This is a genomic window from Yinghuangia soli (assembly GCF_021502675.1).
Classification (GTDB): Bacteria; Actinomycetota; Actinomycetes; order Streptomycetales; family Streptomycetaceae; genus Yinghuangia; species Yinghuangia soli.
Genome location: NZ_JAKFHA010000035.1, coordinates 1 through 85,095, shown reverse-complemented (window position 1 = coordinate 85,095; position 85,095 = coordinate 1). Strand labels below are relative to the sequence as shown.

At 72.4% G+C, this 85,095-nt stretch carries 76 protein-coding genes and 3 tRNA genes; 25 read left to right on the top strand and 54 right to left on the bottom strand.

Annotated elements, in window-relative coordinates; all coding sequences use genetic code 11:
- Window positions 1–49: 49 nt before the first annotated feature.
- The 11 genes from LZ495_RS35950 to LZ495_RS35900 form a co-directional block, all read right to left on the bottom strand.
- Window positions 50–1,105: a UDP-N-acetylmuramate dehydrogenase gene (locus LZ495_RS35950; RefSeq protein ID WP_235057350.1), complete on the bottom strand. Its 1,056-nt coding sequence runs from the start codon at window positions 1,103–1,105 to the stop codon at window positions 50–52.
- 174 nt (window positions 1,106–1,279) lie between these two features.
- Window positions 1,280–1,705: a MaoC family dehydratase gene (locus tag LZ495_RS35945; RefSeq protein WP_235057349.1), complete on the bottom strand. Its 426-nt coding sequence runs from the start codon at window positions 1,703–1,705 to the stop codon at window positions 1,280–1,282.
- A 1-nt stretch (window position 1,706) separates the two neighbouring features.
- The gene (locus tag LZ495_RS35940) at window positions 1,707–2,171 is read right to left on the bottom strand and encodes a MaoC family dehydratase N-terminal domain-containing protein (RefSeq protein ID WP_235057348.1); all 465 of its coding nucleotides are present in this window, start codon (window positions 2,169–2,171) and stop codon (window positions 1,707–1,709) included.
- Between the two features lie 197 nt (window positions 2,172–2,368).
- Complete coding sequence (gene rpmG, locus LZ495_RS35935; protein WP_006604855.1) at window positions 2,369–2,533, bottom strand: 50S ribosomal protein L33; 165 nt, start codon at window positions 2,531–2,533, stop codon at window positions 2,369–2,371.
- An 81-nt stretch (window positions 2,534–2,614) separates the two neighbouring features.
- Window positions 2,615–2,688, bottom strand: a tRNA-Met gene (locus LZ495_RS35930).
- Between the two features lie 47 nt (window positions 2,689–2,735).
- Window positions 2,736–2,808, bottom strand: a tRNA-Thr gene (locus LZ495_RS35925).
- Window positions 2,809–2,891: 83 nt separating this feature from the next.
- Complete coding sequence (locus LZ495_RS35920; RefSeq protein WP_235057347.1) at window positions 2,892–5,309, bottom strand: hypothetical protein; 2,418 nt, start codon at window positions 5,307–5,309, stop codon at window positions 2,892–2,894.
- Window positions 5,306–9,499 (bottom strand): DUF5682 family protein, encoded by a 4,194-nt coding sequence (locus LZ495_RS35915; protein ID WP_235057346.1) that lies wholly within the window; start codon window positions 9,497–9,499, stop codon window positions 5,306–5,308. The genes LZ495_RS35920 and LZ495_RS35915 overlap by 4 nt, the downstream gene beginning before the upstream one ends.
- A 159-nt stretch (window positions 9,500–9,658) precedes the next feature.
- Window positions 9,659–10,834, bottom strand: a complete 1,176-nt coding sequence (locus LZ495_RS35910) for an ATP-binding protein (RefSeq protein ID WP_235057345.1) — start codon at window positions 10,832–10,834, stop codon at window positions 9,659–9,661.
- Complete coding sequence (locus LZ495_RS35905) at window positions 10,831–15,891, bottom strand: hypothetical protein (protein WP_235057344.1); 5,061 nt, start codon at window positions 15,889–15,891, stop codon at window positions 10,831–10,833. Before LZ495_RS35905 ends, LZ495_RS35910 begins: the two co-directional genes overlap by 4 nt.
- Window positions 15,888–16,739, bottom strand: coding sequence for a DUF4132 domain-containing protein (locus LZ495_RS35900; RefSeq protein ID WP_235057343.1), 852 nt, complete (start codon window positions 16,737–16,739; stop codon window positions 15,888–15,890). Before LZ495_RS35900 ends, LZ495_RS35905 begins: the two co-directional genes overlap by 4 nt.
- A gap of 332 nt (window positions 16,740–17,071) precedes the next feature.
- Between LZ495_RS35900 and LZ495_RS35895 the strand changes: the two genes are divergently transcribed.
- Together LZ495_RS35895 and LZ495_RS35890 are read left to right on the top strand one after the other, a co-directional pair.
- Window positions 17,072–17,326, top strand: a complete 255-nt coding sequence (locus tag LZ495_RS35895) for a hypothetical protein (RefSeq protein ID WP_235057342.1) — start codon at window positions 17,072–17,074, stop codon at window positions 17,324–17,326.
- A gap of 229 nt (window positions 17,327–17,555) precedes the next feature.
- Window positions 17,556–18,521 carry a hypothetical protein gene (locus LZ495_RS35890; protein WP_235057341.1) on the top strand — a complete coding sequence of 322 codons (966 nt, stop codon included), beginning with the start codon at window positions 17,556–17,558 and terminating at the stop codon, window positions 18,519–18,521.
- A gap of 219 nt (window positions 18,522–18,740) precedes the next feature.
- On the opposite strand, the gene LZ495_RS35885 is transcribed toward LZ495_RS35890, so the two are convergent.
- The 5 genes from LZ495_RS35885 to LZ495_RS35865 form a co-directional block, all read right to left on the bottom strand.
- A complete protein-coding gene (locus LZ495_RS35885) occupies window positions 18,741–19,097 on the bottom strand; it encodes a S26 family signal peptidase (protein ID WP_235057340.1) in 357 nt (118 codons plus the stop codon).
- Between the two features lie 103 nt (window positions 19,098–19,200).
- Window positions 19,201–20,313 (bottom strand): winged helix DNA-binding domain-containing protein, encoded by a 1,113-nt coding sequence (locus tag LZ495_RS35880; protein WP_235057339.1) that lies wholly within the window; start codon window positions 20,311–20,313, stop codon window positions 19,201–19,203.
- A gap of 4 nt (window positions 20,314–20,317) precedes the next feature.
- Window positions 20,318–21,277 (bottom strand): prolyl aminopeptidase, encoded by a 960-nt coding sequence (gene pip, locus LZ495_RS35875; RefSeq protein WP_235057338.1) that lies wholly within the window; start codon window positions 21,275–21,277, stop codon window positions 20,318–20,320.
- Between the two features lie 118 nt (window positions 21,278–21,395).
- On the bottom strand, window positions 21,396–22,250 hold the full coding sequence (locus LZ495_RS35870; RefSeq protein ID WP_235057337.1) for an arylamine N-acetyltransferase family protein: 855 nt from the start codon (window positions 22,248–22,250) through the stop codon (window positions 21,396–21,398).
- Between the two features lie 181 nt (window positions 22,251–22,431).
- Window positions 22,432–23,373, bottom strand: a complete 942-nt coding sequence (locus tag LZ495_RS35865; protein WP_235057336.1) for an AraC family transcriptional regulator — start codon at window positions 23,371–23,373, stop codon at window positions 22,432–22,434.
- Between the two features lie 170 nt (window positions 23,374–23,543).
- Here LZ495_RS35865 and LZ495_RS35860 point away from each other — a divergent pair, with 170 nt between their 5' ends.
- On the top strand, window positions 23,544–24,155 hold the full coding sequence (locus tag LZ495_RS35860) for an anthrone oxygenase family protein (protein ID WP_235057335.1): 612 nt from the start codon (window positions 23,544–23,546) through the stop codon (window positions 24,153–24,155).
- On the opposite strand, the gene LZ495_RS35855 is transcribed toward LZ495_RS35860, so the two are convergent.
- From LZ495_RS35855 to LZ495_RS35845, 3 genes are all read right to left on the bottom strand, one after another.
- Window positions 24,152–24,343 (bottom strand): hypothetical protein, encoded by a 192-nt coding sequence (locus LZ495_RS35855; protein WP_235057334.1) that lies wholly within the window; start codon window positions 24,341–24,343, stop codon window positions 24,152–24,154. The two genes, LZ495_RS35860 and LZ495_RS35855, sit on opposite strands and share 4 nt — an antisense overlap.
- A 131-nt stretch (window positions 24,344–24,474) precedes the next feature.
- Window positions 24,475–25,827 carry an ABC transporter permease gene (locus tag LZ495_RS35850; RefSeq protein WP_235057333.1) on the bottom strand — a complete coding sequence of 451 codons (1,353 nt, stop codon included), beginning with the start codon at window positions 25,825–25,827 and terminating at the stop codon, window positions 24,475–24,477.
- Window positions 25,828–25,912: 85 nt separating this feature from the next.
- Window positions 25,913–26,710: an ABC transporter ATP-binding protein gene (locus LZ495_RS35845; RefSeq protein WP_235057332.1), complete on the bottom strand. Its 798-nt coding sequence runs from the start codon at window positions 26,708–26,710 to the stop codon at window positions 25,913–25,915.
- Between the two features lie 283 nt (window positions 26,711–26,993).
- On the opposite strand from LZ495_RS35845, the gene LZ495_RS35840 reads away from it, so the two are divergent.
- Together LZ495_RS35840 and LZ495_RS35835 are read left to right on the top strand one after the other, a co-directional pair.
- Window positions 26,994–27,446, top strand: coding sequence for a MarR family transcriptional regulator (locus LZ495_RS35840; RefSeq protein WP_235057331.1), 453 nt, complete (start codon window positions 26,994–26,996; stop codon window positions 27,444–27,446).
- An 83-nt stretch (window positions 27,447–27,529) separates the two neighbouring features.
- Window positions 27,530–28,618, top strand: coding sequence for an epoxide hydrolase family protein (locus LZ495_RS35835; protein WP_235057330.1), 1,089 nt, complete (start codon window positions 27,530–27,532; stop codon window positions 28,616–28,618).
- Between the two features lie 95 nt (window positions 28,619–28,713).
- Here LZ495_RS35835 and LZ495_RS35830 read toward each other — a convergent pair whose 3' ends face one another.
- On the bottom strand, window positions 28,714–29,187 hold the full coding sequence (locus LZ495_RS35830) for a VOC family protein (RefSeq protein WP_235057329.1): 474 nt from the start codon (window positions 29,185–29,187) through the stop codon (window positions 28,714–28,716).
- A 144-nt stretch (window positions 29,188–29,331) separates the two neighbouring features.
- Between LZ495_RS35830 and LZ495_RS35825 the strand changes: the two genes are divergently transcribed.
- Window positions 29,332–30,087 carry a hypothetical protein gene (locus LZ495_RS35825; RefSeq protein ID WP_235057328.1) on the top strand — a complete coding sequence of 252 codons (756 nt, stop codon included), beginning with the start codon at window positions 29,332–29,334 and terminating at the stop codon, window positions 30,085–30,087.
- A 105-nt stretch (window positions 30,088–30,192) separates the two neighbouring features.
- On the opposite strand, the gene LZ495_RS35820 is transcribed toward LZ495_RS35825, so the two are convergent.
- The 3 genes from LZ495_RS35820 to LZ495_RS35810 all read right to left on the bottom strand — a co-directional run bounded on the left by LZ495_RS35820 (window position 30,193) and on the right by LZ495_RS35810 (window position 32,884).
- Window positions 30,193–30,696: a GtrA domain-containing protein gene (locus tag LZ495_RS35820; protein ID WP_235057327.1), complete on the bottom strand. Its 504-nt coding sequence runs from the start codon at window positions 30,694–30,696 to the stop codon at window positions 30,193–30,195.
- 264 nt (window positions 30,697–30,960) lie between these two features.
- Window positions 30,961–31,548: a redoxin domain-containing protein gene (locus tag LZ495_RS35815; protein WP_235057326.1), complete on the bottom strand. Its 588-nt coding sequence runs from the start codon at window positions 31,546–31,548 to the stop codon at window positions 30,961–30,963.
- A 46-nt stretch (window positions 31,549–31,594) separates the two neighbouring features.
- Window positions 31,595–32,884, bottom strand: a complete 1,290-nt coding sequence (locus tag LZ495_RS35810; RefSeq protein ID WP_235057325.1) for an MFS transporter — start codon at window positions 32,882–32,884, stop codon at window positions 31,595–31,597.
- Between the two features lie 139 nt (window positions 32,885–33,023).
- Here LZ495_RS35810 and LZ495_RS35805 point away from each other — a divergent pair, with 139 nt between their 5' ends.
- Entirely contained in the window at window positions 33,024–33,383 is a 360-nt protein-coding gene (locus LZ495_RS35805; RefSeq protein WP_235057324.1) for an ArsR/SmtB family transcription factor, read from the top strand.
- Window positions 33,384–33,506: 123 nt separating this feature from the next.
- Here the strand turns inward: LZ495_RS35805 and LZ495_RS35800 are convergent, their stop codons facing one another.
- A complete protein-coding gene (locus LZ495_RS35800; RefSeq protein WP_235057323.1) occupies window positions 33,507–34,256 on the bottom strand; it encodes a hypothetical protein in 750 nt (249 codons plus the stop codon).
- A 384-nt stretch (window positions 34,257–34,640) separates the two neighbouring features.
- On the opposite strand from LZ495_RS35800, the gene LZ495_RS35795 reads away from it, so the two are divergent.
- From LZ495_RS35795 to LZ495_RS35780, 4 genes are all read left to right on the top strand, one after another.
- Window positions 34,641–35,279 (top strand): pyridoxamine 5'-phosphate oxidase family protein, encoded by a 639-nt coding sequence (locus LZ495_RS35795; protein ID WP_235057322.1) that lies wholly within the window; start codon window positions 34,641–34,643, stop codon window positions 35,277–35,279.
- Window positions 35,280–35,417: 138 nt separating this feature from the next.
- Window positions 35,418–36,800: a hypothetical protein gene (locus tag LZ495_RS35790; protein ID WP_235057321.1), complete on the top strand. Its 1,383-nt coding sequence runs from the start codon at window positions 35,418–35,420 to the stop codon at window positions 36,798–36,800.
- 168 nt (window positions 36,801–36,968) lie between these two features.
- Complete coding sequence (locus LZ495_RS35785; protein ID WP_235057320.1) at window positions 36,969–38,249, top strand: AAA family ATPase; 1,281 nt, start codon at window positions 36,969–36,971, stop codon at window positions 38,247–38,249.
- Window positions 38,246–39,556 carry a vWA domain-containing protein gene (locus tag LZ495_RS35780; protein ID WP_235057319.1) on the top strand — a complete coding sequence of 437 codons (1,311 nt, stop codon included), beginning with the start codon at window positions 38,246–38,248 and terminating at the stop codon, window positions 39,554–39,556. The genes LZ495_RS35785 and LZ495_RS35780 overlap by 4 nt, the downstream gene beginning before the upstream one ends.
- Window positions 39,557–39,721: 165 nt before the next feature.
- On the opposite strand, the gene LZ495_RS35775 is transcribed toward LZ495_RS35780, so the two are convergent.
- From LZ495_RS35775 to LZ495_RS35765, 3 genes are all read right to left on the bottom strand, one after another.
- Window positions 39,722–41,359, bottom strand: a complete 1,638-nt coding sequence (locus LZ495_RS35775; RefSeq protein WP_372498698.1) for an ABC transporter substrate-binding protein — start codon at window positions 41,357–41,359, stop codon at window positions 39,722–39,724.
- Between the two features lie 252 nt (window positions 41,360–41,611).
- Window positions 41,612–42,502 carry a hypothetical protein gene (locus LZ495_RS35770; RefSeq protein WP_235057317.1) on the bottom strand — a complete coding sequence of 297 codons (891 nt, stop codon included), beginning with the start codon at window positions 42,500–42,502 and terminating at the stop codon, window positions 41,612–41,614.
- On the bottom strand, window positions 42,499–43,509 hold the full coding sequence (locus LZ495_RS35765; protein ID WP_235057316.1) for a quinone oxidoreductase family protein: 1,011 nt from the start codon (window positions 43,507–43,509) through the stop codon (window positions 42,499–42,501). The genes LZ495_RS35770 and LZ495_RS35765 overlap by 4 nt, the downstream gene beginning before the upstream one ends.
- Window positions 43,510–43,727: 218 nt before the next feature.
- On the opposite strand from LZ495_RS35765, the gene LZ495_RS35760 reads away from it, so the two are divergent.
- The 3 genes from LZ495_RS35760 to LZ495_RS35750 all read left to right on the top strand — a co-directional run bounded on the left by LZ495_RS35760 (window position 43,728) and on the right by LZ495_RS35750 (window position 49,467).
- A complete protein-coding gene (locus LZ495_RS35760; RefSeq protein ID WP_235057315.1) occupies window positions 43,728–44,354 on the top strand; it encodes a TetR/AcrR family transcriptional regulator in 627 nt (208 codons plus the stop codon).
- Between the two features lie 130 nt (window positions 44,355–44,484).
- Entirely contained in the window at window positions 44,485–46,209 is a 1,725-nt protein-coding gene (locus tag LZ495_RS35755) for a hypothetical protein (RefSeq protein ID WP_235057314.1), read from the top strand.
- Window positions 46,210–46,344: 135 nt separating this feature from the next.
- Window positions 46,345–49,467, top strand: coding sequence for a PQQ-dependent sugar dehydrogenase (locus LZ495_RS35750; RefSeq protein WP_235057313.1), 3,123 nt, complete (start codon window positions 46,345–46,347; stop codon window positions 49,465–49,467).
- 81 nt (window positions 49,468–49,548) lie between these two features.
- On the opposite strand, the gene LZ495_RS35745 is transcribed toward LZ495_RS35750, so the two are convergent.
- Window positions 49,549–49,631: transfer RNA gene (locus tag LZ495_RS35745), tRNA-Tyr, on the bottom strand.
- A gap of 211 nt (window positions 49,632–49,842) precedes the next feature.
- On the opposite strand from LZ495_RS35745, the gene LZ495_RS35740 reads away from it, so the two are divergent.
- On the top strand, window positions 49,843–50,331 hold the full coding sequence (locus tag LZ495_RS35740; RefSeq protein WP_235057312.1) for a YajQ family cyclic di-GMP-binding protein: 489 nt from the start codon (window positions 49,843–49,845) through the stop codon (window positions 50,329–50,331).
- A gap of 150 nt (window positions 50,332–50,481) precedes the next feature.
- Here LZ495_RS35740 and LZ495_RS35735 read toward each other — a convergent pair whose 3' ends face one another.
- From LZ495_RS35735 to LZ495_RS35675, 13 genes are all read right to left on the bottom strand, one after another.
- Window positions 50,482–51,444, bottom strand: a complete 963-nt coding sequence (locus LZ495_RS35735; protein ID WP_308268691.1) for a glycosyltransferase family 2 protein — start codon at window positions 51,442–51,444, stop codon at window positions 50,482–50,484.
- Window positions 51,445–51,647: 203 nt separating this feature from the next.
- Entirely contained in the window at window positions 51,648–52,052 is a 405-nt protein-coding gene (locus tag LZ495_RS35730) for a YccF domain-containing protein (RefSeq protein WP_235057311.1), read from the bottom strand.
- A 93-nt stretch (window positions 52,053–52,145) separates the two neighbouring features.
- Window positions 52,146–53,003, bottom strand: a complete 858-nt coding sequence (htpX, locus tag LZ495_RS35725; protein ID WP_235057310.1) for a zinc metalloprotease HtpX — start codon at window positions 53,001–53,003, stop codon at window positions 52,146–52,148.
- A 224-nt stretch (window positions 53,004–53,227) separates the two neighbouring features.
- The gene (locus tag LZ495_RS35720; RefSeq protein WP_235057309.1) at window positions 53,228–54,868 is read right to left on the bottom strand and encodes an NADH-quinone oxidoreductase subunit N; all 1,641 of its coding nucleotides are present in this window, start codon (window positions 54,866–54,868) and stop codon (window positions 53,228–53,230) included.
- Window positions 54,865–56,439, bottom strand: coding sequence for a complex I subunit 4 family protein (locus tag LZ495_RS35715; RefSeq protein WP_235057308.1), 1,575 nt, complete (start codon window positions 56,437–56,439; stop codon window positions 54,865–54,867). Before LZ495_RS35715 ends, LZ495_RS35720 begins: the two co-directional genes overlap by 4 nt.
- The gene (locus LZ495_RS35710; RefSeq protein WP_235057307.1) at window positions 56,436–58,400 is read right to left on the bottom strand and encodes an NADH-quinone oxidoreductase subunit 5 family protein; all 1,965 of its coding nucleotides are present in this window, start codon (window positions 58,398–58,400) and stop codon (window positions 56,436–56,438) included. Before LZ495_RS35710 ends, LZ495_RS35715 begins: the two co-directional genes overlap by 4 nt.
- Window positions 58,397–58,765, bottom strand: coding sequence for an NADH-quinone oxidoreductase subunit NuoK (gene nuoK / locus LZ495_RS35705; RefSeq protein WP_235057306.1), 369 nt, complete (start codon window positions 58,763–58,765; stop codon window positions 58,397–58,399). Before nuoK ends, LZ495_RS35710 begins: the two co-directional genes overlap by 4 nt.
- A gap of 4 nt (window positions 58,766–58,769) precedes the next feature.
- Window positions 58,770–59,351 carry an NADH-quinone oxidoreductase subunit J family protein gene (locus tag LZ495_RS35700; protein WP_235057305.1) on the bottom strand — a complete coding sequence of 194 codons (582 nt, stop codon included), beginning with the start codon at window positions 59,349–59,351 and terminating at the stop codon, window positions 58,770–58,772.
- Window positions 59,348–59,947 carry a NuoI/complex I 23 kDa subunit family protein gene (locus tag LZ495_RS35695; RefSeq protein WP_235057353.1) on the bottom strand — a complete coding sequence of 200 codons (600 nt, stop codon included), beginning with the start codon at window positions 59,945–59,947 and terminating at the stop codon, window positions 59,348–59,350. The genes LZ495_RS35700 and LZ495_RS35695 overlap by 4 nt, the downstream gene beginning before the upstream one ends.
- A 5-nt stretch (window positions 59,948–59,952) precedes the next feature.
- The gene (locus LZ495_RS35690; RefSeq protein ID WP_235057304.1) at window positions 59,953–60,912 is read right to left on the bottom strand and encodes a complex I subunit 1/NuoH family protein; all 960 of its coding nucleotides are present in this window, start codon (window positions 60,910–60,912) and stop codon (window positions 59,953–59,955) included.
- Window positions 60,909–61,709 carry an NADH-quinone oxidoreductase subunit C gene (locus tag LZ495_RS35685; protein WP_235057303.1) on the bottom strand — a complete coding sequence of 267 codons (801 nt, stop codon included), beginning with the start codon at window positions 61,707–61,709 and terminating at the stop codon, window positions 60,909–60,911. The genes LZ495_RS35690 and LZ495_RS35685 overlap by 4 nt, the downstream gene beginning before the upstream one ends.
- Window positions 61,706–62,464, bottom strand: a complete 759-nt coding sequence (locus LZ495_RS35680; protein ID WP_372498697.1) for an NADH-quinone oxidoreductase subunit B — start codon at window positions 62,462–62,464, stop codon at window positions 61,706–61,708. Before LZ495_RS35680 ends, LZ495_RS35685 begins: the two co-directional genes overlap by 4 nt.
- Window positions 62,455–62,832: an NADH-quinone oxidoreductase subunit A gene (locus tag LZ495_RS35675; RefSeq protein WP_235057301.1), complete on the bottom strand. Its 378-nt coding sequence runs from the start codon at window positions 62,830–62,832 to the stop codon at window positions 62,455–62,457. The genes LZ495_RS35680 and LZ495_RS35675 overlap by 10 nt, the downstream gene beginning before the upstream one ends.
- Window positions 62,833–63,133: 301 nt before the next feature.
- On the opposite strand from LZ495_RS35675, the gene LZ495_RS35670 reads away from it, so the two are divergent.
- The 5 genes from LZ495_RS35670 to LZ495_RS35650 all read left to right on the top strand — a co-directional run bounded on the left by LZ495_RS35670 (window position 63,134) and on the right by LZ495_RS35650 (window position 69,415).
- Window positions 63,134–64,462: a sensor histidine kinase gene (locus tag LZ495_RS35670; RefSeq protein ID WP_235057300.1), complete on the top strand. Its 1,329-nt coding sequence runs from the start codon at window positions 63,134–63,136 to the stop codon at window positions 64,460–64,462.
- Between the two features lie 130 nt (window positions 64,463–64,592).
- Window positions 64,593–65,237 carry a response regulator transcription factor gene (locus tag LZ495_RS35665; protein ID WP_308268692.1) on the top strand — a complete coding sequence of 215 codons (645 nt, stop codon included), beginning with the start codon at window positions 64,593–64,595 and terminating at the stop codon, window positions 65,235–65,237.
- Between the two features lie 246 nt (window positions 65,238–65,483).
- The gene (locus tag LZ495_RS35660) at window positions 65,484–67,346 is read left to right on the top strand and encodes a 2-oxoacid:acceptor oxidoreductase subunit alpha (RefSeq protein WP_235057298.1); all 1,863 of its coding nucleotides are present in this window, start codon (window positions 65,484–65,486) and stop codon (window positions 67,344–67,346) included.
- An 88-nt stretch (window positions 67,347–67,434) separates the two neighbouring features.
- Complete coding sequence (locus LZ495_RS35655; protein ID WP_235057352.1) at window positions 67,435–68,430, top strand: 2-oxoacid:ferredoxin oxidoreductase subunit beta; 996 nt, start codon at window positions 67,435–67,437, stop codon at window positions 68,428–68,430.
- 196 nt (window positions 68,431–68,626) lie between these two features.
- Window positions 68,627–69,415 carry a GAF and ANTAR domain-containing protein gene (locus tag LZ495_RS35650; protein ID WP_235057297.1) on the top strand — a complete coding sequence of 263 codons (789 nt, stop codon included), beginning with the start codon at window positions 68,627–68,629 and terminating at the stop codon, window positions 69,413–69,415.
- A 215-nt stretch (window positions 69,416–69,630) separates the two neighbouring features.
- On the opposite strand, the gene LZ495_RS35645 is transcribed toward LZ495_RS35650, so the two are convergent.
- The 6 genes from LZ495_RS35645 to LZ495_RS35620 form a co-directional block, all read right to left on the bottom strand.
- Window positions 69,631–70,149 (bottom strand): hypothetical protein, encoded by a 519-nt coding sequence (locus tag LZ495_RS35645; RefSeq protein WP_235057296.1) that lies wholly within the window; start codon window positions 70,147–70,149, stop codon window positions 69,631–69,633.
- 331 nt (window positions 70,150–70,480) lie between these two features.
- Window positions 70,481–71,539 (bottom strand): ABC transporter permease, encoded by a 1,059-nt coding sequence (locus LZ495_RS35640; RefSeq protein WP_372498696.1) that lies wholly within the window; start codon window positions 71,537–71,539, stop codon window positions 70,481–70,483.
- Complete coding sequence (locus LZ495_RS35635; protein ID WP_235057295.1) at window positions 71,526–72,518, bottom strand: ABC transporter ATP-binding protein; 993 nt, start codon at window positions 72,516–72,518, stop codon at window positions 71,526–71,528. The genes LZ495_RS35640 and LZ495_RS35635 overlap by 14 nt, the downstream gene beginning before the upstream one ends.
- Window positions 72,515–73,732 (bottom strand): LolA family protein, encoded by a 1,218-nt coding sequence (locus tag LZ495_RS35630; protein WP_235057294.1) that lies wholly within the window; start codon window positions 73,730–73,732, stop codon window positions 72,515–72,517. The genes LZ495_RS35635 and LZ495_RS35630 overlap by 4 nt, the downstream gene beginning before the upstream one ends.
- Before the next feature lie 203 nt (window positions 73,733–73,935).
- Window positions 73,936–74,835: an MBL fold metallo-hydrolase gene (locus LZ495_RS35625; protein ID WP_235057293.1), complete on the bottom strand. Its 900-nt coding sequence runs from the start codon at window positions 74,833–74,835 to the stop codon at window positions 73,936–73,938.
- 139 nt (window positions 74,836–74,974) lie between these two features.
- Complete coding sequence (locus LZ495_RS35620; protein WP_235057292.1) at window positions 74,975–75,394, bottom strand: winged helix-turn-helix transcriptional regulator; 420 nt, start codon at window positions 75,392–75,394, stop codon at window positions 74,975–74,977.
- A gap of 153 nt (window positions 75,395–75,547) precedes the next feature.
- Between LZ495_RS35620 and LZ495_RS35615 the strand changes: the two genes are divergently transcribed.
- From LZ495_RS35615 to LZ495_RS35605, 3 genes are all read left to right on the top strand, one after another.
- Complete coding sequence (locus LZ495_RS35615) at window positions 75,548–77,047, top strand: MFS transporter (protein WP_235057291.1); 1,500 nt, start codon at window positions 75,548–75,550, stop codon at window positions 77,045–77,047.
- 185 nt (window positions 77,048–77,232) lie between these two features.
- Complete coding sequence (locus LZ495_RS35610) at window positions 77,233–77,562, top strand: hypothetical protein (protein WP_235057290.1); 330 nt, start codon at window positions 77,233–77,235, stop codon at window positions 77,560–77,562.
- Window positions 77,563–77,626: 64 nt separating this feature from the next.
- On the top strand, window positions 77,627–78,139 hold the full coding sequence (locus LZ495_RS35605) for a GNAT family N-acetyltransferase (RefSeq protein ID WP_235057289.1): 513 nt from the start codon (window positions 77,627–77,629) through the stop codon (window positions 78,137–78,139).
- Window positions 78,140–78,202: 63 nt separating this feature from the next.
- Here LZ495_RS35605 and LZ495_RS35600 read toward each other — a convergent pair whose 3' ends face one another.
- The 3 genes from LZ495_RS35600 to LZ495_RS35590 form a co-directional block, all read right to left on the bottom strand.
- Window positions 78,203–78,793 (bottom strand): hypothetical protein, encoded by a 591-nt coding sequence (locus LZ495_RS35600; RefSeq protein ID WP_235057288.1) that lies wholly within the window; start codon window positions 78,791–78,793, stop codon window positions 78,203–78,205.
- An 87-nt stretch (window positions 78,794–78,880) separates the two neighbouring features.
- The gene (locus tag LZ495_RS35595; protein WP_235057287.1) at window positions 78,881–79,414 is read right to left on the bottom strand and encodes a DinB family protein; all 534 of its coding nucleotides are present in this window, start codon (window positions 79,412–79,414) and stop codon (window positions 78,881–78,883) included.
- Window positions 79,415–79,529: 115 nt separating this feature from the next.
- Window positions 79,530–80,177, bottom strand: coding sequence for an HAD family hydrolase (locus LZ495_RS35590; RefSeq protein ID WP_235057286.1), 648 nt, complete (start codon window positions 80,175–80,177; stop codon window positions 79,530–79,532).
- A gap of 217 nt (window positions 80,178–80,394) precedes the next feature.
- Here LZ495_RS35590 and LZ495_RS35585 point away from each other — a divergent pair, with 217 nt between their 5' ends.
- The gene (locus tag LZ495_RS35585; RefSeq protein ID WP_235057285.1) at window positions 80,395–81,054 is read left to right on the top strand and encodes a pentapeptide repeat-containing protein; all 660 of its coding nucleotides are present in this window, start codon (window positions 80,395–80,397) and stop codon (window positions 81,052–81,054) included.
- Between the two features lie 22 nt (window positions 81,055–81,076).
- On the opposite strand, the gene amcA is transcribed toward LZ495_RS35585, so the two are convergent.
- From amcA to LZ495_RS35565, 4 genes are read right to left on the bottom strand one after another with little or no spacing between them, the layout of a single operon-like run.
- Window positions 81,077–81,244: a multiple cyclophane-containing RiPP AmcA gene (gene amcA / locus LZ495_RS35580; protein WP_235057284.1), complete on the bottom strand. Its 168-nt coding sequence runs from the start codon at window positions 81,242–81,244 to the stop codon at window positions 81,077–81,079.
- Entirely contained in the window at window positions 81,228–82,409 is a 1,182-nt protein-coding gene (gene amcB / locus LZ495_RS35575) for a cyclophane-forming radical SAM peptide maturase AmcB (RefSeq protein WP_235057283.1), read from the bottom strand. The genes amcA and amcB overlap by 17 nt, the downstream gene beginning before the upstream one ends.
- The gene (locus LZ495_RS35570) at window positions 82,406–82,783 is read right to left on the bottom strand and encodes a hypothetical protein (RefSeq protein WP_235057282.1); all 378 of its coding nucleotides are present in this window, start codon (window positions 82,781–82,783) and stop codon (window positions 82,406–82,408) included. Before LZ495_RS35570 ends, amcB begins: the two co-directional genes overlap by 4 nt.
- Window positions 82,784–82,821: 38 nt before the next feature.
- On the bottom strand, window positions 82,822–84,075 hold the full coding sequence (locus tag LZ495_RS35565) for a helix-turn-helix domain-containing protein (protein ID WP_235057281.1): 1,254 nt from the start codon (window positions 84,073–84,075) through the stop codon (window positions 82,822–82,824).
- A 239-nt stretch (window positions 84,076–84,314) separates the two neighbouring features.
- Between LZ495_RS35565 and LZ495_RS35560 the strand changes: the two genes are divergently transcribed.
- On the top strand, window positions 84,315–84,674 hold the full coding sequence (locus LZ495_RS35560; RefSeq protein WP_235057280.1) for a peptidoglycan-binding domain-containing protein: 360 nt from the start codon (window positions 84,315–84,317) through the stop codon (window positions 84,672–84,674).
- The last annotated feature ends 421 nt before the right edge of the window (window positions 84,675–85,095 follow it).

The following is an 85,095-nucleotide window of genomic DNA, read 5'->3' as shown; positions in this document are numbered from 1 at the left end:
GGGTGGTGCCGGGCAACCGGGGTGGCTCGGGGCCAGGGTGGTGCGGAGGTCAGAGTTCGGCGCCGATGAAGACCGGTTCGTTGACCAGTTCGACGCCGAAGGCCTCGCGTACCCCGTCGCGGACCTCGCGGGCCAGAGCAAGGAGGTCCTCGCTCTTGGCGCTGCCGCGGTTGGTCAGGGCAAGGGTGTGCTTGGTCGAGATGCGGGCCGGGCCGGTGCCGTAGCCCTTGGTGAAACCGGCGCGCTCGATCAGCCAGGCGGCCGACGTCTTGGCCAGCCCCTCCCCCGCGGCGTAGCGCGGCGGCTCGGCGCCCGCGCCCAGGCGTTCGGCGGCGCGGCGTTCGAGGTCCGCGAACGCGGCTTCGGTCAGGATCGGGTTGGTGAAGAACGACCCGGCGCTCCACGTGTCGTGGTCCGCCTCGTCGAGCACCATGCCCTTGCCGCGGCGCAGCCCCAGCACGGTGTCGCGCGCGGTGGCGAGCGGCACCCGCTCCCCCGGCTCGATGCCGAGCGTGCGGGCCACCTCGGCGTACTTGACCGGCGCGGACTGACCGTCCGCGGCGTGCAGTTGGAAGTGCACGCGCAGCACCACGTAGCGGGTGTCGCCCTTGAAGATGCTGGTGCGGTACGCGAACCCGCATTCGGACGGGTCGAGCATGTCCATGCGGCCGGTCTGCCGGTCGTAGACCTCGACCAGGGCGATGGTCTCGCTGACCTCCTGACCGTACGCCCCGACGTTCTGGATCGGGGTGGCGCCGGCGCTGCCGGGGATGCCGGACAGGAATTCGATGCCGGCCAGGCCCGCGTCGACCGCGGTCTCGACCAGGTGGTCCCAGCGCACTCCGGCGTCCGAGCTGAGCAGCCCGGCCGCGCTGAGGGAGTGGCCCTTGGTGGCGATGCGCACGACGGTGCCGTCGAAGCCCTCGTCGCCGATCAGCAGATTGCTGCCGCCGCCGACGAGGAGGAGCGGGGTGCCGTGGTCGTCGGCGTCGCGGACCACGGCCACCAGTTCGGCGGTGGTGGTCGCCTCGTACAGGCGCCGGGCCGGTCCGCCGAGGCGGAGGGTGGTCAGCGGGGCGAGGGGGGAATCGGCGAGATGCTGCACCCGGACAGGTTACGGGGCCGGGCATGCGGAACGCCCGGTGGCCGCGGATCGGGCGGGCGCCGGGCGTTCCTGGTGATGCGGGTTCTGCGGATGCTGCGGGGTGGTGCCGAGGGGTGCCGCGGGTGGTGCTGAGGGGTGCGGTGATGGGTGCCTAGGTGCCGCGGGTGCTGCGGGTCAGGCGAGTTGGACGACCGCGCGCGGGACGCCGAGGACCTTGCCGGCGTCGCTGGTCACGGTGAGGTCGACGCGGACCCGCCGGTCGTCCAGCTTCTGCGCGACCTTGGCGGTCACCTCGACCACCGCGCCCTCCGGGTCCGGAACGACCACCGGGCGGGTGAACTTCACGCTGTACTCGACCACCGCGGCAGGGTCGCGGACCCAGTCGGTGACCACGCGGACCGCCTCGGCCATGGTGAACATGCCGTGCGCGATGACGTTCGGCAGGCCGACCTCGACCGCGAATCGCTCGTTCCAGTGAATCGGGTTGAAGTCGCCCGAGGCCCCCGCGTACCGGACCAGGTTCTCCCGAAGGACCGGGAAGGTCTGCGCGGGCAGTTCGGTGCCGACCTCGACGTCGTCGTAGTTGATGACCGCGGCCATGTCAGCTCTCCCCCGCCTCGTCGCCGGTCCCGCGCGCGGCGAGCGTGGAACGCGCGGTCACCACGTGCTCGCCGTCGACCGTGGCGATGTCGGCGCGCGTGGTGATGATGTCGTTGCCCGCCATGGTCTTGATGTTCTCGACCGTGACGACCGCCACCAGGCGGTCCCCGGCCCGCACCGGGCGCGTGTAGGTGAAGCGCTGGTCGGCGTGCACCACGCGGGAGTAGTCGAGCCCCAGTTCGGGGTCGAAGACGACCTGCTCGGCGGCGCCCAGCGAGATCACGATGGGGAACGTGACCGGCGCCACGACGTCCGGGTGGCCGAGTTCGCGGGCCGCCTCCGGATCGCGGTACACGGGGTTCGCATCGCCGATCGCGTCCGCGAACTCGCGGATCTTCTCGCGGCCTACCTCGTACGGGGCCGTGGGCGGGTACGTCCGCCCGATGAACTTGGGATCCAGCGCCATCCGCGCGTCGCCTCCAGCAGGACTCGTGCAACAACAGCTGACTACTTGCAACAACAGCTGACTACTTGCGACAACAGGTGATTACTCGCGACCACCGGCAACTTGCCCGCGACTGCTCATGCCACCTGCATACAACGACGACGAGGCCACCCCTGCAGCAGGGGTGGCCTCGTCGGAAGCTGAGTGCGGACTCGCGGTCAGCGGGTCTCGCGGTGCGCCGTGTGCGAGTTGCAACGCGGGCAGTGCTTCTTCATCTCGAGACGGTCCGGGTCGTTACGCCGGTTCTTCTTCGTGATGTAGTTCCGCTCCTTGCACTCCACACAGGCAAGCGTGATCTTCGGGCGGACATCTGTGGCAGCCACGGGAGCGCCTTCCTGACAGTCGTGGTAGTGATTTCAGCAAAAGCAGCCGACCTGGGGTTCCCCCCACATCGGCTCCTCGGGTAGCGGCGACCGGACTTGAACCGGTGACACAGCGATTATGAGCCGCTTGCTCTACCAAGCTGAGCTACGCCGCCTCGACGAAGGCCCCCGCCCGTGAACCGGGCGGGGTCTTCCTCGTCAGAGCCCCAATACGGAATCGAACCGTAGACCTTCTCCTTACCATGGAGACGCTCTGCCGACTGAGCTATTGGGGCGAGCAGGTGAAACCATACACGGCTTCGGGCCTGCATCGGAAATCGGTTAGCCGGGTGTCTGCGCGGAGGGGTTCCGGCCCAGGTCACGAGCCCCCTGGCGGACCCCAGGCGCGGGCGGTCAGCGCGGCGTCCACGGCCCGCACATAGGAGGCGGCGGCCAGCCAGCAGCGCGCCAATCGCCCGGTGTCGGCGGGGCGGAGGCGGCCGAAGACATCGCGCTCGCGGTCCGCTGCCGCGGCGGCCAGGAGTTCCACCAGGTCCGCGCCTGTGACCAGGCCGTCTGCGCGCAGCCGTGCCGCGTCCCGGGCGAGGGTGCCGGTGGCGGCGAGGGCCGGGCGGCCGCCGGCGACTGCGCGTTCCACTTGGCGGCCCAGGAGATAGACGGGGGATTCGTCGGCGGCGGGCGGGGCCGGGACGGTGTGCGGCGCGGGGGGTGGCGGGGGTGGCGTGGAGGGGCGTACGCCGGAGTGATCTGCGGGGGCGGCGTGCTGCGGGCGGGTTCCGAGGTCGGCTTGCTGGAGGCGGTCCAGGCCGAGGTTGACGCGGCCTTGGAAGGCGGGGGCGAGGGTGAGGTCGGGGGTGGGGGGTGGGGTGTCTTCTGCGGCTGGGGTGGGGGCGGGAGTGGGGATGGCGGTGGGGATGGCGGTGGGAGTGGGAGTGGGAGTGGGGATGGGGATGGCGGTGGGAGTGGGAGTGGGGGCTGCGGCCAGGAGGCGGATGGCGGGGTCGGCGCCGGCTTCCAGGCGGCCGATGACGCGCAGTCTGAGGCCGGGGCGGGAGGCCAGGAGCCGCAGGTTGTCCCGATAGGGCAAGGCGGGGTGGTCGTCGGCGACGAGCAGCTGGACGCGGTGGACGGACGGGCCGTCGGCGGGGTGGGCGTACGGGCCGTGGCTGGGGTCGGCGTACGGGCCGTCGCCGGGGCGGGCGGCCTGGGCGGTGGCAGCCGTGGTGGCAGGACTCAGGCAGCGGGCGGCGAGTCGGTCGCCGCCCGGCGTACCTGCGGACGCGGCGACCAGGCCGAGGATCTCGATGTCGAGGAAGACCAGGTCGGCGCCTACCCGCCTTGATTCCAGGGGGAGTTCGCGCGACCGGAGGATGCGTGCGACCTGCGCGGGCAGGGGTTGCGCCCACAGGTCGGCGAGCGGTTCGGCGTCCCAGGCCGCACCGGAGGCGCTGACCGCGCGTACGGAGGATCCCGCGCCGAGGCGTCCGGTCGGGGACTCGGTGGCGCCGGAGACGAGCAGGCCGGCCCGGGAGAGCGCGTTGTGGTCGAGCGCGGTGTCGCCCATGCGGACGGCCTTGGCGGCGGCCCCGGCGATGCGGTTGGCGCTGCCCGGCATGACGTCCGAGACGGTGCGCAGGGCCCGGTCGGGGCCGACGACGTAGGTGACCACGCCGGCGTGCCCGGAGGCGGTGTGCAGGGGTTCGCTGAACAGGCCGTGGAGGCGCAGGGCGCCGGCGTGCGCGTACGGCTGCCGGGCGGTGCCGAGGAGGTCGGCGAGGGGGGTCGGTGGGTCGGTGTGGGTTTCGGCCGGGGTTGCGGCCGGGGTTGCGGCCAACGCGTGGGCGGTGTCGAGGAGTTCGCGCAGTGCTTCGGTCAGGTCGCCGAGGCGGTGGGCGGGGTCGGCGGCCCGGGCGGCGCGCAGTCCAGTGGTGACGGAGACGGCTGCACTCGCGCCGCGGTGGAGGCCGGCCAGGCGGGCGGCGTGCGCGGCCCGGAGGAGTTCGGCCTGGAGCACGGCTCCTGCGCCGGGGATGCCGGCGTCCAGGACGGCGGCGGCGGCGGTCCAGAGGGTGCGGGCGGCGGCTTGTTGGGCGGGGGTGGGGGTGGGGTGGTTTTGGGAAGTGGAAGTTGGGGTCTGGTGGGGGTAAAGCGGGTGGGCCCCCTGATTCCTCAACGGATCGGTGGGGTGGGTGAGTTCCGGGGTGGGGCCGGTATTTGGGGTGGGGCCGCCGTTTGGGGTGGAGCCGGTCTTCGGGGCGGAACCAGTGCCCGAGGGGGACTGGGCGTCAGGGCCGGACCCGTCGGCACCTGTGATGGGCTCGCCGTCCGCGGTGGACTTGGCATCCGGGGTGGAACCAGGGTCCAGGGTGGAACCGGCGTACAGGGTGGACTCGGCGTCCGGGGTGAACTCGGCGGCGTCCAGTTCGGCTGGGTCGGCGAGCGGGAGGGTCGAGGCGGCGGCGGCGCGGTGGACGCAGCTGGGGGCCAAAAGGCAGGCGCAGACGATGTCTTCGGCTGTTCGGACGATGCCGCCCGGGGCCGTGATGGTCAGGTCCGCGTCGTCGTCGACGGCAATGCGCACGGCGTCGCCGTCGCGGGTGACCGGGCGGGCGCGCAGTTTGTCGATCGCGCCGTCGAGACGCTTGCGGAGCCGGGGCGAGAGGGCTTCGACGATGTCGGCGACCACGCCGGGGAGCACAGCGATGCCGTCCAGCGGAGCAGCGTCCGCCGGGGTGGCGTCCGCCGAGTCGGCAGTGTTGGAGGCTTGGTGGTTCAACGGACCTTCTCCCCTACCCAGCGGGCCAGTTCGGTCGGGCTGAGGGCCGCGACGGGCATGCCGGCGGCGACGAGTTGAGTGGCGACCGCGGTCGAGTAGCGCGGCTTGCCGCGATCGTCGAGGCTCGCGCAGCCGAGGACGTGGACGCCCGCGTTGACGAGTCCACGTACCTCGCCGAGCAGCCCGGACAGCGGCCAGCCTTCTTCGAAGTCGCTGACCACGGCGACCAGGGTGCGGGACGGCACGGTGACGAGTTCGCGGGCGTAGCGCAGACCCGCGGCGATGTGCGTACCGCCGCCGATGCGGACGTCGAGCAGCAAGCCGAGCGGGTCGTGGACCTGGTCGGTGAAGTCGACGACCTCGGTGGAGAACGCCACGAAGTGCGTGGTGAGCGCCGGGACTCCGGCCAGGATCGAGGCGGTCAGCGCGGACCAGATGGTCGACGCCTCCATCGAGCCGGAGACGTCCACGACGAGGATCAGGCGCCAGTCGGCGGAGCGGCGGGCCTTGGTGCGGAAGACGGGCTTCTCGGGGACCACGGTGACGCCGCCGCCGGGGTTCGGGCGGGCGGTGGCGAGGTTGGCGCGGAGGGTGCGGGCGAGGTCGAGGCCGCCGCCGGGGCGGCGGCTGGGGCGCGGGATGGTCAGGCCGGAGAGCGCGGGGCGCATGCGGGTGCTGAGTTCGCGCGTCAGTTCGGCGACCATGCGTTCGACCAGCGGCCGGAGCGCGGCGACGCGGGACTCCGGGAGCCCGCCCGCGTGTTCGAGGACGGCGCGGAGCAGGTCCACGGAGGGGCGTACGGCGTCGGGGTCCAGCGCGGTCAGCGCATCGCGGCGCCCGGCGGCGACGGCGGCGCCGAGGACTTCCTCGCGTACGGCGGGGCCGAAGAGCGCGGCGAGGTCCTCGGCCCAGTCGCGGACGGACGGGTAGGAGGCCTCGCGGCCGGCGCCGGTGGCACCGCCCAGGTCGCCGCGCGAGCCTTCGCCGCGGCCGGCGCCGTACAGCTCGTCGAGGGCAGCGCCGAGGCGGGCGGCACGGGAGTCGCGGGGGTCGGCGCGGCGGCCGAGGACGAGGCGCCAGCGGGCTTGGGGGGTGAGGGTGGGAGCGCCGGAGGGTTCGGGGGCTTCGGGTGCTTCGGGTGCGTTGTCGACGGGCGACGGCGCGGGGGTGGCGGTCGCGGTGAGGGTGGCGCCGGGGCCGGTGGCGGCGCTCGCCGCAGGTTTGAGGGGTGGGGCGGAGGCCGCGGCGGGGTGGTTTTGGGAAGTGGAAGTTGGGGTCTGGTGGGGGTAAAGCGGGTGGGCCCCCTGAGTCCTCAACGAACCGGTGGGGTGGGTGAGTTCCGGGGTGGAGCCGATGGGGGTCTGGGTGGACTGGCTGCCGTCCGGGGTGGACTCAGTGGAGGCCAGAGCGGACTCGGTGCTGTCCGGGGTGGACCCGGTATTCGGGGTGAGTGCCGAGCTGGGGGTGGTGTCCGGGGCGGACTCGGCGTTCGCGTTGGAGGCCGATTTCGGGGTGGTGGGGGTGGTGTCCGGGGCGGACTCGGCGGTCGCGTTGGACGTGGACTCGGTGCTGTCCGGGGTGGACTCGGTATTCGGCGTGAGTGCCGAGCTGGAGGTGGATTTCGGGGCGGACTCGGCGGTCGCGTTGGACGTGGACTCGGTGCTGTCCGGGGTGGACCCGGTATTCGGGGTGTGTGCCGAGCTGGGGCTGGTGTCCGGGGCCGACTCGGCGGTCGCGTTGGAGGCCGTTCTCGGGGTGGTGGGGGTGGTGTCCGCGGTGGGGAGCAGGGGCCAGAGGCCTCGGGTCTTCAGCGCCGCGCGGGCGTGCAGGTCGGCGGCGGCCCACGCAGCCAGGGACTCGGGGGCTACCGCCGTACTCGTGTCGATCCGGTCGTCCAGGCGTTCCTCGATCACCGCGAGCAGGCGTTCGCGGGCTGCCGGGGACAGCGTGTCGAAGCCGCCGCGCAGCGCCGGCAGCCGCACCAGGAAGTCCTCGTCAGGGAGTTCGACTACTCGGGACAGCAGCGGATCCAGCGCCTCACCGCCCGCCGACAGCAGCGGCCCGGCCGCGGTGAGCACGCCGGTCAGCCTGCGCACCAGGTCGGCGCGGCGGTCGGTGGTGGTCGCCTCGTCCAGCCACGAGGCGACCCGGACACCGAAGCGCCCCGCTTCTTCCTGGCCGAGCAGCACCCGCACCGACCCGGCCGCGGCAGCCATCATCGGGCTCCCGTCGGCCGCCAGCGCGGCCAACGCGTGCGGCAGCCGCGTACCGCCGAACGCGTCAGCCCTGCGCGCGAGTTCGACCAGCGCGCGGGCGTCCGCCGGCTCTTCCGAACCGGCCAGGCCGTCGAGCTGCCGGACCGCGGCCGCGGTCAGCTCCGCGGCCACCTCGTCGGTCTCGTCCGGCACGCCGTCGAGCCCGGGAATGTGCCCGGCCGCCAGGCGCTCCATTAGCGCCAGCCCGCTCAGGAGTTCGGGCAGCGACGCGGACGACGGCAGGATGGCGTCCACTTCGCGCATGCGTTCGGTGGCCAGGTCGGCCAAGCCGCATTCGGCGGCCTGTTCGAGCCCGGCGAGCACCTGCGCCGCGGTCGGGCCGCCCTCCTCGTGCTCGCGGCGGCGGCGTTCCCGCAGGACGCCCTCGGCGGCCTGCGCGGCCGTCACACCGCGGACGCCCGCGATGTCCAGCATGGCCGCCGCGGACGGTGTCCAGCGGACCCGCCAGCGCGTGGTCAGCGCGTCTGCGCCGCCGGTACCGACGACGTCGACGGCCTCGGCGTACGGGACGCGGCACACGTTCAAGCGCTTGAGCAGCAGTTCGCGGCGCCGGTCGAGCGGCGTGCGCATCGGGTCGAGCCGCAGGTCGCGCTCCTCGCCGGCCTGCTTGCCGGTCACGTGCGGGCCGGGCAGGCCGAGTTCGGCGAGTTCCGCCTCGACGGCCGGGCCCAGTCCGCTGCGCGGCGTGCCGGGTGCGCGGCGGCCCGCGCGGGTGCCGACGAGCACGCGTTCGAGCGCCACCGCGACGGCCCGCCCCCGGCCGAGCGCCTCGCCATGCGCAAGCGTGGTCTGCACGGCCTCGATCAGTTCGCCGCGCCCCGCCGCGGGCAGGCCGCGGAGCCGGGCCAGGTCGCCCGCCATCCGCACGACCTCGCGGGCGTCCGCAGGCCCCGAAGGATGGCCTTGTACACGCAGCTCGGCGCTGATCCGGGTCGCGGTCCGCACGAGGAGCTCGTGCAGGGCGGCGGGGTCTCCGGCCGCGGCGTACACCTCGTGCTGCCACTCGGGGTCGCGGATGCCGGCCGGGTAGCCGGAGCGTTCGTCGAGCAGGGCGTACGTGTAGGGCACGAGCGAGGTGACGACCGGCTCGTACGCGGACGGCTCGGGGAAGACGAAACGAGCCGAGTCGTCGGCGTACGCCGGGTCGTCGGCGAGCAGTCCGGGTGTGTGGAACGCGCCGACCACCGCGGCGGCCCGTGCCCCGCCGGCGGTGGCCGCGCGCAGCGCCTGCCGCATCCAGGCCTCGCGCAGCAGGTCGAAGCGGTCGACGCCGCCGCTGTGTTCGGCATCGCGGCGCATCGCCCAGCCGACCATGAGCGCGGCACGGCGGACCGCCTCCGGCGGGCAGCCGGCCGCGGCGGCCTCGACGAGGCGGTCCCACAGGTCCTCGCCGGGACGGCCGGAGAGGTTGCGGCCCAGGAGGTGGTGGAGCGTGGGGGCCGACGCGTCGTGCGGGGCGGCGGCAGCGGCGGCAGCGGGGCCGTCGTCCAGCTGGTCGCCGGATTCACGACCGGCCGCCCAGCTGCGGAGGCCGAGCGGCAAGTCGCACGCGATGACCGGGACTTGGTGCCGTGCCGCCCAGCGGACCGCAGCCAGTTCCGGGGAGAACTCGGCGAAGGGGTAGAACCCGAGCCCGGTGGGTCCGGACCCGGCCAGGGCGACCGGCGCCTTGGTGTCCTCGTGGGCCAGCCAGCCGATCCAGTCCTGCAGGTCGGCGGGGAGCTCGACGAGCAGGACCTCGGGACGCGCGGCATCGAGGAGCGCGGGCATCGCCGCCGCGAGGGAGGGCGCGTGGTGGCGTACGCCGATGAGGACCGGCTGCTCGGACGCCGCGAGCCGCTCCGCGGCTTCGCCGGGCTCGGTCTCCGCGGCCGGACCGGTGGGTCCGGTGGCTGTGCTTGGCTGCGCTGTCATCTGTGTGCCCTCCCTGACGGCTGCTGCCGCCACTCCCCCACCGTCGTCTTCGCCCACCGCCCGCCGCGCGGCGCCAGGACCGGGCACGGGTCGGCCAGGGGCTGCGGCGGTGAAGTGCCGTCGCAGCCCCTGGGGCCCTCCCGTCTCCGGCCCGCGCGGTCAGTGCTCCAGCACGTGCCGCAGATCCCACAGGGTCCGCCACGTCGCGGAGCCCTGCTCCGCCCTGCGGCGGACCGCGGCGTCCCAGTAGCCGAGCAGGCGGGCCGCGTCCGTCGGGTCGTCCTTGCGGACGACGCCCAGCAAGTGGCCCGGGAGCAGGGCCAGGACGTCGCGGTCGCCCGGGAAGTAGGCCGAGGCGAGGCCCAGTGCGGAGGCCACCGAGACGGCTTCGGCGGTGCTCATCACCGTCGAGGGGCGCTCCACTTCCCAGCCTTCCGCGCTGCGTCCGGTACGCAGGTCGCGGAAGGCGGTGACCAGGGCTTCGAGGACCGCGTCGTCGACCGCGAAAGCGGCGCCGGCGCGTTCCACCGAGCCGCGGGCCTGGCTGCGGACCAGCGCGGTCTCCGCGTCGAGGTCGGCGATGGGGCCGATGGTCTCGAAGTTGAAGCGGCGCTTGAGGGCTGCCGACATCTCGGAGACGCCGCGGTCGCGCAGGTTCGCCGTGGCGATCAGGGTGAAGCCGGGGGCGGCATGCACCTGGCCGTCCGGGCCGCCGGCGAGTTCGGGCACCGCGATGCGGCGCTCGGACAGCAGCGAGACGAGGGCGTCCTGCACCTCGGGGAGGCAGCGGGTGACCTCCTCGACCCGGGCGACCGCACCGCGGGACATCGCGGTGAGCACCGGGGACGGGACGAGCGCGTCGCGGCTGGGCCCCTGGGCGAGCAGGAGCGCGTAGTTCCAGCCGTACTTGAGCTGGTCCTCGGTGGTGCCCGCGGTGCCCTGGACGGTCAGGCCGCTGGTGCCGCACACCGCGGCGGCCAGGAGCTCGGACAGCATGGACTTCGCGGTGCCGGGTTCGCCGACGAGCAGGAGTCCGCGTTCGCCGGCCAGGGTGACCACGCAGCGTTCGACGAGGGAGCGTTCCCCGACGAACTTCTGACTGATGGTCAGCGAGGCGGATCCGTCCGGGAGTTTGAGGGCTTCGCCGTTGCTGCCCATGACGAAGGTGACGACCGCGCGGGGCGTCAGGTGCCATGCGGGCGGGCGGGGCCCGGTGTCGTACGCGGCGAGGAACTCCAGTTCGGCCGCGTACGCGTCCTCCGGCGGCTGGACCTGCCGGGCGGCCGGCGCGGCCTGGACCGCGTCGGTCGCGGGGGTGGTGGTGTCGGTGGTCATCGGCGGCGGCCCCTCCGGGTCGTACGGGTCTCGAGCTGCTCGAATCCGGGCGCGTCGCCCTCCTGCACACGCTGCCACGCGGAGCGGAAGAGGTCGGTGACGGGCCGGTCCGGGATGAGCCGGTAGTGGTCGGCGACCGGGTAGAGGCCGTCCTTCCAGGTCTCCAGCGGCAGTGCGGTCTTGAACTCGTGCCAGCCGCCGGGCAGGAACAGCGAGCGTCCGGCGCGGGCGCGCTTGGCGGTGACGACCAGGTCGCCGGCCCCGAGTTCGGCGCGGGCCGCCTTGAGCCGGGCGGGCTTCCAGCCGGTCCAGCGGGCCTGGTTGCGGTCGGTCGGGTCGGGCAGCGCGAGGAGCTGCAGGTAGAGGGCGGCCGCGTCGGCGCCGATCTCGTGCACCTTGGCGACCTCGGCGACCAGGTCGGGAACCGACCAGGACGGGTCCTGGGCCCATCCGAGCGGCCCGTCCGCGCCGGCGTCCAGGAGCCGGTCCAGGGAGTCGCCGAGGACGGTCCGGACGCCTTCCAGGGCGTCCGCGCGGGACCCGGACAGGGCGGCGAGGAGCTGCAGGTCGGGGTCGTCCGGGCCGGTCAGCGCGGCGGGCCGCAGCCACACGCGCTCGATCTCGCCGTACCAGGGGGTCAGGACCATCGCCTCCCGGATGCGGAGCATGCCGTCCGCGTCCGCGCCGCCCGTCTCCGCCAGGCCCTCGGACTCGCGCAGGGCCTTCGAGACGTAGGTGCCGCGGTCGGTCCAGGTCAGGTTGCAGTCGAGCAGCAGGCCCGGGTCGGCGAGGCGGGTGCGCATCGCCGCGACGGCCCGCGGCAGGCTTGCGCGGAGCGGGTGCCCGTACGGCAGCCGGTACGCCAGCCAGCGCAGGATCGCGGCGCAGTTGGCGATCAGCTGGCCGGCCGGCACCGCCGCCGGGTCGTCCGCGGTCAGCGTGCCGTCCTTGTCGAGGCGCTGCACGGTGGTGCGGGTGAAGCAGGCGAACGTGCCCGGGTTGAGGACGGGTTCGAGCTGGCTGTCGCCGATCCTGGCCGCGGTGGCCTCGGTGGCGAGGTCCTCGGGCAGGCGGACGACGTCGCCGAAGTGCCGGTTCCACACCGCGGCCGCGGCCGCGACGTCGTGGCCCTCGGTCCACCAGGAGTCGGCGTCGGCGGGGACCAGGGCCGCGAGGAGTTCGCGCAGCGGCCCGCCGAGCGCGCGCATCCGGTCGCGGGCGACGTCGAGCTCGGCGGCCTTGAGGCCGAGGAGTTCGCGCTGCTCCGTGGCCAGCCGCTCGGTCAGGCCGGGCAGCCCCGCGCACAGGAAGAGGGCCTCCGCGGACCGCGCGGTGGTCGCCTCGGCGAACGCGGCGGCGGCCTCCGGGCGCCAGGCGACCGGCCCGGAGGCGCGGATCGCCGCGACGAGCCGGAGGATGTGCTCCCGGTCCTCGGTGTACTCCACGAGGTGCGCGTCGTGCGTGGCGAAGTGCGCGACCGCGGCGAACTGCCCGGACGGGTCGTGGTCCAGGGCCAGCCAGTGCTGCTTGCGGTCCTCGCCCCAGCCCGCACCCGAGACGATCACCACGGTGCGGTCGCCGCGCCGGTGGACTTCGCCGACCCGGGTGCCCTCGCGGTTCGCCGCGCACAGGATCACGCGGCGCAGCGTGCCGGGGCGGTGGAACGCCTCGGCGGCGAGCTCCTCCACGAGCAGGAGCAGCGCCTCGCGCTGCTCTGGTGCGGTGAACGGCGACGCGGCGCGCACCAGGTACGGGGCGCTGCGGCCGATCCCGCCGGTCCAGTCGAACGAGCCGACGGCAGTGTCGACCCGGGTGCAGGTCCACGCCTGACCGGCGGACCCCGCTGCCAGGTCCTCGATCGCCGCAGCCTCGGTCGCCGCAGCCTCGGTCGCCGCAGCCTCGGTCGCCGCAGCCTCGGTCGCCGGCGCCTCGGTCGCCGCCGGGCCGTCGGCCGCGTCGGCTTCCGGGGCCAGCAGGGCCGCGGTGGCGCGGATCTGGTTGAGGGTGCCCCAGCCCTGGGAGTTCGCCCGGTACTGCCAGGCGAGGCGCTCGGCGAACCCTTCGGTGCAGGTGACCAGGACACCGTCGGTGCCGTGTTCGGGGCGGTACGGCTCGTTGCCCGCCGAAGCGGTCTTCGGCGGGGTGCCGAACGACGCGAGGCGGCGCGTGAGGCGCGCCGCGGTGCGGGCGAAGCCCGCGGCACCCGCGACCAGGCCCGGGTGGGCGAGGCCGGGCAGGACGGCGCGCACCGAGTCCATCGGGACCGGTTCGATCAGGGTCTTCTCGTTCTCGACCGCCTCGACCTGCGCGGCCTTGTACTCGGCCTCGGCGCCCGCGATCAGCGCGGTGGCGTCGGCGTCGGTGATGCCGCGCAGGACCGCAGAGGACGCCTCGTCGCGCGGCCGCATCGCATGCCAGAACGACAGGCCGGGCAGGAGCCGGGTGCCGGCCGCCTGGTCGCCGCCGCTCCGCTCGACCGGGAAGTCGAACAGCCGGATGCCGCCGTCGTACCAGTCCAGCGAGTTCGAGCCGGAGACGATGGCCGGACGGGCGCCGCCGGGCAGCTTCAGCACGCCCATCGGGTACGTGCGCGGGCGGCCGTCCCACTGCCGGTCGCCGATCGGCATGGTCACCGGCTCGCCGCCGAAGTACGAGGCGGTGACGGTGTCCTGCGCGATCCGCACCCAGCGGCCGAGCACGTTGCCGTCGGTGCCCAGCGGGGTGTCCTCCAGGCCCGGCTGCATGGGCAGCAGCTGGCATTCACCCGGCATCAGGGAGCCGGCCGAGGGGTCCTCGACGACCGCGGCGAACGGGCCGGGCAGCGAGGCGCGCCCCTGGGTCCCGGTGGCCGGATCGTACTCGACCCATGCGCTCAGGCTGAGATTCCAGTCGTACACCCAGTGGCTGCGGCCGTCGGTCATGACCGGGCGGCGCACGGCCACTTCGGTGTCGCCCGCGTGCATGGTGCGGGCGCCGGTGACGCGGCCGCCGTCGGGGTGCGGGTAGGAGATGCTGCCCTGGTCGCCGCCCCACCGGCCCGGCACACCGGCACCGGACGGCTCGAAGATCTCGGCGGGCCGCGAACTCCAGTACGCCCTGGAGTCGTTGTCCGTCCACCACATGACCAGCAGGTCGCCGTCGATGTAGCGGAACCGCGGCTTGCGGTAGCGGTCGAGCTTGTCGGGGATGCGGAGCTCGTGGTCGAGGAGCACGGCTTGCGGGCCGACCACGACGACGCGGCTGCCCGTGGACACGATCAGCGCGGGCCAGGCCTCGGAGACCTCGAGGTCGGGGCCGCCCGGCGCCAGGCCGGGGGCCGCCTCGGCCGGATCGAAGCCGAGTGCGGCGAGCCCGTCCTCCAGGGCGGGCCAGGCGAGTTCGTCCGGGATGCCGGCGCGCAGCGTGCGGGCCAGGATCGGCGCCGCGTCCACGGCCCGCACCCGGGCGACCGCGCCGGGGTGCACGTCGGCGGCGACCGTGCGGAACGGGTCCAGGACGGACAGCACTTCCTGGGCGCCGGGCAGGCCGGCCTGGGTCTCCAGTTCGGCGACCCGGTCCTCCAGCCAGCTGTGCATCGCGGCCTTCAGCACCGGCTGCGCGGCCGCGGCCGCGACATGGCGGCCGTTGCTCTCCGCGCCGAGGCGGCCGATCGAGCGCTTCAGAACCGGCCCGTACACCTCCGCCGCGCCGAGCGCGGCCAGGTCGCGGCGGCCCGGCGCGGTGTCCTCGAACCACGAGCCGAAGTCCAGCGACGCGTCCGGCTTCGGGGCCGTGACCTGGACGCCGTGCGCCAGGCACACGTCCAGCAGGTCCGGGTCCGCCTCGCCGCGCCAGTTGCCGGAAGCCAGGTCGACGGATACGCCGTCCGCGATCAGGGCCGGGGCCATGCGCTCGGCCAGCGCGACCGTCGCCGCATCGCGCGGGCGGCTGCGCCAGCCGCGCCGGATGTGCCTCGCCCAGCGGCTGAGCCACGCCGCGGCCTTGCCGGACTCCAGCGCGCCCGGCGTGGTCAGGAGGGAGTCCGCGCCGGTGGCGGCCAGCAGGCCTATCCAGTAGGCGTCGACGTCGGCGGGCTCGCCGGAGCCGGGCGTCGGGAAGATCTCCAGCAGCCGCGACCGGACCTCGGGACGCTCCGCGGCAAGCACGGCAAGGGACTTCGCGAACGCCTTCCAGAACGACAGCGGGGCGCGCTCGATCGCCGGACCGGGCAGCAGGTCGACCAGCAGCGCGCGTTCCTCGGCACCCTGGGCGTCCGCACCGCCGCCGACCGCCCTGATCATCGCGCGGCAGTCCTCGGCGAGGCCGGCGTACGGCGGCATGCCCGCGGCGCAGCGCTCCACGCACAGCTGCCGGAACTGCTGCCAGGCGGCCGGCGGGTCGAGGCGGCGGGACAGGTCCTTGGCGTACTCCTTGAGGGCCTTGGCGGTCAGCGCGCCGGCGAACGCGAACTCCAGGAAAACCGCACGCAGCCGGGCCTCTTCGATGCGCAGGTTGTGCACCCGCTCGGCCTCGCGGGCCTTGCCGAAGAACGTCGCCGCGTAAGTGGTGTTCTCGTGGCCGAGGAAGATGCGCGCGGCCTGCTCGTAGAAGGTCGGCAGGAAGTGCGGCACGGCGCGGCCGAGTTTGGTGCCGAGCGCGTCGAAGCCCTCCTTGGCGCTGCCGGGCTTGCTGCGGGCCTGCCGGTCCAGGCGCTCGATGTCGCGGACCAGGGCGAGGGCGTGGTGGCCGTTCGCGGGGTCGTTGACCAGGGCCCAGGCCGGGAAGCCGAGCGTCTCGCGGCGGACCTGGCCGACCTCGGCGGGCTCGGCGCCGCGGACCAGGCCCAGGAAGTCGAGGGCGAGGTCCTCGGCATCGCCGAGCGTGGCCGGGACGAGGCGCACGATGGCCCGGTCGTCGAGGCCGGGGTGCGTGTAGGTGCGCGCGGTGAGGGTGTCGACGTCGTCGCCCTGCGCGCTGCCGGGCAGCAGGACCGCGCCGGCATCCAGAAGGACCGCGGCCTCCGCCGGGTCCAGCGCAGTGCGAGGGGTGGTGCCGGGGGTGGTGGGCTCGGCGGTCACGCGGCCTCCTCCTGCTTCTCGGTCGAGCGGCCGGCGTACAGCGCGGCGGCCATGCGCATGCCTTCGGACCAGGCCACCGGGCCCACTTCGGACAGTTTGAGGGTGCTGCCGTGCTGGTCGGTCCAGCTGAGGCTGCCGGTCTCGGTGCTCTCGTACGGGTCGAAGTCGCCCAGCCAGACGCGGGCTTCGAGCACCCGGGTGCCTTCCAGGACCGGGCAGACGGCCTGCCCGCCGCGGACCTGGTAGCCGAGCGAGGTGGTGCGCCCGTACAGGAACCGCAGCTGGTCGAAGCGGCCGCCCGCGTAGTCGTCCACGGCGACCCGGTCCTCGGGCAGGCCGGCCGGCTTGTGCCACACCTCGCGGTACAGCTGGCCGATGCTCTGCTCGACACCCAGCTCGACGGCGAACTCGCGCAGGTCGTCCAGGTCCTCCAGGAGCACCGGATGCGGGAAGCGGACCTCCCGGGCGGCCATCCGCACCGTGTCGCCGTCCAGGTCGACGAGGCCGATGCCGCGCTCGGGGTCGGCATCGCGCAGGAACCCGGTGGCGCCGGTGTCGGTCACCACGACCAGGTCGCGCAGCACCGCGCGCCACGCCGGGTCGGGCCAGGTGCGGGCCACCACCGCGGCCGGGACGGCGAGCGAGCGCACCATCCACCGCTCCACGTCGGCCAGGCACTCGCGTTCGTGCCGTTCCAGCCATTCGACCAGTTGCCGGAGTCCGACCACGGCCGGCTCTTCGGCGATCTTCGACGGCACCGACTTGAGCCGCCGGCCCGCCGCGTTCCGGCACACCACCGTGCCGTCCTCCAAGGCGACCTCGTAGTCGCCGGCCTGCACCCACCCCATGAAGAAACCCTCCCGCCGCGCCGGTCCGGACCCCGGACGGCGTTCCGCGTGGTGTACGAGATGTTCGTGGTCCTGACCGCGGCCGCACGCGGCGGGGGCCGCCGGGGCAAGTGGATGGTGGCACCGAAGCGGCGCCGGCCGCAGTCAGGATGGCCGGAACGTTAGCGCCATCGGCCGACAACGTTCGGCGAACCCCCGGCGAACGCGCCGCGTCCGGAAGGGCAGGGCGTAGACGCGGCTCGCCGGGCCGCGCCACGCTTGGGGAGCGGCACCGGTGCGCAGCGGGTGCCGCCCGAGACTCTTCGGGGGTTGGGGGATACACGATGCGGATCATGGGCGGGTTGATCGCCGCGGCGATCGTGGTGGGCTTCCTGGTCCTCGCGGCCGGCCGCTTACGCAGCAAATGGCGGAAGGACGAGGACCTGTTCGACGGTTCACCGCGCGTGGTGGTGCCCGATCAGGGCGGCACGGTGCGGGTGGACATGCTGGTCCGGCTGGCCAACAGCAAGGGCTACACGCTGGCCGCGAAACAGCCGATCGACGAACCTCCCGGGACCGAGCTGGTGTTCGTCCTGGACGAGGGCTGAGCGAAGGGCTGCACCGAGACTGCTCGAAGACTGCTCGAAGGCTGCACGAAGGCCGGACGAAGACGGCTCGAAAAGCGGGTGGGCCGGCCGCGGGCGGCGGCATGCTCCGCCGTGCCTCGTTCGGCGTAGGGAACAACCCGTTTGCCTCATTAATCAGACAAAAAATTGCGCGCACTGCTTCGCCGGGTGACCTTTTCATCACGTTTGTTCGGTCCGATGGAGGAAATCCGTGCGTAGCAAGAAGCTTGTGGCGACCCTGGCCGGAACCGCTGTGCTGGGCGTCACCAGCCTGGGCGGCGTAGCGGCGGCGCAGGCGGCCGCAGCCGCCGACCCCGCTCCCGGGGCATTCCGTCAGACCGCGACCGCAGGAACCGGGAAGGCACCCGCGGCACCCGCCGCCGCGGACCCGCAGAAGAGACAGGACACCCAGGAAAAGGCGATGGCCGAGCTGCGGCGGCTCGCCAAGGACGGCGTGCCGGGCGCCTCGCCGGCCCTGGACGCGCAGATGGACAAGGTGGTGGCGGCCGCCGAGCGCGCGCTGGCCGCGGCCCGCGCCCAGCAGGCCAAGATCCACGCGGTGACCGCGAAGCCGTCGTCCCCGCAGTCGTCGCTCGCCCAGTCGTACGCGCAGTCCTACGCCCAGGCGTACGGCGGCAGCTGGCTTTTCGGGGTCAAGCCGCCCACCAAGCCGGTCACCGGCAACGCCGCCAAGCCGGGCGGCCCGAAGGCCCCGAACCCCAAGGTCGATCTCCCGCCGCTGCCCGACCTGGGCATCACCGCGCTGCTCGATGCCGTCAAGAGCCTCGACCTCGGCAAGGTGCTGGCCGCGCTCACCGACGTACTGGGCAAGGTCGTCTCCGCACTGACCGGCGTGCTGTCCGGGGTGACCGGGTCGCTCGGCTCGTCGACCCAGGCGACGAAGCCGAACCTCCCGTCGCTGCCTGCCCTGCCGAACATCCCGGGCCTGCCGCCGATGCCGCCCATGCCGGCCCTCCCGAACATTCCGGGCCTCCCCCCGATGCCCGAACTCCCGCCGATGCCCGAGTTCCCCGCGATGCCGGACCTGCCCGGCATGCCGGAGATCCCGCCCATGCCGCCGATGCCGGAGCTGCCCGGCATGCCCGGCAAGCCGGCCGCCCCGGAGCCCGCGCCGGACGCCAAGGCCGGCGCCAAGGCCAAGACCCAGGCGCAGTAAGGCCGCCGACCGCCGCCGGGCCCTGAGTGCGCACCCGGGCCCGGCGGCGGTCGCTTCGCGGACAGGCGGCGGACGAGGTCGACGCCGGGTCGCCCGGACGGGTCGCCCGGGACGCGCTCGGCGGATCTTCCGCTCGGGTCGTGCGGCCGCCGCGGATCATGCGCACGGCAGTCAGCTCGCCCGGGAGCGCTGCCCGGTGGCCGACCCGGCAGGCCGCGGTCAGACCGCGAAGCTGCCGCGGATCTTGCCTCGGGCGGTCGGGCGCTCCTTGCCGTCGACCGCGACGCAGATGCCGTAGACGCGGGTCGCGGCGGTCCAGCCGTTGGCCCGGCCGCGGTTGTTGCTGATCTGCACCCGGCCGCGTGTGCGGTCGAGCGCCGAGACCAGATGCAGGTAGGTGGTGCCCGCGACGCGGGCGAGCACGATGTCGCCGATCTCCAGCTTCTCGGGGTCCACGGGTGCGACCGAGACAAGTTGGCGGCTGCGTACGAGCGGGGCCATCGAGGTGCCGCTCGGGCGGAACTCGACAGTGGCTCCACCCGCGACGCGCGTGGCCATGGAATCCAGCAAGCCCATGCTCCGCAGACTGCCGCATGGAATTCCCCGCCCGCCACCGGTTTTTCGGGGCGGCCGGGGATTACCGGGGGCGTCCGGAAGTCCGGCGGGAGGCGTGCGGCGGCTACTCCGGCGTGCCGATGCGCACGTCGTGCGCCTCCGCGTCCGCAGCGGCGAAGCCGAGCAGCGCCTCGCCCTCCGCGGCCATGTCGGCCCGCTGCGCGGCGGTCGGCGGGACGAACGGGTCGATGCGCAGTACCGCGGTGCCCTTCTCCCGGGCGATCTTCCACACGCCCTGGAAGAACCCGTCGACGAGCACCGTGCCGGCCGCGCCGCCGTACCCGGGCGGCAGCGGGACCGCCCGCCGCCCGACGATGACGCGGGACCGGTCGGCATGTGAGAGCAGCAGGTTGTCGTACTCGGGCAGGAACCGGACCGGTGCCGGGGTCTCCGGGTCGGGCCGCGGCGCATCCGGCAGGTCGAACAGCTCCTCGCCGGCCGGGCCGCGGAAGACCGCAAGGCCGGGCCGCAGCCGGTCGAACACCTCGCGCAGCCGGGTCAGCCCCGACCAGCTCTGCGCGTCCTTGACGGTGGCCGGCCCGAACGCGCCGAGGAACCGCAGGACCAGGTCGTCCAGGGTCGCCGCGGCGTCGAGCGGCCGGTCCAGCCAGGTCTCCAGCGGGCTCAGCACGACCGGGCCCACGTCGTCCCACAGGCCGCGCGGCGGAAGTTGCACGCAGCCGACCAGGTACATCCCGGCGGCCGACAGCGCGTCCGGGTCGGTGCCCGGCCAGCGCTCCGCGAGGTGCGCGCCGAGCTCCTTGCGGCTGTTCGGTGCGGCCGCCAGGAACTTCCGGGACAGCGCCGCGGCCTCGGCGAGGTCGACCTCGGTGAGCGCCTTGGCGAACGAGGAACTGCCGAACCGCCGGTCCAGCGTGGCCCGGAGCAGCGCCATCATGCCGAGCGCGTCGTCCGCGGTGACCAGGTGCACGGTGCCGCGCATCAGCACGACCCGGACCACCTGCCGCTCGGTGAGCAGCCCGGCCAGCTCCTCGGGCCGGAACCCGGCCAGCCGCGACCACAGCGCGACGTAGGCGGCACGCGGGGCCTGGGCCTGCATGCCGGCCAGGTGCCGCACGGTGCCCGCCGCGGTGCCGGGCACGCGGCCGAGCAGCAGCTGCCGCTCGAGGGTCGCCCGGTTCAGGGCGCGGACGTCGAGGAGCGCGGTGGAGGTCACCGCGTCATCCTGCCGCGAAACGGTCCGTGGCGGTGATGAGGGCGTCCAGGATGCCGGGCTCGTCGTACGCGTGGCCGGCGTCGTCGATCATCACGAACTCCGCCTCAGGCCAGGCCCGGTGCAGGTCCCACGCGGTGCGCGCCGGAGTGCAGGTGTCGTAGCGGCCCTGCACGATGACGCCCGGGATGCCGCTCAGCTTGCCCGCATCGGCGATCAGGCGGCCCTCGGCCATGAAGCCGTGGTTGACGAAGTAGTGGTTCTCGATGCGGGCGAACGCCAGGGCGTACTCGCGCTGCGCGTGGACCGCGACGACGTCCGGCCGCGGGCGCAGCGAGATCGTCGAGCCCTCCCACACACTCCATGCCACCGCGGCCTCGGCCCGGACCTCGGGGTCGTCGTGGTTCAGGCGGCGGTGGTACGCGGACATCAGGTCGCCGCGCTCGGCCTCGGGGATCGGCGCGAGGTACGTCTCCCACACGTCGGGGAACAGCTGCGAGGCGCCTTCCTGGTAGAACCAGTGCAGTTCGCTCGCGCGCAGCGTGAAGATGCCGCGCACGACCAGTTCGCTGACGCGCTCCGGGTGGGTCTCGGCGTACGCGAGCGCGAGGGTGCTGCCCCAGGAGCCGCCGAAGACCATCCACTTGTCGGTGCCGGTCATCTCGCGCAGCCGCTCGATGTCGTCGACGAGGTGCCAGGTGGTGTTGGCGGCCAAGTCGACGTCCTGGCCGCTGACGTGCGGAGTGCTGCGGCCGCAGCCGCGCTGGTCGAACAGCAGCACGCGGTACTTCGCCGGGTCGAACAGCCGCCGGTGGTTGGCGCTGCAGCCGCCGCCCGGGCCGCCGTGCAGGAACACCGCGGGCTTGCCGGCCGGGTTGCCGACCAGCTCCCAGTAGATCTGCTGGCCGTCGCCCACGTCGAGCATGCCCTGGTCGTAGGGTTCGATCTCGGGATAGAACGTCCGCACCGCGCAGCCTCCAGGACCGTGTCCGACAAACCACCACGACCCTACCCAGGACGCCGCGGGCGGCGGCGCAGGCAGGGCAGGCGGCGCGGAGGGACCGTGCGGGCGGGCGGCGGGGCCGCTACCGCCGGGTCGTGCGGGAGGCCTGCCACTGCTGGTGGTCGGCGTGGACCTTCTGCCAGAGCCGGTGCCGGGCGTCGGCGGGGACGCCGGACAGGTCGAGGCCGAAGACGTCGGCGATGGCGCCGTACCAGTCGGCTTCGGTGGTGAGGTGGGTCGCGGTCTCGCCGGAGGCGTCGATGCGCTTGAGCACGCAGCCGGTGAGGTTGTCGGTGCCCTTGGCGTCCCGGCGCAGCACCGCGCAGGTGCGCACGAACGCCGACTCGGGCGAGGTGGACAGCCATTCGTGCTTCTCGGCGAACGAGTCCAGTCCGGCCGCCTCGCGCGCGAAGTCCATGCGCGGGAAGGCGCCGCGCATGTCGTGGGTGAAGCGCCAGCCGCCGGGGACGACGTCGGAGGCGGCGAGGGCGTACGAGAACGGGCCCTGGTCGTAGACCCCGGCGCGCAGCGGGAGCGGCTCGTAGAAGCCGTCGCCGAGGCCGACGTCGACCAGCCAGTCGCGGTTCTCGCAGCGCACGGTGAGGGCCATGTGGTTGCCCAGGACGCCGGGCGGGTCCTCGAACCGGGGCTGCACACCGGCCTGGTGCCGGGTGACCGTGTAGCCGAGGTGTTCGAGCAGCGCGGCGAGCGCGCCGTTGAGGTGGTAGCAGTAGCCGCCGCGGCCGGCCGCTATGCGGGCCACCGAGTCGGCCGGGTCGATGCCGGCGGACTCGCCGAGTTGGGCGTGCAGGCCCTCGTACGAGATCCGCTCGACATGGGCGCGGTGCAGCGTGAACAGCAGCTCGGTCGTGGGCGGCCCGGATATGTCGTCCAGGCCGAGCCGGTGGAGGTAGCCGCGCGCGTCGATCGTCCTCATGATCCGGACTTTATGCGAAGCCGCCGACGGGGGCGGTGGATTTCGGCACCCGTCCGGCGGCCGGTCGCCGGGGCGTCGCCCGGCCTTCACCCGGGCCGTACGGGTCCGGCGCGCCGGGCGTGTCCGCTGCTCCCGCCCGGGTCGGGCCCGGTCAGGCCCGGTCTGGCGCGGTCGGGCGCGGTCAGGGCCGGCCCAGCGCGGCGCGGAACTCCTTGGGGCTGACGCCGCGCACCCGCTTGAACGCGGTGCTGAGCGCGAAGGGGCTGCCGTAGCCGACCTGTTGCGCCACCGAGCCGACCGTGGCCTCGGGCTCGCGCAGCAGGTCGGCGGCGAGGGCGAGGCGCCAGCTGGTCAGGTAGGTCATGGGCGGTTCGCCCAGCAGCTCGGCGAACCGGCGGGCCAGCGCGGCCCGCGAGACGCCGACCGCACTGGCGAGGTTGGCGACCGTCCACTGGTGGGCGGGGTTGTTGTGCAGCATGCGCAGCGCGCGGCCGACGACCGGGTCGCTATTGGCCTTGTACCAGGCCGGTGCGGCGGCCTCGGGGCGCGCGAACCAGGCCCGCAGGACCGCGATGAGGAGAAGGTCGAGGAGCCGGTCCAGGACCGCCTCCTGGCCGGGCTCGTCCTTGACGATCTCGTCGGCGAGCAGCGGGATGATCGGGCAGTTCCACTCGTCGGCGCGCACCACGAGCAGCGTCGGCAGTGCGCCGAGGAGCCGCTGGCTGATCTCGCCTTCGAGGTTGTAGGTGCCGGTGAGCAGGATGGTCTCGCCGTCCGGGGAGTTGCCGAACGACCGCACGCCCAGCGACATCATCTCGGCGACGTCGACGCCGTCCGGGGTCGTGCAGCGCTGGCCGGGGTGGATGACGATCTGCGGTGCGGTGGCCGGGTCGTCGGCCACCAGGTACGGGTCGGGCCCGCGCGCGATGGCGACGTCGCCCGGCGCCAGGCGCAGCGGTTCGCCGCGGTCCGGGACGACCCACGCGCTGCCCCGGACCATGGACATCAAGGTCAGCGGGGCTTCGTCCTGGATGCGCATGGCCCACGGCGGGTCGAGCAGCGAGCGCAGCAGGAACGCGCCCTGGGCGCGCGGACCGTCGAGGAGTCCCGCGAGTGCATCCATACGCAGAAGCGTAGAGGAAGCCGCAGCGGAAACGTAGACGAACGAACATGTATCTGCGCTTCTGAACCATGGGAAGTCTCACCGTGCGGGGCTTGACTAGGTGGCGGAAGCAGGACCGCACACCACCGCAGGACGCCGCCCCCGCCGACCCCGCTCCCCCAGGAGACCCGATGAACCCCCAGGACCAGCCCCGCACCCCGTACGTGCCGCAGCCCGCGGCGGCCGGCCGCACGCGCGGCGGCGTGGACGCCGTGCTGATTGCGGCCACGGTCGCGATGGGCCTGATCGCCGGCGTCTACTACGCGTTCGCCTGCGCGATCATGCCCGCGCTGAGCGGGGCCGACGACCGCACGTTCATCGACGTCCTGCAGCGGGTCAACGTGAAGATCGAGAACCCGGTGTTCTTCGCGAGCTTCTTCGGGGCGTTCGTGCTGACCGCGGTCGCCGCGGTGCAGCAGCGCCGCCGGGGCGGCGGGGTGCTGCTGCGCTGGATCGTCGCGGCACTGGTGCTCTACAGCATCGGCGCGCTCACCACGATGGGCTTCAACATCCCGCTCAACAACGAGCTGCGGGACGCCGGCGACCCGCAGAAGATCGCCGATCCGGCCGCGGTCCGCGAGGACTTCGAGAACGTGTGGATCGCCTGGAACATCGTGCGCACGCTGGTCTCCACCGCGGCTATCGCCTGCCTGGGCTACGCGCTGCTGCTGCGCGGGCGCGCGACCCGGGCGGCCGACCCGGCGCGGGCGGCCGACGCGGCGCGGGCGGCCGACGCGGCCTAGTCGATCGGGACGGCCTCGCCGGCGTCCTCGGGCACCGCCACGGTGATGCTGCGCCAGCCGTAGTCCGGGTTCTCGGTGTTGCGCACCAGGTCCCCCGCCGCGACGAGCACCTCCATCGCGCGCAGGCGCGTGACGATGTGGGCCATCGCGGTGGCCGGGCCGACCAGGTCGACGTCGATGTGCTGCATGCCGCCTCCAACGAGCCGGTACGGACAACGCAACGGTTTGCGGCCCGAACATCCGAGCACCCCCACCCGGTTCGTCCAGGTGGGGGTGCTCGGATGTTCGGGTGTTCGGGCTGTCCTTCAGGCGGCTGCGGTCAGGCGACCGCGGCGACCGCCGGGGTGCGCATCGTGCGGCGGGCCGCGGCGTACCCGGTGGCGACGGTCAGCAGCGCGGCGACCGCGACGATGGCGAGGTAGATGCCGGCCCCCGCCTCGGGCAGGAACGAGCCGGTGCGGGCGTAGCTGTACGGCAGGACGGTGAACAGCGCGGCGAATGTGCCGCACAGGACGCCGATCACGGTGAGGACCGCGCCCTCGAGCAGCACGACGTCCAGGACCTGCCGGGGCGTGGCGCCGGCCAGCCGGGTCTGCGCGAACTCGCGGCGCCGGTCGGCGGTGGCCGCGACCAGGGTGTTCACCAGCATGATCGCGGCGAAGGCGACGATCATGCCGATCACCACGAAGTTGAGCGTCTCGATGTTCTTCTGCTCGTTGGTCTTGGCGAGTCCCGCGGCGGACATGGCGTCGTTCTCGACGGCCTGCATCACCAGCGTGCCGGTGCCGATCGCGGTGAACAGCACCACGGGCATGACCACCGCGGCCAGGCGGCCGGTGTGCCGGCGCAGGTTCTGCGCGGTCAGGTAGCCGGCCAGGCCGCGCCGCTCCAGCGGCCCGGCGACCAAGGCGGCGGCCTTGCGGACCAGCGCGGGGGCGAGGACGGCGAGGCCGATCGCGGCCCAGATCGAGGTCTGGCCGGCGGTCTGCATGGCGTCGGAGCCCTTGCCCTTCATGACCGTTGCGGTCACCACGGCCAGGTTGAGGGCGAGCAGCAGGAAGGCGACACCGGCCGCGATGCGCTTCTTGGTGAGCCTGCGGTCGTCGACGGCCGCGGCGCCCAGGGCTGCGGCGGCGTTCATCCGCACCGCGCGGCGGGCGGTGATCAGCGCGGCCAGGGTGGCCGCGACGAAGGTGACCGAGATGCCCATGGCGAGCGCGATCGGGCCGAAGGCGTAGCCGACGCTCTCGTCCACCTGGCCGGTGGAGGCGAGGAGTTCGAGCAGCATGCGGCCGCCCAGCATGCCGGGCGCGATCGCCAGCGCGGCGGCCGCGGCGGCGAGCACCGCGGTCTCCCCCGCGATCAGTCCGGTGACCTGGCCGGGCGTCGCCCCGACGGAGCGCAGCAGGGCCATCTCGGCGGAGCGCCGGCGGACCGACAGGGTCAGCGTCGAGGTGACCGCGAACATCACCAGCAGCAGGCCCCATCCGCCGACCACGGCACCCATGGTGGTCAGTGTCTCCCGGCTCGTCGCGTCCACGCCGGAGCCGCCCGCGGTGTCGAGCATGGCGGCGAAGGACATGAGGATCGCCGCACCGAGGAACATCGCCAGGAAGCTCGCCGCGAACCCGCCGATCCGGTGCCGGAGGGAGCTGAGGGCCAGCGTGAACATGATCGGACTCCTTCGAGGTGCATGCGGGGGTGCGTGCGGGGGGTGCGTACAGGGGTGCGTGCGCGGGGTTCGGGGCGGCGGGGCGTCAGGACGCGGCGGCGGTGAACGCGGGGTGCTCGGCGTCGTCGTCGCCGAGGTGGGTCATGCGCTCCGCGACCGCTTCCGCGGTGGGGGCGGCGATCCGGTCCACGATGCGGCCGTCGGCGAGGAAGAGGACCGCGTCGGCGTAGGACGCGGCGACCGGGTCGTGGGTGACCACCACGACCGTCTGGCCGTCCCGGCGCACCGCTTCGGCCAGCAGGCCGAGGACTTCGCGGGCGCTGCGGCTGTCCAGCGCACCGGTGGGCTCGTCGGCGAACAGCACCGCGGGCTCGGCGACCAGCGCCCGGGCGATGGCCACGCGCTGCTGCTGGCCGCCGGACAGTTCCGACGGCAGGCGGCCGAGCCGGTCGCCGAGGCCCAGGCGGGCGAGGACCGCGGCGGCCTTGCCCTCGTCGGGCTTCTGGCCCGCCAGCCGCAGCGGCAGCGTGGTGTTCTGCAGCACGGTCAGCATCGGCAGCAGGTTGAACTGCTGGAAGATGAAGCCGACGCGCTCGCGGCGGAACTTGGTCAGCGCGGTCTCGCTGCCGCCGGCCAGCGGCGCGCCGGCCACGAAGACCCGCCCGTCGGTGGGCTGATCGAGACCCGCCGCGCACTGCAGCAGGGTGCTCTTGCCGGAGCCGGACGGGCCCATCACCGCGGTGAAGCTGCCGGCCCGCAGGGCGAGCGAGACCCCGTCCAGCGCCACCACGCGGCTGCCGTCGGCGCCGTGCACCTTGCGTACGTTTTCAAGTCGCAGTGCTTCCGCGGAATCGTTCGCGAATCGGCTGTGGTTGTCGATCATCGCTGTCTCCTCTGCGTCCTTCGGACTCTTCGGGGCGGCTTGCCCTGGCTCCGCCAATGTCGCCGGACGCGCTGACCGGCAGCGCACCATCGGCTGACCGGTCCGGAGGAGAGCGGTCAGCGTCCGGTCAGGCCGTGCACTCAAGGTGGCGGCCGGCCGCGCGACGGGCCCTCCGGGGGCGGCGCCGGTCCGCGGCAGATCACCGCAAGAAATTAGTAGCCATGTACTTAATAGCTATGTATATTATCTCTCGTAGCCACCGACCCGCACCGAGGAGTCCACGATGACCAGCACCCCCGCCACCGCCGCGATCACGCTCAACCCGCAGGTCCTCGGCCAGGCCGAGAACGCGCACCGCGCGCTGCTCGACAAGATCCTGCGCAGCCACCCGGGCATGGCCTACCAGCAGTGGGTCGGCCTGGCGCTCGCCGCCGCGGCCGGCGGCGAACTCCCCGCCGAACAGCTGCTGGCCCGCCTCCGCGGCGCACTCAAGACCGACGCGGAGACCGGGCGTGCGGTGCTCGCCGACCTGGCCGCCGCGGGCGCGCTGCACCTGTCGGGCTCCGACGCCTGGGTCACCGAGGCCGGGCAGGAGGTCTTCCTCGCGGTCCGCGGCGAGGTCGAGACCGCGATGCAGCGGGCGTACGCCGGCATCCCGGCCGCCGACCTCGCCACCGCGGGCCGGGTGCTCGCCCAGGTCACCGCGCAGCTGGACGCGGTGCTCGCGGAGGCCTGACCCGCGACCGCACGCACCCGACCCGCCGCCACCTGAATCCATCCGAAGCAACCCGAAGCCACCCGAGCAGACTGGAGCCGATCATGATCGAGCCGTTCCGCATCGAGATCCCGCAGGCCGACCTCGACTACCTGCACGCACGCCTGGACAACGCCCGGTGGCCCGACGAACTACCCGACGCCGACTGGGACTACGGGATCCCCGTGGCGCGCGTCCGGGAGCTGGCCGACTACTGGCGGCACGGCTACGACTGGCGCAAGCAGGAGGCCGAGCTCAACAGCCACCCGCAGTTCGTCACCGAGATCGACGGGCAGCGCATCCACTTCCTGCATGTGCGCTCCGCGAAGCCGGACGCGTTCCCGCTGATCCTCACGCACGGCTGGCCCGGCTCGATCGTGGAGTTCCTGGACGTGATCGGCCCGCTGTCGGCGGACTTCCACCTGGTGATCCCGTCCATACCGGGCTGGGGATTCTCCGGTCCCACCAAGGACCGCGGCTGGGACGTCACGCGCGTCGCGCTCGCCTTCGCCGAACTCATGCGGCGGCTGGGCTACGAGCGGTACGGCGCGCAGGGCGGCGACTGGGGCTCCGGCGTCGCCCGGGCGCTGGGCCACCACGATGCCGAGCACGTCGCCGCGGTGCACGTGAACTACCTGCCCACCCCGCCCCCGCCGGGCAGCGAGGCGATCGAGCTGTCCGCGTCCGACCAGGCCCGGCTGGCCAAGCTCAAGAACTACATGGCGAACCAGCCCGGTGCGCGGGTGCTCAACTCGACCCGGCCGCAGACCCTCGCGTACGCCCTCACCGACTCGCCGATCGGGCAACTCGCCTGGCTGCTGGACACCATGACCGAATGGGCCGGGCCCGACTTCGCCATCGGCGACGACCGGGTGCTGACGAACGTGATGCTGTACTGGCTGACCGGGACCGCCGGATCCGCCGCCCGGCTGCACCGGGAGAGCGGCAAGCCCGCCAAGGTGGTCAGCAAGCAGCCGCTGGGCGTGGCGGTGCTGCCGCACGACATCACGCAGTCCATCCGGCCGTACGCGGAGGCGGCGGTGGACAACATCGTGCACTGGTCGGAGTTCGAGGACGGCGGGCACTTCCCCGGCCTGGAGGTCCCCGAGCTGCTGGCCGCGGACATCCGCAGGTTCTTCCTCGCGCACCACTGACCTGTGCGACCGCCCCGTGCCCGGCAGACCCGCGGATCACGGGCGCGCGGCAGCGGTCCGATCGGCGCCATGCCGATCGGACCGCCGTCCCGCTGTCACGCGGTGCCGTCGTACGCCCTGCGCAGCGCCGCGTAGTCGATCTTGGACATCTCGTACATCGCCTGGGCGGTCCGGGGGCCGCGCTCCGGGTCGGCGATCAGGTCGGGGAGGTCGGCCGGGTAGACCTGCCAGGACACGCCGAACTTGTCCTTGAGCCAGCCGCACTGGCTCTCCTCGCCGCCTTCGGTGAGCCGGTCCCAGTAGTAGTCGACCTCGTCCTGGTCGGCGCACCTGATCTGGAACGACACGGCCTCGGTGAACTTGAACATCGGGCCGCCGTTGAGGGCCATGAAGTCCTGGCCGTTGATGGTGAACTCGATCGCCATCACACTGCCCTCGGGGCCCGGGCCGGCCTCGGTGTAGCGGGTGATCCGGCCGGTGCTGCCGTCCTTGAAGACGGACAGGTAGTGCTGCACCGCTTCCTCGGCGCATCCGTCGAACCACAGGCACGTGCTGAATGGGGCGCTCATCGCAACCTCCCGATCGAGGGTCTCTGCCGTATAGGACCGCGGCGGTGCCGCGGACTCATCGGTGCCCGGCCGTCGGATTTCGGTGCGGGCGCTGTCCTGCGAATACGACTAACCTGCTGAATACCCCGTTTGCGAGGAGCATCCATGGACCTCCCCTCCAGCCCCGACGCCGCGCGCCCGGGCGGGTCCGGGCCGGGAGCGCTGGGCGCGGTCAGCCTCGGCAAGGGCGGGCAGGCCACCATCGCCTTCGACAAGAGCGATGCGGACGTGACCGTGACCGCGACCCTGGAGTGGGACGGCGGCAGCAGCGAGCGCCGCGACAAGGGCGCCGACCTCGACCTGTACGCGCTGTACGTGGCGGCCGACGACGTGGCCGGCGACCTGGACCGCATCGGCAGCAAGCGCACGATCGGCCGGCTCCCGCACGAGCTGGAGGACCTGTCGTACGACGCGCTGAAGAACCCGAGGGCCGGCGCGGTCTACTGGAACCACCTCGGTGCGGCGGACCGCGCGCCGTACATCGCCCTCGACGGCGATGCGCAGGTCCCCGGCGTCGAGACGGTCCGCATCACGCGGCCGGACCGGCAGGGCTTCGTGCTGATCTGCGCGTACAGCGCGGTCGGCAACGGGGTCGGCAGCTTCAAGAGCTACGGGGCCCGCGCGGTGGTGGCGGACGGCCGGGGCAGCACCGTCACCGCACCGCTGTACGAGGCGAACGAGACCGCGTACTGGGTGGCCATCGCGCTCATCGACTTCACCGCGCCGGACGGCATCGTGCTGACGCATGTCGAGGCCTACAGCGAGTCGCACAGCGAGAACCGCCCGATGCTGTATCCGGACGGGACGTTCGCGATGGACCTCGGGCCGGTCGAGTTCAAGGCGGGGCCGGCGGGTTCCTGAGCCGGCCCCGCCTCGGCCGGCGGGCGTTGCGGGTGCCTCGGGGTCTTTCCCGGTCTTGCCGGGTGTTTCCGGGTGTTTCCGGGTCTTGCCGGGTGCCGCGGGCGGTCAGGCCGCGACGGCGACCTCGGTGCGGGCGAACACCGGTGCGGCGACCGGGTTCTTGGCGGCGACCAGCGCGGGGGCGGCGGTCTCGGCGGGCTCGGCGGCCTTCGGTCGGGCGAAGACGAAGATCCGCAGGACCACGAACCGCCCGACGCCGGCCAGGCCGGACGCGGACAGGTAGACGGCCTGCTCGGTCAGCGCGCCGGGGTTCGCGGCCACCGCGTCCAGCACCAGCATCGCGGCGGTGGTGAACAGGTAGCAGACCGCCGCGGTGCCGGAGGACTGCAGGTGCACCTGCAGGCTCGCGCGGCCGTTGCCGAAGGTGATCCGGCTGTGCAGCTCGTTGGCGAGCAGGGTGGACAGCACGGTCACGATCGCGTTGGCGACCGCCATCGACATGGTGCCGGACAGCTGGACCAGGGCCGCGCTGGAGGCGATCCCGGTGCCGCCGCCGCAGACCACGAAGCGGACGAACGAGGCGATCGGCCCGGTCTGCTTGCTGCTCACTGGTGTGCTCCTCAACCCCCGGCGGAGCCTGTCGTCCGCGTACCTCCAACCTAGAAATCCGCGGCCTTCGGGCCCATGGGGGCGCCGCCCGTCCTGGGGTGGGGAAAGCCCTACCCCGGGCGCGGGGGGACTGCCCCAGGAGCGGTGTGACGGAGCATCAGGAAGCCGGGCCGGGGCCGAGGATCGGACGCCGGTAGCGGGCCGAGACGATCGTGACGCCGGGGCCGCCGTGTCGCGGGAGTTTCGCCGCGGCCGCCGGAAGCGTCAGCGGATGAGCGGGGTGATGCGGCCGAGGAGGCCGTCGGCACGCGGGAGTACGCCGCGGTAGGCGACCGCGCCGGCGCTGTCGAGGATGACGTACGTGCCCGGTTCGGTGACGCCGAACCGGGTCCACAGCGCACCCGAGGCATCGGAAATGTGCGCGATGGCCGCGGTCTTGGTGACGGTGACGAAGTCGCGGAGCGCGGCGGGTTCGCCGGCCGCGGCGACGCCGAGGACCGTGGCGCGGCCTTCGGTGAGGGCGGCGGCCTTGTCGGTCTCCGCGGCCTGGGCGCGGCATGCGGTGCAGGCCGCCGACCAGAACCACAGCACCGCGGGTCTGCCCAGCAGGGTCACACCGGCGATCGGCTTGCGGTCGATGGTGGTCGCGGTGAACACCAACAGGTCCGGGGGTGCCGCGGATTGCGCGGCACCGTCGGCGGGAGCGGCGGCGGTGCGCGCTGTTCCGGTGCCGTTCTGCGGGCCGGTCGAGGGTGCCGCGGCGGGCGCCGCGGTCTTCGACTCGGACCCGCAGCCGGACATCGTGACGGCGGCAACTGCGGCCAGCAGAACGGCGATCAGTCGTACACGCATCTCACAACTCCTGGGACAGAGGAGCAGGGCGCGAGCGCCAACGATGCTAGCTGGCACGCCGTAGTTGTTCGCGGCTTTCAGCCGAGGTCGTGGCGTGGATGTGCGCCACCGGGGCGACGGGGTGCGCGGGCCGCCACAGGCGTACTGCGGCAAGAGCCGCGGTGACCGAGACCAGGCCCAACACCACGGCGGCGACCGGGAGTCCGCTCGCGGCGCCGAGCCATCCGGCCAGCGGGTAGGTGACCAGCCACGCGACGTGCGACAGCGAGAACTGCGCGGCGAAGGCCTGCGGCAGCTGCTCGGCCGGCGCGCTGCGGCGGATGACGCGGCCGGACGGCGTGAGCACCATCGAGCCCGCGGCGCCGAAGAACGCCCAGACGGCGAGCAGCGCCGGCCAGCGCCACGCCGCGGGCGGGGCGAAGGCGGTGGCCCCGAGCGCTGCGAAGCCGGCCCCGAGGAGCAGCGCGCCGCGGAGCATGACGGCCCGGTCCGAGAACCGTTCGAGCACCCGCGGCAGCGCGAGTGCGACGGCCATCGAGCCCAAACCGTACGCACCGAGGGCAAGGGCCACGTCGCCGGCCGGGCGGCCGAACTCGTCACGCACATAGACCACGGTGTTGACCAGGACCGTCGCGCTGGACGCGGCCACGGCGAGGTTGAGCGCGAGCAGCGCCCGCAGGCGCGGCGTGCGGAAGAACAGCCGGGCGCCTGCCGTCGCCTTGGCGTACGCGCTGCCCTGCTGCGGTGCCGCACCAGGTGCCACACCGGGTGCCGGGAGGACGGCGGAGACGACCAGTACCGCCGATGCCGCGAAGCCCGCGACGGTGCCGAGGAACAGCGAGTTGTAGCTGACCAGCGCCAGCAGGGCCGCGGCGAGCACCGGGCTGAACAGCATTTCGAGGTCGTAGGCCAGCCGGGACAGCGACAGCGCCCGGGTGTAGTCGCGCTCCTCGGGAAGGACGTCCGGGATGACCGCCTGGAAGGTGGGCGTGAACGCCGCGGACGCGGCCTGCAGCGCGAAGACCAGGACGTACACCTGCCACACCTGGTCGACGAACGGCAGCATCAGGGCGACGCCCGCGCGGATCACGTCCGCACCGGCCATCAGCGTCCGGCGCGGCACCCGGTCGGCGACCGCGGCCACCAGCGGGGCGATCCCGACGTACGCCGCCATCTTGATGGCCAGCGCGGTGCCGAGCACCGACCCGGCCGCGGGGCCGGCGATGTCGTACGCGAGCAGGCCCAGCGCCACGGTGGCCAGGCCGGTGCCGACCAGGGCGATGACCTGGGCGGCGAAGAGCCGGCGGTAGGTGCGGTTGCGCAGGACGGTGAGCATGGGGCTTCCTCGGGCCGGAGCGGATCCAGTTGCTGACCTCCCCCAGAATACATACATGTGCGCAAGTGCGCACATGACAGATACATGAGGGCCGGTGTCGGCGTCGGCCGCCCGCACGCCCCCGACCTAAGCTGTGCCTATGCCGGACCGCGACCCGCTCCCACCTGCACCCCATGCGCATCTGGAGGCCCCGGACAGTGCGCGCCTCGCCGAGGCGGCCGCGGTGTTCGCGCTGCTGTCCGATGCCACCCGGCTGCACCTGCTGTGGCTGCTCGCCCAGGAGGAAGCCGACGTCGGGACGCTGGCCGAGCAGTGCGCGGCGTCGCGCACCGCGGTCAGCCAACACCTCGCCAAACTGCGGCTGGCCGGTCTGGTCGAGACCCGGCGCGAGGGGCGGCACGTCCATTACCGGCTGAGCGACGGGCACTTGCGCCGGCTCGTCCTGGAGGCGCTGAGCCACGCGGACCACCGGGTGAGCGGGCAGGCGCCGCACGACTGAGGCCGAGGCCCCGCACCCGCCGCCGGAAAGCCCGAAGGCCCGGACCGCGTCACGCGGTCCGGGCCTTCGTCGTACTCGGTGCTTCATGCGTCAGGCGTCATACGCCGCGCATCGTGGTGCGGATCAGGCCTCGTGGCTGCCCGCGGCACGCCGGCGCACGTAGTAGCCCACGCCGACCAGGCCGGCCGAGAGGGCGAGGATGCCGCCCACCGCGATGCCACCGGTCTGGGCGAGCGAACCGCCGCCGCCACCGGTGCTGCCGCCGCCACTCGCGGAGACCGACTCGGAGGCGCTCGGCGTGACCGAACCCGACGGCGGCGGGGTCTTGGTGCCGCCGGTGGACGGGGGCTCAGTCGTGGGCGGCGGGGTCTTGGTGCCACCGGTGGACGGGGGCTGCGTCGTCGGCGGCTCGGTCTTCGGCGGCTTCGTGGTCGCCGGCGGGGTCGTCGGCGGGTTCGTCGGGGTGCCGAGGCAGACGTGCGACACGTTGAACTTCTTGGACTCGGCGGTCGCCTTGGCGGTCGCGGAGACCAGCTTGGCGCCCGGGGCCGCGCCCACGTAGGCGTGCTTGGCGCTCGGCGGGCCGAACTGCGTGATCGTCTTCGTGCCGCCCGGCTCGAAGGTCACCGTGAGCTCGACGAATTCGGCCTGGCCGTTCGTCAGGACGAAGTGCCAGGCGTTCTGCCCTTCGAACGTCGGGCAGTCGTTCTGCTTCTTGACGTCCTTGTCTTCTGCCTTGATCCCGACATGGTCCTTGTTGAGGGGAACGTCGTACGTGCTGACGGCGGAGGCCGGGCCCACCGCCACCGAGAGGGCGAGGACGGGCGCCGTGAGCGCGACGGCCCACCTGCCGGCTATGAAACGCGAAGTCATGAAAAGACCACCCCTGGGCAGACATGGGCAAAGCCCAAAATGCATGTGCTGATGCAGGCGTCCGATACGGCCGGAACCCACTGCCGCCGCAGCGCGACTGCAGGAGAGCCGACCCGTCCCCCCGGAGCCGGCCAGGCCCTCGACACGAGGGCAGCCCAGGCTCCCGCCCCTCCCGCAGCACGTCAAGATCGGATTGTCCGACTGATGCCGGGTGCACTGATATGCCCGGCGGTACCCCACATAACGATTTCGGGCTACCGGACAGTCGAGACCGGCCGCGTCCGCAAAATGCCGCCGCCAACCGGGAATAGCCTCAGTCATCTAATGTTTATGCAGCATAGATGTCATTAGATTAGGCATGCATTCAGGCCGAGAGGACTCCTCATGACCAGCCGCTACGCCCAGGTCGCCTTCACCCCGGACGTCCAACTGCACCAGGAGCGCCACGGCAGCCGCGGCTCGTACGCCCGCATGGCGGCGGCCGCGCCCCCGGTCGCGGATCCGATCGGTCCGGACGAGGCGTACTTCATCGGCGACCGGGACAGCTTCTACATGTCCACGGTGAGCGCGACCGGCTGGCCGTACATCCAGCACCGGGGCGGCCCGCCCGGATTCCTCAAGGTCCTCGACGCGCACACCCTCGGCTTCGCCGACTTCCGCGGCAACAAGCAGTACATCAGCCGCGGCAACCTCGACCACGACGACAAGGTCGCGCTCTTCCTGATGGACTACGCCACCCAGACCCGGATGAAGATCTTCGGCCGGGCCCGGGTGGTCGAGGCCGCGGACGACCCCGCGCTCGTCGAGTCCCTGATGGTGCCCGGCTACCCGGCCAAGGCCGAACGCGCCCTGCTGATCGACGTCGAGGCGTACGACTGGAACTGCCGCCAGCACATCCCGCAGCTCTTCCCGCGCGACGCGGTCGAACACACCCTGCGCACCCTGCGCGACCGCGTCACCGAACTGGAGGCCCAACTCGCGTTCCACCAGGGGAAGTCCGCGCCTGCGGGCCAGGCGGACTGAACCTTCCGCGGGCGGCACGCAGGCAGCGTGCCGCCCGCGCAGGGCTGACGGGCGTCGGCCGAGGGCGCTATGGTCGTCGGCGATGACGACTTTCCGCCTCCACAGATTGGGGGACCCGACCGCGCAAGGTGAGTGCTGATGCACCCTTGGACCGCGATCGGGGATTCCTCCCGCCTTTCCTTCTGGCTGCGCGTGCGCGAATACGCCGTGCCGCCCACCGTGATCGAGACTGCGACCGTCCGCCGGCAGGCCGGGGACTGGGCCGGCGCGTGCGCCGCCGCAGGCATCGACATCGACCTCGACCTGCGGCTTCTGGCCCGCACGCACGGCGGCGAACTCGCCGCCCGGGTCCGGTCCGACCTCCGCCACCTGGCTCCCGACCTGCTGCGCTGGCACATGCCGCGGATCGCCCCGGACGGGCTGCTGCGGCCCGGGGTGACCGTCCCGCTGGCACGGTACGCCGAACCCGACCCGGCCCGCCGGGCACGCGCACACGGGCACGGCCGGGACTGCGCCTGCGACCGCGGCCGCCCCCGGGACCGGGGCAGACCCGTGCATCTGGTGGTCCGCACCCCGCCCGCGTGGGCGGCCGCCGGACAGCGCATGAGCCTCGCGCTGTGGGACGGTTCGCGCGACGGCGGCCTCATCGCCGCCCCGCGCGCGCACCCGCAGCCGCGTCCGCACCGGCGCTTCCGGTTCGACCTGCACCGCCACCTGTGGGATGCGCGTCGTACCGGCGAACTACGCGTGCGGTCCGGGGCCGCCGACCGGTGGCCGGCCGAGGCCGCAATCCTGCTCGCCGCGGAGGAGCATCCGCCCGGACCGGTCGCGGTACGCGTCGGCGCCCGCCGGAGGATGGTGCTCGACGTGCGTTCGGCGGTGCTGCGGCCCGTCGTGCCCGCGGACCGGGCCGGGCTGCTTCCCACGCTGCCCGATGCCGCGAGCCGGGTGGTACCCGACCTCGAACTCCTGCACGCCGGGCTGCTCGACGCCGCGCAGTTGCACCCGCTGGTCGCGTCCGCGCTGGTCCCCGGGTACGCCGCTCCGGCGCCGCCCGGGGACGAAGGCGGCGGACCGCAGCCGGGCGCCGGTCCGCGCATCGTCGACTGCCGCGGGGCCCGGCACCGCATCGGCTTCGTCGACGGGGCGCTGGCCGCGCTGGACCACGACCCCGGCGAACTGCGGCGCGAGGAAATGCTGGTCGCCCTGACCGGCACGCCTCTGCCCTGCCTGCAGGCCATCGATGCGGCGCACCGGAACCCGGAATGCCTGACCGGGGTGCGCGAACGCCTCGACCACGGCGACATCACCGGGGCCCTGGCCGTCGTCGAGAGCCTGCTCGGCCCGGACGCGGTCCTGCGCGACGGACCGCTGCGCGACGTGCTGGAAGAAGCCCTCGCCGGACGGATCCGGTACGGCATGTTCCGCGCCGGGCTGGGTGCGGCCCGGCCGAATCCTGCTCCGGACCGGGCAAACCGCCGCGCGGCGCGGGCGCATGCGCGCCGCGCCGGGATCGGCTGACCGCTTCATTCCCGACGGTCTTCCGGCCTTCATCCGGTCTTCCTTCGACCTGCTTCCGCTCCTCCGACGCCTGCTGCTCCGGTGCCCGACCGGCCGATCCGGCCGTCTGCGCACCTCCGCTCCGCGCGGCCGTGCCGCCGCGCCCGCACACCCGACGGTGATCACACTTTGACGACCGACCTTTCGCACGCCCCGGCTTCCCCCGCCTCCTCCCCGCTCGCCTCCCCCAGCGCCTCCCCCGCCGCCCGCCTCGACGTCGCCGGGGAACTGCTGGCGCTGCTGCGCGACACCGGCACCGAGCCGCGCCCGGACGTCCAGCTCGAAGCGCTGACGCTGGCCGTCGCGGCCGATCTGCCCGTCCTGCTGTGGGGCGAGCCCGGCATCGGCAAGACCGCGGCGCTCACGCAACTGGCCGCGGCCCTGGACCTGCCGCTGACCACGGTGATCGCCAGCGTGCACGAACCGTCCGACTTCGCGGGGCTGCCCATCGTCGGCGAGGACCCCGCACGGCACGGCGTCCCGCTGGCCCCGCCGGACTGGGCGGTACGCCTGGTGCAGGCCGGCCGCGGGCTGCTGTTCCTGGACGAGCTGTCCACCGCTCCCCCGGCCGTGCAGGCGGCGCTCCTCCGCCTGGTCCTGGAGCGCCGCATCGGCGCACTGCAACTGCCGCCCGGCGTAAGGATCGTGGCCGCCGCGAACCCGCGGTCCTCGGCCGCCGACGGCTGGGAGCTGAGCGCGCCGCTGGCGAACCGGTTCGTGCACCTGCCGTGGACGCACGACCACGAGGTCGTCGTGCGCGGCCTCGGCGGCACCTGGCCGGTGGCCGAACTCCCGCGGCTGGACCGGGACAAGCTGCCGGGCGCGGTGGAGTTCGCGCGCCGTGCGGTGTGCGGGCTGCTGGCCGCGCGGCCGCGGCTCGTGCACCGCCTGCCGGAGAACGAGACGCGCCGCGGCGGGGCCTGGCCGTCCCCGCGGACCTGGGAGATGGCGCTGCACCTGACCGCGTTCGCGACCGCCGCCGGCTCCTCCCGCGAGGTGCTCTCGCTGCTCGTGCGCGGCACGGTCGGCGACGGGCCCGGGCTCGAACTGCTGGCCGGACTGGACCGGATGGACCTGCCGGACCCCGAGGACCTGCTCGCCGACCCGGCCGCCGCGGAGCTTCCCGAACGCGGCGACCTGCGGCAGGTGGTGCTCGACGGCGTCGTCCAAGCAGTCCGCAACCGTCCCGGCAAGGCGCGCTGGGACGCCGCGTGGACGCTGCTGGTGCGGGCGCTGGAGACCGGGGCGCCGGACCTGGTGGTCGTCCCGGCGACGACGCTCGCCGCGCTGCGGCAGGAGAACTGGGATGTGCCCGCATCGATCGAGAAGCTGTCCGGCGCGGTCGCGCTGTCCCGGCGCGCGGACGAGGCGGCGGCGCGGACGACTCAGCGTGCCGGGGCGGGCCGATGAGCACCGGCGGGCCGGGGGCGCCGGCCGCGCCGAGGGCACCAAGCGCCCCGGGCACGCCGGGCGTCCCGGGCAGCTCAGGACGGCTGGACCGCGAGAAGCTGTTCGCCGCCCGGCTGCACGCCGCCCGCGTCCGGCCCTATCTGGCCACCGCATTGTTCGCGCTGCACCCGGTGGAGTCGCGGCACGTCCCGACCATGGCCGTCGACCGGCACTGGCGGTGCTACGTCTCGCCCGCGTTCGTCGCCCGGATGCCGGTCGAGGAGTTGGCCGGAGTGTGGGTGCACGAGGTGTCCCACCTGCTCCGCGACCACCACGGGCGCAGCGACCGGGTGGCCCGCGAACGCGGCTTGACCGGCCGCGGCGAGCGGCTGCGCATGAACATCGCCGCGGACTGCGAGATCAACGACGACATCTACGGCGACGGGCTGGTCCAGCCCAGCGGGGCCGTCTCACCGCAGCGGCTGAACCTGCCGCACGGCCTGCTCATGGAGGACTACCTGCTGCGCTTCGGGCTCGGCCCGAACACCCAGGATCTGGTGTGGCTGGACTGCGGCAGCGGCGCGGACGGGCTGGACCGCGGCTGGGATCTGGGACCGGACGGTGCGCACGGGCTGAGCGAGCAGGAGCGCGACGCGGTCCGGTTCCGGGTGGCCCAGGGCATCACCGGCAGTCCGGGATCCGCACCGGAGGGGTGGCGGCGCTGGGCCGAAGAGGCGTTCCAGGCGCCGCAGCCGTGGCGCGAACTGCTCGGCGCGGCGATGCGCGCGGCCGCGTCCGGGGGCGGGGCGGGCGGCGACTACACCTACGGGCGCCCGGCGCGGCGCTCGCCCGCGCTGCCGGGCACGGTGCTGCCGAGCCTGCGGCGTACCCCGCCCCGGGTCTCGGTGGTGATCGACACGTCGGGGTCGGTCAGCGACGCCGAGTTGGGCAGTGCGCTGCGCGAAGTCGCGGCCATCGCCCGGGCGGTCGGCGGGCGCCGCGACCTGGTGAGCGTGCTGTCGTGCGATGCCGCCGCACACCGGGCCCGCTCGCTGTGCCATGCGGAGGGCGTCGATCTGGTCGGCGGCGGGGGTACGGACCTGCGCGAGGGGTTCGCCGCGGCGCTGCGGCGCCGGCCGCGTCCCGATGTGGTGGTCGTGCTCACGGACGGCCAGACTCCGTGGCCGAGCAGCAGGCCGCCGTGCCGGACCGTGGTCGGGCTCTTTCCGCGGCAGCGCCGGTATTCGGCAGGGCCGGATGACGAGGACGATCCCGACTATGTGCCGGACACTCCGCCCGGGTGGGCGCGGGTGGTGCGGATCGAGTAGGGCGCGGGGCGGGGGCGGGGCGGGGGGGGGGGGGGGGGGGGGGGGGGGGGGGGCCCCGCCGCCGGGGGGGGGGGGGGGGGCCGGCCCCCCCCCACGCCTGTGGTCAGACTGCTTGCCTTCGGATTGCTTCCGCTCGGACTGCTTGCCGTGCGGAGCGGCTGCCGGTCAGGTGGCCGAGCCGAGGGTGGCCGCCCACGGGTAGGACAGGTGGGTGATGTTGGGGGTGACACCGGTGACGCGCTCGCCGAGGTAGAGCGACATGGGCGAGTCCCACAGCGGGATGCCGGGCACCTCGCGCAGCACGATGTCCTGGGCCTTGGCGGTGAGGGTGGCGCGGGCTCCGGGGTCGGCGGTGCCCAGGGCCTGCTTGATGATCGCGTCGTACTCGGGGTTGGACCAGCTGCCGTAGTTGGCGAACTCGCCGGTCTGCAGGGCCTGGTAGAACTCCAGCGGGTCGGGGGTCATGTCGTAGCCGCTGGTGATCAGCAGGTCGATGCCCTCGCGCGTGGTCGGGTCGGTGAACAGCGCGGTGTAGGCGTCCGGCGCGATGGTCCTGAGTTCGACCTCCAGGCCGATCTCCTCGCCGGCGCGCTGGAGTTCGTTGGCGGCGACGGTGATCTCGGGGGCCACCGGGCTGGTCGCGACGACGATCTTCTTGCCGCCCGCGCCGGCTTCCTCGACGAGCTTCTTGGCGGCCGCGACGTCCTGGGCGAGGTCGGGCAGCGCGTCGTACTGCGCCTTGGCGCGGTCGGCGGGGATGGTCGCCCAGCCGGCCGCGGGGATGCCGGCCTTGGCCGGGGTGCCGTAGCCGCTGAGTGCGGCGGCGACGATGCCCTCGCGGTCGATGGCGATCGACATGGCCTTGCGCACGCGCACGTCGCCCAGCGGGCCCTTGAGGTTGGTGACGGCCGCGGAGTAACTGCCGGTGATGGCACCGAAGTACAGCTTGCCCTTGCTGGTCTTGAGCTTGTCGTACGAGTTGGTGGGGATCAGGTAGCCGCCGTCGATTTCACCGGTGATGAAGGCGTTGGCGCGGGCGGCGGCGTCCTGGATGAAGACGAACTCGAGCTCGCCGGTCTTGGGGATCAGCGTGCTGTCCCAGTACGCGTCGTTCTTCTTGAGGGTGATCGCGGTGCCGGGCTTCCATTCCTTCAGTGAGAAGGGCCCGGTGCAGTTCACGCCGCCCTGCGGGTTGCCGTAGTCCTTGCCGGCCTTGGCCAGGAAGTCGGCGCTCTCGATGGTGCCCGGGGCCGCGGCGAGCTGCTCGTTGAGCAGCACGTTCGGGCGGGTGAGCTTGATGGTGACCTCGAGCGGGCCGGTCTCGGTGATCGACTCGACGTCCTTGAAGACGGTCGCGTAGGAGGAGCCGATGGCGGGGTCCTGGTGGCGCTTGAGGCTGGCCACCACGTCCTTGGCGGAGAACGCCGTGCCGTCGTGGAACTTGACGCCCTCGCGGAGGGTGTAGACCCAGGTCAGCGGGTCCGGGTTGGCGTACTTGCTGGCCAGGCCGGGGGTGATGGAGAAGTCCGGGTTCTCGCGCAGCAGCGAGTCGCAGACGTTGGCCAGCACGGTGTTGACCGGGAAGTCGAAGGCGTAGGCGTAGTCCAGGGTCTGCGGCTCGGCGTAGAGCGACCACTTGGCCTTGTCGATCGGGCCCTTGGCCGCCGGGGTGTTCACCACGATCTCGTAGGAGGGGTCGGCACCGGACCTGTCGTCGTTGCCGCCGCCGCCCGTGCATCCGGCGGCGGTCAGTGCCGCGACGGCGGCCAGTGCGGAGGTTCTGAGCAGGCGCAACAAACCCACCCCTTTCAGGGGACGGCAAAGGGCGCGGAGGCGCGTGCGGCAAGCACGTTCGCCCGGACAGATGCCGGTGAGTATTGATGCGGGAACGTGACCGCACAACGGGTTCGCTGTAACGATTCACGCCCGTCATGCGAATGTGACGCGGGTACCGCGGAGACCCGGCACTGTGTCGGGGTCCGCGGCCCGGGAGGAAGCGGAACGTCGGGTTTCGCGGCTCGACGTGGCGCGAACTGGCCCTATGTAACAGGGGAGTTACTCGCCAGGGTGGGTAACGGCCGGTTCGTGCTCGACTTCGATGTCGAAGCCGAGGATGCCGGTGGTGGCGAAGGCCGCGGGCGGGAGCCCGGCCGCAGGGTCGGCGGAGAAGACCGCGGTGGTGACCGCGGGGCCGCGCTCGGCCAGGCGGTCGCGGAGCGGACCGGCGGCGAGGGGCTGCACGTACTCGAGTTCGAGGCCGCGCAGGGCGATGCGGGCGGACCGGACGGCCTCGTCCTCGCGGTGCGCGTACACGCCGGTGCGGTCGCCGGCGTCGACGAGGCGGAGCAGGTTGCCGGTGTAGTGGCCGATGTCGTCGACCAGCACGCGGAGCCGCTCCAGGCGCCGGACCTTGTCCGCGATCGCGGGCCGCGGGTAGGTGAAGGCCGGGTGCATGTAGCTCTGCGCGGCGACGTCGTACCAGGGCGCCTCGGAGAACTCGAAGTCGAAGCCGAAGAGATGCCGGGTGCCCATGAAGAAGCCGGGGGCGAGGTCTTCGTCCGGCTTGGCGTTGCCCGGGCCGAGGAGTTGCTGCCACGAGCCGGGCATGGTCTGCCATGCCATGCGGGTGGCCGCGCCCTCGGCCGCGAGCAGGTCGCGGGTGCCGGCCGCGTCGGCCACGAAGAAGGTGAGGTTGGTGACCGACGGCCCGACGCGCCGCAGTTCCTCCGCGGTGAAGATCGTGTCGACGAGCGGGCTGCAGAACTGGAACATCGCGTCGCCGCAGCCGCGGTGGTCGATGTCCAGCACCACGCCGCTGATGCGGCGGACGAGCTCCTGCTCGATGGGGCCCGCGCCCAGGATCTCCTCGAACGCGGCGCAGGCGGCCGGGACATCGCGTACCGCCGACTCGATCTGCAGGCAGTTGCTCTCCAGGCGGATCGTCATGCCGCACCGCCGGCCGCGGAGGCCGCCAGGACGAGCTTGCCGACGGTGCCGCGGCTCTCCAGCAGGCGGTGCGCCTCAGCAGCCTGCGCGAGCGGCAGGACGTCGTGCACCAGCGGCGCCGACCAGCCTTCGCGTACCCCCTGCCAGACGTCGGCGGCCTTGCGCAGGACTTCGTCGCGGTCGCGCAGGAAGTTGGTCATGTAGCCGCCCGACACGGTGATCGAGCGCCACACCAGTTCCATCGGCGAGAACGCCTCCGGCGTACCGGACGCCTGCCCGAACACGCAGATGCGGCCGCGGTCGGCGACCGCTTTGAGGTTGCCGCGGAACGTCCCCGCGCCGACGCCGTCGACGATGTAGTCGACGCCGCGGCCGCCGGTCAGCCGCAGGATCTCGGCGGCGAAGTCGTGGGCGGTGTAGTCGATGACGTGGTCGGCGCCGGCCTTGGCGGCCACCTCGGCCTTGGCGGGACTGCCCACGGTGGCGAACACGGTGGCCCCGAGGTGCTTGAGCCAACTCACCGTGAGGCGGCCGGTGCCGCCCGCGCCCGCGTGGACGAGGACCGTGGTGCCGGGCGCGATCGGGTGCTGGTCGTGCACGAGGTAGTGCGCGGTCAGCCCCTGGAGGAGGACGGCCGCCGCGGTCTCCAGGCTGATGTCGTCGGGCACCGGCACGGCCTGCTCGGCGCCGACCACGGTGAGGTCGGCGTACGAACCGACGTGGGACGCCCGCTTGACCGGGGCCCAGGCCACGCGGTCGCCGGGCGCGAGGCCCTCGATGCCGGGGCCGATTCCGGTGATCACGCCGGCGCCCTCGACGCCCGGGACGAAGGGGAAGCCGGTCGCGGACGCACCGCGGCGCATGAAGACGTCGGCGAAGTTGACCCCGGCGTAGGCGGTCTCGACGAGGACCTCGCCCGGGCCGGGGACCGGGGCCTCGCTCGCGGCGCCGCCGCGGAATTCGAGGACGGACGGGTCGCCTGCGGCGACGGCGACGACTTCGGCCACGACGGTCTCCTCGGTGCGCGGTACGGGCGGCCCGGCGGCGCGGCGCCCCGGTCTGCGGGCGTCCGGCATCCGGTGCCGTCGAATAAGTGCGACGCATAGTTGCAAATAATCGATGCACCGGCAACGGGCACCGCCTGGTGTACGGGTACGCTGCCCGGCACCATCCGCCGCGCCCGGCCTCCCGCCGGGGGCCGACGTCCGAGGACCGAGGACCAGCGATGCCCGCACGCTCCGCCGACGCTCCCGATCCGGCCGTGCGCCGGGGCCGCGGGCGGCCGCCCGGCCCCGGCGCGGCGGTCCGGGACGCGGTGCTGCGCGCGGTCCGCGAGGAACTGACCGAGCAGGGCTACGCGGACTTCCGCATGGAGCGCATCGCGGAGCGCGCCGACATCCACAAGGCGACGCTCTACCGGCACTGGCCCACGCGTACCGCCCTGGTGCGCGAGGCGACCGTCGACTGGCAGCAGACCCACATCGACCCGCCCGACACCGGCTCGTGGCCCGGCGACGTCCGCGCGTTCTGCACGGCCTTCGCCGCGATGCAGCGGCTCGACTACTCGCTGGCGCTGCTCCGCACGATCGCGGTGGCCAACGTCGCCGATCCCGGCCTGCGCGACGAACTCCGCGCCGCCTGGCGGCGCCACGCGGGCCGGCTGCACGAACCGGTGCTGCGCGCCCGGCAGCGCGGCGAAGTCGCCGCCGCCTGCGATCCGGCCTTCGTGATCGAGATGATCGCCGGCCCGATGGTGCACCGGACCATGGTCATCGACCGGCCGCTGGACGATGAATTCGTTGCGTCCGTCGCCGAGTTCGTGATCGCGGCCACCTACCGCCCGCCGGCCTGACGGACCTTCGTACGGCCGGGGCGGCCTGGGCCCGCGGACCACCCCATCAGCGGATTTTCCGCAACCGACCGCCTGGTCCGGCGTTATGCAGGGCATGCCCATTTCCGGTGCGGAAACGGCCGTACCCTCCTTGCCTCCCGACCCCGACAGCGTCTCGCGGCCCGAGGTGCCGCCGGACCCCGGCAGGAGAGCCCGCCGGCGCCGCCGCGGGGCAGCCGCCGCAGCGATCGCCGGCGCCACGGCGCTCATCGCGGCGCACGGCGCCTACTACCGGTACTGGATCGTCGACGACGCGGCGGTGACCTTCGCGTACGCCCGCACCATCGGCGAAGGCCACGGCATCAGCCTCCAGGCCGGCGCGCCGTCCGTGGAGGGCTACTCCAACACCACCTGGCTCGTGCTCCTGCTGATCGGGCGCGCGCTCGGGCTGTTCGACCAGGGCGCGGTCGCCGGCTTCCCGGACTATGTGCTGTTCCCCAAGCTCCTCGCGGTGGTCTGCTGCCTGGGCACGGTGGCGGCGATGTACCGGGCCGCGGCCTGCATGGTGAGCCGTCCCGCGGTCGTCACGTTCGCGGCGGGGGCGGTCCTCGCGGCAGTCCCGTCGTACGTGATCTGGTGCTTCTCGGGGCTCGAGAATTCCCTGTACGCCATGCTCGTCGCCTGGCTGGCCGCGGTCATGGTGCGCGCCCGGGCCGACCGCACGCTGGAGCAGCGCACGCCCGCGATCGCCTGCGGGCTGCTGGCCTGCGCCGCCGCGCTCACGCGCCCGGACGGGGCGATCTACGCGGCCGCGTTCCCGCTCCTGGTGCTGCTCGCTCCCGGGTTCTCCGCCGCGCGGGTGCGGTCGGCGGCGGTCTCCGCGCTGGCGTTCGCCGTGCCGTTCGGCGCGTTCCTGCTGTGGCGGTACGCGAACTGGGGCCTGTGGCTGCCCAACACCGCGGTCGCCAAGGACCAGGGCCTGCCGAGCCCGGCGGATCTCGCGAAGGTCGGCGAACTCGTCGGCTACGTCGGCTGGCCGGCGGTCCTCGTCGGCGTCGGGCTGATCGGCGTCGCGCTCGGCCGGCCGTCGCGGCTCCGCGGACTGCTCCCCGGCCTGCTGATCCCGCTGGCCCTGGCGCTCGCCGGGTACGCCGTCCTGCAGGCGGACTGGATGCTGCAATGGCGGTTCGCCACCCCGGTGTGGCCGCTCGCCGCGCTCGCCGTCGCGGTGTGCGCGGCGGATGCGCTCGGCCGGGGCGACCTGCCGCGCCGCGCGGCCGTCGTCGCCGTGCTGACGGCGACCGCGATCTTCTCCGGCACGTTGTGCGCGCAGGCGGCGGAGCGCTTCCACGACAACCCCACCTTCCCGGTGTGCTGGGTCGCGGACCGCTACGGCCGCTCGTTCAACGGGCTCGCCGACATCGCCGGGCTGGACGACAAGGCCACCTTCCTGATCCCGGACATGGGCGGCACCGCGCTGACGAGCCGCCTGCGCCTCGTCGACTTCGCCGGCCTGGCGGACGCCGAAATCGCCCGCTACTACCACGAAGGGGACCTGTCCGGGCTGCGCGACCACGTCTTCGAGACGGTGCGCCCGACCTTCATCCGCACCGGCGGCGCCTGGTGGGGGAACGGCACCGGGCTGGCGAACGACCCGCGGCTGGAGCGCGACTACGAGGTGCTCCAGCGCGACCGGTACGACGTGGACGGCCGGACGTACCTGCGCAAGGGAGTCGTGGCGTCCCCCGAGGTCATGGAGCGGCTGCGCGTCGCCGCGGCGCAGGACGCCCATCGCGCCATGCGGGATGCCGGCGCCGACCCGCTCCGGGCGTGCGGCCCGGACATGCGCGCCGGGCAGACGGACGCGAAGGGCTGAACTCGGCCGGTCGGCCGGTCTGCTCGGCGGTCCGCCCGGCCGCTCGGCCGGTCGGCCGCACGCCTGCTACGCCACTCGGGTGTCACGCGCCAGGGGCTCGTTTCACCCGAGTGCCGTCGTGGCACCGCGATTTGTATGACCAACGCCTGCCGCCGTTGTCTGATCGTTCTCCTCGCCGCACTGCTCGCCCTCCCCTGGACCGTGCTCCGCGGTGCCGACCGGGCGGCCGCCGCAGTGGCCCTGCCGCCCGGCTTCGCGCTCGTCGACATGCCGTCCGGGCAAAGCGAGTTGCTGACCGACTTCGCCTGGACGCCGGACGGCGGCTACTTCACCACCGGCAAGAACGGCCGGCTGGCGTGGGTCTCCCCGGCCGGCGTACCGCGCACGATCGCGACGGTCGACGTGGACAGCAACGGCGACCTCGGCCTCGTCGGCGTCACCCTCGCCGCGGACTACGCGACCAGCCGCAAGATCTACCTGTCGCGCGCCACGGCGACCCGGGCGCTGCGCGTCGACACCTGGACCGTGGGGCTGACCGCCGGCGAGCCCACGTCCATCGGCGGCAGCACGGTGGTCGTCGAACTGCCCGGCAACGTCGCCGCGCACGCACTCGGCAACGTCGTCGCGGACGACGACGGGACGCTGTGGATCCCGGTCGGCGACAACTCGCACTACGCATACGTGGACCCGGAGGCGCTGCGCGCCCAGAACCTCGACCAGGGCTACGGCAAGCTGCTGCACGTCTTCCCGGACGGGCGCGGTGTGCCGTCCAACCCGTTCTACAACGCGGCCCAGCCCGCCTCGTGGCGCAGCAAGGTCTACGCGTACGGCTTCCGCAGCCCGTTCCGGTTCTCGCTGGACCCGGCGACCGGCGGCCCGGTCCTCGGCGACGTGGGCTGGAACTCGCGCGAAGAGGTGGACATCGTCCGGCCCGGCTCCAACTACGGCTGGCCGTGCTGGGAAGGCTCGGCCCAGACCCCCGGATACCGGGACCTGGACGCCTGCCAAGGCGTCGGCACCGCGATGCCGCTGTGGGACTACCCGCACGGCGCCCAGGGCAGCACCGTGATCGGCGGCATCGTCTACACCGGCACGGCCTACCCGGAGGCCTACCGGGGCTCGTACTTCTTCGGCGACTACGTCTCGGACCGGATCTACACGCTCGCCTACAACGCGGAGGGCAAGCTCACGCGCGCCCCGGAACCCGGCGGCTTCGGGACGGGCATCGGAGCGCCGGTGAAATTCGACGCGGCGGTCAACGGCGACATCGTGTACGCCGACATCGCGTCGTCCAAGCTGCGCCGCCTGGTGTACGCGGCGGGCAACCGCCCGCCCGTCGCGGTGGGCACCACCAGCACCGCAGCAGCGACCCGCACCGTGACCTTCGACGCGGCCGGCTCCTACGACCTGGACGGCGACACCCTCACGTACCAGTGGGACTTCGGCGACGGCAGCACGGGCAACGGCGTGCACGTCACGCACCAGTACGCTCCCCCGGGGACCACCCCCCTGACCGCGACGCTGACCGTGCGCGACCCGCTCGGCGCCTCCGACACCGCGACGTTCACCGTGGTCCCCGCCAACAACTCGCCGCAGGTCGCGATCGCCGAGCCCCCGCCCGGCACGCTGTACAAGGTCGGCGACCAGGTCAATCTCACCGGCACGGCGTCCGACCCGGAAGACGGGGCACTGACCGTGCACTGGACCACCACGGTCGTGCACTGCCGGGAAACCACCTGCCACGACCACGTCGGCACGTCCAGCGACGGGCCGTCCTACACGACGGCCTTCTCGGACCACGGCGACAACACCAAGCTCGTGATCACCGCGAGTGCGACCGACTCCGTCGGCGTCGTCGCGTCCGACACCTACACGGCGCTCCCCGACCAGCACCGGATCACCATCGCGAGCAACACGCCCGCGGCGTTCAACATCAACGGGCTCGCCCGGCAGCAGGCCGACCTGACCGCCGGGGCCGAGGTGTCGGTCACCGCACCGGTCACCGCGTCGGACGGGGTCGCGACCTTCTCCCGCTGGACGGACGGCGCGCCGCGTACCCGCGAACTGGTCATGCCGGACGGCGACCTCACGCTGACCGCCGAGTACCGCACGCCCATCGACGAGCGCTACGCGAACGACGCCGCGTTCCGCGCCCTGCTCGGCACCCCCACGATGCCGGAGACCGGCGACGCGAACCTGCGCTACCGGGACTTCACCGGCGGCCGCGCGTACTGGACCCCCGCCGCCGGCGTGCACGAAGTCCACGGCGCGATCCGGACCGCCTACCTCGCGGCCGGCGGGCACGTGCGCTTCGGCGCTCCCACGAACGACCAGACCGCCTCCACGGACGGCGTCGGCGCCTTCAACCACTTCACCGGCACCGGCGCGACCGGGGTCGCGTCCTTCTACTGGTCCCCGTCCACCGGCGCGCACGCGATCTACGGCGACATCCGCGCCAAGTGGACCGCCCTGGGCGCCGAACGCGGACGGCACGGCTACCCCACCACGGACGAGGGCACCACGGTCAACGGCCGGGGCCGCTACAACAACTTCCAGAACGGCGCCATCTACTGGCTCAACGCCTCGATCGGCGCGCACAGCGTCTACGGCGCCAACTTCGACAAGTACGCCTCGATGGGCTGGGACAGCAGCCTTCTCGGCTTCCCCCTGACCGACGAGACCAGCACCCCCGACGGCGTCGGCCGCTACAACCACTTCGAAAACGGCTCCATCTACTGGAGCCCCGCCACCTGGTCCCACGAGATCCATGGCAGCATCCGCAGCCGCTGGGCCGAACTCGGCTGGGAGCGCGGCCCGAACGGCTACCCCACCACCGACGAGGGCACCACGGTCAACGGCCGGGGCCGCTACAACAACTTCCAGAACGGCGCGATCTACTGGCTCAACGCGTCCGTGGGAGCCCACAGCGTCTACGGCGCCAACTTCGAGAAATACGCCTCGCTGGGCTGGGACAGCAGCGTCCTCGGCTTCCCCCTGACCGACGAGACCAGCACCCCCGACGGCGTGGGCCGCTACAACCACTTCGAGTACGGCTCCATCTATTGGACCCCCGCGACCTGGTCCCACGAAGTCCACGGCAGCATCCGTGCCCGCTGGGCCGAACTCGGCTGGGAACGCTCCTACCTGAAGTACCCGGTCAGCGACGAGTACTCGATCCCCGGCGGCCGCCGCTCCGACTTCCAAGGCGGCTCGATCCGCTGGAACGCCTCGACCGGCACCACCACGGCCGGCCCCTGACCCCACCCCGCGCGATACGCACCACAAAAACCGAAACGCCCTCCGGCCAGACATGCTGGCCGGAGGGCGTTTCGTCAAGGGTGGCGGGTGCAGGGTTCGAACCTGCGTAGGCATCAGCCGACAGATTTACAGTCTGCTCCCTTTGGCCACTCGGGCAACCCGCCGGGATGTCGTCCGCGTGCGGCGACGGGGACAACAATAGCGGACGACCTGGGGTGCTCCGCCACTCGGTTGCGGCGGGTGGTCGCGGCGTGGGGGCGGAGGGGCGGCGGGCTGGATACGCTGGGGAGTCGCGTGTCCGGTGGTGCCGGGCCCAGGGGGCCTTGGCGGGATGGGCACGCGGGACTCTGATCTCACAGAAAGCGAAGCTGACCCTTGGCTGACTCCTCTTTCGACATCGTGTCCAAGGTCGACCGCCAGGAGGTCGACAACGCGCTCAACCAGGCGGCGAAGGAGATCTCGCAGCGGTTCGACTTCAAGAACGTCGGGGCGCACATCGGCTGGTCGGGTGAGCAGATCGAGATGCGCGCCAACACCGAGGAGCGGGTCAACGCGATCCTCGACGTGTTCCAGTCGAAGCTGATCAAGCGCGGGATCTCGCTCAAGGCCTTCGAGGCCGGCGAGCCGCGGCTGTCCGGCAAGGAATACAAGATCTCCGGGTCGATGCAGGAAGGCATCTCCCAGGAGAACGCGAAGAAGGTCTCGAAGATCATCCGGGACGAGGGGCCGAAGAGCATCAAGGCCCAGATCCAGGGCGACGAGCTGCGGGTCAGCTCGAAGAGCCGGGACGACCTCCAGGAGGTCATCGCGCTGCTCAAGGGCAAGGACCTGGACTTCGCGCTGCAGTTTGTGAACTACCGGTAGGAAGTCCGTGCCGGTGGGGGCTGCGGGCGGTGCCTGCGGCTCCGGCGGGTGCGGGTGTGAGGTGTGGATCGTGGGCCCTGGGTTTCCCGGGGCCCTGATCTTTTTCGGGGCGGGGTGGGGTGGGAAGAGTCCTGGCGCCTTGGTGCGGGGTCAGGGCAGGGGGGCCGTGATGGTGGTGCCGGAGAGGACGGCTTCGGTGCGGGACGGGACGAGGGCCTCGTCGAGGCGGTTGGTGAAGCCGTCGTACAGGACCCGCAGGGCGCCCTCGTAGGCGAAGGGGACCAGGCGCTGGCCGGTGGCCAGGAGGGTCTGGGCGATCTGGAAGGTCTCCAGGAAGAGGCTGCGGAAGCGGGCCACCCGGCTGCCGGGGGTGACCGGCCAGCGGGCGATGACGGTGCGGTAGGCGTCCTCGTAGCGGCCGAGTTCGTCGAGGTGGGCGTCGGTGCGGCCGGTGACGCACACGTCGTCGGGGGCGCGGTGGAAGACGACGCCGGGCTCCGGGCAGCGTTCGAAGCACCAGCCGCGGTCGTGGATCAGCCGGAGCCACAGCGACCAGTCGACCAGGACCGGCAGCTCGGGGTCGAAGCGGAACCACGAGGCCGGGCCGTGCACGGCCGGGTTGCGGCAGACGACCGCGGAGGTGGGCACGAAGTTGGCGACCGCGAGCATGCCCGGGTCGTACGCGAAGTCGTACCGGTACGGCGAGACCTCGGGCATCCGGCCGGGCGGGCAGCGCCCGTCGGTGAGGACGCAGTCGGCATAGATGACGTCCGCGCCGGAGACCTCGAGGGCGGACAGCGCCCGGGCCAGGTGGCCCGGCAGGTAGAGGTCGTCGTCGTCGAGGAAGGCGACGTAGCGGCCGGTGGCGACTTCCAGGCCGGCGTTGCGGGCAGCGGCCTGGCCGCGGGCCCGGGCGTGCGACAGGAGGCGTACGGTCACCCCCGGCACGCCGAGCGGGAGGGCGGCGGCGATGTCGCCGCCGCCGTCGTTGACCACGACGATCTCGATCCCGTCCAGCCCGTCGGACGCCTGCAGCGCGATGCTGCGCAGCGCGTCCGCGAGGGATCCCGGACGGTCTCGGGTGGGGACGATGACGCTCACCGTTGCCGGCACGGCAACCTCCGCAGAGTCGGCTTCCCCGTGACTCGTACGCGCTCCGCGCGCCTGGTGGGCGGGGGGCGCCCGTCCGGCGCGCCGAGCGGTATGCGGCGAATATCGGCACGTCCGCGGTCCGGATTCAGCGCCGGGGCGTGCGGTTCACCCGGAAGGCACGCAGGTCCACCCGCAGGGGGGACACAGGAGGCGGGGCAGGCAGGTCAGCCGTACACGTGGCGCGGGTCGTCGGTGGAGACGATGTCGCGCCCGAGGGGCGTGAGCGAGATGGGGATCATCTTGAAGCTGGCCAGGCCCAGCGGGATGCCGATGATCGTGATGCAGAGCAGCAGGCCGGTGACGAGGTGGCCGAGGGCCAGCCACCAGCCGCACAGGATGATCCACAGGATGTTGCCGAGCATGGAGCCGATGCCGGCGGACGGCTTCCAGACCACCGTCCGGCCGAAGGGCCAGAGCGCGTAGGCGGCCATGCGGAAGGCCGCGATGCCGAACGGGATCGTGATCACCAGGAAGAACAGCAGGAAGCAGATCACGCCGGCGACGACGTAGCCGATGGCCATCCACAGGCCGCAGAGCACCAGCCAGATGATGTTGAGCAGGGTCTTCATTACGTCACCATCCCCGGATCGGTGCCGAATCACCCGTAGGACGCGCGTGCGGTTCCCTCGTACGACGCACGTGCGGTTCCCCGTGATTCGGGCTCAGCGCCCGGCCATGGCCTCCAGGCGGCGGATGCGCTCGGCCATCGGGGGGTGGGTGGAGAACATCTTGGACAGGCCCTGCCCGGGGCGGAACGGGTTGGCGATCATCAGCGAGCTGGTCGCCTCGATGCGCGGTTCCGCGGGGAGCGGGCGCTGCTGGGTGCCCATCTCGAGCTTGCGCAGCGCGCTGGCCAGCGCAAGCGGGTCGCCGGTGAGCTGCGCCCCGGACTGGTCGGCCTGGTACTCGCGGTTGCGGCTGATGGCGAGTTGGATGAGCGAGGCGGCGATCGGGCCCAGGATCATCATGAACATCAGCCCGAACAGGCCCGGGCCGTCGTCGTCGCTGCTGCGGCCGATGGGGATCAGCCAGGCGAAGTTGACGAGGAACATGATGACGCTGGCGAGCGCGCCGGCCACCGACGAGATCAGGATGTCGCGGTTGTAGACGTGCGCCAGCTCGTGGCCCAGGACGCCGCGCAGCTCGCGCTCGTCCAGGATGCGCAGGATGCCGGTGGTGCAGCAGACCGCGGCGTTGCGCGGATTGCGGCCGGTGGCGAAGGCGTTGGGGGCCTCGGTGGGCGAGATGTACAGCCGGGGCATGGGCTGCCGGGCCTGCGTGGAGAGCTCCCGGACGATCCGGTACAGCTCCGGGTTCTCCGCCTCGCTGACCGGGCGGGCGCGCATCGAGCGCAGCGCGATCTTGTCGCTGTTGAAGTACGCGTAGCCGTTGGTGGCCAGCGCCACGAACAGGGCGATGATCAGGCCGGTGCGGCCGAAGAAGCTGCCGATGAGCAGGATGAGCGCGGACATGCCGCCGAGCAGGACGGCGGTCTTGAGTCCGTTGTGCTGGCGGTGCACGGCAGGTCCTCTCGGTACGAGGAAACACGAAAGACGCAGAGAAATCGCCGGGAAAAATCAGCGGCTGCTTGTCTCTGATCAACGTGGGAACAAATCGCATGGTTCCCCCACAGAGCCGACGTCACGCCTCCGCGGACGCGCGGGGCACGGCGCGCCGGGCACGCAACCGGGCACGACGCCGGCTGCCCAGCCGGGTACGACAGCCCCGGACCGCCCGGGCACGGTCAGCCCAGCAGCCCCGGCACCGTGAGCACCTGCAGGACGATCTGCGGAGCCACCGACAGCACCACGCCGAGCACGAATGCCACCGCGATCGCGAGCGCGAACGGCATCGGGACGCGCAGTGCCCCTGCCGCACCCAACGTCCCCGGCCCTTCGGGGGTTCCCTCCGCCGCGGGCGGCGCCCCGGGCACCGGCGGCGCGAACAGCAGCGCCGTCCACACGAGGTAGTAGTACAGGCCGATCACCACGTTCACGGCCATCACCACGGCCAGCCAGCCGGTCCCGCCCGCCACCACCGCCTGGAAGACGGTGACCTTCGCGAAGAGCCCCATCAGGCCCGGCGGCAGCCCGGCCAGGCAGAGCAGGAAGAACGCCATCGCCAGCGCGGGTGCGGGCCGGGCGCGCAGCAGGCCGCGGTAGTCGGACAGCAGCCCCGTGGGCCGGTCGCGGCCGACCGCCGTGACGACCGCGAAGGCACCGAGGTTCATGACCGCGTACACCGCCAGGTACGCGACCGAGGCGGACAGCCGCTCGCTCAGGTCGGCGCCCTCCCCCGCGGCCGTGCCGAACGGCACCAGGACGTAGCCCGACTGGGCGATGGACGACCAGGCCAGCAGCCGTACCGCGTCGCCCGAGCCGGTCGCCACCCGCACCGCGACCAGGTTGCCGACCGTCATCGTCAGCGCGGCCAGCACCGCGAGCGCCGGTCCCCACACGTGCGCGTAGGGGCGCAGCGCGATGCCCGCGACCAGCAGCAGGCCGCCGAATCCGGCCGTCTTCGAGACGACCGACAGGTAGGCGGCCACCGGCACGGGCGCGCCGCGGTAGGTGTCCGGCACCCAGAAGTGGAACGGCACCGCGGCGACCTTGAACGCGAAGCCGGCCAGGGTGAGCGCCGCACCGGTCGCGGCGACGGTCTCCAGGCGCGGGTCCAGAGCGGTCAGCGCGGCGGCCACCCGGTCCAGGTACACCGTGCCGGTCGCGCCGTACAGCAGGCTGATGCCGAAGAGCAGCACCGCGGTGGCCGCGACCGACATCAGGAAGTACTTGAGCGCCGCCTCGCCGCCGCGTCCGTCGCGCCGCAGGCCGACGAGTGCGAACGCCGGGAGCGACAGCGTCTCCAGGGCCACGACCAGGGTGAGCAGGTCGCGGGCCGCGACCAGGGTGACCGCGCCGGTCGCGGAGGCGAGCAGCAGGAAGTGGTACTCGCCGCCCGGGACTCCGGAGTCGACGTCGCGCTCGTCGGCCCACGGGCGCGGCGCGGTCATCGGCATCGACAGCAGCACCACGACCGCGGCCGAGGCGATCAGCACGAGCTGCAGCACCAGCGTGAAGTCGTCGACGACGTACGAACAGCCGGGCGTCGTGGTCGGGTTCGCCGGGGCGCAGAACGTCGCGCGGGTATCGCCGTCGTTCAGCGGCAGCAGGAGTACGAGAGCAGCGGCCAGTCCGCCGAGCGAGATCCACGCGAGCCACACCTTGCGCGGACCGGCCAGGAACAGGTCGGCGAGCAGCACGACCAGCGCGGCGACGGCGAGGGCCAACGGCGGTGCCACGGCCGCCCAGTCGATGTCCTGCACGAGCGACAGCGAGTCGTGCGCGGAGGCGGTCGGCATGCCCTGAGGCGAGATCGCGACGGTCATGACCCGCCTCCCAGAAGCGCGCGGACGGCGGGATCGGTGACCGCGAGGACCGACGCGGGCCACAGCCCGGCGACCACGGTGAGCACCACCAGCGGCCCCCAGGCCAAGACGTCCACACGGCCGATGTCGGGCAGCGGTTCGATGCGGGCCACCGGCTCGGCCGCCACCGGACTCACCGCGCCCAGCCCGGGACCGGCGCACACCTTGCGCACGATGCCCAGCATGTACGCCGCGGTCAGCACCGTCCCGATGCCCGCCGCCGCCAGCAGCACCCGGTACAGCGGCCGGTCCAGCCCGGCCGCCGGGTCGTACGCCCCGTACATCGCCAGCAGTTCGCCCCAGAACCCGGCCAGCCCGGGCAGCCCCAGGCCCGCCACCGCGGCGAAGGCGAGCAGCCCGCCGAGCCGCGGTGCGCGCGCGTACAGGCTGCCGCCGATGCGGCCGATCAGCACCGAACCGCTGCGCTCCTTGACCGCGCCGGCCAGGAAGAACAGCAGGCCGGTGATGAGGCCGTGGCCGATGTTGACGAAGAGCGCGCCGTTGATGCCCTGCGGCGTCAGCGTCGCGATGCCGAGCAGCGCGAAGCCCATGTGGCCCACCGACGAGTACGCGATGACCCGCTTGAGGTCGCCGTCCGGGCTGCGCAGCAGCGCCAGGCACACCAGCGAGCCGTAGACGATGCCGACCGTGCCGAACGCCGCCAGGTAGGGCGCGAACAGTTCGGCGCCCTCGGGCAGTACGGGCACCGCGATGCGGATCAGCCCGTACGTCCCCATCTTGAGCAGCACCCCGGCCAGCAGCACCGATCCCCCGGTCGGCGCCGCGGTGTGCGCGTCCGGAAGCCAGGTGTGCAGCGGCCACATCGGCACCTTGACCGCCAGGCCGAGGGCGACCGCCAGGAACGCGGTGATCTGCACGCCGCGCGACATGCCGTCGCCCGCGCCGACCGTCAGCTGCGTGATGTCGAACGTGCCGGTGTGCGCCTGGACCAGCAGGAAGCCCAGCAGCATCACCGCCGAGCCGAGCAGCGTGTACAGGATGAACTTGAACGCCGCCGGGCCGCGCTCGCCGGGCGTGCCCCAGCGGGCGATGAGGAAGTACATGGGGATCAGTACGACCTCGAAGAACAGGAAGAACAGGATCAGGTCCAGCGCCGCGAACGTGCCGAGCACGCCCGCTTCCAGGACCAGCACGAGCGCAAGGTAGGCGTTGGTGCTGCCGCCCGCCGGAACTGTCCCCAGGCTGTGGACGGCGACCAGGAATGTCAGCAGCGCGGTCAGCACGAGCAGCGGCAGCGAGATGCCGTCGATGCCGACGTGGAAGTGCAGGTCCAGCGAGGACGCCCACACCTTGTCGGTCTCGAACTGCATCGACCGCGCGTCGTCCCGGTCGAACCCGGCCGCGAGCGCGACCGTCAGCGCGAGCGTCGCACCGCTGAACGCCACGCCGGTCCACTGCGCCCGCCGGCCCCCCGCACCATCCGCGCCCGCGCCCGCGGCCGGCTGCCCGGCCAGCAGCAGCGCGGCGCCGAGCAGCGGCAGCGCGATCACCACGAGCAGCACGACACTCATACGCCCACCGCCACTGCGACCGCGAGAACCACGAAGCCCGCGAGGAGCCCGGCCAAGTACACCTGCACGTTTCCGTTCTGACTGCGCCGCAGGCCGCCGCCCGCGAACCACGCGCCCTCGGCCGCACCGCGCACGTACCCGTCGACGACCTTGTCGTCCACGAACCGCGCACCCCGCGCCAGGACGCCCACCGGGCGGACCACGACCGCGTCGTACAGCCGGTCCACGTCGAACCCGCGCTCCGCGGGGCCGCGCAGCGGGCCCAGGACCCGCGCCGGGTCGGCGGCCGGGTCACGGCGCCACATCATGTAGACCGCCCCCGCGCCCGCCGCGAGCAGCGCGACCGCGATCAGGGACGTGCCGAGCCGCGGGGCCAAGTCGTAGTAGGCGTGCTCCTGGAGAAGCACCCCGGCATTCGCCGCGCCCTCGTCGTACACGCGGCCGTCCGCATCGCCCAGCCAGGAGGCCAGCCATGAATTCGGCAGGCCGATGAAGCCGAGCAGGACGGTCGGGACGGTCAGCACCACGAGCGGCCACAGCATCGCCCGCGGCACCGGGCCGCCATGCGCGCCATGCCCGTCGTGCGCGTCCTCGGGTGCCGGGGCCTCGGTCCGTTCCGGCAGCCGGTCCGCACCGAAGAACACCCGCAGCCACACCCGCGTCGCGTACGCCGCCGTCAGCCCCGCGGTCAGCAGCGCCGCGATCAGCACCAGCCAGCCGGCCGCCTGCGGCGCGCCGTCCGCCGACGGCCCGAAAGCGGTGTGCTCGGCCGCGCCCAGGACCGCTTCCTTGCTGAAGAACCCGGACATCGGCGGCACGCCGACCAGCGCGGCAAGCCCCGCGGTCATCGTCCAGAACACCACCGGAGCGCGGTGCCGCAGCCCGCCCATGTCGCGGATGCGGCCGCTGCCCGCGAGGTGGATGACCACGCCCGCGGCCAGGAACAGCAGGGCCTTGAAGGCGCCGTGCGTCAGCAGGTGGAAGACCGCCGCATCGCGCCCGCCCGCGGCCAGGCCGCCCGTCATGTACGCGAGCTGGCTGACCGTCGACCACGCGAGCACGCGCTTGAGGTCGTCCTGCGCGAACGCGGCCAGCGCCGAGAACACCATGGTGACCGCGGCGATCACCGCGAGCACGAGCAGCGTGGTGCCGGACGCCAGGAACACCGGGTACAGCCGGGCCACCACGTACACGCCCGCCGCGACCATCGTCGCCGCGTGGATCAGCGCACTGACCGGCGTCGGACCGGCCATCGCGTCCGGGAGCCAGGTCTGCAGCGGCACTTGCGCCGACTTGCCGGCCACACCGCCCAGCATGAGCAGCGTCCCGGCGGTGACCCAGGCCGCGCCGCCCGGCGGCACGCCGTCCACGATCTCGCCGATCTCGAACGACCCGCTGCCCACCCCGATCACCAGGATGCCGATCAGGAACGGCACGTCGCCGAGCTTGGTGACCACGAACGCCTTGACCGCGGCGGCCCGCGCCACCTCGGTCTCCCAGTAGTGCCCGATCAGGAAGTACGAGCAGACGCCCATCACTTCCCAGCCGACCAGCAGCACGATCAGGTCGCCCGTGTAGACCACCAGCAGCATCGCGGCGGTGAACAGCGAGACCAGCGCCGCGTACGACGAGTAGCGCGGGTCCTTGCGCAGATACGCCGCCGAGTAGATCTGCACCAGCAGCGCCACCACCGCGACCATCGCGCTGACCAGCGCGGACAGGCCGTCGATGCGCAGCGAGAGCGTGATGTCGAGGGCGCCGGTGGGCGTCAGTTCGATGCCCCGCGTGGTCACGCCGCCCGAACCGTGCCGGACCGCGACCCACGCGGCGAGCACGGCCGTGGCGGCCAGCGGGAAGACGGCCAGCGCACGCGCGGCGGCCGGACTGCGGCGGCCGGCCGCGAGGCCCAGCAGGGCGGCGAGGAACGGGAGTCCGGCGGCCAGGCCCGCTGCCGTGGTCATGCGGCCTCGTTTCCGGGAGCGGTACGGGCGGATGAGGCGGCGGACTTCGGACCGGCGCCCGGCTCGGCCAGTTCGCGCAGCGCCGCCACGTCGGAGGTGGCGCGGTTGCGGAAGACCATGAGCACGATCGCCAGGCCCAGGCCGATCTCGGCGGCCGCGATGGTGATGACGAACAGGGTCAGCGCCTGGCCCGCGTGCAGCGTGTCGCGCAGCCACATGTCGAACGCCACGAGGTTGATGTTGACCGCGTTGAGCATCAGCTCGACCGACATCAGGACCAGGATCGCGTTGCGCCGGGCCAGCACGCCGTACAGGCCGATACAGAACAGCAGGACCGCGAGGATCAGCGGATACACGAGGTGCACGGGGTCATCGCCTCCGGTCCGCGTCGTCGCCGCGGCTGCGGGACAGGATGATCGCGCCGATCAGCGCGGCCAGCAGCAGCACCGACAGCACCTCGAAAGGCAGCACCCACACCCGGAACAGGCTCTCGCCGGTCACCCGCGCCGAACCGTCGCCGGTCTCGCCCAGGTCCAGGTAGGCGGCGTGGAAGGCGTCCACCACCACGGTCAGCAGCGTCGCCGCGGCCGCGCCCGCGACCAGCAGCGCGGGCCACTTGGACGCCGAGTCGAGTTCCGCGGACCGCCCGATCGGGGCCCGGGTCAGCATCAGCCCGAACAGCAGCAGGACGACGACCGCCCCGATGTAGATGAGCACCTGCACCCACGCGATGAACTCCGCGGTCAGCAGCAGGTACTCCGCGGCCAGGCCGCCGAGCGTGACCACCAGCCACAGCGCGGCGTGCACGATCTGCTTCGTGGTGACCACCAGCAGCGCCGAGCCCAGCACCACGAGCCCGATCAGCACGAACGCGACCTCGGCACCGGTCGGCGACAGGAACCCGGGGCCGCCGCTGCCGGACAGGTCGGCGGCCGCGGCGAGCGCGCTCACGGCGTACCGTCCTCGGGCGCCTCGGACGCCTCGGACGCGGACGCCCCGGATGCTTCGGATGCGGCCTGCGCCTGCTCCTTCGCCAGCTTGTCCGCCGCCCGGCGGGCCATCGTCAGCTCCTTGGGTTCCTCGGCCCGCTCGTCCAGCGCGGGCGGTGCGGGCACCGTCCACATCCAGGCGCGCAGCGTGTCCTTCTCGTGGGTGAGCTGCTGGATGTCCTCGGTCGCGTACTCGAACTCGGGCGACCAGAACAGCGCGTCGAACGGGCACACCTCGACGCAGATCCCGCAGTACATGCACAGCGCGAAGTCGATCGCGAAGCGGTCCAGGACGTTGCGCGTGCGGTCGCGCGCGCCCGGCTCCTTGGCCGGCACGACTTCCTTGTGCGAGTCGATGTAGATGCACCAGTCCGGGCACTCGCGCGCGCACAGCATGCAGACCGTGCAGTTCTCCTCGAACAGCGCGATGACCCCGCGGGAGCGGGGCGGCAGTTCCGGCAGCACCTCGGGATACCCCTGGGTGACGGAACGCTTCGTCATGGTCCGCAACGTGACGGCCAGGCCCTTGGCCAGGCCGGCACCGGGGAACTTGGACATGCGCGTCATGCGGTGGCCACCCTCACGATGCCGGTGAGCACGAGCTGCCCGAGGGCCAGCGGGATCAGGCCGGTCCAGGCGAGCTTCTGCAGCTGGTCCTCGCGCAGCCGCGGATAGCTGACCCGCAGCCAGATGACCACGAACGCGAGCAGGCCGGTCTTGAGCAGCGTCCACAGCCAACCGACATCGCCGGACCACGGGCCGTGCCAGCCGCCCAGGAAAAGCACGGTGGTCAGCGCGCAGAGCACCAGGATCCCGGCGTACTCGGCGAGCAGGAACAGGGCGAAGCGCAGGCCGGTGTACTCGGTGTACGCGCCGAAGATGATCTCCGAGTCGGCCACCGGCATGTCGAACGGCGGCCGCTGCAGTTCGGCGAGGCCGGCGGTGAAGAACACCACCGCGCCGACCGCCTGCCAGGGCAGCCACCACCACTGCCACTCGCCGAGGATGCCGGTCAGCGACAGCGTGCCGGCGGCCATCGCGACGGATGCGGCGGCCAGCAGCATCGGCAGCTCGTACGCCATCAGCTGCGCGGCGGTGCGCAGGGCACCGAGCAGCGAGAACTTGTTGGCGGACGCCCAGCCCGCCATGAGCGAGCCGAGCACCCCGACGCCCATCACCGCGAGGACGAAGAACACGCCCGCGTCGATGCTGCGGCCGACCAGGTCGCCGGGACCCAGCGGGATGGCGATCAGCACCACCATGTACGGGATCAGCGCGACGGCCGGAGCGAGCCGGAAGACCCGGCGGTCGGCACCGGCCGGCACCACGTCTTCCTTTTGGGCGAACTTCACCCCGTCCGCGACCAGTTGCGCCCAGCCGTGGAAGCCGCCCGCGTAGATCGGGCCGACCCGGGCCTGCATGTGGCCCATGACCTTGTGCTCGGTCTGGCCGATGACCAGGGGGAGGACGAGGAAGCAGAGGAGGACGAGGACAAGGCGGACGAGAACCTCGAAGAGGGTCACGCGCCCTCCTGGGGAGGAGTGGGTTCGTCAGCGGACGGGGCGGGCTCGCCGGGTTCCACGGGCGCGGACGGTTCCGGCGCCGCAGCCGGATCGGCCGTCCCCGCTTGGCTCGCCGAGCCCTCCGATGCGCTGCGGCTGCGGCGCGGGCGGTCCGGGCGTGGCGGGCGGTCGCCGGGGGTGCGGTCGGCGCGGCCGGGGCGCGGGGCGCGTTCGGCAGGGGGCTCCGGAGGCGCCTGGCCGGCCAGCGGGCCCCACTCGTTGGGGTCGGGGACGCCGGGCGGCAGTATCCGCCGCCGGCCCGGGGCGCGGGCGGCGCCGCCCTCGTGGGCGTCGGACTCGCCCGGCTCCTTGGCGCCCGGCCACGGCTTGGCGACGCGCGAGGCGAGCACGAAGTCCTTGCGCAGCGGGTGGCCCTCGAAGCCGTCCGGCAGCAGCAGCGGGGCCGGGTGCGGGTGGTCGTCGAACGTGATGCCGAACATCTCGGCGGTCTCGCGCTCGTGCCAGGCCGCTCCCGCGTACACGCCGGTCGCGGTCGGCAGGTGCGGGTCCTCGTGCGGGATGCGGGTGCGCAGCAGCATCCGCGGACCCGGGGCGGTGCACAGGTGGGCGACCACGGTGAAGCCGTCGGCGGTCTCGTCGACCGCGGTGAGCCAGTCGAAGTACGTCAGGCCCAGGATGTCGCGGGCCGCGGTCAGCGCGGCGGTCCAGTTCTCCGCGGGAACGTCCGCGGTCGGCAGGCCGTACGCGTCGGACACCGCGGCGTCGCCGAGCGCGCCGCGGATCTCGTCGGGTGTCACACCGCACCGCCGTCCGCGGGAGAGGGCGGCCGGACGAGCGGCCGGCGCAGGGCGTTGTCGGGCACGGCATGGGCGGGCAGCGCCGCGGCCGTCGCCTCATCGGGTCCGGCGGAGAGCACCGCGCCGCTGTCGCGCTTGGCGCGGGCCACCGACTTGGCGCGCTCGCCGCGCGCCAGGCCGGCCCGGGCCGGGGTGCCGTCCCCATCACCCGCGGGGCCCGCGTAGCGGTCCGCGAGCGACTCGCCGGCGATCTTCTCCTGGAGCTTGAGGATGCCCTGCAGCAGCGCCTCGGGCCGCGGCGGGCAGCCCGGCACGTAGACGTCCACCGGGATGATCTGGTCGACGCCCTTGGTGACGCTGTACGAATCCCAGTAGGGGCCGCCGCAGTTGGCGCAGGAGCCGAACGAGATGACGTACTTGGGCTCCGGCATCTGCTCGTACAGGCGCTTGATGGCCGGCGCCATCTTGTCCGTCACGGTGCCCGACACGATCATCAGGTCGGCCTGCCGAGGCCCGGGCGCGAACGGGATCACGCCGAGCCGGATGAAGTCGTGCTTGGCCATCGACGAGGCGATGAACTCGATGGCGCAGCAGGCCAGCCCGAAGTTGAAGACCCACAGCGAATAGCGGCGCCCCCAGTTGAGCACCAGCCGGACCGGGTCCGGCGCGAGCCGCGAGAGCGGCCCGAGCGTGGGCGTCGGAAGGCTCACCGGCCCACTCGCCGGCCCACCGGCAGGACGGCGGGTCAGGTCCACGTCAGCACGCCCTTCCGCCACGCGTACAGCAGTCCGACGGCCAGGAAGCCGACGAAGACGAACATCTCGACCAGCGTGGTGGCGCCGAAGCCCGGGTCGGCGAAGACGGTCGCCCACGGGAACAGGTAGATGGCGTCCACTGCGAAGATCACGTACAGGTAGGCGTAGATGTAGTAGCGGATGTGCGTCTGGGCCCAGCCCTCGCCGACCGGGTCGACGCCGCACTCGTACGTCATGAGCTTCTCGACGGACGGCGCGTCCGGGCGCAGCAGCCGGTTCGCGGAGAACGCGGCGGCGACGAAGCCCGCGCCCACGAGCAGGACGAGGCCGACGAGCCCGTACGTACTGAAGTAGCCGTGTGCGGTCACCCTGGTACGTCCTCTCGCTGCCCTTCCGTTGCCCTTGTGGCACGGGAGTCTAGGGGGATTGGCCCCGGACTGTCCGCCACCGTCCACCTGTACTGTCCCGTGCCGCGCCGCACCGGCGGTAGGGCCGATCAGGGGCGGGCGCGGCAGGCCCGGCGCCGGGCGGTGGCGGAGGGGCCGCGGGGCGGGGTAGGGACAGCCCTACTACGAAGACACCGACGCGCGCCATGGGACCTCCGGGCGGCGGCGGCGAAAGTGTTACTGGAAGGATCGACCGCAGACCACCCGAGCGAGGACCGCCCCGATGTCGACTGCTGGTATCACCGTGCCCGGCGCGGAGCCCCGCGTGCCGGTGTCCCGACCGAGTTTCTGGCGGGCGCCGTTCAGTGCCCGCGTATGGGGCGAGACGATGCATCTCACCCTCAACTTGTTCGTGGGCATCCTCGGCTTCATCCATGTGGTGGTCTTCGTCGCGCTGGGCATCGGCCTGACGCCGCTGTTCCTGATGGGCCTGCCGCTGATCGGCGCGACCGTGATGGCGTGCCGCGGCTGGGGCACGCTGGAGCGCGGCCGCGCCAAGGCCCTGATGGGCGAAGTGGTGGGCAAGCCCGCCCCCTTCCGGCAGAAGACGCCGGGCTTCACCGGATGGGTGAAGAGCTCGCTGGCGGACGGCAGTGGCTGGCGGGCGGCGCTGTACCTGGTGCTGATGCTGCCGTGGGGCATCTTCACGTTCGCCATGGCGGTGGCCACCTGGGCGGTGACGCTGGCGATGATCACGTATCCGCTGACCCAGCCGCTGTACCGGGAAGCCGACATGCCGGGTGCGCTGCTGCGCGGCGACGGGCCGCACGCGCCGGGCGACGACGTCTACCTGGCCGGCTTCGGCACGGTGACCCTGGTGTTCGCGGTGGGCGTGGTGCTGCTGTTCCTGACCCCGCAGATCATCCGCGGCCTGGCGTGGGTGGACCGGACGATGGTGCGCGGCCTGCTCGGCCCGGCGTTCCTGTCCCGGCAGGTCGAGGAGCTGAAGGTGAGCCGCGGGGCGGCGGTCGACACCGCGGCCTCGGACATGCGGCGCATCGAGCGCGACCTGCACGACGGCGCGCAGGCCCGGCTCGTGTCGCTGGCCATGGACCTGGGCCTGGCCAAGGAGAAGATGAACAGCGACCCGGACGCCGCGCAGCGGATGGTGGTCGAGGCGCACAACGAGGTGAAGCTCGCGCTGCGCGAACTGCGCGATCTGGCCCGCGGCATCCACCCTGCGGTGCTGACCGACCGCGGTCTGGACGCCGCACTGTCGGCGGTGGCCGCGAAGTGCACAGTGCCGGTGACGGTGACCGTGGACCTGCCGCGCCGGCCCAGCGCCCCGGTCGAGCAGGTCGCGTACTACACGGTCAGCGAGCTCCTCACGAACGTGTCCAAGCACAGCGGTGCCACGTCGGCGACGGTGCGGGTCTGGGTCGAGAACGACCGGCTCACGCTGGAGGTCGCCGACGACGGGCACGGCGGTGCCGACCCGGCGCACGGCACCGGCCTGGCCGGGCTGGTGGAGCGGGTCAGGAGCGTGGACGGCACGCTCGCGGTGGACAGCCCCAAGGGCCGCGGGACGCGCGTGAAGGTGACGCTGCCGTAGATCCGGAGGCCTGCCCCCGCCCGGTACCGCCCGGTCGGGGGCAGGGTGACGCACGGCACGTTCCGCCATCCGGGAGACTGGTCCCGCCGGGGCACGGGGTCCCGGCGCCCGGATGGAGGCTTCGAGCGCCGTGCGCGTGGTGATCGCTGAGGATTCCGTACTGCTGCGGGACGGTCTGACCCGGCTGCTGGTGGACCGGGGGCACGAGGTCGTGGCCGCCGTCGACGATGCCGAGCAGTTGCTCGCGGTCGCCGCCGAACTGCGGCCCGAGGTCTGCGTGGTCGACGTGCGCATGCCGCCGACCTTCACCGACGAGGGCATCCGCGCCGCGGTCCGGATGCGCGCCGAGCTGCCCGAGATCGGGGTGCTGATCCTGTCCCAGGCGGTCGAGGAGCAGTACGCCACCGAGCTGCTGGCGGGCAGCACCAGCGGGGTGGGCTACCTGCTCAAGGACCGGGTCGCGGACGTGGGCGACTTCGTGGACGCGGTGGTGCGGGTGGCCAAGGGCGGAACCGCGCTCGACCCTGAGGTCGTCTCCCAATTGCTGGGTCGGAGCCGCAAGCAGAACGTCCTGGTGACCCTGACCCCCAGGGAGCGCGAAGTGCTCGGTTACATGGCCGAGGGGCGCAGCAACGGTGCCATCGCCCAGGCGATGGTGGTGTCCGACGGCGCGGTCGAAAAGCACGTCAGCAACATCTTCGGGAAGCTCGGTCTCGCCCCCAGTGAGACCGATCACAGAAGGGTCCTGGCGGTACTCGCCTATCTCGGATCCTGACACTCTGGTGAACGGATTACTGGACCCATGCCATCATCCCCGCGATCGGAGGCTGGGCTGTCATGGGCCAGTTCTCACCCTAGAAATCGGACAAAATCCACTGTTCTCGGGTGAAATCCGACATCGAATCGCTCCCGCGCACCACCCGGGCCCGCTCAGGGCCCTCCTTGTACAGCCGTACGATGAAACTGCGACATCCGCGCGTGCGCGGACGACTCTGCCGCAGCGCCGAGGAGGTCCTCCACAGTGACCAAACAGGTCAAGCAGATCGACCGGGTTGTCATCCGGTTCGCGGGCGATTCCGGTGACGGAATGCAGTTGACGGGAGACCGTTTCACTTCCGAAACGGCCACCTTCGGCAACGACCTGTCGACTCTGCCCAATTTCCCCGCCGAGATCCGCGCACCAGCCGGAACCCTGCCGGGCGTCTCCAGCTTCCAGCTGCACTTCGCCGACCACGACATCCTGACCCCGGGCGACGCCCCGACGGTCCTCGTGGCGATGAACCCCGCAGCCCTGAAGGCCAACATCCGCGACCTGCCGCGCGGCGCCGAGATCATCGTCAACACCGACGAGTTCTCCAAGCGCGCGATGGCCAAGGTCGGGTACGCCACCAACCCGCTCGAAGACGGCTCGCTGGACGCGTACAACATCCACGCGGTGCCGCTCACCACGCTCACCGTCGACTCGCTCGCCGAGTTCGACATCTCGAAGAAGGACGCGGAGCGCGCGAAGAACATGTTCGCGCTCGGCCTGCTCTCCTGGCTGTACCACCGGCCGACCGAGTCGACGATCGCGTTCCTCAAGAAGAAGTTCGCCAAGCTCCCGGTCATCGCCGAGGCGAACGTGGCGGCCTTCAAGGCGGGCTGGAACTTCGGCGAGACCACCGAGGGCTTCGCGGTCTCCTACGAGATCGCGCCCGCCAAGCTGCCGTCCGGCACCTACCGGAACATCACCGGCAACCTGGCGCTCTCGTACGGCCTCGTCGCGGCCGGGCAGCGCGCCCAGCTGCCGGTGTACCTCGGGTCGTACCCGATCACGCCGGCCTCGGACATCCTGCACGAGCTGTCCAAGCACAAGAACTTCGACGTGCGCACCTTCCAGGCCGAGGACGAGATCGCCGGCATCGGCGCGGCTCTCGGCGCGTCGTTCGGCGGCGCGCTCGGCGTCACCACCACCTCGGGCCCGGGTGTCGCGCTCAAATCCGAGGCGATCGGCCTGGCGGTCTCGCTCGAACTCCCGCTGCTCATCGTCGACGTGCAGCGCGGCGGCCCGTCCACCGGCCTGCCCACCAAGACCGAGCAGTCCGACCTCCTGCAGGCCATGTTCGGCCGCAACGGCGAGGCGCCGGTGCCGATCGTGGCGCCGCGCACCGCGGGCGACTGCTTCGACGCGGCCATCGAGGCGGCCCGGATCGCGCTGAAGTACCGCACGCCGGTCTTCCTGCTGTCCGACGGCTACCTGGCCAACGGCTCCGAGCCGTGGCGCATCCCGGCCGTCGACGACCTGCCCGACCTGCGGGTCGAGTTCGCCACCGAGCCGAACCACGAGCTCGAGGACGGCAGCAAGGTCTTCTGGCCGTACAAGCGCGACGAGGAGACCCTCGCGCGCCCGTGGGCGGTGCCCGGCACCGCCGGCCTCGAGCACCGCATCGGCGGCATCGAGAAGGCGGACGGCACCGGCGCGATCAACTACGAGCCGGCCAACCACGACTTCATGGTCCGCATCCGGCAGGCCAAGGTCGACGGCATCGCCAAGGACATCGAGCCGCTGGAGGTCGACGACCCGACCGGCGACGCGAAGGTCCTGGTGGTCGGCTGGGGTTCGACGTACGGCCCGATCGCGGCCGGCGTGCGGCGCGTGCGCGGCCAGGGCGGCAAGGTCGCCCAGGCGCACTTCCGCCACCTGAACCCGTTCCCGGCCAACACCGCCGAGGTGCTCAAGAAGTACGACAAGGTGATCGTCCCCGAGATGAACCTGGGGCAGCTCGCCCTGCTGCTGCGCGGGAAGTACCTCGTCGACGCCATCGCGTACAACCAGGTCCGCGGGCTGCCGTTCAAGGCCGAGGAACTGGCCGGCGTGATCCAGGAGGTCATCGAAAGTGTCTGAGGCAACCGCTTCCGCCAACGGCGCCGCCGGGCCGGGCGCCGGTTTCCCGTCGCTGACCCTGGTCCCCAAGACCGACGCCAAGCAGTCCATGAAGGACTTCAAGTCCGACCAGGAAGTGCGCTGGTGCCCGGGCTGCGGCGACTACGCGATCCTGGCCGCGGTGCAGGGCTTCCTGCCCGAGCTGGGGCTGCGCAAGGAAAACATCGTGTTCATCTCGGGCATCGGCTGCTCCAGCCGCTTCCCGTACTACATGAACACCTTCGGCATGCACTCGATCCACGGGCGCGCGCCGGCCATCGCGACCGGCCTGGCGTCCTCGCGCCAGGACCTGAGCGTGTGGGTGGTCACCGGTGACGGCGACGCGCTGTCGATCGGCGGCAACCACCTGATCCACGCGCTGCGCCGCAACGTCAACCTGAAGATCCTGCTGTTCAACAACCGGATCTACGGGCTGACCAAGGGCCAGTACTCGCCGACCTCGGAGACCGGCAAGGTCACCAAGTCGACGCCGCTCGGCTCGCTGGACCACCCGTTCAACCCGGTCAGCCTGGCGATCGGCGCCGAGGCGACGTTCGTGGCGCGCACCATCGACTCGGACCGCAAGCACCTCACCTCGGTGCTGCGCGAGGCGGCGGCGCACCCGGGCACCGCGCTGGTGGAGATCTACCAGAACTGCAACATCTTCAACGACGGTGCGTTCGACCAGCTCAAGGACCCGGACACGCGCGACGACGTGACCATCCGCCTGGAGCACGGGCAGCCCATCAAGTTCGGCAAGGACCTGCAGTTCGGGGTCGTCCGCGGCGCGGCGGGCTCGCTCGACGTGGCCGAGGTCGCCCAGGTCGGCGAGGACGCCCTCGTCGTGCACGACGCGCATGCCGAGAACCCGGAACTGGCCTTCGCGCTGTCCCGGCTCGGCGACCTGACCAGCAACTACCACACCCCGATCGGCGTGTTCCGCAACGTCGAACGCCCGGTGTACGACACCCTGATGGCCGACCAGCTGGCCGCCGACACCACCGCGCGCGGCACCGGCGACCTCGCATCGCTCATCGCCGGCAACGACACCTGGACCATTGCCTGACGGTCCGCCAGACTGTGCGGCGCAGCGTCGCAGCAATGCACAATGCAGGACGAGGCCCCGGCATCCTTCGCCGGGGCCTCGTCCGTTTTGCTCCCGCTTTCCTCGCGCTTATGCCCGCTTCTGCCCGGCTGCTTTCGCAGCTGCCCGTTTTTCCGGTTCGTCCCCGGGCGGCGACGCGGCTGCCTACGGTGGGTCCATGACCACCGCCCCTGACGCGCGTTCCGCACCACGCCCCCGGGCCGCTGCCGGCCCCGGTCCCGTCGGCGACCCCGCCGCCGCCCGCATCCGGGCCGAGGCGATCCGCCGGTGGGAGGTGCTGGAGGTCCCGCCGGACGGCTACCACGACATCGCGGCGCTGGCCGCGTACCTGTTCGCGGTCCCGTACAGCGTGGTGAGCGTGATCGGCGAGGACAGCATCCGGTTCCCGGGCCGGTACGGCCTGGACCTGACCGGCATCCCGATGGCCGGCGGCCTCTGCCACACCGTGGTGACCACCGGAAAGCCGCGCACCCTGATGGACGCGACGCTCGAGTCGCCGGACTGCCTCAACCCCCTGGTGGCCGGGGAGTTCGGGCTGCGCTACTACCTCGGCGTCCCGCTGCGCACCGCGGACGGCCACGACATCGGGACGCTTGCGGTCTTCGACACCGAGCCGCGCCCGGTGCCCGAGGACCGCCTCGACGTGCTGATCCGGCTGGCCGGGCTGGTGGTCCGCGAGTTCGAGATCCGGCTCGCGGCCCGCGCCGCGGTGGCCCGCGAGGTGGACGAGCGGCTGGCCGCCGAGGGCCGCTTCTCCGACCTGTCCGCGGCGCTCGGCACGCACGGCACCATCGGCCAGGCGATGGGCATCCTCATGGCGCAGCGCCGCCTCGGCTCCGAGGCGGCCTTCGGCCTGCTGCGCAGTGCGTCGCAGAAGAACAACGTCAAACTGGCCGACGTCGCGGCCCGGTTGGTCGCCGACGTGGAGCGCCGCACACGCGGCTGAACCACGGCCCCGGCGGGCGCACGGGTCCCGGCCGGCCGGGCGGCGGACGCGACGGCATGGGCCGCGACGGGACCGGGTGCGAGAGGAACGGGGACAACAGGGACGCAGAAAGGCCGAGTACGGAGCGCAAGTCGTTCACGTCGTTCGAGCTGTTCGAGTGGTTCAAGTAGTTCGAGTGGTCCGAGTGGTTCGAGTCGGTCAAGGATCGTCCGCGCTCACACCACGCCGCGCACGCGCGTGCGCACGACGGTCGCCACCCACTCGCTCAGCAGCAGGTCGAGTTCCGCCCAGACCGCGGCCGGCGGATGCGCCACCGCGGAGTACACGACCAGCGCGAGGCTGAACCGCGGCCGGCGCAGCGCCGCCGCGGCGCACGAGGCCACCCCCCGCGCACGCAGCTCACGGGCCGCCTCGGGCCACCGCGACTCGCTCGCCAGGTCCGGGAGTTGCACGGTCCCGCCGCTGCGCAGCACGGTCGCCACCGGTCCCGGCAGGTCGGCGTCGAACGCCCCCACCGCCTCGCTCAGCACGCCGTTCGTCGAGGCTTCCGCGAGCAGCTCGTCCGCCCGCCAGAACGCCAGGGTGACGTCGCTGGCCCCGGGCAGGCCGCGCATCGCCAACTCCCCCACCGCGGAGAGCAGGTCCGCCGCGTCGAGGGACTGCGGGCGCAACTCGCGGACCGGGTAGGCGATCACCGCGTCCCGGTTCAGGTCGAACGGCCGGGTGTGGAACACGCCGGAAGAGGATGGACCGGAAGAGAAAGAGCCGGAACCGAACGGGTCGGTGGTCATGACCCCGCCTAGGGTGTGGGGGCAGCGTCGGAGGCCGGAGCGACATCACGCGCACGGCTCACCACGACAGGGCTCGACGACGGTCTCCGGATGCGGCTGACTGCCCAACCACTCCAAGCCTACGTGTTCGGAGCCCATCGGGCCCCGGTTGTGGGCGAGTTCGACCGAACAGTGCGCAGGCAGCCGAGACCTGGGCACGGTCAGCAGGTCCGACCGCCCGTTCGGCGGGGGTGCGTCCGGGCATTCGGCACGGCCCGACTGCCCGGCGGTGCGCTCAGCAGGTGACGTCCCGGTCCGCCATCCGGGCCCAGGCCGCGGAGCCGAACACCAGGACGTATGCCGCCTGCAGTTCGAGGTTGCGCAGCACTCCCCCGGTGGCGACCGGTTCGCGCAGCAGGTCGCCGAACGACATCCAGCGGTCCAGGAACAGCCACGGATGCAGCGCGTGGAACTGCGGGATGGAGGACAGGATCGCGGCCACGATGACAAGGCCGACGGTGGTCGCCATCGCGGCGACCGGGACCGTGGTCAGGGTGGACACGAACAGCCCGATCGCGGCGATGCCGAGCAGCGACACCGCGACGCAGAGCGCGATCAGCAGAGCCCGGAGCAGTGCTTCGCCCATGCCGATCGAGTCGCCGTTGAGCAGCGGCACGTCGCCCATCGGGAAGAGCACCGCGCCGACCGCGAGGGCGGAGAGCGCCACGGTGAAGGTGGCCGCGAAGCAGAAGGCCACCAGGCCGGCGAACTTCACCGCCAGCAGCCGGATCCGCCCGGCCGGGGCGACCAGCAGGTAGCGCAGCGTGCCGCCGCTCGCCTCCCCGGCCACCGCGTCGCCGGCGACCACGCCGACCGTCATCGGCAGGAAGAACGGCAGAGTCGCGGCCAGCGAGGCGAAGACGAGGAACAGCCCGTTGTTGGTGACCTGGGAGACGAACTCCAGACCGCCGTCGCCGTTTCCGCCCCCGCCGCCGTCGGTGAAGTAGCGCAGCGCGACGCCGAGGAGGACGGGGACCAGGGCCAGGAAGCCGAGCATCGCGTACGTGCGCGGGCGCCGGAAGACCAGGCGCATCTCGCTGGCGAGCAGGCCGCGGGCACGCGGCAGCGGGAAGGGGGCGGCGGTGGCAGTGACGGTTGTCCCGGTGGTGCCGGTGGTGTCGTAAGCGGCTGAGGCCGAGCCGGCCGCCGGGGCGCCGGGGGACGAGGCGGTCGGGGCGGTCGGAGCGGTCGGAGTGCCCAGGGTGCTCGGGGTGGTCCGGGCCTGCCGGCGGGCCGGGGCGCTCGTGGCCGGATCGGTCCGCGGCAGTGCGCCCGCGCTTTCAGTCCTCGACATCGAAACCCTCTCCCGTCAGTGCCACGAAGGCGTCTTCCAGCGAGCCGCCGGACGTGCCGAACGAGCGGACGCGCACATCGGCCCGTACCAGCGCCGCGCAGGCGGCTTCCGGGGCGAGGTCGCCGAGTTCGGCCTCCACGCCGGTCGGGGTAGTGCGTACCGACGTCGCCTTGAGCTCGGCGAGGACGAGCGCGGCGCGCCCGGCGTCCGGCGTCTCCACGACGAGCCGGCCGCGGACCGCCGACCGCAGGTCGTCCACGGTGCCCTGGGTGACCAGGCGGCCCCGGCTCATCACCGCGGCGTGCGTGCAGACCTGCTCGATCTCGTCGAGCAGGTGCGAGGACAGGAACACGGTGGTGCCGTCCGCGGCCAGGGTGCGGATGAGCGCGCGGATCTCCCGCATGCCCTGCGGGTCCAGGCCGTTGGTCGGCTCGTCGAGCACCAGCAGGTCGCGCGGGCGCAGCAGGGCCGAGGCGATGCCGAGGCGCTGCTTCATGCCGAGCGAGTACGTGCGGGCCTTGCGGCCGCCGACCGCGGCGAGGCCCACCCGGGCGAGCGCGTCGTCGATCCGGGCGGTGCGGGTGGCCGGGTCGGCGGTGCGGTCCGCGGCGTCCAGCCGGGCCAGATTCTCGCGCCCGGTCAGGAAGCCGTAGTGCGCGGGGCCCTCGATCAGCGCGCCGACCCGCGGCAGGACCGCGCCGGCGGCCCCGGGCATGGGGCCGCCGAGCACGGACGCGGTGCCGGAGGTGGGCCGGATCAGGCCCATCAGCATGCGGATGGTGGTGGTCTTGCCGGAGCCGTTCGGGCCCAGGAAGCCGAACACCGAGCCGGCCGGCACCACGAGGTCGAGGCCGTCCACGGCGAGCCGGTCGCGGCCGTACCGCTTGGACAACCCCCGGGTGACGACGACCGGTTCGCGCTGCGGCGGGGCCGGGGCGTCGGGGCGGGCGGTCGTCCCGGCCGCCGTGGACGTGCTCATCGGGCCGCCGTTCCGGTGTCCGCGGCGGCCACGCCCTGCAGGGTCGCGCCGTCGACCGCGCCCGCGAAGACGCGGCCGTCGTCGGTGGCGAGCACGGTCACCAGCCGGGTGGAGAACAGCGTGCCGCTGCCCCACGGGCCGCTGACCGGGGTGCCGGCCTTGCGCAGCAGGTCGGCGACCGCGGACCCGCCTTCCTCGTTCTCCTTGCTCCCCTTCTTGTCGTTCTTGTCGTTCTTGTCGTTCGTGCCGCCGTCGGCGCCGGGCAGGAACGGTGTGCCGGCCGGCAGCGGGATCTCCACGACCGTGTTCCAGCCGGTGCCGTGGATCCGGGGCAGTTTGCCGTCCAGGGCCGCGGTGAGCTTGCCGAAGTCGGGCTTCCCGATGTCCTTGGCGTCGTCTCCCTTGCGGTCGTTGTTCTCGACGACCTTCGCGCCGGAGGGCGGCTTGAAGTCGAACGTGGAGCGGTCGGGGGCCTTGAAGGAGACCTCGGTGAAGCCGACGTCCACCGCGGGCTTGCCGCCCTTGGCGGTGTCGACCACCACGCGCAGCGGCACGCCGGTCTCGCTGTCGACCGAGACCGTCGCGCCGCCGATCAGGCTGCCGGGCTGCCCCGGGGCGATGCGGAGTTCGTAGACGGGACGGCCCGCCACCTTGCCGGTGCCGGCGACGGTGACCGAGGTGCTCGGGCCTACCGCGGCCAGGAGCTGCTTGGCGGCTTCCTGCGGGGTTGCGGCGAGGCCTGCGGTGGACGGGAGGGGGCCGAAGACGCCGTTCCTGGCGGCGTCCGCGGCGCCCTCGGGGAGAGTGGTGTGGGTCGCGGTGTTGCTGCGGCTGTCGTACGTCCACAGGTCGCGGCCGTTGTGCACGATGTTGTATTCGGCCAGGTCGGCCTGGATGCCGATGCGCTGCCGGTCGGGCCCGTCGACCGCGACGCGCAGGGTGTGCGTGCCGGAGAGGAGTGCGTTCGGGCTTGCGTCGCCCTTTCCGGGCAGGGCGGGGAGGCCGAGGTCGGTGGTGATGCGCACCGAACCGGACAGCGCTTCGGGCTTCGCACCGGCGATCTTGGCCACCACCTCCTCGGCGGTCCGGCCGGGCAGGTTCGGATCGGAGTCGTCGGCGAAGGCGTTCGGGCCGTACACGATCGCGCCGGCGGCGAGGGCTGCGACTCCGAGCGGGAGTGCGACCTTGCCGGCGGTGCGGAATGCCACGGACATGGGGGATGTGCCTTTCCCTGGGCGGCCGGCCCCGGCCCGATTGGCCGGGCGGCCGGTGGATCCAGGGGACCATCGGGGGCGGGTGCCGGGCATCGACCGCGAGGCACAGCGCGGCGTACCTCTTCGGGAGCAGTCGTACGCCCTGCCGACTACCTGACGACTACTCATCCGTCATCCCGTGCAAGGGACATGCATCGGTGCGGTCAGGGGGTGGCGGTGCGTCCCTGCTGCCAGACGCGGGCGGTGCGCGGCGGCAGGACGCGGCCGAACACGTGCCCGGCGAAGTGGCCGCCGGCCAGCAGGGTGTTCTCGTCCTCCAATTCCTTGAGCAGGCGTTCGCGGGTGGCGCGGCCTTCGGCGGGGTCGACGTCGAAGGCGAAGCTCCAGTGCGGTTCGGCGACCTGGACCTGGCAGTGCATGACGTCGCCGAGGACGATCAGGCGGCGCGGGTCGGTGCCGGCCGGGTCGGAGACGACCAGGCTGCGGTGCCCGGGGGTGTGGCCGGGGGTGGGCAGGACCCGTACGCCGGGGGCGAGTTCGGCGTCGTCGGCGGCGAAGGCGATGCGGTCGGCGAGCGGTCCTTGCACGGCGGCGGGGTGCGGGCCGACGAGTTCGTCGGTGCCCGCCCAGTGCCGCCACTCGGCCTCGGCGACCAGGTGCCGGGCGCGGGCGAAGGTGAGGCCGGCGGGGGTGCGGTCCGCGTCGAGGCCGGGGGCCGGGGCGAGGTCGCTGGTCCAGCCGACGTGGTCGTGGTGGAGGTGGGTGTAGAAGACGGTGTCGACGTCGTCCGGGGCGAGGCCTTCGGCGGCGAGGCTCTCCAGCAGGGCGCCGCCCTTGAAGTCGGCCACGCCGGGGACGGCGAAGTCGACGGCGCCGAGGCCGAGATCGACGAGTACCACGCGGTCGTCCGTACGGATGAGGAACGACCCGATGCTGACCGGGAAGCGGCCCGCGGAGTCGAGGTAAGCGGCGTGCGCGGCCCAGCCGTCCGGTGCGCTGGCCGGGAAGAGGACGTCGGGGGCGAGGCGGCCGTGGCCGTCCGGCAGGTAGGTGACCTGCGTGTCGCCGATGCGGACGGTGGCGCGGGAGGCGGCGTCGACCATGGGGGGCTCCTGAGGAGAGGCATGGGGGAACGGGCCGCTGGGGGCGGCGGGTTCCGGTGGGATGCCTCTACCTTCGTCCGGCTGCGGGCGGGCCGGAAGAAGGCACTTTGAAGTGCCTTCGTCCGCCCCGCGAGCCGGTTCAGGGGGACGCGGCCCGGGCGGCGCGGGCCTCTTCGATCTCGTTGATGTGGTGCTCGGTCCAGGTGCGGATCGCCCTGATGGGTTCGCGCAGGCTCTCGCCTAGCGGGGTCAGCGCGTACTCGACCTCGGGCGGCACGGTCGGGTGGACGGTGCGGTCCAGGAAGCCGTCCGCCTCGAGCTGGCGCAGGGTCTGGGTGAGCATCTTCTGCGAGACGCCCTCGATGCGCCGCCGCAGCTGCGCGTGCCGGAGCGGTCCGGCGCCGAGCGCGTCGACGATCAGCACGGTCCATTTGCTCGCGATGTGGTCGAGCACTTGCCGGGTTGCGCACTTGGCCGAGTAGACGTCGGCCGGAAGGCCGGTGGAGGCCACGATGACCACGGCCTCGGCCTGGTCGGAAACCGCTGCTTCGGGTGCCATGCCGCCGACGCTACCCGGCAGGTAGGACATCGAAAGATGAGTCCGGGAAAAACAAGCCCGATAGATATCGTCCCTAACAAAACTATCTGCTAGATTCTCTCTTGTCGGAGGGCAGCGGCGCAGGCCGCGGCCCCGCATCTCGGAGGGGAATCGATGGACCAGCTGGCATCCGCACGTACCGCGTCCCGGACGTATCCGCGCTCGCTCGCACTCGCCCTGCTGTGCCTGGGCATGCTGATGGTGATCCTGGACGGGACGATCGTGACGGTGGCGCTGCCGGCCATCGGCGAAGACCTCGGGTTCTCCGCGGCGAACCTGGCCTGGATCATGAACATCTACATGATCGCCTTCGGCGGCCTGCTGCTCCTGGCCGGACGCCTCGGCGACATCTTCGGCCGCAAGCGGATGTTCCTCGCCGGGCTGGCCGTGTTCACCGTCGCCTCGCTGCTGTGCGGGGTGGCCACGTCCCCCGAGATGCTGCTGATCGCACGCTTCCTGCAGGGTGCGGGCGGCGCGATGGCCTCGGCGGTCAGCCTCGGCATGATCGTCACGCTGTACCCGGAGCCCGCCGAGCAGGGCAAGGCGATCGGCGCGTTCAGCTTCATCGGCGCGGCCGGTGCGTCCATCGGCATGGTGGCCGGCGGCGTCGTGACCGAGCTCGCGAACTGGCACTGGATCTTCCTGGTCAACCTGCCCATCGGCATCGTCGCGCTCGCCCTCTCGGCCCGTGTCCTGACCCCCGACACCCCGACCGGTCCGCGCGGCAAGGCCGACGTCATCGGCGCCACGCTGGTCACCGCGGGTCTGATGCTGCTGGTCTTCGGCGTCGTCGAGGCGGAGAAGTACGGCTGGGCGTCGGCTCGTACGTGGGGTGTGATCGTCGGCGCCTTCGCGCTGATCGCCGGGTTCGCGGTCCGCCAGGCCAAGGCGTCCACCCCGCTCCTCCCGCTCCGCGTCTTCCGCTCCCGCAACGTCTCCGGCGCGAACCTCGTCCAGATCCTCACCATCGCCGCGATGTTCGGCTTCCAGGTCCTCGTCGTCCTCTACATGCAGCACGTGCTGGGCTACGGCGCGGCCAAGACCGGCTGGGCGATGCTGCCCACCGCGGTCGCCATCGGCGCCGTCTCGCTGGGCCTCTCCGCAAAGCTGATCGGCCGCTTCGGCGCCCGCAACGTCCTGGTCGCCGGCCTGCTGATCCTCACCGCCGGCATGCTCTACCTGGCCCGCATCCCGGTGCAGGGCTCGTACCTGGTCGACCTCCTCCCGGTGTTCGCCCTGATCGGCGGCGGCGGCCTCGTCCTCCCCGGCCTGGCCACGCTGGCCATGTCGGACGCCCGCCCCGAGGAAGCCGGCGTCGTCTCGGGCCTCTTCAACACCACCCAGCAGATCGGCGCGGCCCTGGGCGTGGCGCTCCTCAACACCCTGTCCACCTCCCGCGCCGAGGACCTCCTCGCCGACGGCAAGGACACGGCGACGGCCCTGACCGGCGGCTACCACCTCGCCTTCGGCGTCGGCACGGCCCTGCTGGCCGCGGCGACCATCCTGAGCCTGGTCATCCTGCGCACCCCGAAGGCCGCCGGCTCGGGCGAGATCGCCTCCTCGGACGGCACCCCGGCGGACACTGCCGCCGCCCAGCCCCTGGTGCACATCTGACCCCGCCCCTCCCCCCCCACCACGGCCGGCCCGGCCCCCCGGGCCGGCCTTCGGTGTTCCTCAGGCGTCCCGGTCGGCATCACCCTGCGGCTCCGCGTCACGACCGCATCACGTCGGCGGTGGCGGCCGCCACCGCTGGTCAGGCTGGAACGGAGCAGGGCAACGACACAAAGACGGGGGTCCGGATGCCCATGCAGGAGTGGCCCGAAGGACCGTACGCCGATCCGGAGAAGGCCCGCGAGCGGTACCGGCAGGACCTCGCCCAGGACCGCGCGGCCCTCCGGGAAGTCCTGCGCGCCGACAACAAGGACGCTCATCTCGGCGTGGTGATCGTGCTGATCGCGGCCGGGATGGCCGCGTGGATCGGCGGACCGGTGGTCGCGGCGTCCATCGGGGCGGCGTTCGCAGGACTGTACGTGCTGACACTCGCGGTAATGCTGCTGCGCGGGATCCGCGGCGGTGACGCCTTCGGCCGCTCTTACCGCTTCACGTTCGGCTGGAGCCAGTGGTTCTGAGGTGCCCCGCCGCCCGGCACCCCATTTGCCGACGCTCCCGGCCTCGGCGGATCATCAGATGCCTATGAACACACGCATCGCATGGACCGTCCGCCCCAAGACCGACGCCGACAGGGCCGCGGTCCACGCCGTCAACGCCGCCGCGTTCGAGACCCCCGCCGAGGCCGAACTCGTCGACGCGCTGCGCACGGACGAGGGATGGATCCCCGGGCTGTCGTACGTCGCGACCACCCCGGACGGCACGGTCGCCGGGTACGTCCTGCTGACCCGCTGCCACATCGGCGAGACCCCCGCGCTGTGCCTGGCCCCGGTCGCCGTCCTCCCGGAGTACCAAAAGTCCGGCGCGGGCGCCGCCGTCATCGACGCCGTACTCGCCCGGGCCCGCGAGATGGGCGAAAGCGCCATCACCGTCCTCGGCCACCCGGACTACTACCCGCGCTTCGGGTTCCAGCGGGCCTCTTCGTTCGGCATCCACGCCCCGGTGGAGGTCCCGGACGAGGCCATGATGGCGATGTCCCTGGACGGCGCCCCACTCCCGAGCGGCACGATCCGCTACGCGGCAGCCTTCGGCATCTGACCGGGCGTCCGGACGCTTCCTCTGTGTCGCCGCCCACTCCGGGCGGCGGCACGGCTGTTTGTCCTACGCTCCCAGCGCGTCGCGCAGGGCTGCGACCACGACCTCGTCGGGGTGGCGCGTCCGGGCTGCTGCCTCGGCGTACGCCAGCGTGTCGGCGAAGTCCTCCGGTGCGGCGGCGTGCAGTTGCGCGGCTATCCAGCGCCCGAGTGCGGACGGGTCGTCCGGCACCGCGGCAGCCAGTTCTGCGGGGGCCTCGGGCGCGGCTGGTGCGGCAGGCGCCGCGGGGTGCCGGATCCGCCGCAAGAAGCGGGGCATCGCGATGGCCGGTTTGCGGGGCCCGGGTGCGGCGGCGTCGGCCGGCGGCTCAGACGTCGGCTCCGGCGCATCGTCCGGCTCGTCCCAGCCGGACGCGTCCGGCTCGGTCCCCTCCGATGCGTACCGGCCGACCGGCAAGCGCACTTTGTGCGGATGCACGCAGACGCCCACGCCGGTCTCTGCGTCCAGCCGCAGCGCCCGTTCGGGGTTCCAGGGCCAGGCCCGCGGATCCGGCCGCTCCGCCACGTCGAACTCGCCCAGCCCGAACTGCAGCGACGGGCAGTAGGTGCACACGTCGTCCGCGATCCACGGCGGAGTGGCGCGACGCTCGAGGGACATGCCGACGAGCCTAGAGCGCGCACTCCGCTCGACAGTCGCCCGTCGGCCTGCTCGCACCGCTCAGCCGGGCTTACATCTCCGCTGCGGTCACGGTCGGTCAGGGACGGCGCGCCGGATCAGACACAGTTGTCCGATCTCCGCGACGTTCTTCATGAGCTCGACGTTCACCCAGGCCGCGGTGTCCGCGACCGTGAACGAGGACCCTTCGCCCCAGGGGACGACAGACAGCGCGTCCAGCCGGGCGTCGTCCAAGTCCTCCAGCAGCCGCAGCCATTCCGTACGGTGCTCCCGCAGACGAGCGACCACGGCAGCAGCATCCCGCTGGGGTTGAACGTCTGCCCGCGCCCGAAGAGTTCGCCCCTGGACGCCGTCGATCGCGGTCCCCCACCACCAGTCGACGTGCCAGCACAGCCAGGCCACCGTCGGCACCGGCACGGGATCGGGCTCCGAGTCCGCCCAGTCGACCACCCACGCACCGGCATCCGTCTCCCGAATGCTCCAGTGCACTGCAGCCGCCGGCCACAGGTAGTCGGCGTCCGCCAGACGTTCCAAGTGATACTCGAACAGCGCCCAGGTGACCTCGAACTGCCCGCGCAGCAAGGCGCCTCGCACAGTGATCATCCTCAGAGACTCCCAGACGCCGCCGAGCTCGACCTCTGCTTTTCGCGCCGCGGCCCGCCAATCTCCAGCGCTGATCAGCGACGCTTCCGTAGTCTCGCTCAGTACTGCCGTTCGACTAGGTTCCGCCGCAATTCAGCAGGGCCGGCAACTCGTCAAGGCTGTCTACCTGCCAGTCCGCTTCCGCGGCCTCGGGTGCTGCTGCCCACAGATAACCCCATGGACCACGCCGCACATGCGCCGTCCGCAGTCCGGCTGCGCGGGCCGGAACTATGTCGTTGAACGGATGGTCGCCGACGTACACGATCTCGTCCCGGTGCCCAGGAGCGAATGCCGCAACCTGCTCGAAGAACTCCGGCCGCGGCTTCGCCACTCCCCACTCACCGGACGTGGCGATGGCGTCCACGGGCAGGTGCAGTGCCCGCAGCAGTTCAGCGGCACGCGCCGTTTGATTGCCTGCGATCCCGACCCACACACCGGCGCCGCGCAGCGCGTGCAACGTCGGCCGCACATCAGGGTAGAGGTCGCTGTCGCCAAGTTCTTCACCACAGCCGGCAGCCTCGCGAAGGGCGTACTCGGCGCCGACATTCAGCCCGGGGCGGATGAGCCGCAACGCCTCGGCGTTGTCGTGACCGCGGGCAACTACAGCACCGACGAGAGCGGTGAGGGTCGATCCGGGGACGCCGAGCCAATCGGCCCAGCCTTGCCAGAACCTGCTGTCACACGTCAGGGTCTCGCCGACATCGAAGACCACGGACCTGATCACCGAAGCAGCCTAGCCGCGAAAGTCCCCCCGAGACGCGCGACAGCAATCCCGCATGGCGGCCGACGACGCCCATTGCTTGGTGGCCGTCCATCGGGCCGCCTGCGCCGGCAGCTCTTGGGCACGCCGGGGGACCACCAGGAGCTGTGTCGCACGGATCCGTGGCGCGGCGAACGGCGGATACCAGAGGCATGGCGCCGCGCCGAGTAGCCTGCTGGACATGGAGTTCCGCGAGTTCGGTGATCGCCGGTCCGTGCAGCGCCCGAACCTCGAGGCGGTCGATCTCGAGGAACATCCCGGTCTCTTCAAAGGCTTCGTCGACCTCGCCACCGTGGTGGTAGCCGGCGGCGACCACAGAGGTATCCAGTCCGAGGGAAAGATTGCGTACGCCTCGCTCACCGACGTCGGACTGAGCGAGACACACATCCAGCCCCTGCAACTGGCGGACGTCGCCATGGTGCACTGCGACCTGTCGAACGCACGGTGGCATGACGTCGAGATGGCCCGGGCCGAATTGGACGGTTGCCGTGCTGTCGGGATGGACCTGGAAGGCAAGTTCGACGACCTGTACGCCGTGGACACACGCTTCGACCTGATGTCGCTGCAGCGGAAGCGGGGCCGCGCATGGACGGTCTTCGAGCGGTGCTCGTTCAAGGACGCGGTGCTGGGCGGCTCATTCGATCAGGTGATCTTCCGCGACTGCGACCTGTCGGGCGCGGAGTTCGAGGCGACTTCGGCTCGGGGCGCTGATGTGCGTGGATCTCGACTCGACGGCGTACGCGGCTTGATGACGCTGCGCGGGGCCACGCTGGACGCGGACCAGGCTCGTGAGGTGGCGGAGCAACTCGCGGCGGAAGCAGGCTTCGTCGTCGCCCCCTGATCCGCCACCCGAGCGAGTCCGACTACTTGCTCCAGTTGTCCCAAGTCGGGCGGTTGTCGAACCGCTGCCCCTGGTTGTCCCAGGTAGGTCGGCTGTCGAAGCCAGCCAACGGAACAGCGACGCGTGAAGCGTCGACGAGCACTTGCCAGGCCACCCGTTCGGCGGCAATGCGGTCAATGAGCGTGGGCATGGCGCATGACTCCTTCTACGAGGGCGATTTTCGAGCCGGTGCAGTATCGAGTGCGGGTGCCGTCGAGACGGCCTCCGTGCTCGAAGTACTTGTTCGCAGGGTGGCCTCCGCCGCAGAACGCGTAGTACGGGCACGTGGCCCGGCAGTCGTCGACACCAGCGAGAAACTCCGGCAGCCAGGCCGTCCGATTCGCGGCTTCGGCAAGAAGCACCTCCAGTGAGACTTGGAGGACGTTGCCGGTTGCCAGGGTCCCGAATCGCGCATCGTCGAATCCGGCGAGCTCAGGGGATATCAGCACCACCGAGCCGTCGTAGGCAACCGTAGGCAGCGGGTCCAAGCGCTCGGCGCCGTCAGGTCGCTCACCTGCCAGAACGGCGTCGGCGAAAGACAGGACGCGGTCAAGCTCGCGTACCCGCATGCGGCCGTCGTGCCGCCACGCGTCCGCCATGGCTTCCCAGAATGCGGTGACCGTCTCGGTGTCCCGCTCGCTGCTGCGAGTGTTGGTCCCCTCCTGTTCCTCGATGTTGATGCCTGCCACATCGCTTCCGAGGTCCGCAAGGAAGCCGTACAGCTCCTGCGCGACATCCGGCGACGGATCGGTGACTACGGCGATGACCGAGAACGGGATCCGATGATGACGCAATCGGCCGATGCCGCGCATGATTCGGTCGAACGCCGGGCTGCCGGAACGCGTGACCCTCTCGGCGTTCATCACCTCGGTGCCGTCGATGCTCACGCCGACACGCATGCGGTGATCTTGAAAGAATCGACACCATGCGTCGTCGATCAAGGTGGCATTGGTCTGCAGGCTGTGAGTGACACCCTCGAAGGGGTTCATCAACGCAGCCAAGTAGTCACGGCCGGCGGCCAGCGGTTCGCCGCCGTGCCAGACGACCTCGAATCCGGGACGAGCAGCAGCCCAGCGGTTCACGCTCGTTGCGGTGCTCTGCGCGACAGGCAGCGACATCAGATGGTTGGTCTTGCGGAACGGCAGGTAGCAGTATCTGCAGTCGAGGTTGCACAAGGTGGTGGGCTGCAGGATCACCGAGTTCGGTACGGCGGAGAGTCGGGCGACCGACGGGATCGTCGGTCGGGACGTCGCGGCAGAAGGAACCGTCGCCGCGAGGGCAGCATCTGTGTCGGCTGCCGGCAGAGGGATGTTCATGGCCTGATCACCCGATGGAGTTCGGTGGCCAGGACCGTCCACTCTGTTCCTCCGCGCTCCGGGCGCAGATACAGAGTGGGCCGGCCGTGGGGCGGGTCCAGGAGATCCATGACGCGCTGGCGACCGTAGATCGTGTTCAGGATGCAGCCGATCGGCGGCGACAGGTTCGCTGCTGAAGCGGCCCAGTCGCCGCCCACCTCGGGTCGCAGGTGGTACAAGTCCGCGCCCGTGTCCTCAGGGATGGCGATCACTACGCCGATGCGTTGGAGGGCAGTGTCATACGCAAGGTCGCCCCGCCGAGGGAGCCACGTTGCCACCTGCTGCGAGTCGGCTTCGGTTGCCGGTTCGGTGAGCGTCCGTCGTTCTTCCGTCATGCAACGCACGGTAATCATTCGATCACATGCAATATGAGTCAGGGGAATAACGCCTGGTCGTCCAGATGAAATCGGCTCGACATACCCCGGAGGCGCTCGCGGGTGGAGGCGCGTTCGGCGTAGACGATCTGCCGAAGCGTCGCCCGGGCAAGGGGATGGTTACGTACCAACTGCGGTGCAAGTCGCTCGGCTTGCTCCAGCTCGGTCAGTGCCTGGGGACGATTGCCGTCCCAGAGCCAGGCGCGGGCCAGATCCATGTGGTGGTGCCCGCGGCGGGAATTCGGCAGCATCGCGAGGTGCTGCGGATCGGCGCGTTGATTCAGGTCCAGCGCCCTTGCCTGATTGCTGAGTTCCAAGGCAATGCTGATCTCGTGAATCTGCACGTTGCCGGTCGAGAACGTCAGCGAGTGCCGGTCGTAGACGGGTGGACCGTCATACGCGTCTGCCCTCATGCTGGCGTCGCGGGCATGCCCAAGCCGTTCGTCGGCTTCGCGAGAGTTGCCTTTGCGCGCTTGTGACACTGCGGCACGCAACTGCAGTGTCCCCCACACCCGTAGTGCCAGTAGATCGCCTTGTGTGTAGTCCTGCTCGATGCCGTGCAGCGCCTTGTCCGCGAGAGCAATGGCGTCGTCCCAATCGGCCGTGGCCCACATGTCCCACACGCGCATCCAGTCGGCCACGGCCGGCAGCAGCGGATCACCGGACAGGCGCGCGGACCACGCGGCGCGCTCGCAGGCCATCGCGACCAGCTCCGGATGCCCCAGGGCGTGCGCGGCAGTGTGTGCGAACTTGCAGCACACCGCGTAGACGGCGAAAGCTTCTTCGCGTTCGTGACCCGCAGAGACTTCGGCCAGGGCACGAGCCTCACGGATCAGGTCCGGGAGGCTCTTGATGATGGCCACGTTAGCCGCCGCATCCCGTAGGCGGTGCAGCCGCAGCAGCTCGTGCCACAGACCCGCCGATGATCGCGGCGTACCGTCGAATACCGGGGCCAGATCGTACCGGCGAAGTTCGCGCAGGATCGATGCCGCTGCGGCGTGCCACTGATTGTCGGACGGTGAGCCTGCGTACGGCCGCTCGATGAGGGTGTTCGGGTGGCAATGCAGCGCCGCGGCAATCTGGTTGATCAACGCCGCCCGGTCCAGTTCCAGGTGCCCCTTCTCCACCTTGGACAACCAGCCCTGGGACTTGCCGACGGCGGCAGCAAGATCGGCCTGCGTCATCCCGAGGCGCAGGCGCTGCCTACGGATGCGGCGGCCGATCGCCTCTTGCTCCTCGATCTCGTACGGCATGACAGCGCTCCGTTCCGATCGCATGGCCCTACCGCGAAGGTACTCGTTCACACCCGTCTGCCCCACTACGCAGCCGCAGATGAAGAATCCGCCGTCAGATCGAAGGATGTTCGTCCCCAAGGGTCTTCGCCACGGGCTGGTCGGGTTTCTCCAAGACAGCGGCGGTTGTGCTTGGGAGCGTCGGGGCGGCCACGGCGGTTCGCGCGTGGCTCCGTCCATCGCTTCGGGGGTAGCCCAGCATGCCGAAGATCACCGCCAAGGTGACCATGGTTCTTTCCTCGACCGCCCTGGCCTTCGCCGGGCTTACCGCCGCTGCGCCTGCGGCAAGCGCCGAGTCGCTGTGCAACTACATCAGCGACTCCGCGCGCCCGACCGTCTACGTCAACCAGGACGGCACAGCCACGAAGCAGGTTCAGTGCCTCATCAACTGGTACAGCGGCTACCCGCCGATCATCGCGGTGGACGGTGACTACGGCCCCGCGACGTACACCGCGATCAAGTGGGTTCAGAACTGCCACAACCTCGTCGACGACGGCATCGTGGGCAACCAGACCTGGGCGAAGCTCTACAGCCCGTGGGCCCGCTGTGCCAGCTCCTGACCGTTCGTCTCGTACCTACGTTCAAGACTCAGGCCAGACCGTTCGGGGTGTTCCTCGCGCGGCCGCCCCACCGGGCGGCCGCGCAACCTTCGGACTCTCTTGCTCACCAGTGAACGGACCTACCGCGTACGCGAGGTGCCCTGGTCGGTGCTCCCGCGTTTCGCGGGCGCACCGACACCTCCGTACCGCAGTCCCGTATAGCCGAAGACGAACTCACCGACTCGGCAGGACCGCGGGGTTGTACGGCGCCGTCGCCCGACCGGGCGGCGGCGCAACCTCCCCCACCACCGCTTCGGCGAGAGCAGCCTCGTCCGTGAATGCCGGCTACGGGGTGCGCCGACCGATGCGTCGGCATCGCCGCCTGCCGTCGAGTGCGGCGCCAAAGCAAGCCTGAGAGCGCCACCTCGGGGTTTCCCTGACG

Bases quoted from the DNA above. Each gene is read 5' to 3' on its own strand.
- LZ495_RS35945 (WP_235057349.1), bottom strand. From the start codon at position 1,705: ATGGCCGCGGTCATCAACTACGACGACGTCGAGGTCGGCACCGAACTG.
- LZ495_RS35940 (WP_235057348.1), bottom strand. From the start codon at position 2,171: ATGGCGCTGGATCCCAAGTTCATCGGGCGGACGTACCCGCCCACGGCC.
- LZ495_RS35915 (WP_235057346.1), bottom strand. From the start codon at position 9,499: ATGACAGCGCAGCCAAGCACAGCCACCGGACCCACCGGTCCGGCCGCG.
- LZ495_RS35910 (WP_235057345.1), bottom strand. From the start codon at position 10,834: ATGACCACCGACACCACCACCCCCGCGACCGACGCGGTCCAGGCCGCG.
- LZ495_RS35900 (WP_235057343.1), bottom strand. From the start codon at position 16,739: ATGGGGTGGGTGCAGGCCGGCGACTACGAGGTCGCCTTGGAGGACGGC.
- LZ495_RS35895 (WP_235057342.1), top strand. From the start codon at position 17,072: ATGGGCGGGTTGATCGCCGCGGCGATCGTGGTGGGCTTCCTGGTCCTC.
- LZ495_RS35885 (WP_235057340.1), bottom strand. From the start codon at position 19,097: ATGGGCTTGCTGGATTCCATGGCCACGCGCGTCGCGGGTGGAGCCACT.
- LZ495_RS35870 (WP_235057337.1), bottom strand. From the start codon at position 22,250: ATGAGGACGATCGACGCGCGCGGCTACCTCCACCGGCTCGGCCTGGAC.
- LZ495_RS35865 (WP_235057336.1), bottom strand. From the start codon at position 23,373: ATGGATGCACTCGCGGGACTCCTCGACGGTCCGCGCGCCCAGGGCGCG.
- LZ495_RS35860 (WP_235057335.1), top strand. From the start codon at position 23,544: ATGAACCCCCAGGACCAGCCCCGCACCCCGTACGTGCCGCAGCCCGCG.
- LZ495_RS35855 (WP_235057334.1), bottom strand. From the start codon at position 24,343: ATGCAGCACATCGACGTCGACCTGGTCGGCCCGGCCACCGCGATGGCC.
- LZ495_RS35850 (WP_235057333.1), bottom strand. From the start codon at position 25,827: ATGTTCACGCTGGCCCTCAGCTCCCTCCGGCACCGGATCGGCGGGTTC.
- LZ495_RS35845 (WP_235057332.1), bottom strand. From the start codon at position 26,710: ATGATCGACAACCACAGCCGATTCGCGAACGATTCCGCGGAAGCACTG.
- LZ495_RS35840 (WP_235057331.1), top strand. From the start codon at position 26,994: ATGACCAGCACCCCCGCCACCGCCGCGATCACGCTCAACCCGCAGGTC.
- LZ495_RS35835 (WP_235057330.1), top strand. From the start codon at position 27,530: ATGATCGAGCCGTTCCGCATCGAGATCCCGCAGGCCGACCTCGACTAC.
- LZ495_RS35830 (WP_235057329.1), bottom strand. From the start codon at position 29,187: ATGAGCGCCCCATTCAGCACGTGCCTGTGGTTCGACGGATGCGCCGAG.
- LZ495_RS35825 (WP_235057328.1), top strand. From the start codon at position 29,332: ATGGACCTCCCCTCCAGCCCCGACGCCGCGCGCCCGGGCGGGTCCGGG.
- LZ495_RS35815 (WP_235057326.1), bottom strand. From the start codon at position 31,548: ATGCGTGTACGACTGATCGCCGTTCTGCTGGCCGCAGTTGCCGCCGTC.
- LZ495_RS35810 (WP_235057325.1), bottom strand. From the start codon at position 32,884: ATGCTCACCGTCCTGCGCAACCGCACCTACCGCCGGCTCTTCGCCGCC.
- LZ495_RS35805 (WP_235057324.1), top strand. From the start codon at position 33,024: ATGCCGGACCGCGACCCGCTCCCACCTGCACCCCATGCGCATCTGGAG.
- LZ495_RS35800 (WP_235057323.1), bottom strand. From the start codon at position 34,256: ATGACTTCGCGTTTCATAGCCGGCAGGTGGGCCGTCGCGCTCACGGCG.
- LZ495_RS35795 (WP_235057322.1), top strand. From the start codon at position 34,641: ATGACCAGCCGCTACGCCCAGGTCGCCTTCACCCCGGACGTCCAACTG.
- LZ495_RS35790 (WP_235057321.1), top strand. From the start codon at position 35,418: ATGCACCCTTGGACCGCGATCGGGGATTCCTCCCGCCTTTCCTTCTGG.
- LZ495_RS35780 (WP_235057319.1), top strand. From the start codon at position 38,246: ATGAGCACCGGCGGGCCGGGGGCGCCGGCCGCGCCGAGGGCACCAAGC.
- LZ495_RS35770 (WP_235057317.1), bottom strand. From the start codon at position 42,502: ATGACGATCCGCCTGGAGAGCAACTGCCTGCAGATCGAGTCGGCGGTA.
- LZ495_RS35760 (WP_235057315.1), top strand. From the start codon at position 43,728: ATGCCCGCACGCTCCGCCGACGCTCCCGATCCGGCCGTGCGCCGGGGC.
- LZ495_RS35750 (WP_235057313.1), top strand. From the start codon at position 46,345: ATGACCAACGCCTGCCGCCGTTGTCTGATCGTTCTCCTCGCCGCACTG.
- LZ495_RS35730 (WP_235057311.1), bottom strand. From the start codon at position 52,052: ATGAAGACCCTGCTCAACATCATCTGGCTGGTGCTCTGCGGCCTGTGG.
- LZ495_RS35720 (WP_235057309.1), bottom strand. From the start codon at position 54,868: ATGACCGTCGCGATCTCGCCTCAGGGCATGCCGACCGCCTCCGCGCAC.
- LZ495_RS35715 (WP_235057308.1), bottom strand. From the start codon at position 56,439: ATGAGTGTCGTGCTGCTCGTGGTGATCGCGCTGCCGCTGCTCGGCGCC.
- LZ495_RS35710 (WP_235057307.1), bottom strand. From the start codon at position 58,400: ATGACCACGGCAGCGGGCCTGGCCGCCGGACTCCCGTTCCTCGCCGCC.
- LZ495_RS35695 (WP_235057353.1), bottom strand. From the start codon at position 59,947: ATGTCCAAGTTCCCCGGTGCCGGCCTGGCCAAGGGCCTGGCCGTCACG.
- LZ495_RS35670 (WP_235057300.1), top strand. From the start codon at position 63,134: ATGTCGACTGCTGGTATCACCGTGCCCGGCGCGGAGCCCCGCGTGCCG.
- LZ495_RS35655 (WP_235057352.1), top strand. From the start codon at position 67,435: ATGAAGGACTTCAAGTCCGACCAGGAAGTGCGCTGGTGCCCGGGCTGC.
- LZ495_RS35650 (WP_235057297.1), top strand. From the start codon at position 68,627: ATGACCACCGCCCCTGACGCGCGTTCCGCACCACGCCCCCGGGCCGCT.
- LZ495_RS35640 (WP_372498696.1), bottom strand. From the start codon at position 71,539: ATGTCGAGGACTGAAAGCGCGGGCGCACTGCCGCGGACCGATCCGGCC.
- LZ495_RS35635 (WP_235057295.1), bottom strand. From the start codon at position 72,518: ATGAGCACGTCCACGGCGGCCGGGACGACCGCCCGCCCCGACGCCCCG.
- LZ495_RS35630 (WP_235057294.1), bottom strand. From the start codon at position 73,732: ATGTCCGTGGCATTCCGCACCGCCGGCAAGGTCGCACTCCCGCTCGGA.
- LZ495_RS35625 (WP_235057293.1), bottom strand. From the start codon at position 74,835: ATGGTCGACGCCGCCTCCCGCGCCACCGTCCGCATCGGCGACACGCAG.
- LZ495_RS35620 (WP_235057292.1), bottom strand. From the start codon at position 75,394: ATGGCACCCGAAGCAGCGGTTTCCGACCAGGCCGAGGCCGTGGTCATC.
- LZ495_RS35615 (WP_235057291.1), top strand. From the start codon at position 75,548: ATGGACCAGCTGGCATCCGCACGTACCGCGTCCCGGACGTATCCGCGC.
- LZ495_RS35610 (WP_235057290.1), top strand. From the start codon at position 77,233: ATGCCCATGCAGGAGTGGCCCGAAGGACCGTACGCCGATCCGGAGAAG.
- LZ495_RS35605 (WP_235057289.1), top strand. From the start codon at position 77,627: ATGAACACACGCATCGCATGGACCGTCCGCCCCAAGACCGACGCCGAC.
- LZ495_RS35600 (WP_235057288.1), bottom strand. From the start codon at position 78,793: ATGTCCCTCGAGCGTCGCGCCACTCCGCCGTGGATCGCGGACGACGTG.
- LZ495_RS35595 (WP_235057287.1), bottom strand. From the start codon at position 79,414: ATGATCACTGTGCGAGGCGCCTTGCTGCGCGGGCAGTTCGAGGTCACC.
- LZ495_RS35585 (WP_235057285.1), top strand. From the start codon at position 80,395: ATGGAGTTCCGCGAGTTCGGTGATCGCCGGTCCGTGCAGCGCCCGAAC.
- amcA (WP_235057284.1), bottom strand. From the start codon at position 81,244: ATGCCCACGCTCATTGACCGCATTGCCGCCGAACGGGTGGCCTGGCAA.
- amcB (WP_235057283.1), bottom strand. From the start codon at position 82,409: ATGAACATCCCTCTGCCGGCAGCCGACACAGATGCTGCCCTCGCGGCG.
- LZ495_RS35570 (WP_235057282.1), bottom strand. From the start codon at position 82,783: ATGACGGAAGAACGACGGACGCTCACCGAACCGGCAACCGAAGCCGAC.
- LZ495_RS35565 (WP_235057281.1), bottom strand. From the start codon at position 84,075: ATGCCGTACGAGATCGAGGAGCAAGAGGCGATCGGCCGCCGCATCCGT.
- LZ495_RS35560 (WP_235057280.1), top strand. From the start codon at position 84,315: ATGCCGAAGATCACCGCCAAGGTGACCATGGTTCTTTCCTCGACCGCC.